The 90,917-nt window shown below is 66.5% G+C and carries 82 protein-coding genes, 3 pseudogenes and 1 riboswitch; of the genes and pseudogenes, 39 read left to right on the top strand and 46 right to left on the bottom strand.

The features are described from left to right. The 3 genes from Q8Q88_RS21310 to Q8Q88_RS21300 all read right to left on the bottom strand — a co-directional run. Nucleotides 1-936: MFS transporter (locus Q8Q88_RS21310; protein ID WP_305677195.1), on the bottom strand; the 936-nt coding region annotated here is incomplete at its 3' end. 338 nt (nucleotides 937-1,274) lie between these two features. Then, a complete protein-coding gene (locus Q8Q88_RS21305; protein ID WP_305677194.1) occupies nucleotides 1,275-2,447 on the bottom strand; it encodes an alanine--glyoxylate aminotransferase family protein in 1,173 nt (390 codons plus the stop codon). Nucleotides 2,448-2,701: 254 nt separating this feature from the next. Further along, on the bottom strand, nucleotides 2,702-3,481 hold the full coding sequence (locus Q8Q88_RS21300; RefSeq protein WP_305677193.1) for a tyrosine-protein phosphatase: 780 nt from the start codon (nucleotides 3,479-3,481) through the stop codon (nucleotides 2,702-2,704). A gap of 639 nt (nucleotides 3,482-4,120) precedes the next feature. Here Q8Q88_RS21300 and Q8Q88_RS21295 point away from each other — a divergent pair. Genes Q8Q88_RS21295 through Q8Q88_RS21280 form a run of 4 tightly spaced genes read left to right on the top strand, consistent with a single transcriptional unit; the run spans nucleotide 4,121 to nucleotide 10,755 of the window. Beyond that, nucleotides 4,121-5,584 carry a DUF3375 domain-containing protein gene (locus tag Q8Q88_RS21295; protein WP_305677192.1) on the top strand — a complete coding sequence of 488 codons (1,464 nt, stop codon included), beginning with the start codon at nucleotides 4,121-4,123 and terminating at the stop codon, nucleotides 5,582-5,584. A 4-nt stretch (nucleotides 5,585-5,588) separates the two neighbouring features. Continuing rightward, entirely contained in the window at nucleotides 5,589-6,191 is a 603-nt protein-coding gene (locus Q8Q88_RS21290; protein WP_305677191.1) for a DUF4194 domain-containing protein, read from the top strand. Beyond that, the gene (locus tag Q8Q88_RS21285) at nucleotides 6,188-9,559 is read left to right on the top strand and encodes an ATP-binding protein (RefSeq protein ID WP_305677190.1); all 3,372 of its coding nucleotides are present in this window, start codon (nucleotides 6,188-6,190) and stop codon (nucleotides 9,557-9,559) included. Before Q8Q88_RS21290 ends, Q8Q88_RS21285 begins: the two co-directional genes overlap by 4 nt. Beyond that, nucleotides 9,556-10,755 carry a DUF3322 domain-containing protein gene (locus tag Q8Q88_RS21280; RefSeq protein WP_305677189.1) on the top strand — a complete coding sequence of 400 codons (1,200 nt, stop codon included), beginning with the start codon at nucleotides 9,556-9,558 and terminating at the stop codon, nucleotides 10,753-10,755. The genes Q8Q88_RS21285 and Q8Q88_RS21280 overlap by 4 nt, the downstream gene beginning before the upstream one ends. 127 nt (nucleotides 10,756-10,882) lie before the next feature. Here Q8Q88_RS21280 and Q8Q88_RS21275 read toward each other — a convergent pair whose 3' ends face one another. From Q8Q88_RS21275 to Q8Q88_RS21265, 3 genes are read right to left on the bottom strand one after another with little or no spacing between them, the layout of a single operon-like run. Next, nucleotides 10,883-12,016, bottom strand: coding sequence for an SAVED domain-containing protein (locus Q8Q88_RS21275; RefSeq protein ID WP_305677188.1), 1,134 nt, complete (start codon nucleotides 12,014-12,016; stop codon nucleotides 10,883-10,885). Further along, a complete protein-coding gene (locus tag Q8Q88_RS21270) occupies nucleotides 12,016-12,459 on the bottom strand; it encodes a hypothetical protein (RefSeq protein WP_305677187.1) in 444 nt (147 codons plus the stop codon). The genes Q8Q88_RS21275 and Q8Q88_RS21270 overlap by 1 nt, the downstream gene beginning before the upstream one ends. Continuing rightward, on the bottom strand, nucleotides 12,456-13,712 hold the full coding sequence (locus tag Q8Q88_RS21265) for a nucleotidyltransferase (protein WP_305677186.1): 1,257 nt from the start codon (nucleotides 13,710-13,712) through the stop codon (nucleotides 12,456-12,458). Before Q8Q88_RS21265 ends, Q8Q88_RS21270 begins: the two co-directional genes overlap by 4 nt. Nucleotides 13,713-13,854: 142 nt before the next feature. On the opposite strand from Q8Q88_RS21265, the gene Q8Q88_RS21260 reads away from it, so the two are divergent. Further along, nucleotides 13,855-14,910, top strand: coding sequence for an XRE family transcriptional regulator (locus Q8Q88_RS21260; RefSeq protein WP_305677185.1), 1,056 nt, complete (start codon nucleotides 13,855-13,857; stop codon nucleotides 14,908-14,910). On the opposite strand, the gene Q8Q88_RS21255 is transcribed toward Q8Q88_RS21260, so the two are convergent. From Q8Q88_RS21255 to Q8Q88_RS21210, 10 genes are all read right to left on the bottom strand, one after another. Then, a complete protein-coding gene (locus tag Q8Q88_RS21255; protein WP_305677184.1) occupies nucleotides 14,907-15,251 on the bottom strand; it encodes a hypothetical protein in 345 nt (114 codons plus the stop codon). The genes Q8Q88_RS21260 and Q8Q88_RS21255 overlap by 4 nt on opposite strands. A gap of 442 nt (nucleotides 15,252-15,693) precedes the next feature. Next, nucleotides 15,694-17,529, bottom strand: coding sequence for a DUF885 family protein (locus Q8Q88_RS21250; protein WP_305677183.1), 1,836 nt, complete (start codon nucleotides 17,527-17,529; stop codon nucleotides 15,694-15,696). A 175-nt stretch (nucleotides 17,530-17,704) separates the two neighbouring features. Continuing rightward, nucleotides 17,705-19,213: an aldehyde dehydrogenase family protein gene (locus Q8Q88_RS21245; protein WP_305677182.1), complete on the bottom strand. Its 1,509-nt coding sequence runs from the start codon at nucleotides 19,211-19,213 to the stop codon at nucleotides 17,705-17,707. An 11-nt stretch (nucleotides 19,214-19,224) separates the two neighbouring features. After that, a complete protein-coding gene (locus Q8Q88_RS21240; RefSeq protein WP_305677181.1) occupies nucleotides 19,225-19,671 on the bottom strand; it encodes a cytochrome c in 447 nt (148 codons plus the stop codon). Next, nucleotides 19,668-20,177 carry a methylamine dehydrogenase light chain gene (locus tag Q8Q88_RS21235; protein WP_305677180.1) on the bottom strand — a complete coding sequence of 170 codons (510 nt, stop codon included), beginning with the start codon at nucleotides 20,175-20,177 and terminating at the stop codon, nucleotides 19,668-19,670. The genes Q8Q88_RS21240 and Q8Q88_RS21235 overlap by 4 nt, the downstream gene beginning before the upstream one ends. After that, on the bottom strand, nucleotides 20,161-20,805 hold the full coding sequence (locus tag Q8Q88_RS21230) for a redoxin family protein (RefSeq protein ID WP_305677179.1): 645 nt from the start codon (nucleotides 20,803-20,805) through the stop codon (nucleotides 20,161-20,163). The genes Q8Q88_RS21235 and Q8Q88_RS21230 overlap by 17 nt, the downstream gene beginning before the upstream one ends. Next, the gene (locus Q8Q88_RS21225; protein WP_305677178.1) at nucleotides 20,802-21,347 is read right to left on the bottom strand and encodes a MauE/DoxX family redox-associated membrane protein; all 546 of its coding nucleotides are present in this window, start codon (nucleotides 21,345-21,347) and stop codon (nucleotides 20,802-20,804) included. Before Q8Q88_RS21225 ends, Q8Q88_RS21230 begins: the two co-directional genes overlap by 4 nt. Beyond that, nucleotides 21,344-22,519, bottom strand: a complete 1,176-nt coding sequence (locus tag Q8Q88_RS21220; RefSeq protein ID WP_305677177.1) for an amine dehydrogenase large subunit — start codon at nucleotides 22,517-22,519, stop codon at nucleotides 21,344-21,346. Before Q8Q88_RS21220 ends, Q8Q88_RS21225 begins: the two co-directional genes overlap by 4 nt. A 1-nt stretch (nucleotide 22,520) precedes the next feature. After that, the gene (locus Q8Q88_RS21215) at nucleotides 22,521-22,913 is read right to left on the bottom strand and encodes a cytochrome c family protein (protein WP_305677176.1); all 393 of its coding nucleotides are present in this window, start codon (nucleotides 22,911-22,913) and stop codon (nucleotides 22,521-22,523) included. 85 nt (nucleotides 22,914-22,998) lie between these two features. Further along, nucleotides 22,999-24,453, bottom strand: coding sequence for an NAD-dependent succinate-semialdehyde dehydrogenase (locus Q8Q88_RS21210; protein ID WP_305677175.1), 1,455 nt, complete (start codon nucleotides 24,451-24,453; stop codon nucleotides 22,999-23,001). Between the two features lie 220 nt (nucleotides 24,454-24,673). Here Q8Q88_RS21210 and Q8Q88_RS21205 point away from each other — a divergent pair, with 220 nt between their 5' ends. Genes Q8Q88_RS21205 through Q8Q88_RS21195 form a run of 3 tightly spaced genes read left to right on the top strand, consistent with a single transcriptional unit; the run spans nucleotide 24,674 to nucleotide 27,122 of the window. Next, nucleotides 24,674-25,417 (top strand): TetR/AcrR family transcriptional regulator, encoded by a 744-nt coding sequence (locus Q8Q88_RS21205; protein WP_305677174.1) that lies wholly within the window; start codon nucleotides 24,674-24,676, stop codon nucleotides 25,415-25,417. A gap of 34 nt (nucleotides 25,418-25,451) precedes the next feature. Beyond that, nucleotides 25,452-25,904, top strand: a complete 453-nt coding sequence (locus Q8Q88_RS21200) for a GNAT family N-acetyltransferase (protein ID WP_305677173.1) — start codon at nucleotides 25,452-25,454, stop codon at nucleotides 25,902-25,904. A gap of 24 nt (nucleotides 25,905-25,928) precedes the next feature. Further along, a complete protein-coding gene (locus tag Q8Q88_RS21195) occupies nucleotides 25,929-27,122 on the top strand; it encodes an MFS transporter (RefSeq protein ID WP_305677172.1) in 1,194 nt (397 codons plus the stop codon). 28 nt (nucleotides 27,123-27,150) lie between these two features. Here the strand turns inward: Q8Q88_RS21195 and Q8Q88_RS21190 are convergent, their stop codons facing one another. The 7 genes from Q8Q88_RS21190 to Q8Q88_RS21160 all read right to left on the bottom strand — a co-directional run bounded on the left by Q8Q88_RS21190 (nucleotide 27,151) and on the right by Q8Q88_RS21160 (nucleotide 40,316). Then, nucleotides 27,151-28,878 (bottom strand): ATP-binding protein, encoded by a 1,728-nt coding sequence (locus Q8Q88_RS21190; protein ID WP_305677171.1) that lies wholly within the window; start codon nucleotides 28,876-28,878, stop codon nucleotides 27,151-27,153. Nucleotides 28,879-28,976: 98 nt separating this feature from the next. After that, the gene (locus Q8Q88_RS21185; RefSeq protein ID WP_305677170.1) at nucleotides 28,977-30,524 is read right to left on the bottom strand and encodes a peptide MFS transporter; all 1,548 of its coding nucleotides are present in this window, start codon (nucleotides 30,522-30,524) and stop codon (nucleotides 28,977-28,979) included. 18 nt (nucleotides 30,525-30,542) lie between these two features. Continuing rightward, on the bottom strand, nucleotides 30,543-32,759 hold the full coding sequence (locus Q8Q88_RS21180) for a TonB-dependent receptor (RefSeq protein ID WP_305677169.1): 2,217 nt from the start codon (nucleotides 32,757-32,759) through the stop codon (nucleotides 30,543-30,545). Between the two features lie 260 nt (nucleotides 32,760-33,019). Next, entirely contained in the window at nucleotides 33,020-34,732 is a 1,713-nt protein-coding gene (locus tag Q8Q88_RS21175) for a hydantoinase B/oxoprolinase family protein (protein ID WP_305677168.1), read from the bottom strand. After that, entirely contained in the window at nucleotides 34,729-36,807 is a 2,079-nt protein-coding gene (locus Q8Q88_RS21170; protein ID WP_305677167.1) for a hydantoinase/oxoprolinase family protein, read from the bottom strand. Before Q8Q88_RS21170 ends, Q8Q88_RS21175 begins: the two co-directional genes overlap by 4 nt. Nucleotides 36,808-36,823: 16 nt before the next feature. Next, nucleotides 36,824-38,917 carry a TonB-dependent receptor gene (locus tag Q8Q88_RS21165; protein WP_305677166.1) on the bottom strand — a complete coding sequence of 698 codons (2,094 nt, stop codon included), beginning with the start codon at nucleotides 38,915-38,917 and terminating at the stop codon, nucleotides 36,824-36,826. 166 nt (nucleotides 38,918-39,083) lie between these two features. Continuing rightward, nucleotides 39,084-40,316, bottom strand: a complete 1,233-nt coding sequence (locus Q8Q88_RS21160) for an aminotransferase class V-fold PLP-dependent enzyme (protein ID WP_305677165.1) — start codon at nucleotides 40,314-40,316, stop codon at nucleotides 39,084-39,086. A 416-nt stretch (nucleotides 40,317-40,732) separates the two neighbouring features. Between Q8Q88_RS21160 and Q8Q88_RS21155 the strand changes: the two genes are divergently transcribed. Next, the gene (locus tag Q8Q88_RS21155; protein WP_371129893.1) at nucleotides 40,733-41,572 is read left to right on the top strand and encodes an SDR family NAD(P)-dependent oxidoreductase; all 840 of its coding nucleotides are present in this window, start codon (nucleotides 40,733-40,735) and stop codon (nucleotides 41,570-41,572) included. Here Q8Q88_RS21155 and Q8Q88_RS21150 read toward each other — a convergent pair. Continuing rightward, complete coding sequence (locus Q8Q88_RS21150) at nucleotides 41,556-43,769, bottom strand: N,N-dimethylformamidase beta subunit family domain-containing protein (RefSeq protein ID WP_305677163.1); 2,214 nt, start codon at nucleotides 43,767-43,769, stop codon at nucleotides 41,556-41,558. The two genes, Q8Q88_RS21155 and Q8Q88_RS21150, sit on opposite strands and share 17 nt — an antisense overlap. Nucleotides 43,770-43,998: 229 nt before the next feature. On the opposite strand from Q8Q88_RS21150, the gene Q8Q88_RS21145 reads away from it, so the two are divergent. Beyond that, nucleotides 43,999-46,212 (top strand): TonB-dependent receptor, encoded by a 2,214-nt coding sequence (locus Q8Q88_RS21145; RefSeq protein WP_305677162.1) that lies wholly within the window; start codon nucleotides 43,999-44,001, stop codon nucleotides 46,210-46,212. Between the two features lie 59 nt (nucleotides 46,213-46,271). After that, nucleotides 46,272-47,618: an MFS transporter gene (locus tag Q8Q88_RS21140; protein WP_305677161.1), complete on the top strand. Its 1,347-nt coding sequence runs from the start codon at nucleotides 46,272-46,274 to the stop codon at nucleotides 47,616-47,618. Between the two features lie 56 nt (nucleotides 47,619-47,674). On the opposite strand, the pseudogene Q8Q88_RS21135 reads toward Q8Q88_RS21140, so the two are convergent. Continuing rightward, a pseudogene (locus Q8Q88_RS21135) lies at nucleotides 47,675-47,755 on the bottom strand (succinate dehydrogenase iron-sulfur subunit); the annotation flags it as partial. Between the two features lie 21 nt (nucleotides 47,756-47,776). Further along, nucleotides 47,777-48,562, bottom strand: a complete 786-nt coding sequence (locus tag Q8Q88_RS21130) for an AraC family transcriptional regulator (protein WP_305677160.1) — start codon at nucleotides 48,560-48,562, stop codon at nucleotides 47,777-47,779. 308 nt (nucleotides 48,563-48,870) lie between these two features. On the opposite strand from Q8Q88_RS21130, the gene Q8Q88_RS21125 reads away from it, so the two are divergent. From Q8Q88_RS21125 to Q8Q88_RS21100, 6 genes are all read left to right on the top strand, one after another. After that, nucleotides 48,871-49,293, top strand: coding sequence for a DUF3224 domain-containing protein (locus tag Q8Q88_RS21125; RefSeq protein ID WP_305677159.1), 423 nt, complete (start codon nucleotides 48,871-48,873; stop codon nucleotides 49,291-49,293). Between the two features lie 514 nt (nucleotides 49,294-49,807). Next, a complete protein-coding gene (locus Q8Q88_RS21120; protein WP_305677158.1) occupies nucleotides 49,808-50,170 on the top strand; it encodes a helix-turn-helix transcriptional regulator in 363 nt (120 codons plus the stop codon). Continuing rightward, nucleotides 50,167-50,688: an SRPBCC family protein gene (locus Q8Q88_RS21115; protein WP_305677157.1), complete on the top strand. Its 522-nt coding sequence runs from the start codon at nucleotides 50,167-50,169 to the stop codon at nucleotides 50,686-50,688. Before Q8Q88_RS21120 ends, Q8Q88_RS21115 begins: the two co-directional genes overlap by 4 nt. A gap of 15 nt (nucleotides 50,689-50,703) precedes the next feature. Then, nucleotides 50,704-51,279 carry a dihydrofolate reductase family protein gene (locus Q8Q88_RS21110; RefSeq protein WP_305677156.1) on the top strand — a complete coding sequence of 192 codons (576 nt, stop codon included), beginning with the start codon at nucleotides 50,704-50,706 and terminating at the stop codon, nucleotides 51,277-51,279. Between the two features lie 63 nt (nucleotides 51,280-51,342). Then, entirely contained in the window at nucleotides 51,343-52,125 is a 783-nt protein-coding gene (locus tag Q8Q88_RS21105; protein WP_305677155.1) for a hypothetical protein, read from the top strand. A 432-nt stretch (nucleotides 52,126-52,557) separates the two neighbouring features. Then, a complete protein-coding gene (locus Q8Q88_RS21100) occupies nucleotides 52,558-52,923 on the top strand; it encodes a VOC family protein (RefSeq protein ID WP_371129895.1) in 366 nt (121 codons plus the stop codon). Nucleotides 52,924-53,127: 204 nt separating this feature from the next. Here the strand turns inward: Q8Q88_RS21100 and Q8Q88_RS21095 are convergent. After that, nucleotides 53,128-53,286: pseudogene (locus Q8Q88_RS21095) on the bottom strand (transposase); the annotation flags it as partial. Here Q8Q88_RS21095 and Q8Q88_RS21090 point away from each other — a divergent pair. Next, nucleotides 53,284-53,983, top strand: a pseudogene (locus Q8Q88_RS21090) (integrase core domain-containing protein); the annotation flags it as partial. The pseudogenes Q8Q88_RS21095 and Q8Q88_RS21090 sit on opposite strands and share 3 nt — an antisense overlap. On the opposite strand, the gene Q8Q88_RS21085 reads toward Q8Q88_RS21090, so the two are convergent. The 5 genes from Q8Q88_RS21085 to Q8Q88_RS21070 are packed head-to-tail and all read right to left on the bottom strand — an operon-like array spanning nucleotide 53,980 to nucleotide 56,699. Then, nucleotides 53,980-54,312, bottom strand: a complete 333-nt coding sequence (locus tag Q8Q88_RS21085) for an MmcQ/YjbR family DNA-binding protein (protein WP_305677154.1) — start codon at nucleotides 54,310-54,312, stop codon at nucleotides 53,980-53,982. The pseudogene Q8Q88_RS21090 and the gene Q8Q88_RS21085 overlap by 4 nt on opposite strands. After that, on the bottom strand, nucleotides 54,309-54,659 hold the full coding sequence (locus Q8Q88_RS21080) for an MmcQ/YjbR family DNA-binding protein (protein ID WP_305677153.1): 351 nt from the start codon (nucleotides 54,657-54,659) through the stop codon (nucleotides 54,309-54,311). The genes Q8Q88_RS21085 and Q8Q88_RS21080 overlap by 4 nt, the downstream gene beginning before the upstream one ends. Next, on the bottom strand, nucleotides 54,660-54,869 hold the full coding sequence (locus Q8Q88_RS24860; protein WP_371129894.1) for a YdeI/OmpD-associated family protein: 210 nt from the start codon (nucleotides 54,867-54,869) through the stop codon (nucleotides 54,660-54,662). Further along, complete coding sequence (locus Q8Q88_RS21075) at nucleotides 54,869-55,273, bottom strand: cupin domain-containing protein (protein ID WP_305677152.1); 405 nt, start codon at nucleotides 55,271-55,273, stop codon at nucleotides 54,869-54,871. The genes Q8Q88_RS24860 and Q8Q88_RS21075 overlap by 1 nt, the downstream gene beginning before the upstream one ends. Before the next feature lie 34 nt (nucleotides 55,274-55,307). Further along, nucleotides 55,308-56,699: an aminotransferase class III-fold pyridoxal phosphate-dependent enzyme gene (locus Q8Q88_RS21070; RefSeq protein ID WP_305677151.1), complete on the bottom strand. Its 1,392-nt coding sequence runs from the start codon at nucleotides 56,697-56,699 to the stop codon at nucleotides 55,308-55,310. Nucleotides 56,700-56,855: 156 nt separating this feature from the next. On the opposite strand from Q8Q88_RS21070, the gene Q8Q88_RS21065 reads away from it, so the two are divergent. Beyond that, nucleotides 56,856-57,908 carry an AraC family transcriptional regulator gene (locus tag Q8Q88_RS21065; protein WP_305677150.1) on the top strand — a complete coding sequence of 351 codons (1,053 nt, stop codon included), beginning with the start codon at nucleotides 56,856-56,858 and terminating at the stop codon, nucleotides 57,906-57,908. Here the strand turns inward: Q8Q88_RS21065 and ald are convergent. Beyond that, nucleotides 57,890-58,993, bottom strand: coding sequence for an alanine dehydrogenase (gene ald, locus Q8Q88_RS21060; protein ID WP_305677149.1), 1,104 nt, complete (start codon nucleotides 58,991-58,993; stop codon nucleotides 57,890-57,892). The genes Q8Q88_RS21065 and ald overlap by 19 nt on opposite strands. A 269-nt stretch (nucleotides 58,994-59,262) precedes the next feature. On the opposite strand from ald, the gene Q8Q88_RS21055 reads away from it, so the two are divergent. The 10 genes from Q8Q88_RS21055 to Q8Q88_RS21010 all read left to right on the top strand — a co-directional run bounded on the left by Q8Q88_RS21055 (nucleotide 59,263) and on the right by Q8Q88_RS21010 (nucleotide 68,365). Next, nucleotides 59,263-60,456, top strand: coding sequence for an NAD(P)/FAD-dependent oxidoreductase (locus Q8Q88_RS21055; protein WP_305677148.1), 1,194 nt, complete (start codon nucleotides 59,263-59,265; stop codon nucleotides 60,454-60,456). Nucleotides 60,457-60,510: 54 nt separating this feature from the next. Continuing rightward, nucleotides 60,511-62,370 carry an FAD-dependent monooxygenase gene (locus tag Q8Q88_RS21050; protein ID WP_305677147.1) on the top strand — a complete coding sequence of 620 codons (1,860 nt, stop codon included), beginning with the start codon at nucleotides 60,511-60,513 and terminating at the stop codon, nucleotides 62,368-62,370. Further along, nucleotides 62,367-63,674 (top strand): homogentisate 1,2-dioxygenase, encoded by a 1,308-nt coding sequence (hmgA, locus tag Q8Q88_RS21045; RefSeq protein WP_305677146.1) that lies wholly within the window; start codon nucleotides 62,367-62,369, stop codon nucleotides 63,672-63,674. Before Q8Q88_RS21050 ends, hmgA begins: the two co-directional genes overlap by 4 nt. Beyond that, nucleotides 63,675-64,988: a fumarylacetoacetase gene (gene fahA / locus Q8Q88_RS21040; RefSeq protein ID WP_305677145.1), complete on the top strand. Its 1,314-nt coding sequence runs from the start codon at nucleotides 63,675-63,677 to the stop codon at nucleotides 64,986-64,988. It begins immediately after the preceding gene. Next, nucleotides 64,985-65,629, top strand: a complete 645-nt coding sequence (gene maiA, locus Q8Q88_RS21035) for a maleylacetoacetate isomerase (RefSeq protein WP_305677144.1) — start codon at nucleotides 64,985-64,987, stop codon at nucleotides 65,627-65,629. Before fahA ends, maiA begins: the two co-directional genes overlap by 4 nt. Before the next feature lie 130 nt (nucleotides 65,630-65,759). Then, complete coding sequence (locus Q8Q88_RS21030; RefSeq protein ID WP_305677143.1) at nucleotides 65,760-66,008, top strand: helix-turn-helix transcriptional regulator; 249 nt, start codon at nucleotides 65,760-65,762, stop codon at nucleotides 66,006-66,008. Nucleotides 66,009-66,169: 161 nt separating this feature from the next. After that, on the top strand, nucleotides 66,170-66,460 hold the full coding sequence (locus Q8Q88_RS21025; protein WP_305677142.1) for a helix-turn-helix transcriptional regulator: 291 nt from the start codon (nucleotides 66,170-66,172) through the stop codon (nucleotides 66,458-66,460). Nucleotides 66,461-66,589: 129 nt separating this feature from the next. Then, the gene (locus tag Q8Q88_RS21020; RefSeq protein ID WP_305677141.1) at nucleotides 66,590-67,222 is read left to right on the top strand and encodes a lytic transglycosylase domain-containing protein; all 633 of its coding nucleotides are present in this window, start codon (nucleotides 66,590-66,592) and stop codon (nucleotides 67,220-67,222) included. Continuing rightward, complete coding sequence (locus Q8Q88_RS21015) at nucleotides 67,222-67,725, top strand: hypothetical protein (RefSeq protein WP_305677140.1); 504 nt, start codon at nucleotides 67,222-67,224, stop codon at nucleotides 67,723-67,725. Before Q8Q88_RS21020 ends, Q8Q88_RS21015 begins: the two co-directional genes overlap by 1 nt. Further along, nucleotides 67,715-68,365, top strand: coding sequence for an LPD7 domain-containing protein (locus Q8Q88_RS21010; protein WP_305677139.1), 651 nt, complete (start codon nucleotides 67,715-67,717; stop codon nucleotides 68,363-68,365). The genes Q8Q88_RS21015 and Q8Q88_RS21010 overlap by 11 nt, the downstream gene beginning before the upstream one ends. 23 nt (nucleotides 68,366-68,388) lie before the next feature. On the opposite strand, the gene Q8Q88_RS21005 is transcribed toward Q8Q88_RS21010, so the two are convergent. From Q8Q88_RS21005 to Q8Q88_RS20975, 7 genes are all read right to left on the bottom strand, one after another. After that, entirely contained in the window at nucleotides 68,389-68,703 is a 315-nt protein-coding gene (locus tag Q8Q88_RS21005; RefSeq protein WP_305677138.1) for a helix-turn-helix domain-containing protein, read from the bottom strand. Between the two features lie 14 nt (nucleotides 68,704-68,717). Next, the gene (locus Q8Q88_RS21000; RefSeq protein WP_305677137.1) at nucleotides 68,718-69,071 is read right to left on the bottom strand and encodes a type II toxin-antitoxin system RelE/ParE family toxin; all 354 of its coding nucleotides are present in this window, start codon (nucleotides 69,069-69,071) and stop codon (nucleotides 68,718-68,720) included. A gap of 135 nt (nucleotides 69,072-69,206) precedes the next feature. Next, nucleotides 69,207-69,812: a site-specific integrase gene (locus Q8Q88_RS20995; RefSeq protein ID WP_305677136.1), complete on the bottom strand. Its 606-nt coding sequence runs from the start codon at nucleotides 69,810-69,812 to the stop codon at nucleotides 69,207-69,209. 24 nt (nucleotides 69,813-69,836) lie between these two features. Continuing rightward, entirely contained in the window at nucleotides 69,837-70,619 is a 783-nt protein-coding gene (locus Q8Q88_RS20990; protein ID WP_305677135.1) for a hypothetical protein, read from the bottom strand. A gap of 177 nt (nucleotides 70,620-70,796) precedes the next feature. Then, nucleotides 70,797-72,128, bottom strand: a complete 1,332-nt coding sequence (locus Q8Q88_RS20985) for an MFS transporter (protein ID WP_305677134.1) — start codon at nucleotides 72,126-72,128, stop codon at nucleotides 70,797-70,799. A gap of 119 nt (nucleotides 72,129-72,247) precedes the next feature. Next, nucleotides 72,248-72,790: a hypothetical protein gene (locus tag Q8Q88_RS20980; protein WP_305677133.1), complete on the bottom strand. Its 543-nt coding sequence runs from the start codon at nucleotides 72,788-72,790 to the stop codon at nucleotides 72,248-72,250. An 81-nt stretch (nucleotides 72,791-72,871) separates the two neighbouring features. Continuing rightward, a complete protein-coding gene (locus Q8Q88_RS20975) occupies nucleotides 72,872-74,323 on the bottom strand; it encodes an AMP nucleosidase (protein WP_305677132.1) in 1,452 nt (483 codons plus the stop codon). A gap of 120 nt (nucleotides 74,324-74,443) precedes the next feature. Between Q8Q88_RS20975 and Q8Q88_RS20970 the strand changes: the two genes are divergently transcribed. The 3 genes from Q8Q88_RS20970 to htpX all read left to right on the top strand — a co-directional run bounded on the left by Q8Q88_RS20970 (nucleotide 74,444) and on the right by htpX (nucleotide 78,302). Then, on the top strand, nucleotides 74,444-75,706 hold the full coding sequence (locus Q8Q88_RS20970; protein ID WP_305677131.1) for a dicarboxylate/amino acid:cation symporter: 1,263 nt from the start codon (nucleotides 74,444-74,446) through the stop codon (nucleotides 75,704-75,706). A 57-nt stretch (nucleotides 75,707-75,763) separates the two neighbouring features. Then, a complete protein-coding gene (locus tag Q8Q88_RS20965) occupies nucleotides 75,764-77,212 on the top strand; it encodes a bifunctional diguanylate cyclase/phosphodiesterase (protein ID WP_305677130.1) in 1,449 nt (482 codons plus the stop codon). Nucleotides 77,213-77,375: 163 nt separating this feature from the next. Then, nucleotides 77,376-78,302, top strand: coding sequence for a zinc metalloprotease HtpX (gene htpX, locus Q8Q88_RS20960; protein WP_305677129.1), 927 nt, complete (start codon nucleotides 77,376-77,378; stop codon nucleotides 78,300-78,302). A gap of 121 nt (nucleotides 78,303-78,423) precedes the next feature. Here htpX and Q8Q88_RS20955 read toward each other — a convergent pair whose 3' ends face one another. Next, nucleotides 78,424-78,651, bottom strand: coding sequence for a hypothetical protein (locus tag Q8Q88_RS20955; protein WP_305677128.1), 228 nt, complete (start codon nucleotides 78,649-78,651; stop codon nucleotides 78,424-78,426). Nucleotides 78,652-78,969: 318 nt separating this feature from the next. On the opposite strand from Q8Q88_RS20955, the gene Q8Q88_RS20950 reads away from it, so the two are divergent. The 3 genes from Q8Q88_RS20950 (at nucleotide 78,970) to Q8Q88_RS20940 (ending at nucleotide 81,102) form a co-directional block, all read left to right on the top strand. Continuing rightward, a complete protein-coding gene (locus tag Q8Q88_RS20950) occupies nucleotides 78,970-79,482 on the top strand; it encodes a DUF805 domain-containing protein (protein ID WP_305677127.1) in 513 nt (170 codons plus the stop codon). 154 nt (nucleotides 79,483-79,636) lie between these two features. Then, on the top strand, nucleotides 79,637-80,236 hold the full coding sequence (locus Q8Q88_RS20945; RefSeq protein WP_305677126.1) for a bifunctional 2-polyprenyl-6-hydroxyphenol methylase/3-demethylubiquinol 3-O-methyltransferase UbiG: 600 nt from the start codon (nucleotides 79,637-79,639) through the stop codon (nucleotides 80,234-80,236). Nucleotides 80,237-80,472: 236 nt separating this feature from the next. Further along, entirely contained in the window at nucleotides 80,473-81,102 is a 630-nt protein-coding gene (locus tag Q8Q88_RS20940) for a PEPxxWA-CTERM sorting domain-containing protein (protein WP_305677125.1), read from the top strand. Nucleotides 81,103-81,271: 169 nt separating this feature from the next. Here the strand turns inward: Q8Q88_RS20940 and Q8Q88_RS20935 are convergent, their stop codons facing one another. After that, complete coding sequence (locus tag Q8Q88_RS20935; RefSeq protein WP_305677124.1) at nucleotides 81,272-81,505, bottom strand: hypothetical protein; 234 nt, start codon at nucleotides 81,503-81,505, stop codon at nucleotides 81,272-81,274. A 353-nt stretch (nucleotides 81,506-81,858) separates the two neighbouring features. Between Q8Q88_RS20935 and Q8Q88_RS20930 the strand changes: the two genes are divergently transcribed. Both Q8Q88_RS20930 and Q8Q88_RS20925 read left to right on the top strand, forming a co-directional pair. Then, nucleotides 81,859-82,506, top strand: a complete 648-nt coding sequence (locus Q8Q88_RS20930) for a PEPxxWA-CTERM sorting domain-containing protein (protein WP_305677123.1) — start codon at nucleotides 81,859-81,861, stop codon at nucleotides 82,504-82,506. 339 nt (nucleotides 82,507-82,845) lie between these two features. Beyond that, nucleotides 82,846-83,661 carry a hypothetical protein gene (locus Q8Q88_RS20925; RefSeq protein WP_305677122.1) on the top strand — a complete coding sequence of 272 codons (816 nt, stop codon included), beginning with the start codon at nucleotides 82,846-82,848 and terminating at the stop codon, nucleotides 83,659-83,661. Here Q8Q88_RS20925 and Q8Q88_RS20920 read toward each other — a convergent pair. After that, the gene (locus Q8Q88_RS20920) at nucleotides 83,648-84,442 is read right to left on the bottom strand and encodes an enoyl-CoA hydratase/isomerase family protein (RefSeq protein ID WP_305677121.1); all 795 of its coding nucleotides are present in this window, start codon (nucleotides 84,440-84,442) and stop codon (nucleotides 83,648-83,650) included. The two genes, Q8Q88_RS20925 and Q8Q88_RS20920, sit on opposite strands and share 14 nt — an antisense overlap. Before the next feature lie 5 nt (nucleotides 84,443-84,447). Continuing rightward, on the bottom strand, nucleotides 84,448-85,485 hold the full coding sequence (locus Q8Q88_RS20915; RefSeq protein WP_305677120.1) for a ribonucleotide-diphosphate reductase subunit beta: 1,038 nt from the start codon (nucleotides 85,483-85,485) through the stop codon (nucleotides 84,448-84,450). Nucleotides 85,486-85,618: 133 nt separating this feature from the next. On the opposite strand from Q8Q88_RS20915, the gene Q8Q88_RS20910 reads away from it, so the two are divergent. Continuing rightward, nucleotides 85,619-86,257 carry a glutathione S-transferase family protein gene (locus tag Q8Q88_RS20910; protein WP_305677119.1) on the top strand — a complete coding sequence of 213 codons (639 nt, stop codon included), beginning with the start codon at nucleotides 85,619-85,621 and terminating at the stop codon, nucleotides 86,255-86,257. Here the strand turns inward: Q8Q88_RS20910 and Q8Q88_RS20905 are convergent. Both Q8Q88_RS20905 and Q8Q88_RS20900 read right to left on the bottom strand, forming a co-directional pair. Next, the gene (locus Q8Q88_RS20905) at nucleotides 86,254-87,054 is read right to left on the bottom strand and encodes a lipid A-modifier LpxR family protein (protein WP_305677118.1); all 801 of its coding nucleotides are present in this window, start codon (nucleotides 87,052-87,054) and stop codon (nucleotides 86,254-86,256) included. The genes Q8Q88_RS20910 and Q8Q88_RS20905 overlap by 4 nt on opposite strands. Before the next feature lie 293 nt (nucleotides 87,055-87,347). Continuing rightward, nucleotides 87,348-89,210, bottom strand: a complete 1,863-nt coding sequence (locus Q8Q88_RS20900) for a ribonucleoside-diphosphate reductase subunit alpha (protein ID WP_305677117.1) — start codon at nucleotides 89,208-89,210, stop codon at nucleotides 87,348-87,350. Between the two features lie 310 nt (nucleotides 89,211-89,520). Next, nucleotides 89,521-89,666, top strand: a riboswitch (yybP-ykoY riboswitch). Nucleotides 89,667-89,804: 138 nt separating this feature from the next. Between Q8Q88_RS20900 and Q8Q88_RS20895 the strand changes: the two genes are divergently transcribed. Continuing rightward, nucleotides 89,805-90,368, top strand: a complete 564-nt coding sequence (locus tag Q8Q88_RS20895; RefSeq protein ID WP_305677116.1) for a TMEM165/GDT1 family protein — start codon at nucleotides 89,805-89,807, stop codon at nucleotides 90,366-90,368. The last annotated feature ends 549 nt before the right edge of the window (nucleotides 90,369-90,917 follow it).

Below are 90,917 nucleotides of genomic sequence, written 5' to 3'. Positions count from 1 at the left end.
GTACATCAGCATCTCCAGCGCGCCCCAGCCCATCACCCCGCTGGCGTAGATGCCGCCATAGATCAGGATGGCGGTCATGCCGTCGACATAGAACATCCGGCTGATCAGGAAGATCGCCGCGTCCTTGTAATGCTTCATGCCGGAGACCATCCGCCAGAGGTCCACGGCCCCCTGCCCCAGGGCGCGCAGGACCGGAACCCCGGTCGGCTTGGCGTCGGGGGTGAATAGGAAGAGCGGGATCGCCCCGATCATGAAGGTGATCGCCGCCATCGGCCCGACGATCCGCTCGGGCTCATGCAGCAGCGGATCGAGCCCGAATAGCGGCTTCTCCGGCACGAAGGGCAGGCCGCTGCCCGGCAGGGCGAAGGCCCAGGCCGTGAATCCCAGGGTCAGCAGGGCGAAGGCGTTGCCCAGCGCGAGCGCCAACCCGGACGCCTTGTGCGCCGCCGATATCCCCGCCGCGCGCACCAGCAGCGAGTTATGCAGCACCTCGGAGTAGGTATAGAGCACGCCGACCAGGGTGGTCAGGATCATGACGGTGAGCACCGACATCCCCGAGCCGTCGGGCTTGGCCCACCACAGCGCCCACATCATCGGGATCATCAGCACGGTGATGAGCGCCAGCCAGGTCTTGCGCCGCCCCAGCTTGTCGATCGAGGCGCCCAGGAACGGCGCCGTGGCCATGATGAACCAGCCGGAATACTGGCTCCACCGCGAGATGATCTCCTGACCCCGCACCGGGTCGCCGACCATGACGGCGGCCACATAGGGCATGAAGATGTAGATGGTGATGAGGATCACATAGGGGATCCGCGCCCCCTCGAAGACCGCCCAAGCCGCCGCCCCCCGCGACAGCTTGCCGTCCCCCATTAGCTCGGCCTCGATCGGGATGTCGGCGATGGATCCGGGTCCGCTGGCTTCGACGACGGTGGTCATGACGTTCCCCTCGACCGCTCGTCCCGGCGGCGTTCGAAGGCAAGGTACGCATTCGACGCGCGATGGGGAGTCGGAAAGTACCGCTCACCCGACATGAGATTGGCGAACGCCGTCCTTCTCCCCTTCCTTGCGGGAGAAGGTGGCCTTGCGGAGCAAGGTCGGATGAGGGGTCTCTCAGACCTCGCGGGTTGGAGTGGCGAAGCCAAATTGAACCACGAACCTCACGAACGACACGAACAGAGCCGAACTCGACAGGCCGTGAAGCCGACCGTTCGTGTCGTTCGTGAGGTTCGTGGTTCCTGCCTTTTGGACGTCGCGGCTGCGCCGCCCCCGACGCTCTAGCCCAGCCTCTTGTCCGCCGCCGCGAGCGCCGCCTTGGCGTCGGCCGCGAAGCCTTGCGCCGCCAGGGCCTCGCACAGCGCCGTCAAGCACAGCCGCACGTGCCAGGGCGTCGCCGAGGCGCCCATCAGGCCGATGCGCCAGACCTTGCCCTTGAGCGGACCCAGCCCTGCCCCCAGCTCCAGGTCCCACTTGGCCAGCACATAGGCCCGCACCGCCGCCTCATCGACCCCATCCGGCACGATCACCGCATTGAGCTGCGGCAGCCGGTGCGGCTCATCGACCAGGTATTTCAGCCCCGCCGCCTCGATCCCGGCGGCCAGCGCCTCGTGGGTGCGGGCGTGGCGGACCAGCACCGCCTGCTGACCCTCCTCGAACAGGGCCACCAGGCTCTCGTGCAGGCCGTAAAGCGCGTTGATCGGGGCCGTGTGGTGATAGGTCCGGCCGCCCTCGCCGCCCCAGTAGCTCATCAGCAGGTTGAAGTCGCAGAGCCAGTTGCGGACCTTGGTGGTCCGCGCCGCGATCGCCGCCTGGGCCCGCGGCGACAGGCAAATCGGCGACAGCCCCGGAGGCGCCGACAGGCACTTCTGGGTGCCCGAATAGATCACGTCGGCGTCCCAGGCCGCAGCGTCCACCACGATCCCGCCCAGCGAGGTCACGCAGTCGACGATGGAGAGCGCCCCGTATTTCCGCGCCAGGGCGCAGAGGCTGGCGGGGTCCGACCGCGCCCCGGTGGAGGTCTCGGCGTGGACGAAGGCCAGGACCTTCACCTTCCCCGCCGCCTTCAGCGCCTCTTCCACCGCCGCCGGATCCACCGGCTTGCCCCATTCGAACTCGACCTTGACCACCTCGGCCCCGGCCCGGTCGGCCATGTCGACCATGCGGCCGCCGAAAGCGCCGTTGACGGCGATCACCGCCCGGTCGCCCGGCTCCAGCAGGTTCATGATCGCCGCTTCCATCCCCGCCGTTCCTGGCGCCGGCAGCGGCACGCAGGCATAGCCGGGCGCGTTGAACAGCCGCGACAGCGCCTCCTTGATCTCCTCCATCAGGTCCTGGAACGCCGGGTCCAGGTGGCCGATGGTCGGCCGGCCCAGCGCCGCCAGCACGCGGGGGCTGACGTCGGAGGGGCCCGGGCCCATCAGGATGCGCCGCGGCGGCTGGAAGCTCTGCATGATGGTCCCCTTCTTGTTGCGGGGACGATTAGGCGATGGCGCGCCCGCTGTCAGCCCGCCCGCTGGTGAGGATCTTAATCGGCGAAGCCGAAATCCCCGGAAGAGGCGGACACAAAGGACGCGAAGGACGCGAAGAGAAGCGCGGCGGTCTTCGCGTCCTTTGTGTCCACCGGCTTCGCCGCCTCAAGTTGCTTCCTCTCGCGGGGAGCCGTCACCGCGGGTGACTGAGGGGACTTTGACTCCTGCTTGCGAGCCTAACCCAGGATCCGCGCCTCGATCCGGGCGCGCAGCGCGGCGTCGACCCCCAGCACCTCTTCCAGGTAGCGGTCCACCGAACCGTGGGTCTCGTCGATCACCTTCAGCGCCTCGGCCAGATAGGCCTCGTCGACGCTGACCGCCCGGCGCAGGGCCGTGTTGTCCACCGTGTGTCCGGTGAGGTCCTTGAGCCACGGCCCCAGGAAGCCGGTCTTCCGCGCCATCCGCGCCTCGTCATTGGTGGCGAGGTAGTCGGCCAGGGTGTCGTCGCGATGCACGCCGGCGATGTGGTGGGTGAAGGCGCAGATCAGCCCCGTGCGGTCCTTGCCCGCCGCGCAGTGGACGACCAGCGCCCCGTCGGTCTCGGCCAGGGCCTGGAAATAGCGCGCGTACAGGTCGACGTGGCGCGGCTCGTGCGGCGCGCGGCGGTAATAGGTCAGGCTGTCATTGTAGAACCAGGCCGCGTCGATGCTGTCGGCCTGGGCCATGGCCTCCTGCCAGTCGGCATAGGTGCCCTCGATGTCGTTCTCGATCACCGTGCCGGAGAACCCGTCCCAGCGCCGCGACACCTCCCGCTCCCGCTCTCGCCGACGCCGCAGGTCGACGATCACCTCCACGCCCAGGTCGCGCAGCTTGGCGAGGTCCTCGTCGGTGGCGTAGGCGTGGTTGGCGGACCGGAACAGCCGCCCGGCCTTCAGGCCCCGGCCGCAGGCGGTGGCGTAACCCCCGAAGTCGCGGAAGTTCTCGATGCCTTCGAAGTCGATGTGCTTGGGCGTCATGTGGGGGGATTTAGCGAAATCGGGGGCGGATTGCGAGAGGGTCGTTCGTGTTTTGATCTGGGGCGGGTGGGGTCGGATGGGGGGGCGATAGCCCTATCCGGTTGGCGGTGGCGCAGCCGCGACTCTTGGAAGAGATAGGGACACGAAGGACGCGAAGGCCACAAAGGGCCCGTGGCGCGGCCCCGGGTGTTCGGCTTCTTCGCGATCTTCGCGTCCTTCGTGTCCAATTGGCTTCGCCGATCTAGCCGGCGAGGTCTGAGAGACCCCTCATCCGACCTTGCTCCGCAAGGCCACCTTCTCCCGCAAGGGGAGATCTGGAGCAGATATCCTACTGAATCAATTGATGAAATTCAAGATGCAATTGGCTGTGCAGGACCTGTGTAGGCCTGTCGTCTAGTCGTAGGGACGCGTCTTGCGGACGTATCCCTACGGTGGTGGGGGTAGCGGCCAACGATGCGCCGGTGTTCAAAGGCGTTTGGGCCGGGTTCGTGCGTTTCTGAAAGTCATCTCGCGAGATCGAGAACCTCTGCACGGTGATGATCGCGTCCTGATTGTCGAACGATACAAGAACGTCCTATCGTGCAGCTTGGCGACAGCTGCGACCGCATTTGGCGTAGCCGTATGGCGGGATTGGTCGCGATGGACTACCAAACCCTTGAAGCGCTCCGGCGCATGAATCCGGCTTGGCGGCTGCTTACGGCCGCTCACGCGCCGCTGATTGCGAGTTTCCTGCAAGACGCGTTCATCCGCCCCAACATCCGTACCCATCTCCAGTCAGAGCTCGCCTCGAAGCTGGACGATCATCTTTATAAATTGCGGGCCCAGGCCAGCGACGAGGCCTTTCCCAAATCCGCGAGCGGGTACCTCGACGACTGGGCTTCCGACGAACACGGCTGGCTTCGCAAGTACTACGCCGGGGCCGTCGACGAGCCCTCCTTCGACATTACACCTGCAACGGAAAAGGCGCTGGAGTGGCTCACGGGATTGCAAGCGCGGCAGTTTGTCGGAACCGAGTCCCGAATGATGACCGTGTTCGACCTGCTCAGGCAGCTCGTCGAACGGGCGCAATCCGATCCCGGTGTGCGCATCTCGGAGCTGCAGAAGCGGAAGGCCGAGATCGACCGCGAAATCCGGGACATCCAGAAAGGACACATGGAGGTTCTCGACGCCACACAGATCCGGGAACGCTTCATGCAGATCGCCGGCACGGCGCGCGGATTGCTGTCGGACTTCCGCGAAGTGGAACAGAACTTCCGCATTCTTGACCGGGAGGTCCGAGAGCGCATCGCCACCTGGGAGGGCGGCAAGGCTGGACTGCTTGAAGAAGTGTTTGGCCAGCGCGACCTCATCGCCGACTCAGATCAGGGCAAGAGCTTCAGGGCCTTTTGGGACCTGCTTATGTCTCCGGCCCGCCAGGAGGAGCTCTCGGCGCTGCTGGAAACCGCGTTCGCGATGGAAGCTATCCAGGCGCTCGAGCCTGACGGCAGGCTGCTGCGCATCCACTACGATTGGCTCGAGGCCGGCGAGGTCGCGCAGAGGACGGTTGCACGGCTTTCAGAACAGTTGCGGCGCTACCTTGATGACCAGGCTTGGCTCGAGAACCGCCGCATCATGGATCTCATTCGCCAGCTTGAGCAGAACGCCCTCGCCATCCGTGCCAATGCGCCCAGCGGGGAGCTGATGCCGCTCGATGAACCTGCGCCGCGGATCGGATTGGCGATGGACCGCCCCCTGTTCACACCCCCTGAGAAGACGCAGATCGAGGTGGATGTTCTCGACGACGAATTTGACCTGAACGCGTTGGACGCGCTCTTCGCCACCACCCACGTCGACAAAGCGCGGCTGATGCAGGCGATCCGGCGCCTTCTGCAATCCCACAGCCAAGTGTCGCTGGAGGAACTGATCGAAGCCCAACCGCTGGAACAGGGCTTGGCGGAGCTGATCGCCTACCTGAGTCTGGCGGCTGACGACGCTGACGCCCTGATTGACGCCGGCCGACGCGTGGCCATCTCCTGGGTCGACGACGCCGGCGCCACCCGCCGTGCCTTCATGCCCGTCGTCGTCTTCAAGCGCCCGGCCCAGATGATGGAAGCGGTGTCCTAGAGCGATGAACAGTCAGGTCGTCACCGATCCGTTCTCCGTAGTCACGGTCACGCTCTTCAAAGGCGTCACGAACCGTGATGATGATCCCGCCCTCTGGCAGCACGTCCTTAGTTTGCAGGCTCGCGTCCGCGAGTACGTGCGCGTCCTCGGGCTGGAGTTGGTACTCGATGAAGCGGAAGGCTTCGCCTATCTGCGCCAGCGCGACGACGCCGAGGAAGCCGAAGCCGTCCCCCGCTTAGTTCCGCGGCGCCAACTCGGCTTCGGGGTTAGCCTGCTATTGGCGCTACTGCGGAAAAAGCTCGCGGAGTTCGACGCCAGCAGCGCCGATGCCCGACTAGTTCTCCGGCCGGAAGACATCCTCGAAATGATGCGGCTCTTTCTGCCCGACACGACCAATGAAGCACGCCTGCGGACTCGGATTGACGGCCATATCGCCCGCGCCGTGGAGATGGGGTTCCTCCGCCGCATGCGCGCGACCGAGGAGCTGTATGAGGTGCAGCGGATCCTGAAGGCGTTCGTGGATGCCCAGTGGCTGAGCGATTACAACGAGCGTCTGGAAGCTTATCGACGGCATGGAGCAGGCCTCGGAGAGGCGGAAGAGGCATGACCGAGGCTCCAGCCATCGTCGTCGTTACCCCCGAACGCGCCCGCACGGGCATGCGCCTGCAGAGATGCGAGGTCCTGAACTGGGGGACGTTCCACGGCAGCGTCTGGGGCCTCGACGTGAACGGCGAGAACACCCTGCTGACCGGCGACATCGGCTCGGGCAAGTCGACCCTGGTCGACGCGGTCACGACGCTGCTCGTGCCGGCGCAGAAGATTGCCTACAACAAGGCGGCGGGGGCCGAGGCCCGCGAGCGTGATCTCCGGTCATATGTCCTCGGCCATTTCAAGTCCGAGCGCGGCGACGCGGGCTATTCCGCTAAGCCGGTGGGGCTTCGCGATCACAAGACCTACGCTGTCATCCTCGGACGCTTCCGCAACGAGGCGTTCGACCAGGATGTCACCTTGGCGCAGGTCTTCTGGTTTCGAGAACCCCACGGACAGCCATCGCGCTTCTATGTCGTCGCCGACCGGCCGCTCTCGATCGCCGAGCACTTCCAAGACTTCGGCGGCGATGTCGCTGCCCTGAAGAAGCAGCTGCGGTCTATGCCCTCCGTGGAAGTCCACGACAGCTTCCCGCCATATGGCGCAGCCTTTCGGCGCCGGTTCGGAATTCAGAGCGATCAGGCGCTCGACCTCTTTCACCAAACGGTCTCCATGAAGGCCGTTGGCAACCTCACCGACTTCGTACGCCAGCACATGCTTGAGCCTTTCGACGTCGAACCCCGGATCGACGCGCTCATCGCTCACTTCCAGGATTTGCACCGAGCGCACGAAGCCGTCTTGAAGGCCAAGGACCAGATCGAAAAGCTGGGGCCGCTCGCCGACGACTGCGACCAATTCGAGAAGCTGACCGCCGAGGTCGTCATCCGCCGCGACGCGCGTGACGCTCTGCGACCGTACTTCTCCGGGCTCAAGGCCGGGCTGTTGCGTGCACGGCTTGAGAACCTAGAGGCCGAGCTGGAGCGCACGATCGCCCGTGGCCAGGGGCTTGTAACCCGGCTGAACGATCAGGAGGCGCAAAGAGACGAGGTCAAGCGCGCCATTGGCGAAAACGGCGGCGACCACATCGAAGCACTGCGCGTGGAGATCGAGCGTCAGACGCGCTCCCGCGACGAACGGTCGAAGCGCGCGGACCGATATGGAGAGCTTGCCAAGGCGGCCGGGCTGCCGGATGCCAAGGATGTTGACGCCTTCATCTCGAACCGACGGCAGCTCGACAGCGAAACGACCGCCATCCACGAGCAGGAAGCGGACGTCCAGAATGCCTTGACCGAAAAGCAGATCGAGTTCCGAAAGCTCAAGGAGGAGCACGAGGAGTTATCCGGTGAAGTGGAGTCACTGCGGCGTCGCCGCTCCAACATTCCGGGCCGAACCCTGAAGATCCGAGAAGAGCTCTGCCTCGCTCTGGACCTGGACGAGACTGACCTTCCCTTCGTCGGGGAGTTGATCGAGGTCCGGCCGGAAGAACGCGCGTGGGAAGGCGCGGCTGAGAGGGTGTTGCACGGCTTCGCGCTGTCCCTGCTCGTGCCCGACGACGCTTACGCAGACGTAGCGGACTGGGTCGATCAGACTCATATCGGCGACAGGCTGGTCTACTTCCGAGTACGGGAACGGCGTCCGGTCACCACGCATCTTCATCAATTCTCGCTGGTTCGGAAGCTGGCCCTCAAGTCGGACTCCGGATTCTACGGATGGCTCGAGGCGGAGCTCTCGCGGCGTTTCGACTACGCCTGTTGCGCGACGATGGAACAATTCCGGCGGGAAGAGCGCGCCTTAACGCGGACTGGGCAGTTGAAGGCCAACGGTGAACGTCACGAGAAGGACGATCGGCATCGTCTGGACGATCGCACACGTTACGTCCTCGGCTGGTCGAACCAAGCCAAGATCGCGGCCCTGACAAAGAAGATCGGCGATCTCGAACAGCGCTCCGCCGCCATCGCGGCCCTGATTGCGCAGCTGACGACCAAGAGGCGTGCTTTGGCCGACAGGCTCAACAACCTGAGCCAGTTGTCGGTGTTCAACGATTTCGCCGAGCTGGACTGGCGTCCTATCGCGATCAACATCGACAAGCTCGCGCAGGAGCGCCGGCAACTGCAGGAGGGGTCGGACGCGCTCAAGACCCTAACGGCGAAGCTCAGCGAGATCGAGCAGGAGATCCAGGCGATCACGACGCGCCACCAGGGCGCGATCGCCGAGCAGGCGCGGATCGAGGAACGTCGTCGTGTGGACGGCGAGCTGCTTAGGATCGTGAGCGAGGAGGCGGCTGTCGCCACGGCACATCTTCAGGAGGTCGTCTTCCCACGTCTGGATGGTCTCCGGACAGAAGCGCTGGGCGACCATAAACTCACGATCGAGAACTGCGACGCCCGCGAGCGCGAGCTTCGCGACTGGCTGCAGACTCACATCGATACTGAGGATCGCCGGATCGCGCGCCTGCGCGATCGGATCATTAGCGCCATGCAGGCCTACAAGGCGACCTATCCGCTCGAGACCCGCGACGTGGATGCTGCGATCGAGGCGAGCGGCGAATATCGAACCATGCTGGCCGCCCTTAGGACTGACGATCTTCCGCGGTTCGAAGCGCGCTTCAAGGCCCTGCTGAACGAGAACACGATCCGCGAAGTGGCGAACTTCCAGTCGCAGCTCGCCCGCGAGCGCGAGACGATCCGCGAGCGCATCGACCGGATCAACCAGTCCCTGCGCGGCATCGCCTACAATCCCGGCCGCTACATCGTCCTCGAAGCCGAGCCCAACAGCGACATCGAAATTCGGGACTTTCAGCAGGACCTACGGGCCTGCACCGAAGGCGCCCTCACCGGATCGGATGATGGCGACTACTCCGAAGCCAAGTTCCTCCAAGTGAAGCGGATCATCGAACGCTTCCGGGGCCGCGAAGGGTCGGCGGAACTCGACAAGCGCTGGAGCCGCAAGGTCACCGATGTGCGCAGTTGGTTTGTGTTCTCGGCCTCTGAGCGTTGGCGCGAGGACGACACCGAGTTCGAGCACTATGCGGACTCCGGCGGGAAATCGGGAGGGCAGAAGGAGAAACTGGCGTACACGGTGCTCGCCGCGAGCCTCGCCTACCAGTTCGGTCTCGAGGTCGGCGCCTCACAGTCGCGCTCGTTCCACTTTGTCTTGATCGACGAAGCCTTCGGTCGCGGCTCCGACGAATCCACGCGCTACGGTCTGGAGCTGTTCCGCGAGCTGGACCTGCAGCTCCTCATCGTCACGCCCCTGCAGAAGATCCATACCATCGAGCCGTTCGTCGCGGCCGTCGGGTTTGTCCACAATGAGGGCGGAAAGCGCTCCATGCTGCGGAATCTATCGATCGAGGAATATCGGCAGGAACGGCTGCTGCGCACCGCATGACCATCGACCATGCTTGGATGTGCGCCGAGGACGTCGAGGCCTCGGTCCTCAAGCTCTGGCTCAAGGGGCGTATCCTCTCCGCAAAGGTGACTGGCGAGGCGATCTTCCCGCTCCGCATGCACGTGCGGGGCCCCGATAGTTCGGCGCTGGCGGCACGCTTCGGGGACGCCCAGACGTGGGTCCGCGCTCTGGAGGCGGCCAGCCGAACCGCGCGCGGCTTCGGTTTCGATCTCGTCTGGCGCGAGGTACGACACCGTCAACTGGGTCGCAATCGTCTCCCTTCGGAGATCGTGGTGCCGACCGAGGCGGACGCTCTGCAGCTGATTCGAAAGCAGGCGGACGCTAAGCGTTTCGACGCGCTCGCGCGCGCCACAGCAACAGCCTTCCCCGAACTCCTGCCGTGGCTCGCGCGGAAACCCCTGCTGGCGCTGGAGCACGCCGCGGACTGGACGCGCATCCTCGCGGTTCTCGCCTGGTTCCGACAGAACCCGAGGTCCGGACTGTACCTGCGGCAGGTGGACATCCCGCAAATCGACACGAAGTTCATAGAGGGCCGACGGGGTCTGCTCACGGAGCTGCTGGATGTCGTCATGTCGCCGCCCTCCAGCGAGACGGCACCCGGCAACGCCTTCACATTTGAAGGCCGCTACGGCTTGCGCAACAAACCGGCGACGGTCCGTTTCCGGCTTCTCGACGGGCAAACCTTGTTCGCGGGGCTGTCTGACGTCAGCACGCCGGCGGAGGAGTTCGCACGTCTCGACCTGAATCCGCGGGTCGTCTTCATCACAGAGAACGAGGTGAATGGGCTCGCCTTCCCACCGGTCGATGAGGCGGTGGTACTGTTCGGACTCGGCTATAGCCTGGACCTGCTGGCGAAGGCCGAATGGCTCAGGCGGTCTTGCCTCGTCTATTGGGGCGACATCGACACGCACGGCTTCGCCATGTTGGCACGTCTGCGGGCCTATTTCCCGACGGCGCAGTCGCTGTTGATGGACGAAGCAACGCTCCTCACCCACCGGTCGCTCTGGGTCCGGGAAGAGCGACCGTTTGTCGGCGAACTGCCGCGACTGTCCGAGGCTGAGCGTCGGCTATTCGAGGATTTGAAGCTGAACCGATACGGCGACCACGTCCGCCTGGAGCAGGAGCGCATCACGTACGGCTGCCTGATGACGGCGCTGCGAGGCCTGGCCCTCTGAGATCCTCAGACGGCGGGGCTTCTGCGTCCGTTGCCGATTTTTGAATCCGCCGCGTCTATCAGTTCGCCATGTCCCACGTTGATTTTACTGATAGCTGGCCTCTGCCGCAGCCAAAGGTCTGGCGAACTCAATCGCGGCCTAAAGTGATCGTGGGCATGAAACCGGCGGTACGGTTCTTGTCGTAGATCGTCATGGCCAAATCCGCCTTCGGCATCCAGATGCGCCCAAGTTCAACTGCCAAGGACGCCGGCATCGCCGGAAAGACGTGGATCAACTGACCTTCGCCGTGGGTCGTCTTGATGCGATCGAGAAGCCGACGCAGCGTCTGGCGGAAGACGACCTGATCGTCGGGGTGGCGCAGGATGTCGTTGTGCGGATTGTCGGCCGTCACCGACCAGATAGCGACGTCAGGACCGAGCAGTTCGGTGATCGGCTCATTGGTCAAAGTCGCGCTGATGCCCAGTTTCAACGCGATGGGGCCGGTCCGTTCTGGCGTGGGCTCTGACACCCGATAGTCGATACGCGGCTGGTTCGCCTGCCAAGACCATGTTGGTGGCTCCCGATGGCGTTGTCGGACCACGGCGGGGGCGATATCGCAAAGCAGTCTGCCAAGCTCGATCAACAGCGGCTGAGGCGCCAAAGCGAAGACGCTCAGATGCCGCACTTCCTGCCGCTCGATGCGGCCGCGGACCTTCGCCTCAAACTGCCGACGCAAATTATCCCGTTGGAACATCCAGTAAGCCGCTTCGTCATCGCGGTATGTGCAACCGGTCATCTCAAGGTCGATGGTTTGGCCACTCGCCGGATGATGATCGGGCGGCATAGCCATGAAGATCGCCTTGGTCGAGACGAGTGCTTCGTTTTCTCCGATGTTCGCCCCGAACCGGATGACGTGTGACGCTCGGTCGTGGTCAATCGCGGTCACCACGCCAATGCGGCTCTCGTGTTCGCCCTTCATGCCGATCAGCATCGGCTCAGGGTAGTCTGCGAGGGCATCCACATCGATCAGCTTGTGGTGGCGCGCGCACATCAACATCAGATTTTCGAGGCTCCTCGCCAGGAGGGGAGAGCGAACCGGATCGCCGCGTGGGCCCTGTACGCTGTCGGCGACGATGTGAGCGATGAAGCCGAAAGTGCCGTCCTCGCGACCCGCCACAAGATCGCCGATCAGATCCTCGTTGCAGCCGCGGAATTGGCACCGGCCGCCCGCCCGCGCCCAGAGCGCCGACTGAACCTTTTGGGGGATGCTGGTCTTGGCCATTAGTGCGGCTCCACGTGCCGACCGCTCGCCGTCCAGGTGCCGGTCGCCCGCCATCCTTCGTAGGCGGCCAGCCAGTCAATAATCCACGGCACCGTCGTCTCGGCCAGGAGATCGTAGGGCGACCATTCGCCCGCGTCAGGATCGAGCATGCAAAGGGTCACATCGCCATCGGGGCCAGAATAGACGTGCGGCAGCATGCCCTCGGCATCTCCGGGGCGACACCTTAGCGCCGGCGACAGCACATAGACCTTCGGCTGGAGTATCTTCACGTTGAGGCGCTCGACAACCAGCGGCGCCCGATAGTGGATTTCAATAACATAGGTCTGCAGCAGGGGGCGCAGCCGCCCCCGCCAGGCCGCGGCAGCGCCTTCGCGACCGACCAATTGGAACGCCGGCCAAACCTGCGCCATCGCGTCAATCTGACGATCGATGCTGAGGCTCAACGGAACCGCCGCTCGCCCATGTTGGTGTGGGCACGAGCGGCGACGGGCGCGAGGCCCGTGGCGACACCGATGATCGCGGGCGCCGCCGGCGTGAACAGCCCACCCGAGCGCGTATAGCCCTGCTGGCCAGCCTTAACCTGCCTGCCAAGCCGATCGTTGAAGGCTTTCACCGACCGGGTCACGACGCGCTCGCCAAACTGCAGACGCAGCCAGATCTGTAGGTCTTCGAGCTGGACATTGCCCTTGCGGGCCGCCTCCAGGCCGTTGGCCAGGGCGTGCAACCGACGGGCATAGGTGACCTGTTGCGACTGGGTTTCCGGCCAGCGGTCGGTGAAGTACTCCGCCGGGTACTCTGGATTGGGCACCGACAGCAAACGCCCACCTTGTGCCGCATTGTCGATGGCCCGCGCCGTCCACCGGGCTTGCCGCATCACCATCTCCGCTAGGCCCATGCCCGGCTGGGCTGCATGGCCGGCGTGACACGACAGGAGCACCGACGGCGGCAGGCGGCCGGTCTCGTTAGCGTAGATGATGTTGCGGTGACGCTTGAGGAGCTGCAGAGCCACCGTGGTGACGCTCTTGATGATCAAGGGCGTCTGATCGGGAACGTCATGGACATCCGCGTCAGCGGCGAACTCCAGGCCTGCCTCCTCGTAGAGGCGCTGGTTCAGGGCCTTGGCGAAGCGTTCCTCGACTGGCGTCCTGGCCGTGTACCACTCGCCGAAGGCGTAGGCGTTCATCGCTACATAGCGGGGCTCGTCGCTCTGCGCGCCCTTCTTCGCGTGGGCGATCACCCCCTGCTTTTCCTTCGGCGCCGTGCGCCGGGCCGGGGTGATGTCGAGGTGCATCCCATCCGAGTAGTAGAGAGTCACACAGCGGGTCTGACGCACGATCTTGCGAACCGGGTAGTCGGCTAGCGCCGCCTCAAGATCATCCAGGAGAGCCTCGGGACCATCGTCGCGGCCGTCGATTTCAGCGACAATGTCGAGATCATATTCGTCATCGGTCCCGCGGGTGGAGGTCGTCGCGTCGATCCGCATAGACCCCTGCGGGTAGAAGCAGGTCACGCGGCCCTCTAGCGGACTGCCGGGCCGTTCGATGTAGCGCCGGACGGCCTCATAGCGGCCGACGGCCTTCGCATGAAGACCAGGTGGCAGCTGGATGTTGATGGCGATCTCCGCCAGGACCGCATCCAGCGGATCGGCGAAGGGGTCGTCGGGACGAGAGACGCCCCCCGGGTTCGTCCAAGCCATAGGCTCCTCGGTTTACAGAATGGGCCGAAACAGCGTTATGTCGATCTGCAGATGGGGATAACTCAGGCGACCGCAAGGGGTATCGGTTTACAAAATTGCGCCTAGATATGTTATCTGTAAACCGACAGATTAGGAGCAGGCGATGATCGGACGGAGATTGAAGGTGGCGCGAGCCTCTGCCGGCCTGTCGTTGCGCGAGCTTTCGGCTCGCATGGACGGCTTGGTGACGGCTCAGGCTATCGGCAAGTACGAGCGCAACGAGGACATGCCAGGGTCGCGGGTGCTGATCGCGTTGGCATCCGCGCTGCAGGTCAGCGAAGGCTATCTGCTGAGTGACGAAGAGCTTGTGCTCGAAGGCGTCGACTTCCGGAAAAAGACCTCGGCGAAGGAAGAGGCGACGGTCGAAGCGCTGACCATACAGATGCTCGAACGCTACCTGGCGATCGAGGACCTGCTGCAGCTGAAGAGCGTCGATTGGGAACAGCCGCGTAGCGCCCCCTATCCGGTGAGCGACATCCGTGACGCCGAGGACGCCGCCCGATCGGTGCGCGATGAATGGGGGCTGGGCCACGACCCCATTCCAAAGCTCGCCGAGCTCCTGGAAGAGCGCGGCATCAAGGTGCTCTCACTTGATCTGGAGGACATCGACGGCTTGGCCGCACGCGTTCGACGGCACGGCCGCGACGCGGCACGGGTCGTGGTGGTGCGCCGGAATATATGGGCCGAACGCAAGCGATTCACGCTCGCTCACGAGCTGGGCCACATGGTGATGACGCCGGCGCCGGGTGTGGATGAAGAGAAGGCCGCACACCGCTTTGCGGGCGCTTTTCTCATGCCCGCCGACGTTGTCCGCGCCGAGGTCGGGGCACACCGATCGATGATCAGCCTGGGCGAACTCGTAGCGCTGAAGAAGCGCTTCGGCGTGAGTGTGCAGGCAATTGCGTTTCGTTGCAGGGATCTTGGCATCATCGACGCCAAGGCCTTTTCCGCGCTCTATCGAGAATTCACGACGCGGGGTTGGCGGCGACCGCCCTTCGAAGAACCTGCGTGTATGGCCGCTGAGGAGGAAGAACCGAAGCGCTTCGAACGCCTGTGTCTCCGCGCCTTGGCTGAGAACGTCATCGGTGAAAGTCGCGCGGCTGAGATGTTGGGTATCTCCGTGCGGGAGCTGGACGCTCGCCTTGAAGAGGCGGCCTAAGCATGGCCGTGCTCGTCTCGGACACCTCGGTCATTATTGACCTTGAACGAGAATCCACAGGGTGCCGTGGACATCGAGTTGGTGAGCTTCGGCGCCACCACCATACAGCCGTGCCCGAGCTCGGTGAGCTGGCGGTGAATGCCGTAGCCGCAACAGCCGGCCTCATAGCAGAACTCCAACGGGTCGCCGTCCTTCGCCAGCCGCTTGGCCAGCTTGGCGACGTCCGTCGGCGTGTTGGGGACTTCGCCCAGGAACCGGACGGCGCCATCTCGGCCATCCTCCGCGACGCTGACCGAGATGCTGACCTTGTGAACGTCGAGACCGACGTAGAGCGTGCCCATGCCTTCCTCCGATGCTGCTGCATCGGCTCAGAATGCAGCACCAGGATCCCGACGGCTCGCCGCCGGCAGGAAGGACATACGGACTAAGTCACGAAGCAAAGGAAGGCTGCAAGGAGCCTGCGCGACGGGCGTCGCCCGGCGCTGCACGGCGGGACGCGCCGTCGAGCGGCCGCCGGCGCAGCAGGCGCGCGAAGCGGCGGACCCGTAGGAGCCGCGGAACGCGGCGGGACCGAGCACGCCCGCCGGCCGCTCTCAATTCCTCAACTCATTCCTCCGATGTTCGGGATCTGACTGCCCAAATGCCTTCGGTCTTGATGAGCGGCGCGTGGCTGTCGAAAGAAAGACGGTGCTCGGCGCGCAGAGTCTCGTCGAGGTCGACGGCCATCAGCCCGGCCAAACCGGCTCCACGTAACGGCGTGGCGTTCAGCCCCGCAGTGTAAGCCTAAGCCTTCGCGCCCGCGACATACCGGTCGATCACTGATTCCAGCACGGTCAGTGGCGCGCCGCCGGTGGAAACCACGGCATCGTTGTAGTCGCGGATGTCGAACCTACTGCCCAGCGCCGTCTTGGCCTTCTCGCGCTGCCGCACGATCTCGGTGTGGCCCACCTTGTAGCCGCAGGCCTGGCCGGGCGCTACGCAGTAGCGGTCGACCTCGCTGCTGACCGCGCCGTTGGAGCGGCCGGTCGCGGCGACCATCCATTCGATGGCGTGGGTACGGGTCCAGCGCTTGTCGTGCAGGCCGGAATCCACCACCAAGCGGGCGGCGCGAAACCGCTGGGCCTGCAGATAGCCCAGCCGGCTGAACGGGTCGTCCTTGTACATCCTGGCCTCGTCCGCCAGTTGCTCGGCATAGAGCGCCCAGCCCTCGATGAAGGCGTTGAAGTTGATGAACGAGGCGATCCTGTGGACCTCGTCCTGGCGCTCGGAGAGGTAGGCGCCCTGCCAGGCGTGGCCGGGGATCGCCTCGTGCATGGTCAAGCTGGTTAGTGTGTGGCGCGGCCAGTTCCCGGTGTCGGCCAAGTTCACGTAGTAGATCGCGGGCCGGGTTCCATCGAGCGAGGCGAAGTTCATATAGCCGAGGCCGGCGCCGGCCTCGATGTCCGGCGGCACGCGCTTGACCTGCACCGGCGCCTTGAGGCCCAGCTTCGAGAGATCCGCCATGTGCGGTCGGATCTCGGCGATCTTGCCGTTCAGATAGGCGATCAGCTGGGCGCGACCCTCGTCGGTGTTGGGATAGAGGAAGCGCGGGTCCTTGGTGAGGGCGCCCATCCGCTCGCCGACCGAGCCTTGCGTCAGCTCATGCGCCTTCAGCAGCTGGTCCAGCTGGGCGTCGATCGCCGCGCCCTGGTCGAGGCCCATCTGGTGGATCTCGGCCGGCGTCATCTCGGTGGTGGTGCCCTCCCTCAGGCCCCAGACGTAGTAGGCCGCCCCTTCGGGAAGCTTCCAGACCCCGGCGTCGGCGGTGGCCCTGGATTGCAGGGCCTGGAGCGCGGCGATCTGACGGTCGAGCGCCGGATATACCTTTTGCTCCACCAGCGCCGTCGCCTGGCCGGCGTAGTCGCCGGCTACACCCTTGGCCTTGGTCCGTTCGGTCACCGACTTGACGACGCCCTGCTCGGCCGCGGCGGTTCTCCGAAAGGCGGTGAGCTGGCCCAGCGTCTTGGCCAGGATGAAGTCCGGCAGGATCACGCCTGCGCCCGCGTCGGCCTGGATCCGGTCGGTCTCCTGGTCGAGCGCGGCGCCCATCAGGCCGAGGCGAGCGATGTAGCTGTCGGCGTCGGCCTTGCCGGCGATCTGGTGCTGGGCGTTCAGGAACTCCGGGCCGTTGGCGATCAGGCCGCCCTGCTGGCTGACCACATAGGGGTTGGCGGTGTCCACGCCGTAGGAGAACCGGCCGCCCTCGGCGCCGGCCTGCTGGGCATAGAGCACGGTGTCGTAGAGCGTCAGATCGTAGCCGGAGAGGCTGGCGCGGGGGATGGCCGCCAGGCGCCTGGCGCGGTCGGCGTAGTCCGCGACGGCATTGCGACGCGCGGCGGCGGAACGGTCGTTGAGCTTGCTCCGCTCGGCAGCGTATTTGCCGGTGTCCAGGCCGAGAGTGGTGGCTGTCTCCGGCGAGTCGCGCAGCATCTCGTCGACGAAGGCGTCGAGCACGGCGGCAAGCTCAAAGTTGGCAACGGGTGCGGAAACGGAAGAACCGGCGGCGGCCAGTGACGGCGCACCGGCGGCCAGGGCCGCGGCGGTGGCGGTCAGCAGCATCTGGCGGCGATTGGTGGTCATTTCTGCAGACTCCCTGAAAGATTGCGGCCGGCCCCAGCCGACCCGCGCGGCGCGGGCAACCGGAAAGGGACTACTCGCAACGGCTGGAAGAAGACGGCTGCCGGGACGAATCCCGACAGCCGCAAGTTACGCCGCGAGGGCGCTATCCGGGGGAGGATGCCGGATGAGAGCAAGCTCAGTGGGCCATGCAGACCGACTTCAGCTCCGTGTAACCTTCGAGAGAGGCGAGGCCGAAATCGCGGCCGATGCCGGACTCCTTGAAGCCGCCGAACGGCATGTTCGGGTCGAGGACGTTGTGGCTGTTGACCCAGACGGTGCCCGCCTGGAGCCGCGGCACATAGTCGAGGACCTTCTTCAGGTCATTGGTCCAGAGCGATGCGGTCAGGCCCATGCTCGTGTCGTTCGCGAGCCGCAGCGCCTCGGCCTCGTCGTCGAACGCGGTGACGGTCACAACGGGCCCGAACACCTCCTGGCGCGAGATCGCCAGGTCCGGCCCGGCGTCCACGATCACCGTCGGGCGCACATAGTAGCCGGGTCGGTTCGGCAGGTCGCCGCCTGCGACGATGCGGGCGCCGTCGCGCCTGGCGGTCTCGATGCTTCCGATCACCTTGTCCCGATGGGCGGCCGAAACGACCGGATTCACCTGAGCGGAGGCGTCCATGCCAGGGCCGATCGAAAGGCCGTCCACGGCGGCCACGAGGGCCTCGACGAAGGCGCCGTAGGTCTCCCTCGCCACATAAAGCCGCGACGAGGCGGCGCACACTTGGCCGTTGTTGAAGAACCCGCCGAGCAGGGCTCCCCCGACGGCCTGGTCGATCGGCACATCCTTCAGGAAGATCGCCGGGTTCTTGCCGCCGAGCTCAAGGGAGGTCCGCACCAGCCTGCCTGCGGTGGCGAGCGCGATCGCCTTGCCGGTCTCCGTCGATCCGGTGAAGGTGACCTTCGACACCAGCGGGTGGTCGACGAGCGCGCGCCCGGTCGCGCCATCGCCGGTGATCAAGTTCAGGACCCCGGCGGGCAGGCCCGCCTCGGCGGCGAGTTCGGCCAGCCGAAGGCTGGTGAGGGGCGTGACCTCTGACGGCTTCAGCACCACCGTGCAGCCCGCGGCGAGGGCAGGCATGATCTTCCACAGCCCGATCATCATCGGGAAGTTCCAGGGCGCTATGGCGGCCACGACGCCCAACGGCTCGCGGCGTGTGTAGGCCGTGAACTTCGCACCCGGGATCGCGCCGATCGAGACGTCTAGGGTTTCGCCCGTAAGCTTGGTGGTCAGGCCGGCGATGTAGCGCATGTAGGCGGGCGCGCCGCCGATATCGACGTGGCGCGCGATGTTGATCGACTTGCCCTGGTTGAGGGTTTCGAGCTGGGCGAGCTCCTCGGCGTTGGCCTCCACGGCGTCGGCAAAGCGCAACAGGATGCGCTCCCGCTCGGCTGGCGGCAGGCCGGTCCAGGCTCCATTGGTGAACGCCTCGGCGGCCGCCTTCACGGCCGCGTCGACATCCTGGGCGTTCGCGCAGGGGACCCGCGCGATGACCTCGCCCGTTGCGGGATCGTGGACGTCCAGCAGCGCCACCGCGGCCGGCTCGCGCCATGCACCGCCGATGAACAGCTGATGCCGGCGGGCGAGGAACGCCGTCACCCGCGGGTCGGTCGGAGTCAGTGAGGCCGGTTGCGCCTGGTCCATCGTTCGCTTCCTCAGTCCTGGTTTCGAGATTTCGGGGACATGCGATCCGGCAGCCGGCGGATGTCGGCGGCCAGGGCGGCGCGCACCTCGGCGACGTCCTTGAGCCGGACCGCCCGCAGGGCGCTCACTTCGCCGGCGCTGTAGGGGGCAAGCGGGCCCTGCAATCCGGGCTGCATGCGCGGGATCAACCAGTTGAGCAGTTCGGCGATGTCGGCGTCGCTCAGCTTCGAGTTGGACGTCCCCGGAACCTGGACGATGAAGGCGCGTCCGCCGGGCGCTCGGAGCAACTCGCCCAGCTGTCCGCGCATGTCGGGCACGCGCCCTGGGACACCGCGGCCGTCTGGAAGATGACACCCCTGGCAGTTGAGCATGTAGTTGACCTGGGGCGTGCCGGCGGCGGCGGGCGACGCGAGAGTCAGCGCCAGCAGCAGGACCGGCGGGATCTGCGATCCCCTCATTCGGCCACGCCAAGCACGACGGCGGTCGAGCAGTTGTAGGCGACCCCCGAGCGTGTCCCCAGGCACCAGTCCAGGTCGTTGGCCTGCTGCGGTTGGTAGACCGGCGTGTCACCCTCGTTGCGATAGCATTCGCAGCGGCCGCAGGCGCTTTTGCCACAACAGTCGTTGTACGAGATGACGTAGTTCAACCCATCTTCTGGGTTGCGGCAGGTCCCCACCCAGGTGATCGGCGACGGCTCCGTGCCCGGCGGGCACGAGGACGCCGAGCCGCCGCAGCAAGTGCAGAGGAAGCCGTCGATACCGCAGTAGCGCCAGTAGCTGCACGAGGTCGGATCGCTCGCGTCGCCGGACTTGGAGGTCATCGCGTTCGCGCGGGAGACCGGCAGCAGTGGCATCGCCGATGCGCCGAACAGCGCGCCGATTCGCGCCACCAGCCCGCGCCGCGACAGCTTCCGCGCGACGCCGCGCGCGACCCTTTCGGCGAGGCGATCAACCCTGGAAATCATCAGCTGTCTTCCGGTTCCGAGGCGTGATGGCGAGCGCTGGCGGCGCATCAGCGAGGAAGGCCTGGAGCGAGGCCACCCCACGGGCTTCGGCCTCAAACAGGCTCTCCAGATGCTCGCGGTTGTTGACGAGACCTTTCGCCGCGATGCGGCCATCTGCGCGCAACAGCACCGCGTACGGAAGCCTGGAGACCTGGAACGCGACGCCGAGCGGCGTGGAGAGGACGAGGGGGAAGGCCTCCAGGCGCAGCTCTCGAACCATCCGCAACTGCGCTTCGTGGTCGCCATCGCTGGCGAGGACGAGGTCGAGCGTGGACGACCGCCGGGCGGCCATCGACTTCACGACAGGGGCGAGCGACTTGCAGACTGGACACTTCGGCGAAAGAAAGAAGAGCAGGATCGCGCGGCCCTGGGGCGTGCCGATGCTGACCCGCCGCCCATCGAGGGCCGTGAGGTCGAACGTGGGCGCGAGCGAGCCGACCGCCGGTCCGCCGGCCAGGACCAGCGCGCCGACCGGTCCCATGCGCTCGTGCAGCACGCCGATCTGCCGCAGGGCGACCAGAAGGAGCAGCGCGAGCAGGAGCAGGAGCGCCCACTGCAAGCCGAGGACGACAAGAAGGGAGCCGGTCATGCCGCGGTCCGCCGACTGGGTAGACCGATGAGGGTGTCGACTGCCAGGTAGAGGACGGTGGCGACGGCCAGGCCCGCCGCCACCGTCAGCAGGTCCACGCCGCTGAGGTCTCGCGCGACGCGAGGCAGGACCGCCGGGGCGGCGGCGAGCGAGGCCAAGGCGAGGTTGCGAGCCACCATGGACCAACGGAGGCCTCGCGAGGGCGCTCCCCAGCCGAGGCATCCGCAGTCGATGTCGCGCTCGCCACGCATGAGTTTGACGGCGAGGACGACGGCGTAGCTCGCCAGCAGCGACGCGATGGCCCCGAACGCGAAGCGGGCCACCGCCTCGGTCGGCGCGGCCAGCACCGCGACGCCGACCACCAGTTCCAGGACGGTCAGCCCCGCCGCGCCGGCGAACGTCCAGCCGGCAGGGACGAGACGATAGGCGCTGAGCGCCACCCGGAAGGCCGCGGGATCCCGCGCCTTCTTCATGGCCGACGCCACGAGGAACAGGCCGAAGGCCATCCTCGTGAGCAGTAGGAGGACGGGGTCGAGCGTCATCGCGTCGGCTCCGCCAGCGGAGCCGGTTGCAGGTAGGACAGGGCGTCGCCTAGTTGGTCGACGACCCGGAGCTTCGCGCCCGTGGCGGCGTCGTAAACGACCAGATCGCGGACCCCGGCCATGACAGTGAACAGTAGGGGCTGTTCGTCGGAGCTGACGGCGACAGAGGTGGCGGGCGCGGCAAGCTTACGTCGTTCCAGGCGGCGTCCGATCCGTGCGTCGTACACCCAGACCTCCGTGCCGGGATCCTTGTGCGTTCCGTCGCCGCCCCGGTGCATGAGCGCGAACAGCCGGTTCGTGCGTGTGTGGAAGGCGGCGGGTTGCAGGCCCCCGATGCGCCATCCCGACGTTGCCGCGTCGGTGAGCCGCCAGGCGAGTCCCGCCTTCAGCTGGCCGCCGCCGCCGTCGACCTCGTGGATCTCACCGGAGTAGGTGAAGAGCAGCCAGCGATCAGGCGCGATCCGAACCGGCTTCTCCGTCGCGGGATCGCCGTCCGCAAACAGCTTGGCCGTCCGCTCGCCCAGCGTTAGGCGCCCATCGGGCGCGATGGAAACGGCTTGCAGTGACGAGTCGGCGCACTGCATGAAGAACCGGCGTGGCCCGAGGGGGTAGATCAGGCCGCAGCCTGGCGTGGGAAACTCGCCCACGACCTTCCGCGCGACGAGGTCGACAACCGTCACCGATTGCTCGGGGGTGAAGTTGTAGATGAGCGAGAAACGCCCGTCGTCCGTGGCCGCCATCGCGCCGACGAACGGTGCGCCGATGTAGCGACGCGGCGGGATCACGACCTCCTCGCCGGGGGTGAGGGTCGCCTTGTCGTACAGAGTCACGACATCCGTCCGCTCGCCGCGCGAGCCGCGCGAGTAGTACGTCGAGGGCACGGCGAACTCGGCCCCGGCCGGCGTCATCTGCAGCAACGTGTGGCTGTAGCCGGCGCTGACCATTCCGAGGAAACGTCCGGAATCGCCGTCGATGAGGTAGGCGCGGCCGTCGGGCATCCGGCTGAACGAGACGTCGTTCACCCAGATCCAGTGTGGGTTCCAGGCGGCGGGCAGCGTCTCGGTGCGTAGCTCCTCCGGCTCGATGGGGGCCGCCTGCCCGTGCGCGGGGCACAGCAGGGCCAGCCCGATCGCCAGGGCCGGCAACGACACCGGGGTCAGGGACCGCGCCATCCTAGCTCCTCGACGCCAGGTAGGCGACAAGGTCGGCGCGGGTCGCGGCGTCGGAGATACCGCCGAACGCCATCCGGTTCCCGCGAACGACCGTCTGCGGCGCACGCAGGAAAGCGTCGAGCCGCGCCTTGTCCCATACGAAATCGGCCTTCGCCATCGCCCGCGAATAGGTGAAGCCGGGCGCGGAGCCGACTTTCCGGCCCAGCAGGCCGGCGAGGTTCGGGCCGATGCTGGGGCCAGCGCCGGCGCGGGTCGAATGGCATATGGCGCATCTTCCGAAGGCGCCCTCGGCCCCCGGCCGAGCTTGCGCCCTGGCCGCGAGCGGCAGGCTGACCGCGGCCGTCATGAACAGGATCGCCACGATCGGGCGCCATGCGCCCACGCCCTTCGACATCGTTCCCTCGCTGGCTCGATATGATCGAAATCGTTCTAAAACTATCACATGAATACTTTCAGGACGCAACGGTTTGTCCGCCTCGCTATCGCGCGGAGAGGTCCAAGGAGAGGTATTTCAGGTCCAGGTACTCATCGATTCCGTACATCGAGCCCTCGCGGCCGAACCCGGAATCCTTCACGCCGCCGAACGGCGCCGTCTCTGTGGACATGGCGCCGACATTGATCCCGACCATGCCGCACTGCAGGGCCTCGCCGACCCTCAACGCCCGGCCGAGGTCGCTGGAATAGACGTAGCTGGCGAGCCCGAAGGGTGTCGCATCGGCGAGCGCGACAGCCTCGTTTTCGGTGTGGAACCTGTAGAGCGGCGCCACCGGCCCGAAGATCTCCGCCTGGCACAATTGCATGTCCGCAGTGGCCTCGGTGAGGACCGTCGGCTGGAAGAACGTCCCGCCGAGCACATGCCGTCCGCCGCCGGTCAGGACGCGAGCGCCCTTGTCGACGGCGTCGGCGATCAGCGCCTCCACCTTGTCGACGGCGGACTGGTCGATAAGCGGCCCCTGCTGTGAACCGGGGGCGAGGCCTGGCGCGACCACGAGCGCCTTGGCCCGGGCCGCAAGGCGGGCGCTGAACGCGTCGTAGATGCTGTCCTCCACCAGGAGCCGGTTCGCGCAGACGCATGTCTGGCCGCTGTTGCGGAACTTCGACTCGATCGCGCCCTCGACGGCCGCGTCCAGATCGGCGTCGGCGAAGACGATGAAGGGCGCGTTGCCGCCCAGTTCCAGCGACACCCGCTTCAGCGTGGCGGCCGAGCGCGCGAGAAGCTGCCGGCCCACCGCCGTCGAGCCGGTGAATGTCAGCTTCCGTACGGCGTGGCTGTCGATCAATGCGTTCCCGATCGGCTCGGCCTCTCCGGGGATGATGTTGAGGACGCCGGGCGGGAGGCCGGCCGCCTCCGCCAAGACGGCGAGCGCCAGGGCGGAAAGTGGAGTCTGGGGCGCAGGCTTGAGGACCAAGGTGCATCCGGCGGCGAGGGCGGGCGCGACCTTGCGCGCCACCATGGCGGCCGGAAAGTTCCACGGCGTGATGGCGGCGACCACGCCGACCGGCTGCTTGAGGACCAGCGTCCGCCGATCGGCCCTGGGCGCTGGGATCAGATCGCCATAGACGCGGCGCGCCTCCTCGGCGAACCAGCCCAGGAACGCCGCCGCCTGGGCGATCTCGGCGCGCGCCTCCGCCAGCGGCTTGCCCTGCTCGCGCGTGAGCAGTTTGGCCAGGGGCTCGATACTCTCCAGCACGAGGTCCGCCCAGCGACGCAGGAAGGCGGCGCGCTCCGCCGCCGGGCGGGCGCGCCAGGCCGGGAGCGCCTCGGCCGCGCAACCGATGGCCCGCTTGGCGTCCTCCCGCGACAGGTGGGCGACCTCGCAGATCTCCGATCCGTCGGCGGGATCCGTGATCGCCAGGCGGCGGCCGTCGAGGGCGTCGCACCAGAGGCCGCCGACGAACGCCTGACGTCGGATAAGGGTGTCGGGAGGGGTCATCTGCGCTCCATGGCCGGCGCTACAAGCGGGGTGCGGCCGGCGCGCGGCGCGCGTCCCGGCAATTCCTATCTAGAAGCAGTCATAATATCGACTCGATATTTTACTTTCAATATCTATCATTTTATGGCTGTATCCGGATCACACGCGGCGGCCAGGCTCCGGCGCCGACGTGAGATGTATTGGCGGTGCGCTATTAGGCTGATAGTGATTCGGAACCTTGATGCGTCGCGGCCCGGATGTCCGGAAGTCCGCTGCGCCGGAGGCGGCCGGAGTGGCGCATCGCGGGATGGCTTGCGCCCCCGGGCCAGTCCGCCGACGTTGCGCCGAGGAGCCGGATTCCCTGATGACAGTAGAGCTCACCTTGAGAGGCCGTCAGAAGATGGTCGTTCGGGATTCCGTCCTGGATGCGGCGCTCTCGCTGTTTTCCGAGGTCGGCTATCAGAAGGCCACGATGCAGGCCATCGCCACCAAGGCGGGCATCGGCATCGCCACGCTGTTCCGGCATTTCAAGACAAAGGCCTCGGTGCTGGCGGACCTAGTTCGCCGCGACCTGGAGGAACTGTTTTCCGAGAGCCAGACGCTGCTCGACGACCCTCCCGAGGATCCGAAGGCCGGGATAACGGCCTTCTGCCTCCTGATGGTCACCATCCTCGACAAGCGCAGCAAGTCAATCCGTCTCAAGCCGACCCTGTGGCCGGCGACGTCCACGGGCCGCGCGGAGACGGACGAGGTGGTCCGCTATGCGGATGCAGAATTGCGACGGCAGCTCACGGCGCTGGTCAAGTATTACCAGAAGAACGGAACGATTTCAGACGCCTTCAAGGCCCCGGAACTCGCCGCGATCATCTTTTATGTCTACAACAGCTACTATGTCGAATTCAATTTCGGCCTGATAAAGACGCGGGCTCAGCTTTCAAAGAAAGTCCGAGAAAGCGTGGGCGTCCTGTTCGAATCCTGGACGTAGCCGGACGGCGGTCCTGGCGTTCCATGGGTGCGACATGCCGGTGACGGTCCGTCCGGCGACGCCCGCCGACCATCAAGCCTGGCTGCCCCTGTGGCGGGGCTACCAAGAATTCTACGCGGTCAGCCTGCCTGAGGACACCACGGCGAGCACTTGGGCGCGGTTTCATGATCCCGCCTCGCCGCTGCATTGCGCGCTCGCCGTGGGAGCCGACGACCTGCCGGTCGGGCTTGTCCATCTGATCTTGCACGGCTCGACCTGGTCGGCCGCGCCGCATTGCTACCTGTCGGACCTCTTCGTGCCGCCCGAGCTGCGAGGCAAGGGCGTCGGGCGCGCGTTGATCGCCTATGCGTACGACTGGGCGCGGGGCCGCGCCTGCTCATGCGTGCATTGGCTGACCCATCAGGACAATGGTGCCGCGCGCGCGCTCTACGACCAGGTCGCCGTGCATCGCGGCCACATCCGTTACGAGAAGATCCTGGCCGACTGACCACCGAACCGAGAGGGGGTCGTCATGCGACTGTCCGACACGAACGCCCTCGTCCTGGTCACCCTTCTGGGGTTGATCGGCAACAGCACCGCAATCGTGCAGCCGCTTCTGGTCGGCCTGATGGTCGACAGCTATGGGCTTACCCCGTCGGCCGCCGGCATGGTGTCGGCGGTGGAGATGACCGCCTTCGGCGGGGCGGCCCTGCTGATCGCCGCCGTTGTGTCACGGTTTGATCGCCGCGGCCTGTGCGCCTGCGCCCTCGGGATGGCGGCCGCCGGCAATCTGGCGGCGTCATTCGCCGGCGACACGACGGTGCTGGTGCTCAGCCGGGTGGTCGCGGGGGCCGGGGCCGGCGCGTCGCTGGCCATCAGCGGCGCCATCATCGCCGGCCACCGGGAGCCCGACCGCGTCTATTCGATCACCACCATGGGCATGCTGGCCTATGCCGGCGTGTTCCTGACCACGGTGCCGAACCTCATGCAGGCGTGGGGATCGGCCGCCGCCTTCCTGGTGATGGCCGCCATCGCGGCGCTGACCCTGCCGTTCGCCTTTGCAGCGCCGCGGCCCCCGGCGCGGACCACCGACGCGGCGGCAGGCGCCGGCCGGCGTCCGCCCTTGCGCGACGCAGCGCCGCTGCTTGCGGCCGCCTTGGTCCTCTACGCGGGGCACGGTGCGGTATGGACCTATGAAGAGCGGATGGGCGTGGCGATCGGGATGTCCGTCGCCGAGGTCGGCGGCACCCTGGGCCTCGCATCGATCGCGGGATTCATCGGCGCGGCGATCGCCGCGATCCTGGGGTCCCGGATCAGTCGGACGGCATCGCAGGTCATAGCCCTTGGCCTGTCCGCCACCGCGGCCGTGATCATCGTCCTGGCGCGTACTCCGGAACTCTACACGGCAGGCGCCTGCCTGATCGCGCTGGCCTGGTTCTTCGGCCTTCCCTACCTCAACGGCGTCGCCGCCGGGCTGGATCCTGAGGGACGCACCGCGGCGTTGACAGCCGCGATGCTGAACTTTGGCACCGCGCTGGGGCCGTTCCTCGCCTCGCTCATCCTGGTGGCGAACGGCTATCTCTGGGTCGGCGTCCTCGCCGCTACGATGTACCTCGCTTGCCTGGGCCTGATCGTTCCGCTCGCGCGGCGGCTCGACCGAACCCGGGGAAGACATGGACTCGCCTCAGAGCTTCGACCTGGGGCCTCGTCGGCGGCGGGCTCCTGAGCGTTGGATCGGCCGTGCGCGCGAAGCGTCAGGCGACCATCCGCCGATCGTCGGCCACAGCCCGGTTGATCGCGGCAAACAATTCGCGCGCATCGACCGGCTTTCGGACGAAGCCGTTCATGCCGGCCGCGAGGCAGTCGTTCACATCCTGCGATGAGACGGATGCGCTCAGCGCGAGGATCGGCATATGCCGGTTCGGCCCGGGCTCGCCGCGGAGGTGGAGCGTGGCGTCGATACCCGAAAGACCGGGCATGTTCACGTCCAGAAGGGCGATGTCGAACCTGTGCCGACGAAGCATGCGCAAAGCCTCGTCACCATCTACGGCGACCTCAACCTGTGCGCCGGTGCTTTCCAGCATCATCGCGAACGCCGTGCGGTTCACCTCGTGATCGTCAGCAATCAGCACCAAGAGGCCGCTCTCCTCGCCCATCGCCTCGAGCGTCGGCGCCGCGGCATCCTGCGGGGGCTCGGCCAGCGGCAGGGGCAGATCGAGCCGGAAGGTCGAGCCTTCCCCGAGCTTGGTTTCCACGCTGAGGTCGCCGCCCATCAGGTTGGCGAGGTTGCGACTGATGTTCAGCCCCAGTCCCGTGCCGCCGTGATTGCGCGCAGTTGCAGCGCCGAGCTGCTCGTACGCGCCGAACAGTCGCGCGGCGTGCTCGGGCGACATGCCCGGGCCGGTGTCCGTCACCGACAGCGCCAGGTGAGGCGACATCGAAACCCGCAGGGTCACGGACCCGCTGGGCGTAAACTTCAACGCATTCGAGATGAGGTTGTTGAGGATCTGCCGTAACCGGGTCGGATCGCCGGTGACCCATCTCGGCGTCTGCCGCATCCCTTCGGGACGGAGCCGGAGTCCGCGGCTGAGCGCTTCGGTTCGCCAGAAGGCGAAGGCTTCCCGAACCAGCCCGCGCAGGTCGAAGGCAATCTCCTCGACGCTCATGCGGCCCGCTTCGATCTTGGAGAGATCGAGGAGGTCGTTCAAGAGCGTCCGCATCATCGTGGTGGAACTCAAGATCAGGTTAGCATTGCTCTCGACGGCGGCGGGGGAACTGGATCTGTCCAGGCTGCCCGCACCCGCGAGGATGGCGCTGATCGGTGTCCGCAGTTCGTGCCCGACCATGGCCATGAACTGCGATTTGGCCTCGGTGGCTCGCTGCGCCTCGGCCCGCGCCCCCTGCTCGGCCTGCAAGGTCTTGCGACAGAGTTCTGCGGCGAGGAACGCCACGAGGATGAAGTACGCGGTCGACCAGGCGATGGCGGCCAGTTCGAACCCGTCGATGCCCGCGCGCATTGCCACGAGCGGTAGCAACAGCATCGCGGCCCCTTGAGGGATCGCGCTTGCTGCAAGTCCTACTCGCGATGCGCCGCTGGTGAGGATGGCGTTGATGGCGGCTCCTGCGATCACGAGAGCCGCGCAGAGGATTCCCCAATGCCCGCCATTCCAGGCCGCAGCCATTGGCAACACAGCGAAGACGACGCCGCTCAGGAACACGGCGCCGACCGACAGGCGTCGGCCGGCCGCGGTAATCAACTGTTCCGGCAGGCGACGCACGGGGAAGCAGATCGATTCGAGGCCCTGCAGCGCTGAGAAGCCGACCAGCCAGGCAAGCGTCAGCTGCCAGCCTGCTAGCGATTGGACCATGGCGGCGGTCACCGCGCATACGAAGAGCCTGAACCGAAGGCGCTGCGCCCGCACGAGCATCACATCTTGCAGATCCTGGTCTTCCTGGAGGGCGCGGTCCAACGCCTTCAGCATCGGCTCAGTCTCCCGTACGCAAGCAGGCAGCTTCACGCCTGCGGCGCTAAGAAAGGGAAAAGGCGGCTGTGATACGTCGTCGCAGGTTGCGGCGCTTCTTAAGGCCCTGGACGATTGGGTGGGGGCTTGGTCGCGCCGATCTCTCCGGCATAGCGCTGGAGTCGGCCCGCCGCGACCAGCAGCACGACACCGGCGGCGAGCCCGATGACGCCCAGCGCCATGAACAGCGGGGAAAACGCCGCGGCGCCGAGGTCCGCCCGCGTCAGGTCCGGGGCGTGAGCGCTGGCCGAGGCGGCCAGATAGCCTCCCGCGGCCATGCCGAAGAACCAGATCCCGGCCATGACCCCGGCGGCGCGAGGCGGCGACCAGCCCGTGACCATCGCCAGGCCTGCGGGCGCGAGCAGGCACTCACCGACGGCAAAGGCGAAGTACATGGCGACGACGAAGATGGCGGGGACTTGGCCGTGGTCTCCGAACGCGCCGATCGCCAGGACCATGATCGCGAATCCCGCGGCCACGCCGATCAGGCCAAGGGCGAATTTCCGGGAGACGAAGGGGCTCGCGCCCCGGCGAGCCAGGACCAGCCAGAGCGCGCTGAAAGCCGGCCCGAGCAACAGCACGAACAGCGGCTCCAGCGACTGGAACACGGAGGCGGGCGCCTCGAAGCCGAACAGCTGGCGGTCCACGTGCCGGTCCGTGAAGAGGCTCAGGGAGCCCCCGCCCTGTTCCAGCAGCGCCCAGAACACGATGGAGAATGCGACGTGCCCCAGCACCAGCAGCATGGCCCGGCGCTCCGATGGGCCGCAGCCGATCAGGAAGCGCACAGCGCCCACGGAGAGGACCAGGGACGCGGCCAGCATGATCTGACCGAAGGCGGCCGGGTGGTTCAGCGCGAACCAGATGCCGGTGGTCAGTAGCGTCAGCCCGGCGCAGATCGCCGTGCCGAGCGTCGCCGTCATCGCGGGGCCGACCACGGGCGTCATGTCGGCGAGAACCACGTCGCGTCTTCGCAGGACGAACAGCAGGAGGCCCGTCGCAACGCCCACGCCCGCCGCGCCGAAGCCGAAGGCCCAGCCGAAGGTTTCCCCGATGAACCCGCAGACCAGCGGACCCAACACCGCGCCGCCATTGATGCCCACGTAGAAAAGGGTGAAGCCGCTGTCGCGCCTGGGGTCGTTCGAACCATAGAGCCGCCCGACCAGGGCGGTGCTGTTGGGCTTCAGCAAACCGGTTCCGATGGCCACGAGCGAGAGCGACAAGAGGAAAAGGCCGTCCCCAGCCGCCGTCATACCGGGAAGCGAAAGCCGTATCACCGTGCTGGCGACGAGCCCGGCGTGAGCCAGTACGATCAAGCTCCCGCCGAGGACGATCGCGCGCGGCGCGCCGATCAGGCGATCCCCGGCCAGCCCGCCCAGGAGGCCGGTCAGATAGACGATCGAGGTGTAGCCGCCGTAGATCAACAGGGCGGATCGATCGTCGTGATCCAACTCCTTGACCAGGTAGAGCACCAGCAGCGCCCGGGTTCCGTAGTAGCTGAACCGCTCCCACAGTTCCGTCGCCGAGAGGATCAGGAGCCCCGCCGGGTGGGCAGGGCTCCTGTGCTCGTGCGGGCTCGATCGGTGCTCGCCGGAGTCCCCGCCGTCCATCCGCAGGTCCGACCGCGCCTAGAACGACTTGCGGACGGCGAAGCCCACCGTTCGCGGACGGTTGGTTGCGTACCGGGGCCGACCCGGCAGTTCCGCGGCGATCGATCGAGTGTCCGACAGGTTGGCGTGCTCGTTGAACAGGTTCTCGACGAAGGCGGTGAACGTCGCGTCCTCGTAGGTCAGGCCTGCCGCCAGGTTCACCAGCTGGTAGGGCCTGCGCACCCGAGCCTCGCTGAAACCTGGTTCCCCGGGGTCCTGGACAAACGTCGTGAAGCTCTTGCTCACCCCTGACACGTCGGCGCGAACGAAGCCGTCGAACATGGCGCCCAGGCTGAAGTCGTACTGCGCCGAGGCGGTGAAGTTGAACCTTGGGATCTGCAGGACGCGGTCGCCGACCTTGGCCGTAAGCGACGGATCGCTCTCGGTGAACTGGGCGTCGGTGTAGCCAAGCCCCCCCGAGAGGCTGAGCCCATTGACGGGCCGGGCCGTGACCTCCAGTTCCGCGCCGCGGCTGCGCGCCGCCCCGGCGTTGCCTGTGAAGGCGAAGCCGCAGTTGATGAGCAACTGCGACTGCTGAATGTTCTTCCATTCGATCTGGAACACGGAGCCCCGCGCGGTGAGGCGGTTATCCTGTGTCGCGGCGTTCGCTCCGACCTCGTAGTTCCAGAGGCTGTCAGGCCGGTACTGTTCAGCGCTGGAGACGCCCAGCGCCCGCAGGTCGGCGTCGCAGCGGGTCGGCAGCTTGCCGTTGAGCCCGCCCAGTCGATAGCCCTTGGAAGCGACCGCATAGACAAGGACCTTGGAGCTCACGTCGAACTCCACCCGGGCCTTGGGGTTCAGGCCGTCGGCTCGGGTGACCCCCGAGTTGGAGGTTGGCCCACCGTTGAAAATGCCATCGGCCCGCCGGTTGCGGTCCTGCTTGGCGTCGAAGTACCGCAACCCGGCGGTGGCGCGCAGGCGCTCCGTCAGGTTGTAGGTCAGCTCACCGAACAAGGCGAGCTCCCGCGTCTGGTCGCGGGAATCCAGGAAAAAGGTCTGGTCAGTTCCAAACGCTCGCTGACCGGCTGGCAACCCGATGAAGGCGGAATAGGCCGCGTCGAAGCCCGGGGCGGGCCCATCGAACAGGCGCTGGCGCTTGAGATCCGAGTAGTAGGCCCCGCCGGTGAACTGGAAGCGCTTGCCAGGCCGCGTGACGATCCGGGCCTCCTGGACGAAGCGGTCGTAGTTCAGGCCCTCGCGCAAGGCCGAGGGGAAGGCGAAGTCAAAGCCGAACGGTGAGGCGATCAGGTCGCTTTGGTCTTCGATCTCACTGAAGTTTCGATCGAGGTACGAGGTCGAGGCGATCAGTTCGGCCCAGCCAAGATCGTAGTTGAAGGCCACCGAGGCGTGGGTCCACCGGTCCTCAAGCGGCTCTTCGAGGCCAAAGAGACGGAACTGGTCAAATTCGCCGGGACGGATGTCGGCCCACGGCGCGCCGTCGGCCTTCTGATGCTGGTGCATCAGCCGCGGCGTGATGGTCAGATTGTCGGTGGCTTGGATCAGCAGCGTGAGCTGTCCTCCCCACTGCCGTTGGCCGTCGATGTTTCGCTCGCGCCGCTGGGCCGGCCCCACGCCGATGATGCGGTCGAAGACGCCGCTGTCGGACTGGAAGAAGCCGGAGACACGCAGCGCGGCCTTGTCGCCCGCGATGGGGACGTTCATGGCGGCCTTGAGGTCGTAGTTTTCGCGGCCTTCGCGCACCTGGGAGATCGACGCTTCCGCGTGGCCGGAGAGGGTCGTCGGGTCGGGTGCGCGGGTTATGATCCGGACCGTGCCGCCCATCGAGCCGCTGCCGTACAGGGTGCCTTGCGGCCCCCTGAGGACCTCGATGCGTTCGACGTCGGAAATCTTCGGATCGAGATCGCCCGGGACCGGCGTGTCGTCGATGTAGACGCCGACCGTGCCTGTGCCCGCGATGCCGCGCAGGGCGATGCCCCGCCCGTTCCGTCCGTCGTTCTGCGTCGAGCCGCCATAGGCGAAGGAGAGGTTGGGTACGAAGGTGGCATAGTCCTCGAATGCTTGGACTTGCGCCTTCTCCAGCGTGTCGGATCCCAGGACCGACATGCTCATCGGAACATCCTGCAGGGACTGGCTGCGCTTCTGGGCTGTGACGATCACTTCCGCGACCGTGTCGTCGGCTGCGCCGGCCTGGGCCCGCGCCTCGCCGACGCAGCTCATCGCGAGCAACGAGGCCATGATTGGCGCGGTCTTGAGCGACCGCCGTCCAGCCCGCCGCAAATCTATCTTCTGTCCGTTTGTCATTGTGCACCCCTCCCGCCGACGCGTCCTAGCGACGCTCTTCATTCCGATCCGATGATTTATTGTAGTACCAGAATGATAGTTGCGTGCATTTCACTATCATTCGAGTATGTCAAGCGGCGGCGAGTGCCGGGCTTAGCGCGCTGGCGTTTTGTCGTGGGTTGATTGAGCCCGTTGCGGGGTCCAGTGGGCGCGCGTCAGGTCTCGAAGCCGTAGACCGCCGCCGCGCGTTCGGAGGAGAGCAGGCCCGCCTCCAGGTCGCGGCGAACAGCCTGCCGGTCGCGCTCGCGCGGCGGCCCGTAGCCGCCGCCGCCGTTGCAGGTCGCTATGACGAATTCGCCAGGCTGGACGCGGACCTGGGCGGCTTGGGGCAGGCGCTCGAGCGTGCCGTCCGCGTGGCGGATCCATTGGTCCGCCGGCCCGCCGACCCCTCCGCCGCGCACGCCCTGGGCAGGGTTGAGGTTCCCGTCCGAGACATAGGCGATGTCCATCCAACCGCCGACCGGTCCGTACTCCACCGAGAGCGAAGGCGCGCCACAGAACCTGCCGGCGCCCTCACTGTCGCGCACCAGCCGCCGGTGCGCGACGTGCAGCGGATGGTAGAGCTCGCTCAGCTCAACGCTGTCGATGAACCCAAGGCCGGCGTTGCCGACGTGCAGGCCCGTCAGCCAGGCGTCGGCCCCGGGGCGGCCGGGCGCCGAGGTGCCACCCAGGAACATCTGGTTCACATAGGCCTTGCCGTTCCGCGGATCGACGCCGGAGATGACCGGCGAGGTGGCTGGGATCGGCGCGCCGTATTCGGCCATCCCGATCCCATCACCGATCTCCGCCAGAGCGGCTTGGACACAGTTGGCCACCCGGTCGGCGAGATTGGTCGTCGCCGCCGAACAGCTGTGCGGATGCCGCGGGATCCCGACCACGCAGTTCTCGCGCAAGCGCACCGAAATTCGGCGGAAGGCGCCGGCGTTCTTGGGCACGTCGCCATCGATGCTGTTGAACACGCCCAGCATCGCCGACGTACGCGCGCAAGCCTCGCTGAGGTTCAGGCCGCAGGGAAGGCAGTCGAGATTGTCGGTTAGGTCGACCTCGATGGAACCGGCCTCGGGCTGTACGCGCACGATCACGCGGACGGGTACGCCGTCCGACGGGGTGCCAGGGAAGGGATCGTGAATGCTGACCCGGCTAGCGACGGCGTTCGGGAGCCGCCGCAGGGCAGCGGCCATCCGGCGCTCACTGTATTCGAACCAGGACCCGCAGAAGGCCGCCAACTCGTCCCAACCGATCTCTTCGCCCAGCGCCTTCAACTCGCGCTCGCCGATCCGGGCGGAACCGACCATGGCCGCGTAGTCACCGCGCCACTGCTCGGGGACGCGAATCCGCGCCTCGCACATACGTATGAAGTCGGCGATGTCTTCGTAATCGCGCTGCACTTGCACCGACGGAAAGATCAGGGCGCCTTCCTCGTAGACATCGCGCGCGGCGGCGAAATACGTGGTGGGTGTCGAGTTGCCGATGTCGGCCTGATGGGCCTTCACCAGCACGGTATATCGGTGGCGGCCCATACCGTCGAAGACCGGCGCCAGCAGGGTGTGGTCGGCCGGATGGCTGCAGCCATGATAGGCCGAGTTGTTGAGAAACGCGTCGCCGGGCGCCAGGTCGGGTTGGAACCGCACCATGGCCTCGGCCATCAGGTCGGGCCCGCTGAGAACGTGGATGGGCAGGCTGTCGGCCGATGACAGGAGGTGTCCATCGGCGGTGACGATGCAGCACGAGAAGTCCCGCGCCCGGTTGAGCACCCCCGAGCGCCCTGTGCGCAACAGGGTATTGGCCATCTTGCGCACCACGCCGTCGACCCGATTGGCGAGGATGCCCAGCCGCGCGGGATCGCGGACTTCAGCCAGTCCGCTCATTGTGCGCCTCCGGAGCTGATGATGAGGCCGATGCGGTCGTCGAGCCGGCAGCTGGCCAGCAGATCGACCACGATGGTGGTGAACGGCGTCTCCACGACCAACGGCCCGCTCAGGTCGCCCTGGGCCGCGATCTCCGAAAGGCTGAAAACCGGCGTCCGTACCGGCTGCGGGTCGTCGTCGAACCACATGGGGCGATGGTGCGAGGGGCGGGCCAGTTCAACGTCGCGCTGTCCCAGGACGGCGCGGCCGGACCGTCCAAGGTCGATGCTGACCGCCGCGCACCAGGTCACGATCTCCACCTCCGAGCCTGGGTCGTCATAGCCGAACAGGCTTCGGTGGGCGGCGTGGAAGGCCTGGCGCAGGGCCTCGACGTCCGCGGCGCCCACGAACTTGGCCGTCTGGAAGGGCACGTCGATTTCCCAGACCTGGTTCGGGTAGCGGGCCTCCGCATGAAACTCGATGGTCGTGCTCCCGGGGTCGCCGCCGGCGCCCTCGGCGAACTCGCGGCACTGGGCCGAGAGCGCCGCCAGGACGGCGTTTACGACGGCAAAGGGGAAGTCAGCCGTCTCCGAGAATCGGGTCGCCCGGAAGTAGGCGCGGATGTCGGACAGCAGGGCGCCCGCCGCGCTAAGGCAGGGGCCGACGAAGGGCACGACGACCCGCCTGCACCCAAGGCGTCGGCCGATCAGGGTGGAGTTCAGCCCCGCCGCGCCGCCGCCGCCGATCAAGGTGGCGGCCGCCGGATCGATGCCCTGACGGACCGTGATGTCCTGGATCGCCTGCACCATGTTCTCGGTGGCCATGCGGCGGATGGCGAGGGCCATTTGTTCAATGGACACGCCGGCGGGCTTGGCGATCCGCTCCACCGCCGCCCGCGCGGCGGCCGCGTCGAGTGGAATCGCACCTCCCAGGAAATGGTCCGGATCCACGTGGCCCAGTACGACGGCTGCATCCGTTAGGGTCGGCTCCAGCCCGCCCTGGCCAAAGCAGGCAGGCCCTGGCCTGGAGCCGGCGCTATTGGGTCCGACCCGCAGCAACCCGCCTTCGTCGAACCAGGCGATGCTGCCCCCGCCCGCGCCCACGCTTTTGACGTCCACCGACGGGAAGCCGGTCATCAGCCCCTCATAGGGACGGCCGATCCAAGTCTCGCGGGTCATTGGAATCCGACCGTCGCGGATGAGCGTGACGTCGTAGGTCGTGCCGCCGGTATCGGCGACGATGATGTCGCCTGACTCCTCCAGAACCGCGGCGATCGCCCGGCCGGCCACCGGCGCGAGCGAAGGGCCGGAGTTCAGGCTGTGGATCGGGGTGCGCGCCAACGCATCGGCGCCGACCATGCCGCCCTGGGACGTTTGCACAAGTAGCCTGCCGGAGAACCCCGCGGTCTTCAGGCGCTCATGCAGCGAGCCGAGATAGCGCGTCATCAGCGGCTTCAGCGACGCGTCGACCGCAGTCGAGATCGCCCGGCGAAACTCTCGCAGACTTGGGTTGAGCTGGTGGGATAGCGTGTAGGGAACGCCTGGCAGTCTTGATGCGATGAGCTCCCCCACCCGCAGTTCGTGGGCGGGATTGGTGATCGACCACAGCAGGCAGCAGGCGATCGCTTCCACTTCAAGTTGCTCGAGGCGATCGAGGATCGCGGCCGTCCGGGCTTCGTCGAGCGGCGTAGTGATCCGGCCCGCATGATCGATCCGTTCCGGGAGCTCGAAGGTTAGGGCCCTCGGCACATAGGGCGACGGATAGGCGAGGTGGTGGTCGAATGCGTTGGCGCGCCCGCCCTCGCGCAGCACCAAGATGTCAGGATGGCCGGCGGTCGTCAGGAAGGCGGTGCGCGCCGTCCGGCCTGTGACGATGGCGTTGATGGCGTGGGTTGTTCCGTGGATGACCGTATCGACGCGCCGCAGGAACGCGGCGAGGTCCGCACCGTCGGCCGCCGCCGCGAGGCCGATGGCCGCAATGACTCCCTCGATCGGGTCGGCCGGTGTCGTGGGCGCCTTGAACATGGCCACCGACCCGTCGTCGCGCTCGACGATCAGGTCGGTGAAGGTCCCACCGGTGTCGCAGGCCAGTCTCATCGCGAAGACGGCCCCGTCACCAGCGGTAGCTGACGCTCGCCGCGATCCATCGCGGCGGCGCGTAGGCGTCGAGGCCGATGCTCAGCGAGCTGATATCGTTCGAATACTGCCGGTACTCGGTGTCGAACAGGTTCTTGACGAACACGGCCGCCTCCCACTGCCCGTCGTCGGTCACATAGGCTAGGCGGCTGTTGACGACAGTATAGGCCGGTTCCTCGGTGACGGGCGGGTTCAGCACATAGAAGTTGAAGTGGCTGGAATAGGTGGCGTCCGCCTGGATGGACACCTGGCCGCCGAACATCGGCCAACTGTACCGCACAAGGCCGTTCAGGCCGAGGTCGGCCAGCATCGGCATGCGTCGGTCGACGACCCGGCCAGACGGCAGGGTGACGTCCTTCACCTTGCCCTCGAGGTGCGAGAGGCCAACGCTGATGTCGAGCCCCGGGATCGGGTTGGCCGCCAGTTCGATTTCGACGCCGTCGATCGTGGCGTCGCGATTGGCGATCGTGGTCGACAGCACGACCAGGAAGAAGGCTTGGTAGTCCTTGTAGTCGTAGTGGAACGCCGAGGCGTTCAACCGCGCCCGGCCGTCAAAGAACTCACTCTTCAGGCCGACCTCGTAGGCGGTCAGCACCTCCTGGTCGTGCGCCAGTGTGGCGACGTTGACCGGCAGGAAGCCCGGCGCGGAGAAGCCGCCGGCCTTGGTGCCGCGACTGACGCTGGCATAGGCCATCACATCGTCGCGGATGCGCCAGTCGATCTCGGCCTTCGCAGACACGTTTTCCCAGGTCTTGTCGGCAAGGCCGGGGAAGAGGCGATCATTGAAGTCCAGCATGCCGCCAAAGCTGTCGCGCAGGCTGTAGTCCATCTCCTTGCGGTCGCGGGTGTAGCGCAGGCCGCCGATCAGGGTGACGTCGTCGCGGAGATCGTACTCAGCCTGACCAAACGCGGCGAGCGAATGGGTTTTGAGCTGGAAGTTGATGGCCGAGACAAAGGGCGGATTGAATAGCGTCGCCAGGGGCGCCGACTGGAAGTTCTTGGTGTCGATTTCAAGCGCATAGGCGCCGAGCACCCAGCGGAACCGGCCGCCATCGTCCGACAGACGGAGCTCCTGGGAGTACTGATCCAGGTTCTGGTCCGTCGCGTACAGCAGCAGGCTGTTGGGCGAAGCGTCGCTGTCGCTCCCGAACCGCTTTTCGAGGTGGAGGTAGTCGCTGATCGAGGTGAGCGTCAGCGAACCCAGGTCGAAGGTCGCCTTCAGCGTGGCGCCGGAGATGTCGCGCTTCAGGTAGCCGATTCGGTCGTGGGCCTGGTTCCAGGGGCTGTTCGACGGGTTGCGGTAGCCGAGGATGTCGCAGCCGTTGCAGGTGTTCCACGGGTTGGCGTTGAGCGGGACATCCTGCCCCAGGCCATCGGCGTTCGGGAATATCGCCCGGTGCGAATAGCCGCCGCTGGTGTCGTCGTTGTGGCTGGTGTGGACCTTCAGCAGCAAGTTGACGGCGTCGTTCGGCGTGAATTCGAGAAACAGTCGCGCGGCGTAGTCGTCGTTGGCGTTCAGGTCGGGTCCGATGCGGTTTTCCAACCAGCCCTCGTTGTGGGCATAGCCGAACGCCACCCGCGCTGAGACGTTGTCCGAGAGCGGGCCGCCAGCAGCGCCCTCGATGTTTCGCTGGTCGTAATCGCCGATCGTCGCGCGCAGGTAGCCGCTCGCGATGGGGCCGGGCTTGCGGCTGAGGTACTGCACCGCGCCACCGGTGGCGTTACGGCCGAACAGCGTGCCCTGGGGCCCGCGGAGCACCTCGACCCGGTCCACGTCGAACATCATGGTGTTCACGGCGCCTTGGGCGCTCACATAGGCCTCGTCCACGATGACTGCGATCGGCGGCTCGTAGTGATCCGAGAAGTCGTTCTGCGACACGCCACGTATGTTGAACACCGTCAGCGACGGCGAGAACGACAGCATCTTCATGCTGGGCGTCTGAGCTATGATGTCGGCCGTCGTCGTGAACCCCAGCCGCTCGATTTTCTGGGCCGAGATCGAGGTGATCGAGATGCCGACGTCCTGAAGATTCTGCTGCCGCTTCTGGGCGGTGACGATGACCTCGTCCATGACGACCGACTCGTTGGGTCTGGCCTGCGCGGAGGCTTGCGTAGCAAGCGTCAGCGCGGAAGCCGCGCCAAGCAGCGTCGAACGCAAGATGGAGTCCGCGCCGTCAAGGCGCGGTCTGCGGACTCGATTCAACATGCTTCACTCCCCTATGTATGGATGACATGGCCTAGTAGTTGAGTGCTTCCCGGTCGCTCAGGCCCGAAGCGCGGGCGAGGTCGACCACCTTGCGGAGGTCCCCGAGGAACGCCTCCAGGTGATGTGGCTCGGTCGCCGCGTCGATGGGCACGTTGATCAGCGGCGGCTCGGCCGAGCCGACCAGCATCCAGCCCAGCTTGGTCATCGCGGCCTTGATCGTCGCCAGGTCGAATTCGGTGGATTCGATGGCGATCGGCAGCAGGTCGTTGCGCCAGGCCTTGAGCCCAGGGATGGCATCCACGCCGTCCATCATCTGCTCACGCGTAGCCATCAGCTTGCGCGCAAGCTCGACGTAGCCGTCTTCGCCCAGGTAGCGCATCACGGCCCAGGCGGCGAAGATCGGCCCGGCCGTCCGCGTGCCCGCGAACCCGCGCATCGTGTACTGGCCGCCTGGCCAATCCGATGGGTGGACGTTGTGGTAACGCAGCAGGTCGCGCGAGCGCCAGAGCACCGTCGACGCGGGTTTCGGGCAGTAGCCCAACTTGTGCAGGTCGGCCGAGATCGACATGACGCCCGGATTCCGGAAGTCCCAGGTTGGGAATGCGTAGCCGAGCCGCTCGAGGAACGGCGCAAGATAGCCCCCAACGCAGGCGTCTGTGTGCATCCACAGGCCGCGCTCGTGGGCGACCGCGGCGATCTCGTCGATCGGGTCGTACAGGCCGTAGGGCCAGCAGGGCGCGGACGCGGCCATCCCGATGGTGTTCGGGGTGATCGCCGCGGTCATCGCCTCCACCGACCCGCGACGGTCGGGTCCAAGCGGCGTGCGAACCAGCTTAAGGTCGAAGTAGTGCGCGCCTTTGGAGAAGGCGGGGTGCAGCGAGTAGGGCGCCACGATCTCCGGGGCGGTGATGTGGGGATACTTCTCCCGGGCCCATTCCCGCATCGCGTGCAGCGCCGAGTAGATGCTCTCCGAACCGCCGCTGGTGAAGGTGCCGGTTGCGTCGGCGGGACCGTTGAACAGCCCGACGCACATCTCGATCACTTCATCCTCGAAGCGGCCCATCCACTCGGCGCGCAGGGACATCAGCCCGTTGTCGGACATGAACATCATGTAGGCCTCGGTCGCGACCGCCTGCACGTCGGCCGGTGGCCGGAACGCCCGGTTCCAATGCGCGCGCACATCGTCGACGAGCGCCGAGCTCAGGGCCGCCTGAATTTCCTCAAGAGGGCGGCCCGCTTTCGGAAGGCCCTTGGACGCGCTCATGCCGATTTCTTTCAATTTGACAGTATTTCACACGGAACTATCATTCCGATATGATATGCTGCTTAAATCGCGAAATTGGATAGGTCAAGCCCGGGGCGCCCACCGTCAGGGCGTTGTTGGAACTCCGAAGGTCGTCGTCGCCGTGCGGCGTCGCCTAGAGCATCCGGCTGTTGAGCTGAACCGAGTCCGCATTGGAAAGGCAAAGCCGTGAAAGAAAGCCGCGATTACAGGCGAGAAGCGGAGCACGTAGAGCAAATGGCAGAACAGATTTCGCTCGGCTCGGACAAGCAAGAGCTGCTGGCTCAAGCCCAGTCTCTGCGCCGGCGTGCGGAGGAAATGGACGTAGAGCCAGCTTCGCAACCAGCTCCGCCGCCGACCTGCGCCAGCCTGAGCGCCGAAAGCACTAGGCCCGAGCAATGCGATGTCAGCGCACCGAATGGTTTGTCAGGGATATTCGAATGAGCGGTTTTGGGCTGCGGGCCGACCTATCTGGGCAGACAAGCCTGATCACGGGATCCGGGCGCGGAATAGGTCGCGCGATCGCCCTGGCGTTTGCCCGGAGCGGGGCTCATGTCGTGTTGGCGACTCGTACGCCCAGCCATGGCGAGGAGGTGGTCGCCCTGATCCAGGAGGAGGGTGGCCAGGCCTCGCTGATGGTGACCGAGCTTGACGGGGAGGCTGAGATCGCGCGTCTCGTGACGGCGGCGACCGCCATCTCCGGCAGGTTGGAGAGCGTTGTCCACAACGCCGCGCACATCCCCGTGTCCCGGATCGGCGACATCCAGGAGGCCGACCTCGACCGCGCCATCGCCGTGAACCTCAAGGCGGGGATCTGGCTCGCCAAGGCCGCCGCGCCGGGAATGCGGGCCCTGGGGCGCGGCCGTCTCCTTTTCACCTCGTCGGTAACGGCCCAGAGGGCCTATCCGGGGTGCGCCGCCTATGCCGCGTCGAAGGCCGCTATCAACGGCTTCATTCGCGCCGCCGCGCTGGAGCTTGGGCCGGACGGGATCACCGTCAACGGCGTCGAGCCCGGGATCATCCGGACCGAGGCGATGGACAAGCACGCCATGTCGGCCGAGTTCGTCGCGGACATCGAGCGGCACATCCCGCTGCAACGGATGGGCCGGCCAGAGGAGATAGCCGACGCCATGCTGTTCCTGGCCAGCGACGCGGCGAGCTACGTCACGGGCCAGCTACTCGTCGTGGATGGCGGTACGATCCTCCCGGAGAACGGCGCGCTCATGGGGCTGGCCTGACCACCCCCGGCAGTGGACCGGGTGTCGCAAAGGCGCGCACGACGTTCTCGGTGATGCGGGCGACGTCGTTATCGTAACCCTTGTACGAAAGCCCGGAGCACCAGGCGATCGAGCCGACCGAGAAGACCGCTCCGTCGCGCGGCGTTTCGTAGAAGACCATGTCGGCCCGGACGCGGGGGCAGTTCGTGCCCCCGTGGTAGGGGGTCATTCCCTCGGTGTCCTCGATGGCGTTTTGGTAGCTGTCGTCCAGGCCGGTTGCGGAGGCCACGACGAGGGCGTGCGGCGGCGTACCCAGGTCGACATCGGCGCGGTCCACCTCGTAACCGGCGGCCCCATGGGCGGCCACCAGCACCGGGAAATCGCCGATCACTTCGTTCGTGACGCCGGCAAAGATGAAAGCCGCTCTGGGGTCACGGCTCGCCGGCGTGCGGCGATAGGGGGATCCCGCGCCAAAGCCCTGCGCGGCAAACCCCACGCCGACATAGCGCTGGGGAGCCCTTCCCCGATGACGCCAGAGGCCTCCCAGTTCGCCGGTCAGGCTGAGGTGGGCCTCGCCGGGTTCGGCCGTCCACGAGCGGGTCCCGTGGTGACGGCGCATCTCGGCCAGCGCGCCGTCCTCGCTGAGGGCCGTGACCCAGTAGAGCCCGTTGCCCGATAGATAAACGAACCGCCCCCCGGCCTGCTGATAGGCCTCGAGGCCATCGAGCATGGAGCCGGTCCAGTACTCGGCGTGGGTGCCGGAGAGCACGACACTGAAGGGGGAAAGCGCTGCGGCCCCCTCTTGGTGTAGATCGTGGTCGGTCAGGACCTCGTAGGTGATTCCGCTCGCGTCGAGGAAATGCAGGATCGACAGGTCCGCGCCGAGCTGGTGGGCCGAGCCGTTGAGCATACTCCGGCCGTTCGGCCGCGCGTTCACCGGCATGGGGCGCAGCATGGTCGCCATGCAGACCCCGCTACCGTCAGAGTGCTTGTCGTACAGGCTCTTCAGGCCGTGCCGGCGCACATAGGCGCGTTCGTCGGGGCAGGAGGTGGTGTCCTGCAGCGGCGTTAGATCGGGCGGAAGCACCGAAGGGTCGAGCGCCGAATTCGCGTAGCACATGTAGCTGACCGTCGGGATCAGCACGGCCACCCTGGCGCGAGGACGGTCGGGCCGGCCCCGGACGACGAACGGCACATAGTCGGACTTGTCGCCCGCGGTCAGACGCGCGGCATAGACGCCGCTCTCGAGCTCGGGCGGCACGATAAACGCGAACGAAGGATCCCAATCGGCATCCGAGAGATCGTCGTCGTGGAAGTGTGCGGCGTTGTATTCCTCGGGCGCCTCCGCGGGCTGGGTGGTGCGGCCCGAGAACCGGTGGCCCGTGACCAGGCGGGTGGGACGGTTCACGGCTACGCCATGGAGACCGTTGCCCGAGCGGTCCGGGACCCCGACCCCGCCGCACTCGGCGGCGAAGTCCCAGCGGCCAAGGGCCGAGTCGGAGATCGCCCTGTCGTCGGCCGCCAGCCGGTCCAGTTCGACGTCGGACAAGGCGCGATCGAAGACGAGAGGCGCCGAGAGCTTGCCGTTGAATCCGCATGGTCCGTTTGCAGGGCCGACCCGTCGCCGCGCCAGGACGAGGCGGCGACCGGGGCCGGGAACCCAGCCGGACAGACTGTCCTTCGACGTGACCGTCGCCGCCACGCCCGGAGCGAACGCCCCGGCGTGGCGATAGAGCCTGACCCCGCCGTGGTCCACGGTCGCCGCGACGAACAGCCATTGCCGCGGCTCGACGGCGCCGGGGACCGTGACCCGGATATGGCCGGCCGGGGTCGAGGCCTCCAGTGTCAGTTGACCGTCCTCGAAGGCGACGCTCAGCGCGGACTCTCCCGCCGGATCGCCAAGCGCGAAGATGCACTGCCCGTCCCCTCCCGGGGTCGTGGGCCACACCCAGGCGGAAAGCGTTATGGCCTCCATCGCGGGCAGGTTGTCGATGCGCACATGGGATCCGGTGGGGAGGGGTTGGACTACGCCCTGGTGCTCGCCGTCGAAACTGGAGGGGACGCGTTCCGCAAGGAAGCCGGGTCCGTCCGGATGGCTGTCCCCGTGTCTCAACCGCACGAGTTCGGCGCGGTAGGTCGGCCGCTCAGCGCTTACGTGGAAGTGAAACCGGTCGCCGCTCGCGCCGCTCCATCGGTCGACGTAGCCCACTACATCCATGTTCGCAGCCGCCACGCCCTGCCTCCCGCGCAGTCCGCCGCCCGTCGCGGCTTGACACCAAAAGTAATAGGTTCATACATCATACTATCATATTGGCTCTTTCATAACTCATAATGTCGATATGGTCGCGGACGGTATCGGGCCGACGCGCGGAAGAGGGGGTCGACAGATGCCGAGGCTGATACGCAAACAAGATGCACGAGGGCGAGGCCGAGCCGCTTCCGCCGCCATGATCGCCGTGCTGATGAGTGGGGCCGCCACGTCGGCCCTTGCCCAGGCTGCGGCCGACGACACCCAGCTCGAGGAGGTCATCGTGACCGCTCAGAAGCGGGCCGAGAACCTCCAGGACGTGCCAATCTCGGTGTCGTCGTTCAGTGAGCGGCAGGTCCGTGACCTGGGCTTGGAGAAGCCCCTCGACGTGGGCTTTCAGGTGCCGGGTCTCGTGGCTAAGTCAGTGAACGGCGACAGTTCCCCGCTCTTCACGGTCCGCGGCATCGGCGTCACGGATTTCACGGTGGGCAACAACTCGCCAACAAGCATCTACGTCGACCAAGTCGTGAAGCCCTACTATCCGATGGTGAACTTCTCGCTGTTCGATGTCTCGCGCATCGAAGTGCTGAAGGGGCCGCAGGGCACGCTTTACGGCCGCAACAACACCGGCGGCGCGATCAAGTTCATCACCCGCCAGCCGACCTTCAGCAACAACGGCTTCCTCCGCGCCGACTACGGTCGCTTCGACACCCTGGAGCTGGAAGGCGCCTGGGGCGGCGCGCTCTCCGAGACCGTCGCCGTGCGGGTGGCGGGCATGACGCGGCAGCGCGGCACAGGCTGGCAGTATGACAACTTCCGCAAGGAGCGGAACGGTGAGATCGACCGGCTGGCCGGCCGCGTCAGCCTGCTCTGGAAACCATCGGAGGACTTCTCGGCGACGATCACGGCATACGCCGGGCGCAATCGCAGCGACGTGCCGCTGTTCAAGCTGGCGCCGCCCTTCATCCCGAACCCGGCCGGCGGCACGCCGCCGAACCGAACCATCACTGGGGTGTGCGCAGCCGCGCTGCGCGGTGACCGCGCCCGCGACGGTTCATGCGTGGATTCCTTTGGCCAGTTCGATCCCGACCCCAACAACCGGCACGTGAGCACCAACAACGTCCAGGGACAGGGCCTGCGGGAAGATGGCCAGGGCGGCGTCCTGACCCTCGAGTGGTCCACCGGCTTCGCCGACCTGACCTCGGTGACGGGCTACGACACCCAGGACCGCCAGGAGTTCCAGGACTTCGATGGAACGCCGAAGATCGGCACCGACAACAGCTTTACCCAGTCGTTCAACGCGTTTTCCCAGGAGCTCAGGATCGCGGCGAAGGAGGACTCGCCCATCAAGTGGATCGGCGGCCTCTTCTACAGCAAGGACAAGGTCGAAAACCTCCAGATCATCCGCAGCGACGACTCGTTCCCCGGCAATGGGGCGGTGATCACCAACATCGATTGGCTGATGCGCACCGAGTCGTTGGCGGCGTTCGGCCAGGTCGAGATTCCGATCTCCAGTATGCTCACCGCCGTCGGCGGCTTGCGCTACACCGAAGACACGCGCAGCTTCGTCGGCGGCACCACGCCGCGGCACGCGTTCTTCCCGACGGCGGTGGTCAACAACAAGACCAGCTTCGACAACTTCTCCGGCAAGGTGGGCCTCAACTTCAAGCCTTCCGAAGACCTGCTGATCTACGCGAGCGTAAGCAAGGGGTTCAAGGCAGGCGGCTTCAACGGTGGCTTCGCCACCACCCGGTTCGCCTATTCCCCCTATGGGCCCGAGACGCTTTATGCCTACGAGTTCGGCATCAAGTCGCAGCCCCTGCCGTCCCTGCGGCTGAACGCGGCGGCCTTCTTCTACAACTGGAAGGATTTCCAGGCGACCGTGACGCGGGTCGACCCGGCGTCCGGCTTCCCGACGCAGGTGCTCAGCAACGCCGGCAATGCCCATATCAAAGGCCTCGAGGCCGATCTGAACTGGCGGCCGGTCGCGGGGCTCAACATCGCGCTGAGCGCCGCCTACACCGATCCGAAGATCGTCTCCGGCATCTACGAGGGCCGCCTCATCGGCAACACGCCGAAGTACAGCCTTGGCGGGAACCTGCGCTACGAGACCCCCGTGGAGAGCATGGGCGGCTCGATTTACGGGTTCACTGACTTTAGCTACCGCAGCCGCTATGCGCTGCGGCTGGTGACCGCGACCACGCGGCCGCTCGTGTTCCAGGACGCATTCTGGCTGGCGAACGCCCGGATCGGCTATCGGACCGACGACGAGCGGATCGACGTCGCCGCGTACGTCAAGAACGTGTTCGACAATGAGTATCTGGTCGAGGTCTTCGACCAGGGCAGCCTCAACACACTCGACATCTATTCCGAGCCGCGCACCTACGGCGTCTCGCTCACCTACAAGTTCTGATCGACTTCAAGGGTCCGGCGCCGACATCCGGCGCCGGACCGACCTGGGAACCTGCCGACATGACCCACTCCGAGGGGCCGGCGGCCCAGACGGCCCGCCAGGGCTGGCGCGCCGTCATCATCCTGGCGATCGCCTACATCTTCTCATACATGGATCGCCAGATCCTCTCGCTGCTGATCGAGCCGATCCGCCACGATCTGCAGATATCGGACACCCAAATCAGCCTGCTGACGGGTCTCGCTTTTGCGATCTGCTACTCGACGACGGCGTTGCCCATGGGGCGGCTCGCCGACCTCGGCAACCGCCGCAACCTCATCGCGGCGGGCGTGCTGGTCTGGAGCGCCATGACCGCCGCCTGCGGCCTTGCCCAGAACTTCGCGCAGATGTTCGTCGCGCGCATGGGGGTGGGCGTCGGAGAGGCCGCGCTGCCCCCGGCCGCCTATTCGATGATCGCGGACTATTTCCCGCCTCAACGCCTGGCGCTGGCCATGAGCATCTTCGTGATCGGGGCGCCTTTGGGCGGCGGCTTGGCGCTGATCGCGGGCGGATCGCTGGTGGGGATCGTGGCGACGCTACCCGAAATCATGCTGGCCGGCGTGGCGGTGCGGCCCTGGCAACTCGTATTCCTCACGATCGGGGGCGCGGGCCTGGCGGTGAGTGCGCTGGTCTTGGCGATCCGGGAGCCGACGCGGGGTCGCCAGACGCTGGACATCGGCGGCGACCACCCCTCAGTGGCCGACGTCGCGCGACACATGTCCGCTCGGGCGCCGCTGTTCGCACCCCTGCTGATCGGCCTGTCGCTCGGAAACGTGTTCAACTACGGCTACATGGCGTGGCTGCCGACACTGTTCATCCGCGCGCATGGATGGACCCTGACCCAGGCGGGCCTGGGAGTCGGCACGCTGATCATGGCGTGCGGCTGCCTGGGCGCCGTCTGCGGGGGGCTGCTGGTGGGGCGGCTCTATCGGAACGGCCATCCGGACGCCTGCCTGCGCAGCACGATCCTGGGGGCGATGGTGTTGCTCCCGACCAGTGCGTTGGCCCCGCTGGTGGGGCCGCCCGGCTTGGCGCTGGCGTTGGCCGGGCCGGTCCTGTTCGCGATCTTCATGAACGCCGCCGTCTTCCCGACGCTGATCCAGATGGTGACCCCTGCGCCGATCCGCGGACAGGTCTCCGCGGCCTGCCTGCTCGTCACGAACTTGGCCGGTCTCGGACTCGGGCCCACGGCCTACGCCCTGACCGGCGACTACGTATTCGGCCAGCCGGAGGGGCTCCGGCTGGCTTTGTCCGTTGTCTCTGCAGCCCTGCTGGCCGTCACCTTGGTGTGCTATTGGCGCGCCCGGCCCCACTATCGGACAGAGGCGGCCGCTATTGCGCAGGAAGCGGAGGGGCGTCTCTCAGTTTGAATTTGGCTTGTTGAAGGTTGCCATAGCCGCCCTCAGCGGCAACGCGTCCCTACGGCCTAGACCACCCGGTCCACCAGCATCTTCTTGATCTCGGCGATGGCCTTGGCAGGGTTGAGGCCCTTCGGGCAGACCTGGGCCCTGGCCCTGCTGCATCCGCGTCATAAGCCGGCCGGTCGTTGCGCCGCATACTGCGCCGGCGTCCGGCCAACCATCGCCTTGAAGTCCTTGATGAAATGTGCCTGATCGAAGTAGCCCAGGCCCAGCGCGAACTGAGCCCAGTTCGGGGCTTCGTGGCCGGCGAGCTCGTCCAGCGCCTCATGCAGACGGTAGCGCTGGATCATCCACTTCGGGCTGATGCCGATGTACTGGTTGAACAGGCGCTGCAAGCCGCGCTTGCTGAGCCCGGATAAGGCGGCCAGGTCATCCACGCGTCGGAGTTCCCGGTCAGCAACCACGCGCGACACCAGGCGATCGATCAGAGCGACGTTTTCGTCGGGCATCGGCAAGCGTTCGCGCAGGAAACGTTCGGCCGCCACCATGCGCCACTCGTCCTCGTCGAGCGCAAGGATGGCCGCTTCCAGCGCCAGCCCTGCGTCGCCGAAGACCTCGGTCAGCGCCAGGCTGCGGTCGACCAGGTCCGACAGTGGCGCCATCCACAGCGGGAAAAAGCCGCCGGGACGGAACTTGATACCGAACACGCGGCCCTCGCCTTCGAGCACACGCGCAAAACGCCCGCTGTGAACGCCGCCGACCCGGCTGGCGCCACCGGCCTCGACGACCACATGCACCGACGGGTGCGGCAAGGTCTCGACCGTGCGCGCAGGCAGCCCGCGCAGATCCCAGCGCACCATCCAGAAATGCTCGACGAAAGCCGCCACGTCAGCGCAGGGCAGATACCGCCGGTGCTGCGCAGGGAACGCGGTCGCATCGGCCTGCTGGAGCAATCCCCTCGGCTTTCCGCCCTCGGCCCTCGACATCGCTCACCCCTGTCGCGTTTCTACAATCGGGTCGGCGCCACGCGCCGTACATTGCACCGGCTTCAGCGGTGCGGCCCTGAGCGAAGTCTGGTGCGGCGCGGCGACGATTCATCGCCCGTTGCGCCTTCACCCGCCTCGATACCATCGTTGGAGAGCCCATGAATCCGAGTTGGTCGACCCTCGCGCTCATCGTCGGCCTTTGCGTCGGCACGGGCGGGCCGTCCGCTGCGACCCCGCCCGCCATACCTGCCGACAGTCAACCCCAAGGAAATACCATGAGCACCCACGCCAGAGGCACGTTCGACGTCAAAGTCACACCCCAGCCATCTGAAGAAAACGTCGGCCATTCGACGGTAGGACGCCTGGCTCTTTTCAAGCAATTCCACGGCGACCTTGAAGGCACGGCATGGGGCCAGATGTTGACCATGGGTACCGCCGTCGAAGGCTCTGCGGGCTATGTCGCGATGGATCACGTCAGCGCGACCTTGCAAGGCCGGCAGGGCACGTTCGCTCTGCAGCACCTCGGCACCATGGGGCGCGGTGCGATGCAGATGAACATCACCGTCGTACCCGACTCCGGCGCCGACGAACTGGTCGGAATCAGCGGCCGCCTGATCATCCAGATCATCGAGGGCAAGCACTACTACGACTTCGAATATACATTGCCGGATGCGCCTCGGGTAGAGGAAGGCGAATGAGTCACCAGAAGTGTGGCGCCGCGTCGTTGGTCGCCGCCAGCGGCGTGAACAACCGCCGCGCCGAGTCACTCGCGTCGCTTGCTCTGGGTGCGGGGTGCTGGAGGCTAGCGCGCCGGGCAGGGCGACGATCACAAAGATCACGCGCCAAGGGTGCGAGGCCCCAGCTCAGCACGAGATCGCCGAAGGCTCCTGTTGTCGTTCCTGCAATCGCCGCGCCGCCGATCATTAGCGCCAGCCCGCTGCCAACGTACACGCGCGACATTCCAGCCCGCCATACGACGCCTGAGACCAGCATGAAGGGTCAACTGGTCGGGACGTCCTTCGATCTGGCGTCACGTCGGCGCGTCACCGATCCTTGGGTTGCCCCGGCGCGCGAGGGCTATGGTCCACCAAAACGGGGATCGCCATCTTGAAAACCTTTACACTGTGTCAGGCCATGGCTTTGGCGGGCGATCGCGAGCGAACATTCAACCAATTGGTTGACAGTGGGCGACGTTGGAATTAGTTCAACCAAATGGGTGAACTAATTCCAGCTCAGCTCGACACGGTCTTCCACGCGCTTGGCGACGCGACGCGACGTCAGATGCTGCGCGACCTCTCCGAGGGTGAACGCACCGTGGGCGAACTGGCGCGGCCATTCGACATGTCGCTGGCGGCCGCCTCCAAGCACGTCAAGGCGTTGGAAGGGGCCGGTCTCCTCCGGCGGGAAATCCGCGGCCGCACCCACTATTGCCGACTGGATTCACGGCCCCTGTCCGGGGCCTTCGACTGGCTGGCCTACTACGAGCGCCTCTGGTCGAACCGCTTCGACGAACTCGAGCGGCTCCTTCGTGAGGAGGCCGCCTCCAACATCCCCCCATCAGGAGAAGATCAATGACCGACGTACATCACTACGGCGTACTGAGCGATCCTACGACCTTGACGATCAAGCGGCTGATGCCCGCGGGGATCGACCGCGTCTGGGCCTACCTTACCGAGAGCGACCTTCGCCGCAGATGGTTCGCCGCAGGCGAGATGCCCGCGCATGTCGGAGACGCGATGGAACTGGTCTGGCGCAACAACGAACTGACCGATCCTCCGGGCCGCGTCCCGGAAGGTGCGGGTGAAGAGAACAGGATGCAAACCCGCATCACCGAACTCGATCCGCCACATAGGCTCGCGATCGCGTGGGGCGATGGGGACGTCACGTTCGACCTCGCCGAACAAGACGGCGGCGTCCTGCTGACCCTCACCCACACCGGCATCGCGGACCGCGCCAAGCTCCTGAACTTCGCCCCCGGCTGGCACGTGCACCTGGACCTCCTCCAGGCCCGTCTCGCCGACACGACGCCCGAGGCGTTCTGGGACGGCATCGCCCGCCTCAAGCAGGACTACGCGGCGCGTCTCGCGGCTTGATGGGAGGACATGGGAATGCGCAAGCTGATCGCAGGCATGAAGATTTCGCTCGACGGCAAGACCGAGGGCGCCGACGGGATGGCGGACTGGGTGGAGGCGTGGTCGGAGGACTTTGGCCTGACAGACCAGATCGACGCCTGCCTGATGGGCGGGGGCATGTACCCCGGTTACGAGCGTTATTGGACCGGGCTTCAAACCCATCCGGACGAACCCGCCTGGATCACCGGGGCGCCGCCGACGGCGGCCGAACTGTCCTGGGCGGACTTCGCGGCCCACACTCCTCACTACGTGCTCTCCCGGTCCCTGAGGTCCGCCACATGGCCGAACACCAGATTCCTCCGCAACCTGGACGATGTGTCCACCCTCAAGGCGGCCAAGGGCAAGGACATCTACCTCATGGGCGGGGCCCGCATCGCCGCCGCCTTGATGGACGCCGGACTGGTCGACGAGCTCAGGTTGATCGTGCACCCGATTATCGCAGGCGAGGGGCCGGCGCTTTTCGCAGCGGGCATGCAGCGCCGTAAGGCCGAACTCCTCAACGCGGAGACTAAACCCAAGGGACTGCTCAAGTTGACCTACGCCTTGAGCTGAGCGCCGGCGCCGACCTGCCCCAACGCCATCGCCCCATCGGCGGGCGCAATCGAGGAAGACACCATGACTTGCACACTTGGCCGCCTGGCGGCATCCATGACGCGGGCGCTGATCCTCGCAGCCGCGCTCTCTGCGGCGGGCGCGGGGCCAGGGACGGCGCAGACCGCGCTTCCGACCTTGGCCCCCATCCCCCCCAAACTGGAGGCCCGCTACGCGCTCAGTGCGGCTCCGACCGCCTTGCGGGCGGCGGCGGCGGTCTACCTGCTCGCCCCGGACGAGGGATACGTGCTTTCCCGTGAGGGGACGAATGGCATCACCTGCCTGGTCGAGCGCACCGCCTGGGAGCTCGTCGACTTCCGCGACGATATCTTCATCCCGCTCTGCTACGACGCGGCCGGAGCCGGGGGGCATCTCAAGGCCATCATCGATACCGCAAGGATGAGGGCCGAGGGCCTGACGCCCCGGCAGGTCAGAGAACGTGTGGAGGCCGCCTACGCGGACGGTTCCTACGAGACCCCGAGCCGCGCCGGGCTGTCGTACATGGTCTCACCCGTAATGCGGGCCGCCGGCCCCCCGGACATGTCCGTCCAGACTATGGCGATGCCCCACCTGATGTTCTACGCGTCGGGTGTCTCGAACGCCGACATTGCCGCGGCCCCGGACCGGGCGGACCCCGCCACCCTCGTCAACCCCTTCATCGACCGTCAAGGACACGACGCACAGAGCTATATCATCGTCATCACGGGCGCCGCCGAGAAAGCCCGCATCCTGGCCGATGAGGCCCCCCTGATTGCCGACCTGTGCGCCTATCGGGACGTTCTCTGTTTGCGTCACGATGGCCACTGAGCCTGCCGGCGCGGGCTTTCGCGGCCCGGACCGCGGCGTCCTGACTCCTTTCGGATCGCTCGAACGTCTTGGGGTCACAACTGGAGCTACGGCGAACGCCACGTTCAATTACGCGCAACCATGTCAAACTCCCTGATTGTTGCTTAGTTTCGAAAAATACTGCGAGCCATACTCCGTCTGATGTCCAGCATCGATTCGCTCGCATCTGGAGCCCATCGATGACGTTATTCAGCGTTCAGCTTGCGCTGCTCGGCCGGACGTCAAAATCGCCATTTGGCAGGCAGGGAGATCGAGGTACTCGTGCGCCCATTGTTGAAAGCGGTCTACATTCAGCGCACTTCGACTGCCGCAGTGCAATGGAAAGGCGCGGGTCTGCCTTTGGAAGGAACTGAATACACTGTCGCCGGCTATCGGCGACCTGAAGGAGTTTGAATAGTCTCCGTTCGATATATCGTTGCCGACGTCGACGAGGCGGTCGCGTTCTATCAAGACAATCTCGATTTCAAGGTCGACAAGCACAATCCGGGCAAATTCGCCGCGCTGCTGCGCGACGAATTTGCGCTGTACCTCAGTGCCCCGGGTGCGGGAAGCGGTGGTCAGGCTGGCGGCGATCCGAAGCCTGGCGGATGGAACCGGTTTATGATCATTACAAACGAGCTGGACGCCCTGATTGAGCGGCTGCGCCGGGCTAATGCACGGTTCCGCGGCGATTTAAGCGGCGGTGGGGCCGGCCGCGCCATCCTGCTCGAAGATCCATCGGGCAACGTCATCGAGCTATTCGAGTTCAAGAAGGACTGAACCTGGCATACTGGCGATGCGCTGGCATTGGCGCGGTAATGCCGGCTTCTGCCCAGATCCGAGCCACACTGGCGCGATCTTGCCGAAACACCCGTTTGCACTGATCAAACCGACCGCTCTAACGCGAGGCTACGTCGGTGTTCGCTGCATATCAAATGGCCGGCCGGGGCATTAACTCCGGGGTCGTCTAGGCGCTGTGGACACTTATCGCAGCCACATGACGATGGCCGCGAGAGTGACGATGGCGAGGTAGTTCCTGGCGGTCTTCTCGAAGCGGGTGGCGACGCGCCGGAACTGCTTGAGCTTGGAGAAGCAGCATTCGACCAGATGGCGTTGAGCGTAGAGGTGCGCGTCGATGGGACCCGCTCGTCGCTCCACCGGTTGTTCCAGCGGCACGAAATCTCTCGCCTGCCAGCCATCGAGACCGATAAGTCCGGCAAGAAGGTCTTCAAGAAGTACCCGATCGGCTACTTCACATCGACATCGCCGAGGTCCGGACCGAGGAGGGGAAGCTCTACATGCTCGTGGCCATCGACCGGACGAGCAAGTTCGTCTTCGTGGAGCTGCACGAGCGCGTCAGCCGCGGGACCGCCGCCGACTTCCTGGGCGGTTGATCGAGGCGGTCCCGTACAAGATCCACACCGTGCTCACCGACAACGGCACCCACTTCACGACGCCCGGGAACATCTGCTCGGCCGCCAAGGACATCCGGGTCGCGCTGGACGCCGGCGAGATCGTTTGGGCCCATGCCTTCGAGCTGGCTTGCGCCAGCGCCGACGTCGATCACCGGCTGACCAAGCCCTTCCATCCTTGGACCAACGGCCAGGTCGAGCGAATGAATCGAACCCTCAAGGAGGCCACCGTCCGCAGCCACCACTACGAGAGCCACGAGCAGCTTAGGACCCATCTGGCCGCCTTCGTCGGCGCCTACAACTTCGCCAAGCGCCTGAAGGCCCTCGCCGGCCTCACGCCCTTCGAGGCCATCTGCAAAGCATGGACGAAAGAGCCACAGCGCTTCAGGCTATCGCCAGACCATCTCACGTCGGGACTGAACATCTAGGCGTCCCAGGCCTTCAGCACCGACTTCCGGGCGATCTCGCGGAAGCGGCGGTCGAGCAGGGGCTTCAGCGCCCCGGGGTTCGTCGCGCCCAAGCGGACCGCCACGCACATCGCGTCCCGGAAGTGCTGGCTGGCGTGGAAGACGGCGGGCTCGGCCTCGACCATGAGGTCGATCTCGTCCGGACCGATCCCCGTCAGCATGGCCTCGCCGCCACCCAGCAGCCGGGCCAGCACCTTGCCGTTCGCCTTGAAGACCACCGAGCCCATGTTGAAGCCCTCCTCGCAGCCCGGGAAGGAGAGGCAGAGGGTGCGGAACTCGTCCTCGCTCATGAGTTCGCCTGCTCCGCTTCCCAGGCTTTCACTGCGGCCTTCATGGCGATCTTGCGGAAGCGGCGTTCCAGGAAGTTCCTCAGCGAGCCCGGGTGCAGGTCGGCGATGCGCGCCAGGACGCAGGGGTAGTCCTTGTAGTGCGGCGTCAGGTGGAAGGCGCCCGGTTCCGCCTCCATCAGCATCTCGCGCTCGTCGTAGCTGACGTCCATCAGCACCAGGCTGTCGTCCTCGCCGCGCAGGCAGGTGAAGAACTTCCCGTTCAGCTTGAAGGACGGGCGTCCATAGCTGACGCCTTCCTCGGCGCCGGGAAAGGACATGACGATGGCTTTCATCTCGTCGCGGGTCATCTAGTCGTCCACTTGGGTTGGTGATTTCAGTCTAAGCCCTCGCGCGGAGGCGTCGATCAGGATGTCGAGGCGTTTGGCCCGGGTGTCCACGCCCTTGGCCGAGGTCACCCGATGGATCGCCACCTTGCGGTAGCTGGGCGGGACGCAGCGGCAATGTCGGTCATGGGGGTTTTCTCTTCCGCGACCACGCCAGCGCCAGGAAGCAAGGATTAGTTGTCCGGAATGCTCAGCGTGGCATCCGTGGGGCCCACGAAAACGACCAGGATGCGAGTCGAACGCGTGGTGCTGGCGTTCTCGCTCACCACGTGGTGAGCGCCGGCCGGCTCGAACCAGCTTTCGCCGGGCTTGAATACCTGGGCCGGCCCGTTGTCCACCTGACTGCGGATTTCACCTTCCAGCACGTAAACGAACGCCGAGGCGCCATGCCGGTGCGGCCCTGACTTCTCGCCGGGCCCGTAGCTCACCGTGATCGCGGTGAGCAGCTGGCCGCCAGGCCCCGGCAGGACGTGCCGGCCTTGCGCGGCGACCGTTCCAGCAGCTTGAGTCACCGCGGGCGCCAGCGCGATCACGGTCGCTCCGAGGACAGCACGTGCCGCATGTGCGAATTTCATCATCAGAATCTCCAGTTTTCCACTTGAGGGTGAGGCTTTAGCGACCAGCGTTTGAAGCGAACGCGGCAAGCACGGCGCCCGCCAGTTGCTCGATCTCGTCAGCTGTTATGACCAGTGGCGGCGAGAGGATCAGCTTGGTGCCGACCGGGCGGACGATGGCGCCATGCGCCCGCGCCGCCTCGGCCAGGGCATAGGCCTGGCCACCGGCCGGATCGATGGGCTCGCGGGTTGCCTTGTCGGACACTAGGTCGATGGCGATCATCAGCCCCTTGCCGCGGACATCGCCAACCAAGGAGTGGGACTCCTGCAGCGGCTTCAAAAGCGCCAGAAGCTCAGCGCCGCGAGCAGCAGCATTGCCTGGAAGATCTTGCGCCTCGACGATGTCCAGGCAGGCTAGCGCGGCCGCGCAAGCCACCGCATGGCCTGTGTAGGTGTAGCCGTGCATGATCGCGCCATCGAACGTAGCGTTCCCGTCCCATGCCTTGGCGATGCGTTCGTTGAAAAGCGTCGCGCCGAGCGGGACGTACCCCGAGCTCAGACCCTTGGCGACGCACATGATGTCGGGGCGTACGCCCCAACCGCGCGCGCCGAACATAGCGCCCGAGCGGCCGAAGCCGGTGACGATCTCGTCTGACACCAGCAGAACGCCGTAGCGATCGCAGACCTCGCGGACCAACGGCCAGTAGTTCTCGGGCGGGACGATCACTCCACCGGCGCCCTGAATGGGCTCGGCGAAGAAGGCTGCGACGGTATGGGGGCCTTGGTGCTGAATCTCACGTTCGAGAATATCGGCGCAGATTCGGCCGAGCTCGGCCGCGTCTTGGGTCCACGGATTGCGGTAGAGCCAGGGCGTATCTACCTGGGAACAGCCCCCAAGCAGCGGTTCGTAGTTTTGCTTGAAGACTGGGCTGCCGTTCATCGACAGGCCACCGAAATGCACGCCGTGATAGGCGTTGCGCAGCGAGATGAACTTGACCCGATCCGGTTCCCCAGACAGGCGCCAGTACTGCCGCGCTATCTTCATAGCCGTTTCGATGGAATCGGACCCACCCAGCGAGAACATCACTCGCGCCATATTTTCCTGAGCGGTCATCCCGATCAGCCGTTCGGACAGGAGAATCGAGGGAGGCGTCGCCGTGCCATCGAACGGTGAGTAGTAGGCGATGTCGCCCAGCTGGCGGCGGATCGCCTCGATCACTTCCGGATGGCCGTGGCCGACGTTGACGCACCACAGGCCAGCAACGCCATCAACGTACTGCGCGCCATTGATGTCCTCCACCACCGACCCGCGGCCCCGCACGATGATCAAGGGCGGATCATCGATTAAGCGGTTTGGGTTGACCATCGGATGCCACTGGTAGCGCGCGTTCGCAGCCTTGATCCGGTTCGCATTCTGAAAGGTCGAATGAACCTCGAGGTCGTTGGGCACTTGCGGGTCTCCGTCCCTGCGCCGGCCCGCGACGGTCCGGCGATCTCAGGGGATCATCACCCCCCAATCGACGTGGACGTTTGACCATCACATGCATCTACTTGATAATCTCGCTCATGATCGGCTCATATTGAGCGAATGACAGGAGCGCATGCAATGTGGCGCGACAGACAGGAACCCATGGTCGCCGGGCATGTGGCGCAAGCGCTCGTCGGTCGGCTGGCTGAGCATGGGCTGGACGTCCAACAGCTCCTACGGCGGCGCCATATCCCACTGTCACACCTCGCGGAGGTTCGGGGGCAGATTCCATTGCGGAGTTACGTGGGCATCCTGGAAGATGCGGCGGAGATTTCCGGAGAACCCCTCCTTTGCCTCTCAATGTCGCAAGGTGCGGGGCCGGAAGCGCTCGGCGCCGTTGGCTTCCTATTCCTCAGCGCGCCCAGCCTGCGGGACGCGCTCGACCTGCTCTGCCGCTACAGCGAAGCCATCCAGGATCGGACACGGATGCGCCTGGAGGTGGACGAGCGCCTGGCCAAGATCATCTATCAGATCTCCGACGACCTCATCGCGCCCCGCCGCCAAGACGCGGAATTCTCCCTGGGGCTGATGATTCGATTGATGAAGACCTATCTGGGCCAGTCAGGCTGCGCTTCCGAGGTTCACCTGGAACACGCCCCGGGCGCGGCCACATCGGCCTATGAGCAGGTCTTTGGCTGCCCGATCTATTTCAACCAGCCCACCAACGCGATCCTGTTGCCCCGTGAGATGCTGAATCGAGGCGGGCGGCATCCCCAGGCCTGGTTGCATCCGATCTTGGAGGCTCAGCTGCACGACCTGATTGACCGGAAGCGAACCGGAGTCCGCTTCAGGGATCGTATCCTGGACGCCCTGGAGCCGACCGCGCTGCACCGCGGCGCTACAGCGCGGAGCGTCGCCTACGACCTCGGCCTTTCGGCATCGACTCTGCATCGGCGCCTGCGCGCGGAAGGCACGAGCTTCCAGCGCCTCCTTGACCAGCGCCGTGAGGAACTCGCTCGCCGCTTGCTCCAAGCGCCCGGTTCCGCGATCGGAGAGGTCGCCGGCGCGCTCGGCTATGCCGAGCACGCCGTCTTCACGCGAGCGTTTCGACGTTGGACTGGTCTCAGCCCCACGGCGTTCCGACGGGGCAGCGAAATGCCGCCTTCTCGGCCTCACGCAGCATCCATGTAGGGCATGGACAAGCTGTCGGCGACGGCGCGGTGGCGGACAAAGCCGCTGCTGATGTTGAGGCCCGCCGCCAAATGCGGATCGCTAGCGACCGCGAGATCCGCCCCCAGGTTCGCGAGCGCCCGCACGAATGGCAAGGTTGCCTGGTTGAGGGCCAGGGTCGACGTTCGAGCGACGGCGCCGGGCATGTTTGCGACGCAGTAGTGGATGACGCCATCGACCTCGTAGACGGGGTTCTCGTGGGTCGTCGCACGGCTGGTTTCGAAGCATCCACCCTGATCGATGGCGATATCCACGAGAACGGCCCCGCGCGGCATCAAGGCCAGCATATCCCGGGTGATGAGACGCGGCGCGGCGGCGCCGGGGACTAGCACGGCGCCGATCACGAGATCCGCGCCTAAGATTGCCTCAGAAACCGCCGCGCGGGTGGAGAACATCGTCTTCACGCGGCCGCCAAAGAGGCGATCGATTTCAACCAACCGGGCCGGCGACACGTCGAAGATCGTGACGTCAGCGCGCAGCCCGACGGCCATCTGGGCTGCGTTTATGCCCGATACGCCGCCGCCGAGGATCACCACCCGGCCAGGCGCCACACCCGGAACGCCACCCAAGAGCACCCCGCGACCTCCGGCCTCCTTCTCAAGATATCGCGCACCGACCTGCACAGACATGCGGCCCGCGACTTCCGACATCGGGCGAAGGAGCGGCAGCCCCCCGGCGGGGTCGGTGACGGTTTCGTAGGCGACGCAAGTCGCGCCCGACTTGAGCAGCGCGAGCGCCTGAGCCCGGTCGGCCGCCAGGTGCAGGTAGGTGAACAGCACATGGTCGGGCCGCAGCCACGCGATCTCATGCAACTGCGGCTCCTTGACCTTCACAATCATGTCGGACGACGCGAACACTTCCTCGGGAGTCGGACTAAGGGTGGCGCCGGCCGCTAGGTAGTCCGCATCGGGGAAATCGATGCCGAGCCCCGCCCCGGCCTCAACCAGCACCTCTTGTCCGCCAGAGATGAGCTCCGCGACCGACGCGGGCGTCAGGCCGACCCGGTACTCGTGGTTCTTGATTTCCTTGGGTACGCCTATGCGCATGTCGGTCTGTCCTCGGTGGCGGTAAGCGGCGGCTCGGCGAAGCCGCCGCGGATTGGGGTGGTTCGCCGTCAAACGGAACCGGAGGGCAAGGCCCTAAGCTCCACCGGACAGCCTGTATTGCCAACGCCTATAATATCTCATATTGATAGTTCAATGAACTCTTATCTCACAAATCGCAGCCTGCCGCTTGAGCGGCTGAGGCTGACTCCGATCACCACCGGATCGCTCAATCTGAGACAGCCGGGGCAAGAGCCAGCGGGAGCTGAAACATGCCGGACCAGTTGCTGATCGTTGGCGGCGGCTTCGCCGGCTTCTGGGCGGCGCTCGCCGCTCGGCGTGTCGCCGGCGACCGGGCGACGGTGTCTGTCGTCTCGCGCGAGCCGATCCTGCAGATGCGTCCGCGCCTCTACGAAGCCCAGCCAGAGACCCTCGGCGTCGATCTGTTACCACTGCTCGGCGCCGCCGGAGTGCAGTTCATTGCAGGCGACGCGGTCGGTCTGGATGTGTCCGCTTCCGAAGTACGCCTGCGCTCCGGCAAGCGGATTGGCTTCGACCGCCTCGTGGTGGCGACAGGGAGCGTCATGCGCCGACCGCCGGTTCCCGGCGCGCTCCTCGCCCATTCGATCGATACCCAGGACGAGGCCATCGCCCTTGACCGACGACTAGCGGTGCTTTGCGAGGCGTCACCAGCGACCGCTACGGTCATCGTCGTGGGCGCTGGGTTCACCGGCATCGAACTGGCGCTTGAGCTCCGTGATCGGATGGCCGCTCTGGGCAACGCCGCCCTGGGCGAACGGATGAAGATCGTTCTGGTTGATCGCGCTCTCGTCGTTGGATCGGAACTGGGCGAAGGCCCGCGGCCGGTGATCGAAGAGGCTCTCGTAACGGCGCGCGTCGAACTGCGGCTCGGCGCAAATATCATGTCCTTTTCGACCAACGCGATCAGCTTCGCCGATGGATCAACGCTCACAGGTGACGCGATCGTCCTGACGACGGGGATGGTCGCGGCGCCTTTCGCCGAATGTGTGCCTGGCGAGCGCGACAGCCTCGGACGGCTTAAGGTCGATACGACGCTGCGCGCGCCTGCGGCGCCGAAAGTCTTTGTGACTGGTGATGCAGCAACGGCAGAGACCGGCGGCGACCATGCGACCCTCCAATCCTGTCAGCACGCTTTGCAGCTCGGCCGCTTCGCCGGCGAGAACGCCGCGCGCGACCTCCTGGGGCTGCCCGGTCTTCCCTATGAGCAGGCCCGCTATGTCACCTGTCTCGACCTGGGCCGGTCGGGTGCTGTGCTTACCGAGGGGTGGGACCGTCGGGTGCTGTATTCCGGCGATGAGGGGAAGGCGCTCAAGCGGCGCATCAACACGCAGGTGATCTATCCTCCCACCGGGCTGTCCGCGGGAGCGTTGATCGCATTCTCCGGCACCGCGCCCGACGACCAGCGTCCGCCGGGCGCCACTTGAGCCCTGTCCGCGTCGCATCCCGAAGACCTGACCTTGCCCAGAACTGGCCCACGCGTGTCCGCCATCATGCCGTCACCTGAGACATTCGATGTCGTTGTCGTGGGCGCCGGCCCAGTGGGGTTGGTCATCGCCCTCGACTTAGCCGCCTTCGGACTGCGCCCACTTGTGCTGGAGGCCGCGGCCGAAGCGACCTGGACTAGCCGGGCGATCTGTATCTCCCGCCGCAGCCAGGAAATTCTCGACCGTGCCGGCGTTGGCCCGTCCTTCTCGGCGCAAGCGTTGCCCTGGTCGCGCGGCAAGACCTTCCATCGTGACGCCTTAGCGTTTCAGCTGGAGATGCCGCGGGAGCCGTCCGATCGGCACGCGCCATTCGTCAACATCCAACAGTACCGCACGGAGCGTGTCCTCCTCGACCGCGCAGAAGCCCTCGGCGCCGCTGCTCTCGAGATTAGGCGGGACCACGCGGTGGCCGAGGTCGTTCAGGACATCAGCGGTGTCAGGCTGGTCGTCTCGTCGCCGGCAGGTTCGTATGAGCTCGACGCCGCCTGGGTCGTCGCGGCCGACGGTGGACGCTCGCGGGTCCGGGGAAGCCTGGGCCTGTCGCTCGAAGGCAGCAGTTACGAAGGTCGATACCTGATCGCGGACATCTCCGTGGCGGCGCCCAATCTGCCCGTCGAACGGCTGGTCTGGTTCGACCCTCCTTCCAATCCGGGCTCCACGGTGATTCTGCACGTCCAGCCTGACGACATGTGGCGGATCGACATCCAGCTCGGGGACGAGGAGGACGCGGAGCTCGCGCTGCAGGACCACAAGCTCGCTCCGCGCATCCAGGCTCACCTGGACATGATGGGCGTGACCGGTGGCTGGCGAATGGTGTGGAAGAGCGTGTACCGCGCCCATGCCCTGACGTTGGCCAACTACCGCCACGGGCGTGTGATGTTCGCGGGCGACGCCGCTCACCTCGTCCCAATCTTTGGGGTCCGCGGCCTCAACTCTGGTTTCGATGACGCTCACAACTTGGCCTGGAAGCTGGCCCTAGTCGCGCGCGGGCACGCCGACCTACCGCTCCTCGACAGCTACACCGCCGAACGGTTGCGCGCGACGCGCGAAAACCTCGCTGCAGCGACCAAGAGCACCTGGTTCATGTCGCCACCCACCGAAGGCTTCCGCGTGATGCGCGATGCGGTGCTGTCGCTGGCGACCGACGTCGCCTGGGCCGGAGCGCTGCTCAACCCACGCCAGTCTTCCGCCCACGTTTATGACACCTCGCCTGTCGTCGCCCACGACCAGGTGCCCGTCGGAGTCCGACCAGGCGCTGTCATCCCCAACTTGCCGGCCAGCATCGTCGACGAAGGTGGCCCGCGCGCAGCCCACCTCCATGACGTCTTGGCCAGGCAGGCCTTCACCTTGCTGATCTTCCGGGACCACATCGAGGAGGCCAAAGTGAACGCACTGCTGGCCGGGCTCCCGCCGCTAGTCAGCCCCGTGCTGGTATCGACCTCGTCGGCGTGCGGGCCTCATCCAGCTGTCATCGACGACGGCGGCCGGCTGGCTGCCGCCTTCGCCGCGCAGGACGTGCCTCTATATCTGGTCCGACCGGACGAGCATGTTGCGGCGCGCCTACCAGCGGCCGATCCCAATGCGCTGTGCGCAGCGCTACGTCTGGCGCTGGGCGATAGCCCACCATCCGGATCGCCGGTCGCGGCGATGGACGCCGATTTCCAATCAGTCCCCACCGACCTCGAGCGGATCTTCGAGGCCTTGAGCCGCGGCCTGGATGCCGGGCCGGGCGATGATCGGGACACCCTGGCGCGCCTCGCCCTTTTGCTCGCACATGAACTCGCCGCCCCCGACCGGGTCCTGGCCCTCGTCGCCCAGGCGACGAACGGCCACAGGAGCGCCGATCACTCATGACAGTCGCCGCACTCCCCCAGACGGAAGCCTACCAGAGCGGCTTCGGTAACCAGCTGGCGTCGGAGGCCAGAGGTGGCGCTCTGCCTCTGGCGCAGAATTCGCCGCAACGGACTCCGTTCGGCCTCTACGCGGAGCAGCTTTCCGGAGCCGCCTTCACAGCCCCGCGCGCCGAGAACCGTCGGACCTGGCTTTACCGGCTACGGCCCACCGCCGCTCAGCCGCCCTATAGTCCGTATGTGACCCCCTCTCGACTTGTGTCCGGCCCCTTCGACAAGATCGCGCCGTCGCCGAACCGGCTTCGCTGGGATCCGCTTCCGATCCCCGACCATCCCGTCGACTTCGTCGATGGTCTTGTGACTTACGGCGGCAACGGCGATCCCAGCATGGCGGCCGGCGCCGCCATTCACCTCTATGCCGCGAACCGATCCATGGCCAATCGGTGCTTCGCCAACGCGGACGGCGAATTTCTGATCGTTCCGCAGCAGGGCCGGCTGCGGCTCGCCACGGAGATGGGACTTCTGTCGGTAACTCCCGGTGAGATCGTGGTCGTGCCACGAGGTGTACAGTTCCGGGTGGAGTTGCTCGACGGCACGGCCCGCGGCTACATCGCTGAGACCTATGGCGCACCGTTCCGGTTGCCGGAATTGGGGCCGTTGGGCTCGAACGGCCTGGCCAACCCGCAGGACTTCCTGGCGCCGGTCGCCTGGTTCGAGGACGACGACCGCTCCCATGAGCTAGTCCAGAAATTCCAGGGCCGGGTCTGGACGACCACGGTGGCGGGCTCGCCCCTGAACGTGGTGGCCTGGCGAGGCAACCTGACGCCTTACAAATACAACCTCGCGCATTTCAACACGATGGGAACGGTCAGCTTCGATCACCCCGACCCTTCGATCTTCACGGTGCTCACCAGCCCAAGCGACACCCCCGGCACCGCCAACTGCGACTTTGTGATCTTCCCGCCACGCTGGATGGTTGCCGAGCGGACATTCCGGCCACCGTGGTTCCACCGAAATCTGATGAGCGAATTCATGGGCCTGGTCCACGGCGCATATGACGCCAAGGCCGGCGGCTTCGCGCCTGGCGGCGCCAGCCTCCACAATTGCATGTCCGGGCACGGTCCCGATGCTGAGACCTACGCGCGCGCCATCGCCGCCGACCTAGTTCCGCATAAGATTGAAGACACGCTGGCCTTCATGTTCGAGACGCGCTGGGTAATCCGACCGACACCGTTTGCGGCCGAGACGACACTCCTGCAATCCGACTACGACGCCTGCTGGTCGGACCTGCCGAGTGTGAAGCTCTAGATGCGGCCGCAGCTAGACGAGACCCACGATCCCGCAGCCACGAGTTGGGTCGAGAGCGCGAACGGACATCGCGATTTCCCGCTACAGAACCTTCCGCTTGGGGTTTTCAGTCCGCCGGGCGGCGCACCACGCTGCGGCGTCGCGATCGGCGATCAAATCCTCGACCTTTCCCTCGCAGCTCAATCGGGTCTGATGGTCACCGTCCGTGACGCCGTGAATGCGGCGGCCGATCGCACGCTCAACGCCCTCTTGGCGTGCCCGTCAAGCGAGCGCCGCGTCCTGCGTCGGCGGCTCTCGGAGTTGCTGAAGGTCGGCGCGCCCGATAGGGCCGAAGTGGAGACTTGGCTCTATCCCGCCCCGGGGTGCGCCATGCATCTTCCGGCGAGGATCGGCGACTACACGGATTTCTATGCCGGCATTCACCACGCCCGGAATGTCGGCGCGCTCTTTAGACCCGACAATGCGCTGCTGCCCAACTACAAGTACGTGCCGATCGGCTATCATGGCCGATCTTCGTCGGTGCGCCCCTCGGGTACGCCGGTGCGTCGGCCCAGCGGCCAACGCCTTCCGCCGGGTGCTGACACACCGGTGTTCGGAGCAAGTCAGCGCCTCGACATCGAGCTGGAACTGGGGGTCTGGATTGGCCAGGGAAACGACCTGGGCGAGCCGATCCCGATCACGTCCGCCGACCCGCACATCGCCGGTCTTTGCCTGCTCAACGACTGGTCGGCGCGCGATCTCCAGGCCTGGGAATACCAACCGCTAGGACCATTCCTGGCCAAGAACTTCCTGACCACGGTCTCGCCATGGGTGGTTACCGCCGAGGCCCTGGCTCCATTCCGGACCAGCCAACCTGCTCGTCCAGCGGGTGATCCGCCCCCCCTGCCTTACCTGTGGAGCGAGTCCGACCAGGCATGCGGCGCTTATGCTATCGATCTGGAGGTGCAGATCTCCACCGAGGCGATGCGCCGGGATAGCCTGCCGCCCCACCGCCTCGCCGTCGGCTCCGCAGCCAATCTCTATTGGACGCTCGCGCAATTGGTGACGCACCACGCCAGCGGCGGCTGTAATCTCAACCCCGGTGATCTCTTGGGCACGGGCACGATCTCGACACCGGATGACACCGGCCTTGGCAGCTTCTTGGAGCTCACCCAGGGGGGGCAGCAACCAATTGCCCTCCCGAGCGGCGAGACGCGGGCCTTCCTGCAGGACGGCGACGCTATCACTCTGACCGGGCGCGCGGTGGCCAATGGCTATGTCAGTATCGGCTTCGGAGAGTGCCTGGGCCTGATAACATCGGCCCTGGCGTCATGAGCCTTGTCCTGCACGGCTACTGGCGCTCGACGGCGGCTTACCGGCTCCGCATTGCCCTGAACCTGAAGGGTGTCTGCTACGGACAAGTCGCCCACGACTTGCGGAACGGCGCCCAGCGCGACCCTGCCTACCTGGCGATTGCGCCGCAAGGCCTGGTCCCGTCCCTGGAAACCGAAGACGGCGTGCTGACTCAAAGCCTGGCGATCCTGGAATGGCTCGATGAGAAATGGCCGCAGCCGGCGATGCTGCCGGCCGATCTGCGCGGCCGGGCGATCGTCCGGGCCATGGGAGCCCTGATCGGCGCAGACATCCATCCTCTGAACAATCTCCGCGTCCTGCAGGCGCTGCGCAGCGATTTCAGGGCGACACCCGACCAGATTGACGCCTGGATCGTCGGGTGGATTTCCGACGGCTTCGTCGCTCTAGACAGGCTGATCGCGCAGCACGGCGGTGCTTTCGCCTATGGCGACCAGCCCGGCCTCGCCGACTGCCTGCTCGTGCCCCAGGTCTATTCGGCGGAGCGCTTCAAGGTTGATCTGGACTCCTTCCCGAATGTGCGGCGAGCGGCTTCGGCCGCTGGTGCGCTAGCGCCTTTTGCCGCCGCCCATCCTGCCATCCAACCCGACGCCGACGCGCCGTGAGCGAGCCAGACGCCTATCATCGTCGACACGCAGCGCTCGGCGGCGTCTGGCTCGGCCCTTGGAGATCGGGCGGTCATCCATGCCCGCCTCTCCGCGAACGGTTGGTGCTAACCGCTAAGGCTCTTCTGGAATGACAAGACTGCCCCCCGACAGCCGTCCCGCCATATCGCTGAGCCCGAGACAAATCTCTTGCCTGCACCTCGCCGCGTCCGGGAAGACGTCACGCCAGATCGGCGCGGCGCTAGGCATCTCGGCACGCACGGTGAATCAGCATATCGGCGACGCGTGCTCACGGCTCCAGGTTCACAATCGTATCCAAGCGGTCGCGAAGGCCGTCAAGCTTGGCATAATCATGGTCGAGGATCCCTCCGCAATTTGACGGTCGGCAATCCTGACGAGTTGTCGCCGGGCATCGAATTGGCCACAATTATGAGTAGCGAGAATGCGGTCGACCCATTCGGTTCGGCGGCTGTGTCGCACCAGCTGCTATCCGCACAAATCCTAGTCGGGGGACTTCTTTGCAATCAGTGAGAATGTGTCGTGTCCTTAGACAATCGCCCGCCTCCAAATTCCGGTTCTATCGTCAACTTGCCGCTCGTCACTGAGGAGCGGACGTTTGCGCCAATCGGCGTCACCAACCGACAACTTGAGTGCCTCTACTGGGTCCAGCACGGAAAGAGCGCCGCCGATATCGGCGGCATCCTTGGGATCTCCAGCCGCACTGTCGAAGGTCACCTTCTCAAGATTTGCGATCACCTCGGCGTGAAGACACGCTTCCAAGCCGTATTGATGGCGCGCGATGTCGGCCTGCTGAAGGCGTCCGCCCCGTAAACCTACGCGGCGTGAACGGGTAGGCTTACGGCTCCTCCCCGCGGCTTCTCTACGGCAGGCTCCGCCACAGGAGTCATCGATGCCGATAGCCCCGAAAGTTCGCACCGCGATGCGAAAGGGAGCCGAAGAATGTTCCTGACGCTGCCTGAAGTATCGGCACTCGCCGCACGATGTGCGCCAGCCGTGTCGCCTGAGAGCCTGCTTTCTGTTGTGCAGGTCGAAAGCGGCTTCAATCCGCTGGCGATCGGGGTGAACGGCTCGCCACGCATCTTGGTGAGCGCGCGGAGGCAGGCCGACGCCGCAGCGAAGGCGTCGGCTCTCATTGCAGCCGGTCGCAGCGTCGACCTCGGCCTCGCCCAGATCAACAGCAAGAGTCTTGGCTGGTTAGGATTGTCGGTCGAGGCGGCCTTCGACCCTTGCCGCAACCTGGCCGCGGCCGGCCGCGTGCTGCAGGCGGGCTATAGTCAGAGTGGCGCGGATACGGTGGGCGAGCAGCTGGCCCTTCGGATGGCGCTCTCGCGATACAACACTGGCGATCCGACCCGTGGCTTCAACAACGGCTATGTCGCCAAGGTGAGAGCGGCCGCAGCGCGGATCGTGCCGGCGATCCAAGTGGCGCCCGGGCCGCCGCCGGGTGAGGCATTGGCCGCTGAGCCGCTTCCTTCGCGGCCATCCTGGGACGTGTTCGGACAGACGGCTGGCGCCGCAAGCTTCGTCATCCGCATTTCAACGCCAGCACTCACCGCCAATGAGGGCCAATAGTGACCCCGCGATCCGCTCGCCGCTTTGCCACGCATGTTGTGCTCATCGGCCTGTTCGCCCTGGCGACCGCCGAGCCTGCCTACGCTCAGGCAGTCGGCGGCAACATCGGCACCTTCATTCAAATGCCGGCCGAACGATTGATCGTGTTGCGCTCCGGCATGCCGCCCGTGCTCGGCAGCAAGATCGTCTATTGGCGCGAGCGGGCTTTCGCAAAACGCGTCCTGCCGCCGCCAGGCGTCGCCGCCCATCCGGGGATCGCGCTGGCCGGGAACTTCGCACCTTCGTCCTCGGCCTCCGTAGCCACGCCGCGAGCGCCCGAACGCGCCGCTCCCGGAGACACCGACGACCTGACCCTGAGCCTCGTCCTGCCGGCCTTGGAGGCGGCCGGCCTGGAGCCGTTGCCGCCGCAAGGCGCCAGCGATGACGAGGTGGAGGCCTGGGTCGAGCGCTTCATCGACGCATCCGTCCAACCTGCCATCTCGGAGATCGACCATGGCCGATGATCCCGCCGTTCCCAACGCGCTGAGCCCAGGTGTGCGCAACCGCTCGGTCGCTGAAGGCGACGTGCCCGACGCCCTGCGCCGACGTTACTATGTCGATGGCCGGGGCGGGGCAGGCCTGGGCTTCTATGTCGACGCGAAGGTCGCCGCGCCGGCGTTCCGCGACCGCGGCCGCCAGCTCGTCGCGGCCCGCTCCGATCCGAACACCATCCGCGACATGACCGCCATAGCCCAGCACCGCGGCTGGTCGATCGTCGTGGCGCGCGGCGAGACCAGTTTCCGCCGCGAGGCCTGGCTTGTCGGGCGGTCAGCGGGGATCGAGGTCCGCGGCTATCGGCCGACCGAGCGCGACATCCAGGAACTGGATCGCCGGATCGAGCGCCGAGACCGCTCGGGCGGTGAGCCGCGGCGTCGAGCCCGTGAGGCCGACGACCCCGGTGCCCGCGCCAACCTCCGCGTGGTCGAAGCCGTCGTTCGGGCGCGGGTGGCCGAGCCATCCGCGCAACAGCGGATCATGGCGTCAGCGCGTGAGCGGGTCGCCGGTTGGCTGGAGCGGGGTGCGAGGTTCGAGCCGTTGCAGCCGACGGGCCGCGCCGCGGTCGTCGAAGCTGACCTCAATCGGGAACGGCGGCGGGAGCGTTGAGCCGCAGGCCGTCGGCTTGAGGGTCAGGCCGCCTTCGGCGTTGATGGTGACGCGCCCCTCCGAGCATGAACCTCGACGGAAACCTCCACGTCCTGCCCCAGCCGGTCAAGGATGTTCATCAGCCGGTCGACGGTGAAGCGCTCCAGCTTCACCTGCCGGATGCGCGAGAAATCCGCCGCGGCGATTCCCGTCAGCTCCTGCGCTTTGCGGATGGTGAGATGGCGGTCATCGAGCACACCGATGATCTTCGCCGCCAGGATGGCGCGCAGCTGTTCGAGGTTCGGATTGGGCAGGCCGAGGTCGCGAAAGACGTTCCCGCTGCCGTGGACCAGCTCCATGTCGTCGTCGGGTCTCACTTCAACGCCTCCTTTAGTCGCTTCAGCCGCTCACGCACGAGGTCGATCTCGTGCTTGGGCGTCGCAATTCCGCGCGTCGCCTTCTTCTGGAAGGCATGCACCACCCAGATCGCTTCGCCGATCTGAAGCGCATAGACGACCCGGAAGGCGTCGCCGCGGTGCTTCAGCGCCAGCTCCATCACCCCGGATCCAAGCCCGGTCAGGGGCTTGGCGATGTCCGGCGTTCGACCTTCGGCGACGACCGTGAGTGCGCGGGCGAACGTCAGGCGGGCGTCCTCGGGGAAGTCCGCGAAGTCCTTCTGCGCGCCCTTGATCCAGCTGATCGCGCGAGTATCTCTGGCAGTGGTCATGATGGCAAATTTGACACCAAAAAGCAAGGGGAATGGTCTCGCATCCTCAAGAGCGCCCTCGGGCGCACGGGTGCGAGGTGAGCCGTCGCGCCGGCGCATCGAACTCGATGCGTCGACCCGGCGCTCCGGCTCATCTCAAGCGGCCTTCTTGGCTCTCGGCCTGGCGGCCGGCGCTTTGGCCTCGGCCGCGTCTCCGTTCACGGAGTCGCTCTTGGCCTCGGCCGGAGGCAAGGCGGCGATGGGCTCCCAACCGGGCAATCCCTGCAGAATGCGCTCGGCATTCTTCACCGGCGTGATGTGCCCGTAGTGGTCCTCGATCATCTTCACCGAGGTGCCCATCTGCTTGGCCAGGAAATAGACGTCGACGCCCTCGGTCAGGCGGAACGTCGCGTAGGTGTGACGGAAGCAATACGTGGACCGCAGCTTGCCCGATGAACTGACGCGCAGCTCGGATTTCTCCAGCAGGGTCTCGATCAGGCTCTCGTAGAGCGTGCTGGCCGGCTGGCCCTTTTCGGTCGTGAATACGAAGTCGTCGAGCTTCGTCGCCCTGCTTTCGGCGCGGACCCGCTCCAGGTAATCGGCGACGTTGCCGGCGGCGACGAGGTCGCGGAACTTGCCCTTACCGCGCACGTGAAGGACCACCAGCGTGCGGCCCTGGTCATCCTTGCGTATGGCGACATCGCGCCAGCGCAGGTTCTTGGCCTCCGGCGGGCGCATGCCGGTGTTGCACATGATCAGCACGAAATTGTAGGCGACCGTCCGATATCACTTGGACCGATCGGTCGGCGCCTGCTTCACCCACTTGCGGGCGTAGGTGTGGAGGTGGCGGTACTCCTCCGGCGTGAATTCCTCGCGCCGGACCTTGGCCAGCAGCAGCCTGCCCTTGAAAACCTGGCTCTCGTTGATGAACTTCCTGGCCGCCGCATAGACCATCACCGAGCGGAAGATCGACATCTCGCTGCGGATGCTGGCGTCGCTGACCTCGCCGGTCGGCAGGCGGACGCGGCCCTTGCGGTCCTTCGGGACCTCCGCGCGGATCTTGGCCAATTCCTTCTTGTCCTGCCTGTCCTCGGCGTCTTCCTGGCGCGCCTTGCGCTCGTTCTCGTCCTTCTTCCGCGCCATGGCGTCCTTGCGCCGCCAGATCGGATAGCCGGTCCAGCGGTCCTGGCCGAGCTGGTTGATCTGGATGGAGCCGACGTAGCGGTTGAGTTGGCTATGGATGACGGAGTCGATCGTCTCCCAGCGGTGCTGGGTGATCTCGCCGACCTCGGCGCGCTCCTTCTGCTGGGCGAGGAAATCCTTGGCGACCCCGCTGAACGGCCGGTTGAAGATCGGCACGTCATGCTTGATGCGGAAGCGGAGGTCGGCGTCCTCGTCGAACGCCCGCTCTTTGGCGGAATCGACGTCGGAGGTCTTGAGGCAGATCGTCTTGTAGCGGTCCGCCTGGGGCAGCTTGATGCGGCAATACCAGTTGCGGTGCTTGACGTCGCCGCGGCGAAAGATGATCAGCCCAGTCTTCAACTCCTGGGCGTCGAGAAGGAACGTCATGGCGGGACACCTGTGCAGGTTCTGTGTCGTGTGCCCGCCTAAGTCCTTGATTTTGCGTAGCTGGGTAGGACCGGTGCATGGCCCAATGGTGGATTAAAGGTGAGCAAAATCAAACACGTAAGCTTACCTGCTCTCCCGCAAGGGGAGGAGGAACTCATGCTCGGCGCCGGCAGGGCCTCACGCCCCGCTGGGTTGCGGGTCCGGGCTGGATGCATAGGCCGAGGCGAGCCTGCGATAGGCGCCCGAATTGAACGCCAGGATGGTGACGATCACCCCGATCACCCCGGCCACTGTGAAGACCAGGGCGATCCCCCGGTCGGGGCCTCGGCCGAACCAGTCGCCGATGGCGTCCGCCCCCGCGCCTGTGGTCATGAAGGGGATGACGAGGAACTGGGTGAAGGGGCCGATCAGGAAGGCGGTCAGCGGCGAGGCGGCCTGCTCCACCGACTGGGCGAAGCCGAAGACCCGGCCCTGGCGCTCGAACGGCACCACCCGCTGCAAGGTCGTATGCTCGGCCGCCTCGGCGAAGGGGCCGAGGAACATCCAGACGAAGCAGCCCGCTGTCAGCAGCCAGATCGAGGGCTGGATCGTGAAGACGCAGCACACGCCCCACATGATCAGGTTCACGATCAGCAGGGTCCGCAGCGGCGAAGGGCCGAGGCCGTACCGCGCGATGACCAGGCCGGCGATGATGAAGGCGCTGGAGATCACCCCCCAGAGCAGGCCCCATGTCTGGACCTTCACCAGCGACAGGCCATAGGCGTCCATCAGGGCCATGAAGACGCCGCCGAGGAAGTTGTTGAAGGTCGCGAACAGGATCAGCGCGAACAGGCCGGGCACGACCCCGATGACCCGCATGGTGCCGGCGATGTCGACACGCCTGGGCCCCGTCTGGCCGTCGCCCGCCGCCGCCGAGGCGTCGCGCGGCTCGCGCAACGGCACGAACAGCAGGTGCAGGAAGGCGGCCGCCGTCAGCCCCATGGCGAAGACCAGGGTGTAGAACATGCCGCCCCAGGCGACGAGGAAGCCGCTGATCACCGAGGTGGTCAGGAAGCCGACGCCGGTGGTCATGCCCACCAGCCCATTGGCCTTGTCGCGACGATCCTCCGGGATCAGCAGGGTGACCAGGGTGGGCAGGGCGATGCTGCGGAGGTTGCCGGCGATCACCCCGAACATGACCACGACGATGAAGAGCCAGAGCGGCGCGCCCGCCACGTCGGCGAGGCTGCCCTCCGGCGCGAGCTCGTGGATCGCCAGCGAGATCGCATAGAGCACGAAGGATGCGACGCTGGAGCCCAGCATCACCAGCTTCTTGCGGTGATGGTCCACCAGGCTGCCGAACCAGAAGCCGAGAGCCGCGGTGAGCACCAGGTAGATGCCGGAGATCATGCCGGTGGCGAATACCGACTTCGTCTCCAGATAGACCCAGAAGGTGATGGCGAACCAGACGGTGAAGTTCGTGATGCTGGCGACGAGGTTGTTGCCGAGCAGATGATGGAATGGGGTCATCTCGCCTACGGCCCGACGTGCGGCGCGGCCACGCCCTCGCTCCGGATTTATGGCGCTGCTGCGACACGCACAAGTGGCGGCGCGCCGCCGAGGCGCGCGATCACGTCAGCGCGGCGTTGCTATCCGCCCCCCTTGTCGGCGGCTCCACATTTCGAGAGAATATCGTCGACGACGCGGGCGATCGGGGCCGTGGCGTTAATGCCAATCGCGTTCTTTGGAATGTCTTCTTTCGTCGCGAACAGTCGCGCGATGAGTTCCCGTTCCTCTGGTTTTCCGCCGAAGTCCGTGGGGTCCAGCGCCACGCGCTCATCGATCCGCCGGCTCATGGTCTCGAAGTCGACTTCCAGGACAAACACTCCGTCCAGCAGGTCGACGAACTTCGAATAATTCCTGGAGCCGCCGCAGAAGAAGGTGACCGGCTCATACTTGATGGCGATGTAGGCTTTGACCTTCTCCACATCCCAGACTTGGTGCTCGGACATCCAGACGGCCGTGGGCCTATCCGTTGGCCGAGCTATCGGTAGACCCGTTTCCGGGTCGCCTCGATACGCCAGTTCCCGGTCACCATGGATGGCTTGGTAGCCGCGCCGCTGCAATTCCGTGGCGACCGCCGTCTTCCCGGCGCCGGAAACGCCTTCGATCAAGTAGTTCCTGACGCCCATGCCTGCTCCGGTTGGTCGGCCAATTGCCCGCGGTTGGGGTAGGTTGACCCGATTGCTCCAGCTCGTGACGACCTCGGCCGATCACCGGAACGGCGGCTCGTCGAAGCTGCGCAGCTTGCGGGAGTGCAGCCTGGGGCCTTCCTTGCGCAGCAGGTCCATGGTGGCGATGCCGATCTGCAGGTGCTGGCCGATGGCGCGCTCATAGAAGGCGTTGGCCTGGCCGGGCAGCTTGATCTCCCCGTGCAGCGGCTTGTCCGAGACGCAGAGCAGGGTCCCGTAGGGCACCCGGAAGCGGTAGCCCTGGGCGGCGATGGTGGCGCTCTCCATGTCGATGGCCACGGCGCGCGACTGGTTGAAGCGCAGGGAGCTGGACGAGAAGCGGAGCTCCCAGTTGCGGTCGTCGGTGGTCACCACCGTGCCGGTGCGCAGCCGGCGCTTCAGCATCTCGCCGGATTCGCCGGTCACCGCCTCGGCCGCGCGGCCCAGCGCCACCTGCACCTCGGCGATGGGCGGGATGGGAATCTCGGGCGGCAGGACGTCGTCCAGCACGTGGTCGTCGCGCAGATAGGCGTGGGCCAGGACATAGTCGCCGATGGTCTGGGAGCCGCGCAGCCCGCCGCAGTGGCCGATCATCAGCCAGGCCTGGGGCCGCATGACCGCCAGGTGGTCGGTGACCGTCTTGGCGTTGGAGGGGCCGACCCCGATATTGACCAGGGTGACCCCCGTCCGGCCCTCGGCCATCAGGTGGTAGGCCGGCATCTGGTGGCGCCGCCAGGGGCCGTCGGCGATGACCTGTTCGGGGTTCTCGGTCTCGGCGGTGACCATCACCTGGCCCGAGGCCGAGAGCGCGGTGTAGGGGCCGGCGGCCTTCAGCTGCGAGCAGCCCCAGCGGACGAACTCGTCCACATAGCGGTGGTAGTTGGTGAACAGCACGTACTGCTGCACGTGCTCGGCCGGGGTGCCCATGTAGTGGGTCAGGCGGGCCAGGGAGAAATCGGTGCGCAGGCCGTCGAACAGGGCCAGCGGCCGGGCCGGCTCCAGGCTGGCGTTCCACATGCCGTCGGCGATCTCGTCGCCGATGTGGGCCAGCTCCGTGGTCGGGAAGTGCCGGGCGATGTCGGCCGAGCCGATGTCGGCCATGGCGATGTCGACCGCGCCGTCCAGCACGTAGGGGAAGGGCATCTCCTGCTTGGAGCGGCCGACCTCGAGGGTGACGTTGAAGTCGGTCATCAGCAGGCTGATCTGCTCGATCAGGTAGTCGCGATAGAGGTCGGGCCGGGTGACCGTCACCGCATAGTCGCCGGGCTGGGACAGCCGGGCATAGGCGCGGCCCAGGCGCGGATGGACCTCGCCGGGGGGCCAGGTCAGGCGTAGCTCGGGATAGGCGAAGGCCCCGCTGGCGCGGGCGCTGGGGTCCGGCGGCGGTCCGCCGGCCAGGAAGATCTTCAGGGCGGCCCGAAGGGCCTCGACGGTGGCGCGGTATTCGGCGTCCAGCCGCTCGACGATGGCGGCTGCTTCTTTCTCGATGGACATGGGGCAGTTTAGCCCGCTCTTGTCACGGTTGCGAGACGTCCTCGGCTCCATTTCGCGGCGCTATGGACGAACGGCCCCAATCTCGGCGACAAAGGCCGGCGCGAACGCCCGGGAGTCCTCATGAATCGTCTTTTCACCGCCTTCATCGTGGGGGCCATGGTGCTCGGCGTCGCCGTCGGCTGGGGGGTGAACCAGGGCCTAAGTCCGGAGCAGGCCAAGGAAGTCGCCGGCAACCTGACCATCATCACCGACGTCTTCCTGCGGCTGATCAAGATGATCATCGCGCCCCTGGTGTTCTCCACCCTGGTGGCCGGCATCGCCCACATGGAGGACGCCGCCAGCATCGGCCGGGTCGGCGTCAAGACCATGGCCTGGTTCATCAGCGCCTCGATCGTCTCGCTGACCATCGGCCTCTTGATGGTCCACCTGATTTCGCCCGGCGTCGGCATGGACCTGATCGACGAGGCGGCGGGCGCCACGGGCGCGGTGGACGCCACCAAGCTCACCCTGAAGGAATTCGTCACCCACCTGGTGCCGAAGTCCATCGTCGAGGCCATGGCCAACAACGAGATCCTGCAGATCGTGGTGTTCTCGATCTTCGTCGGCACCGCGGTGGCCTCGCTCGATGACCGAGCTCCGGCGGTCATCGCATTAGTCGATCAGATCGCCAGCATAATGCTCAAGGTGACCGGTTATGTAATGAAGACCGCTCCTCTCGCAATATTCGCGGCTCTTGCTGCAACGATTGCTACGCAGGGACTTGGGGTGCTGGTCGATTACGCGAAGTTCGTGCTGGGGTTCTATGCGTCTCTGGGCGTGTTGTGGGGATTGCTGATCGCGGCGATGCTGCTGGTGGTCGGACCGCGGGCGATGAAGCTGCTGGGCGCGATCCGGGGCCCGGCCCTGCTGGCCTTCGCCACGGCCTCGTCGGAGGCGGCCTATCCGCGGACCCTGGAGGAGCTGCAGAAGTTCGGCATCTCGCGCCGGATCGCCTCCTTCGTCCTGCCGCTGGGCTACTCGTTCAACCTCGACGGCTCGATGATGTACTGCACCTTCGCGGTGCTGTTCATCGCCCAGGCCTACGGCATCGACCTCTCCCTCGGCCAGCAGGTCACCATGCTGCTGCTGCTGATGATCACCTCGAAGGGCATGGCCGGCGTCCCCCGCGCCTCGCTGGTGGTCATCGCCGCCACCCTGACCTATTTCGACCTGCCCGAGGCCGGCCTGCTGCTGATCCTCGGCGTCGACCACCTGCTCGACATGGGCCGCTCGGCCACCAACGTCCTGGGCAATTCGGTGGCCTCCGCCGTGGTCGCCAAGTGGGAGAACCAGATCGAGGAGCCCGCCGCTCCCGAGGCCGAGCACCTTCTCAGCCCCCGTTAACAGTCGGCTAGCTCCACCATGGGATAATCCGCCCCTTGCGCAGGGGGTTTCACGGCCATGGAGGACGACGCGGCCGAGAGCATGGCGCGCGAGGAGGTGGCCCGCATCTCCGAGGCCCTGGCCGCCCGCGTCGAGGAGCTGGAGGCCGAGCGCGCGCTCACCCTGCTCCTGGCCCGCACCGACGGGCTGACCGGCCTGCTCAACCGAGGCGCCTTCACCGCGGCCCTGATCGACCGGCTGGAGGCCGCGCAAGGCTCGGGCGAACGCCTGGCCCTGTTCGTCATCGACCTGGACCGCTTCAAGCACCTCAATGACAGCCTGGGCCACCACGCCGGCGACCAGCTGCTGAACGAGATCGGCCGGCGGTTGAAGAGCGGGGCCAAGTCCGGCGACCTGGTCTGCCGCCTGGGCGGCGACGAGTTCGCGGTGATCGCCTCGGGCGACCAGGTGGCCCGCCGCGCCGCGGCGCTCACCCAGCTGCTCAGCCAGGGCCACACCATCTATGGCCGGACAGTCTCCCCCGGCGCCTCCATCGGCGTGGCGGTCTATCCCGACGACGCCACCGACGCCGTCGACCTGCAGCGCTACGCCGACATGGCCCTCTACCGCGCCAAGAGCGCCGGGGGCCGGCGCTGGTCGGCCTTCGACACCGACCTGCGCCTGGCCGGCGAGGCCCGCCACAGCCTGGAGGCCGAGCTCCGCCGCGCCATCCCGGCCGGCGAGATCGTCCCCTGGTACCAGCCGGTGGTCGACGCCGCCGACAGCCGCATCGTCGCCGTCGAGGTCCTGGCCCGCTGGAACCATCCGGAAAAGGGCCTGCTGGCCCCCGGCGTCTTCGTGCCCCTGGCCGAGGAGCTGGGCCTGATCGGCGACCTGGACGCCGCCATCTTCGCCAGCGCCTGCCAGACCACCGCGCCGTGGGTGGCGCAGGGCCTGATCGACATCGTCTCCTGCAACGTCTCGCCGCGCGAGCTGCTGGACCCCGGCTTCTCGCGCGACCTGCTGCGCCGGCTGAAGGCCACCGACCTGCCGGCCACGGCGCTCACCGTGGAGATCACCGAGACCTTCCTGGTCCAGGACCTGGGCCTGGCGCGGCGCCACATCGAGCGCCTGGCGTCGAAGGGCGTTCGCATCGCGCTGGACGACTTCGGCACCGGCTATTCCAACCTGCGCGCCCTGCTGCAGCTGCCCATCCACACGGTGAAGCTGGACCAGTCGCTGATCGGCGACGTCGGCCGCGATCCACGGGTCTCCAAGCTGGTCCGCGCCATGCTCAATGCGGCCAAGTCGCTGGACGCCCGCATCGTCGCCGAGGGGGTGGAGGACGAGGCCCAGGCCCTGTTCCTGCGCGCCGCCGGCTGCGATCGCATGCAGGGCTACCTGTTCGCCCGGCCCATGCCGGCGGGCGAGGTCGAGGCCCTGATCCGCCAACAGGCCGCCGACCTCGGCCCCCGCGCCGAGCCGGTCGAAGCGGCCCCGGTCACCGCCCTGCGCGCGCGGCGCTGATCCCGGCGAAGCCGAAATAGTCAGACACAAGGAACGCGAAGGGCGCGAAGAGGCGGCGCTGACCCTTCGCGTCCTTCGCGATCTTCGTGTCCATCTTCTGGCCGGCTTCGCCGGGCGTTCCGACGCTTGCGAACACCTCCCCCGCCACCCCATATCGAGCCCCATGCAGAACCACCTTCGCACCTTCGTGCTGCTCGCGGCGCTCACCGCGATCTTCGTCGGCGTCGGCTATCTGATCGGCGGCCCCACCGGCATGGCGATCGCCTTCCTGCTGGGCGCGACGATGAATTTCGTCAGCTACTGGAACGCCGACAAGATCGTGCTGAAAATGTACGGCGCCCGCGAGGTCGACCCCGCCACCCCCGAGCCCCTGCTGGCGAACTATGTCGCCGACGTCCATGACCTCGCCCAGCGCGCCGGCCTGCCCCGCCCCAAGGTCTATGTCATCGACAGCGACCAGCCCAACGCCTTCGCCACCGGCCGCGACCCCGAGCACGCCGCCGTGGCCGCCACCGTGGGCCTGCTGCGCATGCTGGACCGCCGCGAGATCCGCGGGGTCATGGCCCACGAGCTGGCCCATGTGAAGAACCGCGACACGCTGACCATGACCGTCACGGCGACCATCGCTGGCGCCATCGGGGCGCTGGCCAATTTCGCGCTGTTCTTCGGCGGCAATGACCGCGAGCGGCCGGGCGGCATCATCGGGACCCTGGCCCTGATGATCCTGGCCCCCATGGCCGCGGCCCTGGTCCAGATGGCCATCAGCCGCGGCCGCGAATACCAGGCCGACGCCGGCGGCGCGGCGATCAGCGGCGACGCCCAGGCCCTGGCCAGCGCCCTGCAGAAGATCGACGCCCATGCCCGCGGCATCGTCAACCTGACGGCCGAGCGCAATCCCGCCACCGGCCAGATGTTCATCATCAACCCGCTCTCGGGGCGAGGCGCCGACAACCTGTTCTCCACCCACCCGGCGACGCACAACCGCGTCGAGGCCCTGATGCGCCTGGCCGGCCGCGCCCCGCCGATCGTCACCCGCCGAGGCGAGACCGCCGTCCCGATCACCCGCGCGAGACGCGGCCCCTGGGGCTAAGCGGCGAAGCCGCGATTCTCGCAAAAGAAGCAGACACAAAGGGCGCGAAGTACGCGAAGGACGCGAAGGACGCGAAGGGCGCGGCGCATCTCTTCGCGATCTTCGCGTCCTTCGCGTCTAACTAATCCGGCTTCGCCGGGACCCCGCCCAGCCGCCGCCGCAACCGCTCATATTCCGCGTCCACCGCCCGCCGCGCCTTGCGCTCCGCCTTCGCCCGCCCCACCGCCTCGGCGAAGTCGGGCCGGGTCCGCATCCAGTTGGCGAGCGTGCGCGCGCACGGCATGTCCGGCAGCTTGCTCAGCCCGTGCAGCGTCCCGCCCTCGGCGATCCCCTCACAGATCGCCTCCACCAGATAGTCCGGCGCAGCGCGAGGCGAGCCAAGGCCTAGTGACCTGGCTTGCAGCGTTTACAGGTCTTGGCGGCGTGATTGTCGGCATCATTGCGCTTCTCATGAAGGGTAGTGGTTAACTTCGAAAATCTACTTCCAGGCCGCCAATAAAATTCGAATTACGGTGCGAATTACGGTGACACTATACTAAATTCGGTTCGCCTTCCGATCGACACCGCGAACACGGCAGGCGCCAAACCGTCCCCACAGCCTAGCTTCGACCAAGCCACCAGCTAGACTACGCCCTCGCCCGCACCCACGCGCCGCCGGAGTGAGACCTTGCAAGCATTCAGCTCCATCGGACGCGGCCTTAGCGGCCTTACCCGCCTCTCCGGTCGGGACACGCGGGCGCAGTTCTGGTCGTTCGCGATCTTCGCCATGGCCTTGCCTTACGTGGCGATGAGTGGCTTCGTGCCGCCGGTGCTGGAGGACCTCCTCGCAGGGACGCCGTCGAGCGTCGAGAAGTACATCCTCGTCACGTGCGCGGGCCTGGCCCTGACCGTCGCGCTCCTGGCGGCGGCCGTGACTCGGCGGCTGCACGACAGCGGCAGGTCCGGTTGGTGGGGCGTCCCGCCGCTGCCATTGCTGGCTCTCGCGATGTTCGGATCTTCCAAGCTTATGTGGGGTTCAGGCGGGCACGCACAGCCCGAGGTCGGACTACTGTTCATCGCGGTTTTCGTCGCCGGCGCCCTCTACAACGTCACCTTCGTGATGTTGCTCTTCATGCTGTCGCGTCAGGGAACGGGGCTCGCGAACCGTTTTGGACCCGCGCCAGAGCCTTTGGCGGTCTAGGTGTCAGCGGCGTCTGCGCGCGTTCGTCGAGATCCGGCGCGTATGGGTCCCGGCCTTCGGCTGCGCCGAAACCGGGATGACGAGCGGGGGTAGCGAGGGGACATTCTGTGCCCCTTGACCGCACCGCCCCTCCGGCGAAACCTGGGCCGCCCCCATGACCAACCCATTCCACGACCCTGACACCCTGGCCTTCTACGACCGCGAGGCCGTGGCCTATGCCGGCCGCCGGGAGGCGGTGTCGCGGGCCTTGTCCGACTTCCTGGCGCGGGTGGCGCCGGGCGGGCGGATCCTGGAGCTGGGCTGCGGCGGGGGGCGGGACGCGGAGGCCATGCTGGCGGCGGGTTTCGAGGTCGAGGCCACCGACGGCTCGCCGGGGCTGGCGGCCCAGGCAGAGCGGCGGATCGGGCGGCCGGTGCGGGTGATGCTGTTCGAGGAGCTGGAAGCGCAGGGCGCCTATGACGCGGTCTGGGCCAATGCCAGCCTGCTGCACGTGCCGCTGGGCGGCTTAGCCGCGATCCTGGGGCGGGTGCGCCGCGCGTTGAAGCCGGGCGGGCTGTTCTATGCGGGCTACAAGGCCGGCGACGGCGACGGGCGCGACGCGCTCGGACGGTTCTTCAATTTCCCCACGGAAGAGGCCCTGCGCGCGGCCTATGAGGCGGCCGGGCCGTGGGGCGCGCTGGAGGTGCGCAGCGGGCCGGGCGGCGGCTATGACCGCGAGCCGCGGCTGTGGCTGCACGTCATCGCGACGCGGTAGGGCGCGGTTAGGGTGACAGTGCATTAAATTGACGCCAGCGTCTTTCGGCGGGGGCCCTAGCTTGGCGTCGATCAATTGAAGCGTCGATTCAATTCACTGTCACCGTAACTATCCTCGACATCGTCACGGCGCGGACGGCGGCGGCGCGGCCGGCCAAGGCGCTGGCCAAGCTCCACCATTGACCGGCCATAGGTAGCAGGACATAGGTGCGCTCTACTGTAAATGGAGACACCCCTGTGAACCGAGTTCTGGCGTCCACGGCTTGCGCCGCTTTCCTGGCGCTCGCCGCCGTTCCGGCGCAGGCGGCCGTCATCGGCTTCGAGGACATTCCCCACCAGTTCCAGATTCACGTCGGCTACAACGACCTGTGGTGGAAGAACTGGGGGGTCGTCGACCCCTGGCTCAACCCGGCCCAGCACCTGGAGAACACCGGCTACGCCCACGGCGTGGTGTCGCCGACCCACGCGGCGTTTAACCGGTATGGCGCGCCCTCGGAAATCCGCGCGATCGACGGGACCTTCTCGTTCGGCGGCGGCTATTTCACCGCGGCCTGGCGCGACGACCTGCAGCTGCGCATCGACGGCTATTCCGGCGCGGGCCTGCTCTATACGACGACGATCAATCTCGACACCGGCTCGCCCTTCGCCCTGACGACCACCTGGAAGGGGCTCACGGGCCTGACCTTCACCAGCCTGGCGCCGACGCCATCGCAGGACGACTTCCATTTCGTGGTGGACAACCTGAACGTCGCGGTGAGCGCCGTGCCCGAGCCGGCGACCTGGGCGATGATGATCGTGGGCTTCGGCGCCGTGGGCGCGGCGGTTCGCGGCGGACGGCGGCGGACGACGAGCCTGCGGACCGCCTGACGACGGCGGTGACAGTGCATTCTATTTGACGCCAGCGTCTTTCGGCGGGGGCCCTCGCTTGGCGTCGATCAATTGAGGCGTCAATTTAATTCACTGTCGCCGTAATATTACGCCGAAGCCGGGATGACGAGTGGTGGGTGCGGGCGTGATCTCCACTCCAGCCCTCCGCCTAATCCCGCTCCCGATACGGAAAGGTCGTCGCCAGCTTCCGCGCCCCGTCCCAGATCTCCGCGCCGAAGCCGCGCAGGTCCATGTCGCCGACGAGCTTCAGGATCGCGTCGTCGGACGCGGCCTCGATGGGCCGGACATCCCGGATCCGCCCGTCGCGACCTGTAAGATATACCCGGTAATAAGCCATCACTGCCCCCGCATGAACCTTGCGGCCTTCGTCGGGGCGGAGCAAGCGTCGCGCCGAAAGCCGGCCCGGTCGCGCTGCGCGGCGCGGCCCGGGCCGGCTCGGTCGAACGTCGGGGGCCGACGATTCAGACCTTGGGCGGGATCCCTCCAGACCGCGCCCGGTGATCGCCCAACTGCTGGAGGCGACCCACTGCGAAGCTCAAACACCGCCGCGGTTCAGTTGTTCCAGTCCAATTTGCTGGTTAGGGTTAATTAAGATTTGCTCGTCTTTGAGCCCGTATTGAATTTGGAACCGTCAACTCGAGAGGGAATTACCGTCAGGCGGTCGCCAGATGCTCTACAACCCTGGGATCGGTTGATCAGGCTCGGTGAGCGGGCGTTTTTGTTACGGGTCCAAGCATGAAGTTCAGCATCGCCGCCATGGCCGCCGCGGCCACCGTTTCCCTGGCCGCGCCGGCCCACGCCCTAACGGTGATCGCCTCGCCCGTGGATACGCCGCCGCCGGCGGACCAGTTCGTGGTCTACGACTTCGATGGCTATGTGGCGCCGGGCTACAGCCTGATCCTCAGCGGCGCGGCCGGGATCTTCGACGGGTCGCAGGGCCTGTTCCCCGGCGTGGCCGCCCCGCCGCCCGGCACCACCACCGACTACCTGGCCATCCACGCGGGAGGCGCGGCGACCCTGGACACGCCGCTGATCAGCGCGATCAGCGTCTATATCGGCTCGCCCGACGCCTATAACGCCATCCGCTTCATCGGGCTGAACGGCTTCGACCAGACGCTGGTGGGCGCGGCCCTGGCGGACGGGGCCTTCAACGGCGACCAGACCGTCGGCCGGCGGATGACCTACAATTTCGGGTCCGACCGGGTCACCAAGGTGATCTTCTATTCGACCGGCAATTCCTTCGAGCTCGACAATATCGCCGTGGCCACCGCCGTGCCCGAGCCGGCGACCTGGGCGATGATGATCGTGGGCTTCGGCCTGGTGGGCGGCGCCATCCGCCGCCAGCGCCAGGCGACCTGGACGCCGGCTTACGCGCGCGCCTGAGGTCATCCCTGCTCACAAGGAGCAGGGCTATCGCATATGCGGGGAGCGAAGATGCTCCCCTTCTGGGGGAGCTGGCCCGAAGGGCCTGAGGGGGACTTTAGCCCCTGCTGAGCCCCGTCGAACCGCCGTCCAAGGACATTTTAGTCCCCCTCACCCGGCCATTCGGCCGGGAGCTCCCCCAAGAGGGGAGCATCTGACCACCGCCGCGCCCTGACCGTCGGCCATATGCGATTGCTCTCCCCACAAGGAGGAGGGATAGCGCACCGGTTGTATCGGCTTTCCCTGCGTTTCCCCCGGGCATAGGCTCGAGGCCTCTAAGGGCTGTTCGGGAGACGGGGCGTGAGGATCGCGCTGGTCTTGAGCATCGCATTGGCGGCCGCCGCGCCCGGCGCCCGGGCCGGCGAGGATCCGCATGCGCGGTTCCGCTCGACCATGGACCAGGTGTTCGGGGCCGGGACCTGGCGGGTGACCGGCGGCTATCGCACCCCCGAGCGCGAGAACCAGCTTCGGGCGCAAGGCGCGCTGACCGTGCCGGCCGGGCGGCTGTCGCGCCACTCCATGGGGCGGCCCGAGGCGCCGGGCGCCTATGACGTGGTGGTCGAGGGGATGAGCCCGTTCCGCGCGGCGGCCAAGCTGCGAAGGGCCGGAGCGCCCTTCCGCACCATCTTCGCCGAGGGGCGGCACGGGACCCAGGGCCCGCACCTGCATCTGGATCCCCATTCGGGCGGCCGTGGCGGCGGACCCGCGCCGGGCCTGCCCTGGGTGGTGGCCGCCCTAACCCCGGCCCAGATCGAGGTCAACCGGCTGCACGACGCGGCCCTGGACGGGGACGGGGCGGCGCAGCTGGCGCTGGGCGAGGTCTATGCGCAGGGGCGGCTGGCGCGGAAGGACCCGATCGACGCCTATGTCTGGACGGCGCTGGCGGCCTCGAACGACGGGGCCGATGCGGACGTGCGGGGCCAAGCCGAGGAGGCGCTGGCCACGCTCACCGCGCGGATGAGCGCCGCCGACCTCGAGGACGCCCGGCGGTTCGTGGACGAGGCCGAAGGTGGGGCGAGCTACGGCCCGGTGATCGCCCGGCCGAGCGCAGTGCAGGCGGTGCGGGTCGCCGAGACCGGCGCCCTGCGGCTGGTGGTCGCCTCTAGCGCCCCGTGAACACCGGCTTGCGCTTCTCCAGGAAGGCGCGGCGGGCCTCCTGGCCGTCCTCGCTGCGGAAGGCGCGGCCGATATTGGCGACCTCGTAGCGGAGCTGCTGCTCCATGTCGTGGGACTCGTAGGACTTGACGATGCCGCGCTTCAGCAGGCGCAGGGTGATCGGCGACCACTCGCAGAGCTTGGCGCAATATTCGGCCAGGCGGGCGGCGAAGTCGGCGTCGGCCACCGCCTCCCCGGCCATGCCCCACTCGACGGCCTCCTCGCCGGTCAGCGTGCGGTTTTCCATCATGAACCGCATCGCCCGCTCATACCCCATCGCTTGGGGCAGCGTTATGGTCAGGCCGGCGTCGGGCGAGCCGCCGATGCGGGTGTAGCCGGCCATCAGCCGGGCGCTGTGGGCGATGAGCCGCACGTCCGCAGCCATGGCCAGGCCCAGGCCGGCGCCGACCGCCACCCCGTTGATCCCGCCGACCACCGGCTTGTCGCAGCGCTTGCGGATGGCCAGCAGGAACTGGCCGACCCAGCCGATGTCGTCCAGATAGGAGGTCATCGGCGGATAGGGGGAATGGGGCTCGGAGCCCGTCAGGTCGAGGCCCGCGCAGAAGGCGTCGCCCGAGCCGGTGAGCGCCACCACCCAGACCTCGTCGTCCTGGGCCGCCTCGTCGACCGCGGCGATCACCGCCCAGGCCAGCTGCAGGCTCAGCGCGTTCTTCTTCTCCGGCCGGTTGAGGCGGATGGTCCGCACGTGGCCGGCGTCGGAAACCTCTACGAGCTTGGTCATGGTGTCTATTCGGCCGGAAGGATCAGGTCGCTGCGCTTGGCGAGCGTCTTGTCGAACTCGGCCCAGACCCCGCCGTCGCCGTCCCATTTGCCCTTGGTGGCGGCCTTGGAATATTCGGTCGAGCGGGCCTCGAAGAAGTTGGCGTGCTCGACGCCCGACAGCATCGACTGCAGCCAGGGCAGCGGGTTGGTCTTGGCGCCGTAGACCTCCGGCAGGCCCAGCTGGCGCAAGCGCCAGTCGGCGATGAAGCGGATGTAGTTCTTGATGTCGTCGGGGGTCATGCCCTGGACCTCGCCGGCGCTGAAGGCCAGGTCGATGAACTTGTCCTCCAGGCCCACCACGGTCTTGCAGCAGTCGACGATGTCGTCGGCCACGCTCTTGGTCACCGCCCCGGTCTCGGCGTTGAAGGCGTGGTAGAGCTTGATGATCCCCTCGCAGTGCAGGCTCTCGTCGCGCACCGACCACGAGACGATCTGGCCCATGCCCTTCATCTTGTTGTGGCGCGGGAAGTTCATCAGCATGGCGAAGCTGGCGAACAGCTGCAGCCCCTCGGTGAACCCGCCGAACATCGCAAGAGTTCGTGCAATATCCGCGTTGGTCTCGACGCCGAATTTCTGCATGTAGTCGTGCTTGTCACGCATCTCTTGGAATTCGAGAAACGCAGTGAACTCGGAATCGGGCATGCCGATGGTCTCGAGCAGCAGGGCGTAGGCCGCGATGTGGATCGTCTCCATGTTGGAGAACGAGGCCAGCATCATCTTCACTTCGGTCGGTTTGAAGACGCGCGAATAGCGCTCCATATAGTTGTCGTTCACCTCGACGTCCGACTGGGTGAAGAACCGGAAAATCTGGGTGAGGAGGTTGCGCTCCTTGTCGTTGAGCTTGGCGGCCCAATCCTTGAGGTCCTCGCCCAGCGGCACCTCTTCCGGCATCCAGTGGACCTGCTGCTGCTTCTTCCAGAAGTCGTAGGCCCACGGATAGCGGAAGGGCTTGTAGGCGAACGACGGCGTGAGCAGGCCTGGCAGTGAGGATTTGGCGGTCACGGGCGGACTTTCGAACGGAGCGGAATCGACGGACGTAGCGTTAACGGGCAAACTCTAGCTCTCGATCCACATCCATATCTAGCGGCGAGTTGGCGCAGCTCCCCAAGATGTTGTGAACAAGCCTGGGATAAGCATGTCTGAGCAACTGACCCTGTTCGGCGCCCGGGGGTCCGGCGCCGTGGCCGTGGAGGCGGCGCTGACCGTGATCGGCGAGCCCTATCGGCTCATCGAGGCCTATACCTGGGACAAGGGCCATCCGGAGAGCGGCGACAAGGTGCTGGCCGCCAATCCCATGCGCCAGGTGCCGGCCCTGGTGCTGCCGGGCGGCGAGGCGATCACCGAGAGCGCGGCGATCCTGATCTGGCTGGCGGAGACCTATCCGGAGGCCCGGCTGGCGCCCATGCCCGGCGAGCCCGGCCGGGCCCAATTCCTGCGCTGGATGAGCTTCGTCTCCAGCGCCATCTACTCGCTCTACTGGGTGAAGGACGATCCCTCGCGGCTGGTCCCCGATCCAGCGGGGCATGAGGCCCTGACCGAGCGCACCCTGGAGCGGATCGCCGAGTGTTGGGGGATCATGGACGGCCAGGTCTCCCCCGGCCGCTACATCTTGGGCGACGAGCTCAGCGTGCTGGACCTCTATGTGGCGGTGGTCTCGCGGTTCCGGCCGAGGCGTGAACGGTTCTACCGCGAGGCGCCGAAGATGGGCGAGGTGGTCAAGCGCGTCGACGAAGACCCGCGGCTCAAGGCCCTGTGGGCCGCGCGGATGGGCTAGCGCGGACGGATCGAGAGCGAGAAGGCGGCCAGGGTGTCGTCCTTGGTGCTCTGGCCCCAGATGCGGTGTTCGCCCTTCACCTCGCGGTGGATGACGCCGAAGGAGGTCTGCATCATCCCCTTGCGGAAGCCGACGCCCACCTGGGCGTCGCCGACCAGGGTGCTGGAGGGATCGGTGGACCAGCCGGCCCGGTCCCAGCCGCCGTCGCTCCGCAGCATGTTGAGGCCCACGGCCCGGCCGCTGGCGGCGGCGAACAGGTACCAGCGGCCCTGATCGCCGAAGGCCGCCCCGTCCTGGACGCCCAGGTCGCTGAGCTGGGACTTGACCATGTCGTCGCGGCGCTGGCCGACGGTGAGGATCGCTCCGGCCCCGGCCTGGCCGCCGGCGTTGGAGACGCCGAGCTCGGCATGGGGCGCGAGGCGCAGATCGTATGCGCCGGCCTCGAACTTCACGCCCGGCCAGTCGCGGGTCACGGCGACCTCATAGGCGTCGGCGGCGAAGCGCTCGCGGTCGAGGTCCAGCGGGGCGCCTAGCGGCAAGGCGGGCTCGCCGAGCTTGAGCCTCAGCCGATCGCCCTTGCCCAACGCGATCTCGCGCGTGCGCCAGTCGGCGTCGGTGTCGCGGTTCAATAGATGGTTCAGGTCCCCGTCGATGCGGGTCGGGGCTTTGGGCGCGAAGGCCGCCCCCATCAGCTTGTCGGCTGCCGCCTTGGACGCCACGCCCTTGGGACCAGCCTCTGCCGCGCCTGCCGCGGCGGTGAAAACACAGGCGATGGCCAACTGAGCCAACGGCCTCATACGCATCCTCCCAGGATCGCGTCCTTGAGCGCACGACCCAAGGAGCATCCTTCCACGCTTTAGGAAGGGCGCAAGTGGAAAATCCGTTCCCATCGCGACATATCGTCTTGAAATAAAAGCAAAAGGCCGCGCGAGACCGTGGGTCCGCGCGGCCTTTGAGCCTGGAGTTCGACGTTCGACGGTCGGGACGTTTCGCATGTGCCCCCCCGAGAGCAGCGACGTTCGTCCCGAAGACTATGGCACGACGGTTAGCGGGCCGTGCACGGGTTCTACTAACGGGGGAAAAGCACGTTCTATTGGCAGGCGAGGCATTCGTCGTAGTCCGTGCGTTCGTCGGACATGGTGACCACCGCCGCACCCTCGCCGCCGGCATGGGCGGCCCGCTGCACCGACTTGGACCGCATGTAGTAGAGCGACTTGCAGCCGCGCTCCCAGGCCTGCCAGTGCAGCATGTGCAGGTCCCACTTATCGACATCGCCCGGCAGGAAGATGTTCACCGACTGGGACTGGCAGATGTCCGGCGTACGGTCGGCGGCCAGTTCGATCACCCAGCGCTGGTCCAGCTCGAAGGCGGTCTTGTAGATGTCCTTGTCGTCCTGGCTGAGGCAGTCGAGATGCTGCACCGAACCCTCGTTCTCCAGGATCGAGTCCCAGATCTCGGCGGTGTTGTGGCCGGTCTGCTCCAGCAGGCGCTCCAGATAGGGGTTCTTCACCGCGAAGGAGCCCGACAGGGTCTTGTGGGTGTAGATGTTGGCCGGGATCGGCTCGATGCCGGCGCTGGTGCCGCCGCAGATGATCGAGATCGAGGCGGTGGGCGCGATGGCCAGCTTGTGGCTGAAGCGCTCCATGACCCCGCGCTCGGCGGCGTCCGGGCAGGCGCCGCGCTCGGCAGCCAGGGTGCGGGAGGCGGCGTCGCACTGGCGGCGCAGGTGCTTGAACAGGCGCATGTTCCAGGACTTGGCCAGCGCGCTCTCGAACGGCACGTTCTGGGCCTGCAGGAAGGTGTGGAAGCCCATGAGGCCCAGGCCCACCGAACGCTCGCGGACAGCGGCGTAGACGGCGTTGGCCATCTCGGGCGGCGCGCGCTCGATGAAGTCCTGCAGGACGTTGTCGAGGAAGCGCATGACGTCCTCGATGAAGGTCGGGTGGTCGCGCCACTCCATGAACTTCTCGGCGTTGACCGAAGAGAGGCAGCAGACGGCCGTGCGCTCCTTGCCCAGGTGGTCGGTCCCGGTGTGGAGCATGATCTCCGAGCACAGGTTCGACTGGCGCACCGAGAGGCCGAGCTCGCGCTGATGCTGCGGCATGGCGCGGTTCACGGTGTCGGAGAAGATCAGATAGGGCTCGCCGGTCTGCAGCCGGATCTCGAGGATCTTCTGCCACAGGGAGCGAGCGTCGACCTCGCGGATTATCTCCTTGGTCTTCGGCGAGCGCAGGCCGAACATGGCGCCCTCGCGGACCGCCTCCATGAACTCGTCGCTGATCGAGATGCCGTGGTGCAGGTTGAGCGACTTGCGGTTGAAGTCGCCCGACGGCTTGCGGATCTCGAGGAACTCCTCGATCTCCGGATGGTGGATGTCGAGATAGACCGCCGCCGAGCCGCGACGCAGGGAACCCTGCGAAATGGCCAGGGTGAGCGAGTCCATCACCCGGATGAAGGGGATGATGCCGCTGGTCTGGCCCGCGCCCTTCACCTTCTCGCCGATGGAGCGCACGCCGCCCCAATAGGTCCCGATGCCGCCGCCGTTGGAGGCGAGCGCCACGTTCTCGTTCCAGACGCTCTGGATGCCGTCCAGCGAGTCGCCGACGGCGTTGAGGAAGCAGGAGATCGGCAGGCCGCGGCCGGCGCCGCCATTCGACAGGACGGGGGTGGCCGGCATGAACCAGAGGTTGGAGATGTAATCATAGACGCGCTGGGCGTGGTCGGCGTCGTCGGCATAGGCGGTGGCCACCCGGGCGAACATGTCCTGGTAGCTTTCGCCGGCCAGGAGGTAGCGGTCCTCCAGCGTGGTCTTGCCGAAATCAGTCAGCAGGGCGTCGCGCGAGCGGTCGACCTCGACCTTGCGGACCAGCTGGAGCTGCGGTCGCTCGGATCGCTCGGCGGCGACCTGGGTCGCGTCCGAAACCGTCCGAATTGCCGCTTCGCTGCTGCTCATGACCCAAAACCTATAACTATCAGGCGCTTCGAGCCCCCCGCCCGTCGTCGCCTACCGGAACTATATCTAGTGGGCGCCCCACCCGGATACGCATCATATGGGGCATCAAGCCTAATGACTCGTCAACGGGGTCGCGGGGTTGTCCCCGAGTGTTTTTCGCTAACGAAAGGTTAACGCGCTTCGCGGGGGATTGAAGCGCCTGGGTTTTCAATGGGCGGCTCGGCGGCGCCCTCACGCGCATGTGACAATGGGCCTCGCCCATGACGCGAACTGTTCGCACTTGCCCTCGAGGACGCCCTCACCTATCCAGCACGCCGTCACTGGGGAGTAGCCGCCCGTAGCTCCAACGGGGGGTGCGTCAACACAATTGCTGGGTTCTCGGACCCGCATGGCGCATCCGGCGACGCGCATTCGGGCGGAGTGGTCTCCGGTCCGCCGCCCGGAATGCGCGTCACTTTTGGTATCCTTGGTCACGTGCTGCGCACGTGGCCGGGTGCTTGGCGAGACCTTTGGCTTTCGTGCGTCGATCCATGCGGGGTCGCCGGCGCGGAAGGCCATTGGTTCGCCTCGACCCCGCCCGGATGACTCGCCTCGATGGACGCCTTCCTCGTTTCCACCGGCCTCGTGGCCATCGCCGAGATCGGCGACAAGACCCAGCTCCTGGCCATGTTGCTGGCGGCGCGGTTCCGCCGGCCCGCGCCGATCATCCTGGGCATCCTGATCGCCACCCTGGCCAACCACGCCCTCGCCGCCCTCGTGGGGGTGGCGGCGGGACAGTTCCTGCAGGGGCCGTGGCTGAGGTGGCTGCTGGGCGGGGCCTTCCTGGCCTTCGCCGCCTGGGCCCTGATCCCCGACAGTTTCGAGGACAAGGACGCCCCGCGCGACCGGGCCGGCGCCTCGATCTTCCTCACCACCCTCGTGGCCTTCTTCCTGGTGGAGATGGGCGACAAGACCCAGGTGGCCACGGTCGCGCTCGCGGCGAAGTTCCATCAGGTGCTGTGGGTGGCGGCGGGCACGACCCTGGGCATGATGATCGCCAACGTCCCGGCGGTCTATCTGGGCGAGGCGGTCGCCGGGCGGCTGCCGCTCAGACACATCCGCTGGGTCGCGGCGGCGAGCTTCGCGTCGATCGGGGTCTGGGTGCTGGTTTGGGGATAGGTTGGGGCGGGGGAATAACGCGGACACATACCCAATTGGCTCAGCCTCCCCGATACGCCAAGCCGACCCACGGCGCGGTTTGGCGAGAGTCGTAGCGGCGGGCGTGGCGCACCCCGTCATCCAGAGGGGCGCCCGCCGGCGGCAGACCTTCTTTTCCGACGAAGATTACGCCGCCAATCGCCGCTCTCGTGTCTCCCTATTCCACGACCTTCGACCTAGAGCGTGACAGCCTGAAGTGGATACCGGTTCAGGCGGCCGTCACGCTCTAAGGTTTTGAAGATAGACCATTTTATCCGGTCAGATGAGTCCATCTGACCCGGAAAGGGTCTTCTGTAACGGGCCTTCGTCAGTCAATCCCTCTTGAGGTCGATCCTTCGCCGGGGTCTTGCTTCTGTCCGTGGTCGGCGCGGGCCGCCACCTGATGGGATCGGATGAGAACCAGGCCGGCCCATCTAGGAGGCGCGGTTGGAGCCGCTTGCCCTTTCGCGGCCTGACCTGGTCCATCGTCCCGGCGAGGGACTTCGCTCAAAGGAGGGGCCTGGGCCCTTC

Source organism: Phenylobacterium sp. (genome assembly GCF_030697925.1).
Taxonomy (GTDB): domain Bacteria; phylum Pseudomonadota; class Alphaproteobacteria; order Caulobacterales; family Caulobacteraceae; genus Phenylobacterium.
Note: the sequence above shows the minus strand (reverse complement) of the source record. Positions and strands in the feature narration are given on the sequence as shown.

Bases quoted from the DNA above. Each gene is read 5' to 3' on its own strand.
- Q8Q88_RS21305 (WP_305677194.1), bottom strand. From the start codon at position 2,447: ATGCAGAGCTTCCAGCCGCCGCGGCGCATCCTGATGGGCCCGGGCCCC.
- Q8Q88_RS21300 (WP_305677193.1), bottom strand. From the start codon at position 3,481: ATGACGCCCAAGCACATCGACTTCGAAGGCATCGAGAACTTCCGCGAC.
- Q8Q88_RS21295 (WP_305677192.1), top strand. From the start codon at position 4,121: ATGGACTACCAAACCCTTGAAGCGCTCCGGCGCATGAATCCGGCTTGG.
- Q8Q88_RS21290 (WP_305677191.1), top strand. From the start codon at position 5,589: ATGAACAGTCAGGTCGTCACCGATCCGTTCTCCGTAGTCACGGTCACG.
- Q8Q88_RS21285 (WP_305677190.1), top strand. From the start codon at position 6,188: ATGACCGAGGCTCCAGCCATCGTCGTCGTTACCCCCGAACGCGCCCGC.
- Q8Q88_RS21280 (WP_305677189.1), top strand. From the start codon at position 9,556: ATGACCATCGACCATGCTTGGATGTGCGCCGAGGACGTCGAGGCCTCG.
- Q8Q88_RS21275 (WP_305677188.1), bottom strand. From the start codon at position 12,016: ATGGCCAAGACCAGCATCCCCCAAAAGGTTCAGTCGGCGCTCTGGGCG.
- Q8Q88_RS21265 (WP_305677186.1), bottom strand. From the start codon at position 13,712: ATGGCTTGGACGAACCCGGGGGGCGTCTCTCGTCCCGACGACCCCTTC.
- Q8Q88_RS21260 (WP_305677185.1), top strand. From the start codon at position 13,855: ATGATCGGACGGAGATTGAAGGTGGCGCGAGCCTCTGCCGGCCTGTCG.
- Q8Q88_RS21255 (WP_305677184.1), bottom strand. From the start codon at position 15,251: ATGGGCACGCTCTACGTCGGTCTCGACGTTCACAAGGTCAGCATCTCG.
- Q8Q88_RS21250 (WP_305677183.1), bottom strand. From the start codon at position 17,529: ATGACCACCAATCGCCGCCAGATGCTGCTGACCGCCACCGCCGCGGCC.
- Q8Q88_RS21245 (WP_305677182.1), bottom strand. From the start codon at position 19,213: ATGGACCAGGCGCAACCGGCCTCACTGACTCCGACCGACCCGCGGGTG.
- Q8Q88_RS21240 (WP_305677181.1), bottom strand. From the start codon at position 19,671: ATGAGGGGATCGCAGATCCCGCCGGTCCTGCTGCTGGCGCTGACTCTC.
- Q8Q88_RS21235 (WP_305677180.1), bottom strand. From the start codon at position 20,177: ATGATTTCCAGGGTTGATCGCCTCGCCGAAAGGGTCGCGCGCGGCGTC.
- Q8Q88_RS21230 (WP_305677179.1), bottom strand. From the start codon at position 20,805: ATGACCGGCTCCCTTCTTGTCGTCCTCGGCTTGCAGTGGGCGCTCCTG.
- Q8Q88_RS21225 (WP_305677178.1), bottom strand. From the start codon at position 21,347: ATGACGCTCGACCCCGTCCTCCTACTGCTCACGAGGATGGCCTTCGGC.
- Q8Q88_RS21220 (WP_305677177.1), bottom strand. From the start codon at position 22,519: ATGGCGCGGTCCCTGACCCCGGTGTCGTTGCCGGCCCTGGCGATCGGG.
- Q8Q88_RS21215 (WP_305677176.1), bottom strand. From the start codon at position 22,913: ATGTCGAAGGGCGTGGGCGCATGGCGCCCGATCGTGGCGATCCTGTTC.
- Q8Q88_RS21210 (WP_305677175.1), bottom strand. From the start codon at position 24,453: ATGACCCCTCCCGACACCCTTATCCGACGTCAGGCGTTCGTCGGCGGC.
- Q8Q88_RS21205 (WP_305677174.1), top strand. From the start codon at position 24,674: ATGCGTCGCGGCCCGGATGTCCGGAAGTCCGCTGCGCCGGAGGCGGCC.
- Q8Q88_RS21200 (WP_305677173.1), top strand. From the start codon at position 25,452: ATGCCGGTGACGGTCCGTCCGGCGACGCCCGCCGACCATCAAGCCTGG.
- Q8Q88_RS21195 (WP_305677172.1), top strand. From the start codon at position 25,929: ATGCGACTGTCCGACACGAACGCCCTCGTCCTGGTCACCCTTCTGGGG.
- Q8Q88_RS21190 (WP_305677171.1), bottom strand. From the start codon at position 28,878: ATGCTGAAGGCGTTGGACCGCGCCCTCCAGGAAGACCAGGATCTGCAA.
- Q8Q88_RS21185 (WP_305677170.1), bottom strand. From the start codon at position 30,524: ATGGACGGCGGGGACTCCGGCGAGCACCGATCGAGCCCGCACGAGCAC.
- Q8Q88_RS21180 (WP_305677169.1), bottom strand. From the start codon at position 32,759: ATGGCCTCGTTGCTCGCGATGAGCTGCGTCGGCGAGGCGCGGGCCCAG.
- Q8Q88_RS21175 (WP_305677168.1), bottom strand. From the start codon at position 34,732: ATGAGCGGACTGGCTGAAGTCCGCGATCCCGCGCGGCTGGGCATCCTC.
- Q8Q88_RS21170 (WP_305677167.1), bottom strand. From the start codon at position 36,807: ATGAGACTGGCCTGCGACACCGGTGGGACCTTCACCGACCTGATCGTC.
- Q8Q88_RS21165 (WP_305677166.1), bottom strand. From the start codon at position 38,917: ATGGACGAGGTCATCGTCACCGCCCAGAAGCGGCAGCAGAATCTTCAG.
- Q8Q88_RS21160 (WP_305677165.1), bottom strand. From the start codon at position 40,316: ATGAGCGCGTCCAAGGGCCTTCCGAAAGCGGGCCGCCCTCTTGAGGAA.
- Q8Q88_RS21155 (WP_371129893.1), top strand. From the start codon at position 40,733: ATGCGATGTCAGCGCACCGAATGGTTTGTCAGGGATATTCGAATGAGC.
- Q8Q88_RS21150 (WP_305677163.1), bottom strand. From the start codon at position 43,769: ATGGATGTAGTGGGCTACGTCGACCGATGGAGCGGCGCGAGCGGCGAC.
- Q8Q88_RS21145 (WP_305677162.1), top strand. From the start codon at position 43,999: ATGATCGCCGTGCTGATGAGTGGGGCCGCCACGTCGGCCCTTGCCCAG.
- Q8Q88_RS21140 (WP_305677161.1), top strand. From the start codon at position 46,272: ATGACCCACTCCGAGGGGCCGGCGGCCCAGACGGCCCGCCAGGGCTGG.
- Q8Q88_RS21125 (WP_305677159.1), top strand. From the start codon at position 48,871: ATGAGCACCCACGCCAGAGGCACGTTCGACGTCAAAGTCACACCCCAG.
- Q8Q88_RS21120 (WP_305677158.1), top strand. From the start codon at position 49,808: ATGGGTGAACTAATTCCAGCTCAGCTCGACACGGTCTTCCACGCGCTT.
- Q8Q88_RS21115 (WP_305677157.1), top strand. From the start codon at position 50,167: ATGACCGACGTACATCACTACGGCGTACTGAGCGATCCTACGACCTTG.
- Q8Q88_RS21110 (WP_305677156.1), top strand. From the start codon at position 50,704: ATGCGCAAGCTGATCGCAGGCATGAAGATTTCGCTCGACGGCAAGACC.
- Q8Q88_RS21105 (WP_305677155.1), top strand. From the start codon at position 51,343: ATGACTTGCACACTTGGCCGCCTGGCGGCATCCATGACGCGGGCGCTG.
- Q8Q88_RS21085 (WP_305677154.1), bottom strand. From the start codon at position 54,312: ATGAGCGAGGACGAGTTCCGCACCCTCTGCCTCTCCTTCCCGGGCTGC.
- Q8Q88_RS21080 (WP_305677153.1), bottom strand. From the start codon at position 54,659: ATGACCCGCGACGAGATGAAAGCCATCGTCATGTCCTTTCCCGGCGCC.
- Q8Q88_RS21075 (WP_305677152.1), bottom strand. From the start codon at position 55,273: ATGATGAAATTCGCACATGCGGCACGTGCTGTCCTCGGAGCGACCGTG.
- Q8Q88_RS21065 (WP_305677150.1), top strand. From the start codon at position 56,856: ATGTGGCGCGACAGACAGGAACCCATGGTCGCCGGGCATGTGGCGCAA.
- ald (WP_305677149.1), bottom strand. From the start codon at position 58,993: ATGCGCATAGGCGTACCCAAGGAAATCAAGAACCACGAGTACCGGGTC.
- Q8Q88_RS21055 (WP_305677148.1), top strand. From the start codon at position 59,263: ATGCCGGACCAGTTGCTGATCGTTGGCGGCGGCTTCGCCGGCTTCTGG.
- hmgA (WP_305677146.1), top strand. From the start codon at position 62,367: ATGACAGTCGCCGCACTCCCCCAGACGGAAGCCTACCAGAGCGGCTTC.
- fahA (WP_305677145.1), top strand. From the start codon at position 63,675: ATGCGGCCGCAGCTAGACGAGACCCACGATCCCGCAGCCACGAGTTGG.
- maiA (WP_305677144.1), top strand. From the start codon at position 64,985: ATGAGCCTTGTCCTGCACGGCTACTGGCGCTCGACGGCGGCTTACCGG.
- Q8Q88_RS21030 (WP_305677143.1), top strand. From the start codon at position 65,760: ATGACAAGACTGCCCCCCGACAGCCGTCCCGCCATATCGCTGAGCCCG.
- Q8Q88_RS21020 (WP_305677141.1), top strand. From the start codon at position 66,590: ATGTTCCTGACGCTGCCTGAAGTATCGGCACTCGCCGCACGATGTGCG.
- Q8Q88_RS21010 (WP_305677139.1), top strand. From the start codon at position 67,715: ATGGCCGATGATCCCGCCGTTCCCAACGCGCTGAGCCCAGGTGTGCGC.
- Q8Q88_RS21005 (WP_305677138.1), bottom strand. From the start codon at position 68,703: ATGGAGCTGGTCCACGGCAGCGGGAACGTCTTTCGCGACCTCGGCCTG.
- Q8Q88_RS21000 (WP_305677137.1), bottom strand. From the start codon at position 69,071: ATGACCACTGCCAGAGATACTCGCGCGATCAGCTGGATCAAGGGCGCG.
- Q8Q88_RS20990 (WP_305677135.1), bottom strand. From the start codon at position 70,619: ATGACGTTCCTTCTCGACGCCCAGGAGTTGAAGACTGGGCTGATCATC.
- Q8Q88_RS20985 (WP_305677134.1), bottom strand. From the start codon at position 72,128: ATGACCCCATTCCATCATCTGCTCGGCAACAACCTCGTCGCCAGCATC.
- Q8Q88_RS20980 (WP_305677133.1), bottom strand. From the start codon at position 72,790: ATGGGCGTCAGGAACTACTTGATCGAAGGCGTTTCCGGCGCCGGGAAG.
- Q8Q88_RS20975 (WP_305677132.1), bottom strand. From the start codon at position 74,323: ATGTCCATCGAGAAAGAAGCAGCCGCCATCGTCGAGCGGCTGGACGCC.
- Q8Q88_RS20970 (WP_305677131.1), top strand. From the start codon at position 74,444: ATGAATCGTCTTTTCACCGCCTTCATCGTGGGGGCCATGGTGCTCGGC.
- Q8Q88_RS20965 (WP_305677130.1), top strand. From the start codon at position 75,764: ATGGAGGACGACGCGGCCGAGAGCATGGCGCGCGAGGAGGTGGCCCGC.
- htpX (WP_305677129.1), top strand. From the start codon at position 77,376: ATGCAGAACCACCTTCGCACCTTCGTGCTGCTCGCGGCGCTCACCGCG.
- Q8Q88_RS20945 (WP_305677126.1), top strand. From the start codon at position 79,637: ATGACCAACCCATTCCACGACCCTGACACCCTGGCCTTCTACGACCGC.
- Q8Q88_RS20930 (WP_305677123.1), top strand. From the start codon at position 81,859: ATGAAGTTCAGCATCGCCGCCATGGCCGCCGCGGCCACCGTTTCCCTG.
- Q8Q88_RS20920 (WP_305677121.1), bottom strand. From the start codon at position 84,442: ATGACCAAGCTCGTAGAGGTTTCCGACGCCGGCCACGTGCGGACCATC.
- Q8Q88_RS20910 (WP_305677119.1), top strand. From the start codon at position 85,619: ATGTCTGAGCAACTGACCCTGTTCGGCGCCCGGGGGTCCGGCGCCGTG.
- Q8Q88_RS20905 (WP_305677118.1), bottom strand. From the start codon at position 87,054: ATGAGGCCGTTGGCTCAGTTGGCCATCGCCTGTGTTTTCACCGCCGCG.
- Q8Q88_RS20900 (WP_305677117.1), bottom strand. From the start codon at position 89,210: ATGAGCAGCAGCGAAGCGGCAATTCGGACGGTTTCGGACGCGACCCAG.
- Q8Q88_RS20895 (WP_305677116.1), top strand. From the start codon at position 89,805: ATGGACGCCTTCCTCGTTTCCACCGGCCTCGTGGCCATCGCCGAGATC.